This is a genomic window from Pseudomonas sp. PvP009, from assembly GCF_017832995.1.
Lineage (GTDB): Bacteria > Pseudomonadota > Gammaproteobacteria > Pseudomonadales > Pseudomonadaceae > Aquipseudomonas > Aquipseudomonas syringae.
In genome coordinates this window covers 3,087,840-3,202,811 of record NZ_JAFIBG010000001.1, presented here as the reverse complement: position 1 = coordinate 3,202,811, position 114,972 = coordinate 3,087,840, and the positions used below count along the sequence as shown (strand labels likewise).

The window sequence follows — 114,972 nt, the reverse complement described above, 5'->3', positions numbered from 1 at the left end:
CACCAGTTCCTGCACGTCGGTCAGTTGATGAATTTCCACTCCGCGCTTGGCCGCCTGCTTGGCGTAGCCCCAGGCAACCGCGTCATGCCGGGCGGTGCCGCCGTCGATGTGCCACAGGCCGGCGAGTACCGGCAGATGGCCGGGGTCCAGATTGAGACTCGGCACCAGTTCGCGGATCTGCTGGCGGTCGATCATCTCGGTGCGGCCGCCGAAATGCTTGTTGACCTCGGCGCGCTGGCGGAACGACCGGACCGTGGCGTCGGTATGCGCGAGGGTCAGTTGGCCGCGCTCGGAGTACATGATGTTGAAGTCGAACTCGTTGGACAGGCCCTGAAACATCTTCACCGACTCGGCATAGAACTTCACGCCTTCGCTGGTCAGGTAATTGGAGCGGATCACCGCCGTGTTGCGCGCTGTATTGCCGCCGCCCAGGTAACCTTTTTCCAGCACGGCAATATTGGTGATGCCGTGGTATTTCGACAGGTAGTAGGCGGTAGCCAGGCCATGCCCGCCGCCGCCGATGATCACCACGTCGTAGGAGGACTTCAGTTCCTTGGGCGCAGGCAGATCTACCTCGACCGGGTACTCCGAGCTGAGCCCGTATTTCAACAGGTTGAAAGGCATACGGCCTCCGATTGGCTGCGTTGCGCGTGGGCCTGCTGCCGGGCAGCAGTCACGGTGTTTTTCATCAGAAAAGCGATGGTCATCGGCCCGACCCCGCCGGGAACGGGCGTGATGGCAGCAGCGACTTCGATAGCGCTGTCGAAATCCACATCGCCCACCAGGCGATTACGGCCGTGGTCCTCGATGCGATTGATACCGACGTCGATCACCACCGCGCCGCGCTTGAGCCAGCTGGCATCGATCAGGCGCGGACGGCCCACCGCCGCCACGACGATGTCGGCCAACTGGCACAAGGCCCTGGCGTCGTGACTGCGCGAATGCACCACCGTCACCGAGCAATGCGCTTGCAGCAGCAGGGCGGCCATGGGTTTGCCGACGATGTTGGAACGACCGATCACCACCGCATGCTTGCCGCTTAGATCGCCGCAGGTTTCTTCGAGCAAGTGCAGGCAGCCGCTGGGCGTGCAGGGCGTCAGTACGTTACGTCCCTGACTCAGGCCTCCGACGTTTTCACTGTGAAAGCCGTCTACGTCCTTGCCCGGACCGATAGCCTGCAAGACGCGGTTTTCTTCTAGGTGAGCGGGCAAGGGCAGTTGCAGGAGAATGCCGTTTACCGTGTTGTCGGCGTTCAATTCGGCAATCAACGCCAGTAAGCGCGCCTGGCTGCTGTCGGCCGGCAGTCGGTGCTCCAGCGAGCGAATGCCGGCTTCCTCGGCGCGCAGGATCTTGTTGCGTACGTAGACCTCACTGGCCGCGTCGTTACCGACCAGGATTACGGCCAGCGCCGGTTCGATGCCTTCGGCCTTCAAGGTGTTCACATCGTGTTTGACCTGTTGCAGAACGCGAGCGGCGGCGGCCTTGCCGTCGATGATGTGTGCGCTCATCGGAACACCACCGTTCGATCCGTGTTGAGAAACACGCGGTGCTCCAGGTGGTACTTGACTGCCCGCGACAGCGCGATGGTTTCGTTATTGCGTCCCGCCGCGACCAGGTCGGCAGGCAGGTAGACGTGATCGACGCGCTGCACTTCCTGCTCGATGATCGGACCTTCATCCAGGTCGCTGGTGACGTAGTGCGCGGTGGCGCCGATCAGCTTCACGCCGCGCTCGTAAGCCTGATGGTAGGGCTTGGCGCCCTTGAAACCCGGCAGAAACGAGTGATGGATATTGATCGCCCGGCCCGCCAGTTGCTGGCACAGGTCGTCGGAGAGAATCTGCATGTAGCGCGCCAGCACCACCAGCTCGGTGCCGGTTTCATCGACCACCTTCATCAGCGCGGCTTCCTGCGCAGCCTTGGTTTCCCTGGTCACGGGCAGGTAGATGAAGCGAATACCCTCACGTTCGGCCATCGGTCGCAAATCCAGGTGATTGGAGACGATGGCGGTGATGGTCATGTCCATTTCGCCCTTGTGGTAGCGGTACAGCAGGTCGGTCAGGCAGTGATCGAACTTGCTGACCATCAGCAGCACACGCATCGGCCGGCGCGTGTCGTGCAGTTCCCACTGCATGGCAAAGTCGTTGGCCACAGCGTCGAAGCCGGCTTTCAATTGCTGGATGTCGCCCTCATGACCATCGTTGAAACGAAACACTGCGCGCATGAAAAAAGTGCCGCTGTACTCATCGTCGAACTGGGCCATTTCACCGATGTAGCAGCTGTTGCCAGCCAGGTAGGAAGTCACCGCCGCGACAATGCCGGAGGTCGCCGGGCAGCTGATCTTCAGGATGAAATGGTTCTTCTCGTGTTGCATGGCGTGTCCTCTGAAGGGTGGTGGCAGTTTGGCGCAGGGCGAAAAAGGTCAGATGCAGAGGGTCTGGTTAGCGAATAAAATTCTCTACAGGAATTTAATATTCTTAAAGGCTGTTTTATAGGCGAAAGGAAATCCAGCGTCCAGAGGTTTCTGGAAACTTTGTTTACTAAAGGGAATATGGAGGGGCGAAGCAGCCGGGAGAGCGGAGCTCAGGCTCACGCTCCTGAAGACAGAAAACGCCTGCAGCAGGCGTTTTCCGGAAGCAGGAAGGAGGTTTACTCGTGATGCGCCTCACCAACAAACGTAAGGGAAGTAAACAAGCCGCGTTCGGCGATGTCGGCGTTGTCCTTGACCGGCAGCGTGACCTCGGCCGCGATGATGTTCAGCCCCTCGTTACGCACGATGACGCTGGCCAGACCTTGTGCATCGGTTTCGGCGCTGACGACATCCGGTGCACTGCGGTAATCGCCGATCAGCTTGATACCGGCGGCGGGTTTGCCGTCGATCAGTACGCGCACCGGCAGTGGTTTGCCTGCGCCGACTTTCAAGGGGTCGGTCTGCGGCACGATCACGAAATTCAGTTTGTTGAACGTTGGCAGGTGCGCGCCTTCGGCGTAAATGGCCACGCTGTATTTGAAGGTGTGGATGGAGTCGGTGCCGTTGGGCACCTTGCTGCGGCCCTCGTTGATCCATTGCTTCTCGGCGTTGCGCGTCCACATGCCGTTATCCAGCGCAACGCTCATGACCGCAGGCGGCTTGAGCGGCACCAGACGCGCGTGGTCTTCAAGGCGTTGTACCGTCACCGGGATCATTTTGCCCTGCAGGTCGTAGGCCCATGCGCCGCTGACTTTCTGCGCCTTGAAGGCGTTGTCTTCGGCGCCATGACCGTAGACCACTTCGATATTGCCGCGACGCTGTTCGGTCCACAGACCGTGCGCATTGACGTGACTGGCGAACAGAGCGCCGAGTAGGCCCAGGGCCAGGAAAGGTTTGCTTGAAAGCATGATGCGTCCTTGTTGTTGTGAACGGAGTGTATTGATCCGGGTTGTCATGGGCGTCAGAGGTTGAGGGTCAGGCTCACCGTAACGTTGCGCGGTTCGCCAGGCGCGACCCAGTAATTGCTGTAGGAGCGCTCGTAGTATTTTTCATCGAAAATGTTGTTCAGGTTCAGACCCACCGTGACGTTGTCGCTGGCTTTGTAATGCGCCAGCAGGTCTACGGTCTGGTAGGCCGGCAGTTCGAAGTCAGAGCCCGACTGCCCCGAGCGGTCGCCGACGTAGGTGTACGCAGCGCCCACGTCCGAGCCGCGCAATGCGCCTTCCTGGAACTCATAGACGCCCAGCAGGCTGCCGCTGTGTTTGGCGACACCGAGGATGCGACTGCCGGTGGGGATGCTCTGGTCGCCCTTGGTCACTTCGGCGTCAATGTAGGCGAAGGCACCGATGACCCGAATGGCTTCGCTGACCTGCCCGGTAAATTGCAGATCCAAGCCCTGGCTGCGAGCCTTGCCCACTGCACGATTGGTGTCGGTGCCCGGATCCAGCGCGAGAACGTTTTCCTTTTCGATATGAAAGGCGGCGAGGGTGGTGCTCAGGCGATCGTCGAACAGTTCGCTCTTGATCCCGACTTCGTAGCCGACGCCTTCTTCCGGGTCGAAGGTTCTGCCGGCGGCATCCAGGCCATTGTTGGGCTTGAACGAGGTGGAGGCGTTGGCGAACAGGCCGACCTGCGGTGTGAGTTGATAAAGCAACCCGGCGCGCTGAGTGAAAGCGTCCTGGCGCTGCCCGGAGGTGGCGTTGGTGGTGAAATCATCGACCTGCTGATCGAAGTGCTCGTAGCGTGCCCCGATCATGCCGCGCAGCTTGTCGGTAAAGACAATCTGGTCCTGCAGGTTCAGCGCACGGCTTTCGACATGCTCGTAAAAATCAGTACCGGAGCGTGCGCCAGCAGGTTTCGGTTGGCCGTAGACCGGGTTGTAGATGTCGATGGCGTAGGGGCTGCCGGCGATGGTCGTGACGCGTTCGTTCTTGCGATAGTTCTCGTACTCGGTGCCGATCAGCACCTCGTGCTCGACCCCCATGCCATCGAAACGGCCGCGTAACTCTAACTGGGTGATGCTGTCATGCCAATTATTGTCGCGCTCCCGATAACGCCGATTGACGGTGTGCCCGTCGGCGTTCAGCGGGCGCGCCTCGCTGGCAAAACCCGACATCTCGCCCTGCTTGTAATGGCTGGCCAGACGCAGCGACCACACATCGTTGAGCTGGTGGTCCAGCGCAAACTGGACCATGTTGTTGTCGTTATCGATGTCATCGTCCGGCTCGCCGAGGAAGGTCGAACGCGACACGCCACTCCACTTGTTGTTGGGGGCGACCACGCCTCGGTCGAAAGTCGATGTGTGGCGCACGAACTCGGTTTCCACCAGCAGACGGGTGTCAGGGTTCAATTGCCAGCTGAAGGACGGGGCGACAAACACCCGTTTGCTTTCTACATGGTCACGAAAGCTGTTGTTGTCTTCGACGGCCAGATTGACCCGCGACAGTAGATTGCCTTCTTCATCCAGCGGCGTGTTGACGTCCAGCGCGGTGCGATAGCGATCCCAACTGCCTGCGCTGGTCTGCAAGGTGGTAAAGGCTTCACGCTGGGGTTTCTTGGTGACGATGTTGACCGTGCCGCCCGGATCGCCACGCCCGTACAGGCTGGCGGCGGGGCCTTTCAGCACTTCGATGCGTTCGATGTTTGCGGCATCCGGCGTGGCAGGGTAGCCGCGGTTGGCGCTGAAGCCGTCCTTGTAGAATTCGGACGTGGTAAAGCCGCGGATGCTGTACTCGTAAAGCGTCAGACCGCCGAAGTTATTCTGCTTCGATACGCCCCCGGCAAAATCCAGCGCGCGCTCGACATTGTTGCTGCCGAGGTCCTTGAGCACTGAGGCAGGTACGACGCTGATCGACTGCGGGATATCCGCGATGGCAGTGTCGGTTTTGGTGGCCGTGGCCGAGCGGGTGGCGCGGTAGCCCTGGATCGGGCTGGTCGCCGTTTCGTACTGATAGTCGGAAGTGACGTTGACGCTTTCCAGTTCAATGGTCTGCGGCTGTTCCTGCCCATAGCTGTTGCTGCCCAATACCCCGATTGCCAAGCCTGCCAGAGACGCGATTCTACGAGACGACATGTGAGACTTCCTGATAGTAATTGATACAATATAACATCTCCGTTGAGAATTGTTTGCGATTGTGAGCTCATTCAGTCGCGCTTCGAGCGCTTTGAGCGCTGGAAAATGTTGAAGGGATGGCAGGGATTCAAACTTCCGGTACTCGGGAGACCTGAGGAAACTCTGAAAAAGCCCCGAGTTTCTGGTGAAATACCTGCCTGACATGAACACAACGGTCCCCCCTATGACAAAGCTGTCCTTCGCCGATGCCGAATACGCCGGGAAACGTAAGCAGCCCCGTCGAGAGCGCTTCCTGATTGAAATGGATCAGGTGGTACCATGGAAAGGTCTGATCGCCTGACTGAGCCGCATTACCCAAAGGGCCAAGGTGGGCATCCGGCCTGTCCGCTGATGGCAATGTTGCGGATTCATCTGATGCAAAAATGGTTCGGCTACAGCGATCCAGCCATGGAAGAATCACTCTACTAGACCACGATCCTGCGGCAATTTGCAGGACTGCACCTGGATCGAATTCCTGACGAAACCACGATCCTCAACTTTCGTCTTTTGTTGGAAGATCATGAGTTGGCCGGCGGTATTTTGCAGGTCATCGTCGATCAGTTGCTGCATGGTGAGGAGCCTATGTCATCGGTGATGCTGGCCTTATACGAAAGTCCGGTTTCGCGAGCTGGCTAAAAATAGCGCGCAACAGGCAACGTTATTTGCCTTGTCGAACCTTTGGATGATGCGAAAGCGGTTGCTGGCTATGGGAGAGGCGCGCCTGTAATGCGGAAAAACGCCTTGAAAAGGTGCTGTTTGAGGGGAAATCGATGAGCTAACGACGGAAAAAGTCTGATGATCTGATCGAACAAGTTTTTTTTGGATATTAGTCTAAGAAAGCATCAAAAATCAATGCCTACTTCAGAACTTTCCTGAAAGGTAAAAAAATAAAAGCCTGTATATAAAAGCGATCTAATCATAGCAGCGTGATCAGATCGCTAAATGCATAAAACATGCAGCCTTGAAACCAGGTGATAGTCCTGATGCCAATCAGCGTTATTTAATTAATGTCTTTACTATTCAGGAACCCCAACATTGTAGTAGAGTTCGTCGGAGACGCCTGCGGGGAAAAGTCCGTTAAGCTGGTCGTATCTTAAATCATCTGTATAAAATCCTTTCCAGGAAGTATGGCTCAGAGGAAAGTCCGTCCAATAATTCCAATCAGTGCCAGACTGATCTTTTCTAATTGTGAAATGGCCCTCGGGGCCATCACTGTTTGCCAAGAGATACACAGCGGCATATTGTTTCAGTTCGCTAATACTAATAAAGTTGTCGCCTGCTCTGGAGCCAGATCCGTCCTTTTTTTCGCATGATAGTTTTGCTCTCAATGTCCTGATACCGCTCCTGCCTTTGATATCGATGCTGGGAGCTGGTTTGTATTCGGTAGTCCTGTCGTCTGCGTCCATGCTTGTAAATCTCCGTTCAAGTTGAGTAAAGGTGACTCTTGTTAGAGAGTAGACCGTGTGAGGCGGTAGAAAAAAGAGTTTTTATAACTTTTATTCATTCGTAATAGGGATGGATGCAAAAAAATCAGAATGCTTTTTTATGATGAGACGCGCTCAGGTTATTCCTTTTTTTGATATGTCTATTGCGTTGGCAGGGATACACCACAGGTTCAGTTGAGTCACTAGGCTCTGTACGAAAAGTCGGCGAGCGAATGTCAGGCGAGGCAAAAACAGGCGAGGAACGGCCGGGGTCGCGTTCGACTCTACGTGTTGTAAATGAGCATTCCGATTGGACTCGCATCCGAGCCTGTTTTTAACGAAGCATCACCGAGCGCAGCCACTTTTCGTACAGAGCCTAAGATTTGCGTTGATAATGCCGTCTGTCAGCAAGCCAAGCTCTGTACGTAAAGTGACTGCACTCGCCGAATTTTCGTGAACAGCCTAAGGGCTGAATACCTGCCGTGGTGAGTTTTAGGCCACGTCTGATGTCGATTCCCCCCTACGCTGTGGGGAGCTGTGATTTTTTGAAGCGAAACGATTGCGTTGTCAGGCCAGCAACTCCGTCCCTAACTGAAACGCCACCCACAACGCCAACCCGGTCGCAAAGGTCAGCGCGATGTTTTCGAACCAGTTGTTGCGGTATTCCTTGCTCAACAGTGACTTCTGATTGGACATGATCAGCAGCCCCAGCGAGATGACGGGCAACCCGATGATATTCAGCGCGTTGACGCCCAGCGTCAGGGTCACGAAGTCCGGCATGCCGGGCAGCGACCAGATCAGCGGGGTGACCAGAATGAACAGCATGAACCAGCGGTGCATCGGGTCGTGGTGGAACACTTTGCCGTAGCGTTCGCGGCGCTTGGGCTGGATATGCTGGAAGGCATCGGTGATCAGCATCGGAAAGGCTGTGGTCTTGCCGGAAATACTGGCGAACAGCGTGGCGAACACGCCAATGAAGAAGATGTACCAGCCCAGCGGGCCGAAGAAGATTTCCAGTGCCTTGCCCAGGTCCGCCAGGGTGTTGACCTGAATACCGTTGGGCCGCAGGATTTCGACGCCCACCACCCAGATGGCCAGGTTGATGATGATGCCGACGATCACCGCGAACAGCAGATCGTTGCGCTGGATGCGCTTGTGCTCGGGGCCGGTCCAGCCTTTTTCACGCATCACGTAAGGGTGGACGAAGTTGGCGATCGACCCGGCCACGGCGCCGATCACCGAGACTGCCACCAGCAGCGCACCGTGCACGCCTTCATCAGGCGGAATACTGAAGCCGATGGTGCCCTTGATGATGCCGGTGACATCGGGTCCGGACATGATCGCCAGGGTCAGAAACGCCAGGGTCATGATGGCCAGCAGCACCTTCATCACGCCTTCGATCATTGCGTAGATATTGCGCCCCACCAACAGCCACACGGCAATCACCACTGCGACGGAGCAGAGCAGTGGCTGGTCGATGTGCAGCAGCATGGCAAGCGCCTCGCCAGCGCCTTTGATCATGTAGGCGTTGATCAAATGTCCCATGAGCAATGCGTAGCCAAGCATGAACCAGGCAAACAGCGGATGCAGCTGCGCGTAACCCTGAAGGATGGTCATACCCTGGTTATTGCAGAGCTGGAAGCGGGCGATGATGTTGACGATCAGAAACCTGAGCAACAGCGAAATCGCCAGTACCCACATCATGGCGTAGCCATAACTGGCGCCCGCAACCGATGAGGTGATCAGGTCGCCCGCGCCCAGCCAGGACAGCACGGCGATAATGCCGGGCCCCAATAACCTGGCTAGTTTCTTGAGGCGAGGTTCGGCTGCGGATGCAGCCGTTTCTTTGAGAGACGGGGTTTGCGGCATGCGGTGAATCTCCGTTTTTTATTGTAATGAGATGTCAGTCACTGCCGAACAAGATAAGACGTCGTACAACGTTGGTCGTGTTTGAAAGTGTAACTATGTGTGAGCCAGCTGCAACGCGGGCTAAGCTTGCGTCTGCCAATCTCGTTTTCCCTGGAGAGCCAATGACGTTTCCAATACTCGCCGCTGCCCAATTCTGCTCTACACGCGGCGATATCCAGCACAACCTCTCCGGGCATCTGGCGTTCATGCAACGGGCTGCTGAACTGGGTGCCAGTTACTTGCTGTTTCCCGAGTTGTCACTGACAGGCTACGAGCCGGAACTGGCTCTTGAGCTGGCTTTGCTTGCAGACGATGCGCGTCTGGCGCCGCTCGTGGCATTGGCGGTGAAATTGCAATTGACGACCACCGTTGGCGTGCCACTCAGGGGGCCGAGCGACAGTGTCCTGATCGGCGCATTGACCTTCACCGCCGCGGGCGATGTCATCGCCTACGCCAAGCAATACCTGCATCCCGGTGAAGACGCCGTATTCACTGCCGGCAATCAGGACTGCTTTCTGCTCGTTGATCAGCACCGAATCGGTCTGTGCGTATGTGCAGACTTCGCCCACGCCAAGCACGCGCAACGCATGGCGCAAGGCGGATCCTGGGTGTACGCAGCCAGTGTGCTGATCTCGCCGGGCGGCTATGAATACGATGCCGGATTGCTTTCGGGGCATGCCCGCCGTCACTCGCTGCCGGTATTGATGGCCAATCATGGTGGGCCGACTGGCGGATGGCAGTCGGCGGGGCGCAGTGGTCTGTGGGACGAGGCAGGGCGCTGGGTTGGCGGGATGGAAGGTGGAGGTGGCGGTCTGGTAGTCGCAACCCGCCAGCGCGAGGGCTGGCAGGTCAAGGCGGTTACGGTGGACTAAGGGTGGTCACGCGCCCACGGCATTGTCCGGTTTGAGCTCGGACTCATTATGCGAGCGCGAAAGGGTTTCCGGCACCGTCAGCCACAACAGGCAGAACGCTACCGCTGCCACACCGGCGAGGGTCAGAAATGCTGCGCTGTAACCTGCTGCATGCACGACAAAACCGGCCAGGCTGTTGCTCAGCGCTGCACCCAGCCCGAACAGCGTGGACAGCGCACCCAGACTCACGTTGAAACGCCCGCTGCCTTGAGTGAGGTCCTTGACCATCAATGGAAACAGGGCACCGAACAGGCCAGCGCCGATGCCGTCGAGCATCTGCACCGCCACCAGCCAATAGGGATCGTCGGAAAGGGTGTAAAGCACACCGCGAATCGGCAAGAACAGAAAGCCGGCCAGCAACAGCGGCTTACGCCCCCAGACATCTGCTTTCATGCCGACCAGCAGCGCGGCCGGCACCATCACCAGTTGGGCCGCGACAATGCACGCCGAGGTCAGCGGTGTGGCCATCTGCATATTGATTTGTGACAGCTTCTGGCTAACCAGCGGCAGCATTGCTGCGTTGGCCAGATGGAACAGCGCGCAGCAGATACCGAACATCAGCAGCGGCTTGTTGCTTAACAGCGCAGAAAGGCCTGACGGCTGGTGACCACTGACCTCGTGGCTGGCGTCGAAGCCCCGAGCCACGTCGTGATCGATCGCGTCTGCGGAAACGAAGCTGACCGCGACAATACTCGCCAGCGCCATGGCGGCCATCAGGTAAAACACCGCGATAGGACCGAAGAGGTAGGCGAAGCCGCCAGCCAGAAGGGCTGCGCAGGCATTACCAGCGTGGTTGAAGGTTTCGTTGCGCCCGGTACGGCGGGTAAACGCTTTGGGCCCGGTGATGCCCAGCGAAATGGCCGCGATGGCCGGTGCAAATACCGAGGCCGCAATGCTGCTCAACGCCTGGGTCAGGGCGACCACTGAAAAAGACGAAGTAAAGGGCAGAATCAGGCAGCTCAGCGTCACCAACAAGGCCGCCACACCGATCATGGCGCGCTTGTAGGGCGTTCGGTCGATCAGCGCCCCGGCAGGTGTCTGGGTCAGCAGCCCGGCAATGCCGGCAATGGTCATCACCACGCCGATGCTGGCCGGGTCCCATTTGTGCACCGCCAGCAGATAGATCGCCAGATACGGGCCCAGGCCATCGCGCACATCGGCAAGGAAGAAATTCAGGCTATCCAGTGAAAGGGTGTTGCGGCGATCTGCAAGACTGACCAAGAGTGAGGTTCCTGTAATTCGTCCGACTCCAGGCAACCGAGTCACGGGTAATACTGACCCGGGCCGTTTTAAAGAAGTTTCCGCACCCAAGATGAAATTTAGGCTTCAAATGCTCTTTTTCTGCAGGCTTTTCAGCCTCTGGGTTGCGCGTTGCACGGCTGCCATCTTTTCAGGCCGTTTCATACGCTTCCACTTGCGAATATCGTCCTTGGTACGCCCGCAGCTCACGCACAGATCACCGCTGAGCTGGCACACGGAAATGCACGGGTTTTCGATGTCCTTGGCCATGCTCAACCTCGTCTGGCGTATTTGCGTTTGATGCGCTGCTGCCAATCGCCTGCATTCTCGCGCAGGCACTGCTCTTCGCAGTCGACATGCACATGCGCCGCTGCATTCGACAGGCTGACCTGAGCATCGTCAAGTGCCTCTACCGTGAGACCGATCATGCGCTTGTCCAACCTGCGCTCCAGCGCAGCGTTCTTGTCGGCCAGCGTATCGAACACCCACACCACCCGCAGGCTGGCCGGGAACGCCGCGTAATCGACTTCATGAGTCAGCCAGCAGAAACCGGGCATCTCGGCCTTGGCGGTCTCGCAGGCGTGTGTCAGTGCGCTCACCAGACGCCGATCTGTCTGGGCCTGTTCGCGTTTGCTGGATGGCATGGTGGACCTTGGGTCGTTGAAAAGGAGTGGCGCAAGATACCTTATCGCGAGTATGTGTCGAAGCATGAGATACGGTATATCTGCAGGCGAAGTCTGATCGCACACGGCCATTATTCAAGCCGTCCAGCGGTATCTTGTAGGATGACGTGCGGCCGCAAGACGCGCGCCTTTCCGACAATAAAGATAATGGATGCTCATCATGGACTTCTCATCGCCAGGCAATACACCTGATCACAGCCGCAGGGGCTTTCTTAAACAGTCACTGGCCGTTTCGGCGACCGTGGCCGCCATTGGCGCATTGCCGCGTCTTTCCAGCGCTCAGCCGCTGACCCAACGCTACCCCGACCCTTTGGTCCGTGTGCTGGATGACAGCTTTACCCACATACGAATCTTCAATGCCAGCGTCGAGAAGCTGGCCAGCGGCATGCGCTGGGCCGAAGGGCCGGTGTGGATCGGTGACGGGCGCTACTTGCTGGTCAGCGACATTGCCAACAATCGCATCATGCGTTGGGATGAGGTGACGGGTGAGCTGTCGGTGTACCGCGAGCACTCGAACTTTTCCAATGGCATGTGTCGCGACCGTCAGGGAAGGCTGCTGGTTTGTGAGGGCTCTAGCACGACCAATGAGGGGCGGCGGGTGACACGTACCGAGTACAACGGGCGTATCACCGTGCTGGCCGACAGCTTTGAGGGCAAACCTTTCAATTCGCCCAACGATATCGTTTGCAAACGTGATGGGTCTATCTGGTTCACCGATCCCACCTTCCAGGCCGAAAGCAACTACGAAGGTCAAAAGGTCAAGCAGGAGCAACCCTTCGGCGTCTATCGCATAGACCCCTCGAACGGCAAGGTCTCCAGAGTGATTGATGATCTGGCAGGTCCGAACGGCCTGTGCTTTTCGCCGGACGAGAAAACCTTGTACGTTGTTGAAGGACGCGCCAAACCCCACGGCCTGATCTGGGCGATAGCGGTCAACGAAGACGGCACGCTGGGCGAGCGGCGCAAGCTTATCGAAGGCCTGGACTACGCGGCCATCGACGGCATCAAGTGCGACGAGGGCGGCAACCTGTGGTGCGGCTGGGGCGGTAACGGTGATCCCAAGGCGGATATGGAGAAACTCGACGGCGTGCGAGTGTTCAACCCTCAAGGCAAGGCCATCGGTCATATCAGTCTGCCCGAACGCTGCGCCAATATCTGTTTCGGCGGGCGAGAGGGTAATCGGCTGTTCATGGCCAGCAGCCATTCGCTTTATTCAGTGTTCGTGAACGCGCGCGGTGCTACGTTTGCCTGACGGCGCGTGACCCGATGACGGCGCATGACACGACGCGTCGTCAATCGGGTCGAACCCCTTGGGCCGTGCCCGGTCTGTTCCTGTAATTACTTTCAGGGATAGTTATTTATGTCGGCGCAACGCGGCCTGGTTCTACTTGCACGAGGCGGTTATGCCGCCCGTGGTGTTGTTTATCTGATTATCGGTCTGTTCGCGGTACTGGCGGCGCAGGGCTCCTCGCAGCCGGCCGACAGCCACAGCAGTCTTGAAGCGCTGTTGAGCCAGCCTTTCGGCGGCGTTCTGGTCGGGGTGGTGATCGTCGGTCTGTTGGCGTTCGCAGCATGGCGAGTCCTGCAGGCTACCCGGGACGTTGACCATCATGGCCGCGAACTCAAAGGGCTGGTGATTCGCGGCGGTCTGTTGGTGGGCGGCTTTACGTACGGCGCACTGGCGTTCTTTGCCTTGGGCCTGCTGGTCAGTGGGCTGAAGAGCTCCGGAGGCTCATCGGATGGCGGGCAGGCCAAGGACCTGCTGGCAGCCATTTTGTCCTGGGATCATTCCAATCTGCTGGTCTACGTGGTCGCCCTGGTGCCCCTGGGGCTGGGTATTGTGCACATCATCAAAGGCTACAAGGCGTCCTTCGAGAAGTATTTCGAGGCCGATGAGGACGTCATGAAGTACGTGCGTCCGGTATCGCGCTTCGGCCTGATCGCCCGCGGCGTGGCGTTCATCGAAATCGCCGTATTACTGGCGGTCAGCGGCTCCAGTTATCAGGCCATGCACCCGCCGGGCATGAAAGATGCGCTCAACGGTTTGCAGGATCTGCCCGCAGGCGGCCTGGTATTGCTGATCGTGGCACTTGGGCTGATTGCGTTTTCGGTGTACAGCTTTGCTCAGGCGGCCTGGCGCCGGATCAATATGGACGTGCCTGATGCGCCGGAGGCCGTGGCGCGTCATTTCCGCTGAACACCCGCATTTGGCGGAGGACTGCGTGACGTCTCAGGTCAGGCAGTCCGTTTCAGGGGTGCCTGCCAGTAAAAATAATGTGATCTACGTCTCAAGTCGCCCTTGGCGCGGCCGACATTCTCTTTAGCGCTGCGATCATTTTCCGGACTGACGTTCTCCACGCGGGCCCGGATCAGATTCAGCGCAATAAAAATAAAAGAGGATAGCCATGACCATTCTTCAGCGAGTGATCGGTGGATTTGCTGTGCTGGTGGTACTGCTGCTCGCCATGGCAGGTATCAGCTATCAAAGCACTCATTCCATAAGCGATCGGATCAGCGTCATCACAGGGCAATCCGCACCCTTGAGCAGGGCGGCGAGCGAGCTATACGTGCATGTGCTGCGCGCCAACCAGGCACTGCTCGGGGTTCTGGTCAGCACTGATCCCAAACAGATCGACGATGGCAAGCAGCCGTTCAACGAGAGCATGACCCGGTTCAATCAGTTGCTGGACAGCACGCCTGCCTATATTGGCGATCATGCTGAACTGCGCGACAACCTGAACCAGCAACGCCAACTGAGTGCTGCTTATGCCGAGCAGGCGCAGACGCTGATTGCCAGCCATCGACAGCACGTTCTGCAGGCACTTCAGAGCCGAGTGTTGCAGGGCTACAGCAGCAGTCAGGGCGCGCAACTGACCGGTTATCTTCGTGACTATATTGCCCGCGAGCGCAACGCCGGTTCCGCCGAGACGGTGGCAGCGGGGGAAAAGCTGCTACTGGAGGTCGGCAAATCCTACGATGGTCTGGCTGCCCATGCCGCCACACCGAATATTCAGACCTTGCAGCGCGTACTCAACTTGCAGGATGAGGTGATCAGTACCCGCACACGGGAGCTCATCGCAGCCGACCCGCGCGCTGGCCGGATTGCCGCAGTGATGGTCAACCGCCTGCTTAACGATCTGACTGGCAGCGACGGCGTTTATCAGGCCTACAGGCAGGAAGCGGCACTCGCCGAGCAGGTCGACAAGCAGCGCCAGGCAGCGGAAACCCGTCTTCAAGCAACGCTGGGCAAGATCGGCGAGTTCGGCAATCAGTCAGTGGCGGTGGCCAACGAGGCCAAGGCCGGGGCGGATTCGACGATTGCCACCAGCCTTAGCCTGTTGCTGATCGCCTGCCTGCTGGCCGTCATGGCGGCAGCAATCATCGGCACATGGGTCGCCTTCAGCCTTCGTCGCCCTCTGGCTGCGTTTCGCGAGGTTTTGAAGACGCTCACCAGTGGCGACATGCGGGTACGTTTCGACGTCAGCCGCCGCGATGAGTTTGGTGAGTTGGGTGGTTATCTCAATGAATTCACCCAGTCGTTGCAACAGACGTTTCGTCAGCTGATCGGGTCGGCCGACAACCTGGCGCTGACCGCCAGCCAGAACGCGCAGATCAGTGAGCAGACGACCCGCGTGGTGGACGAGCAGAAGGATCGGCTCAACTCTGCCGCGTCAGCCATGAATGAAATGGAAAGCACGGTCGAGGAAGTCGCCCGTCGGGCTCAGGACACACGCGGCGCGGTGGACAGCACCAGTGAGCTGACCGGAAAGGTGCAAAAGCGTGTTGCTGAAACCATCGTCAACATTCGCCAGCAGGCTGAACAGGTCAACAAGGCGTCTGCGGTGACCGACGAGTTGCAGAAATACGGGCAGAACATCGACGGCATCGTCGACGCCATTCGCACCATTGCCGAACAGACCAACCTGCTGGCGCTCAACGCCGCCATCGAAGCGGCGCGGGCTGGCGAGCAGGGCAGGGGCTTTGCGGTGGTGGCCGATGAGGTGCGCTCACTGGCCAGTCGCACTCAGACCTCCACCAGCGAAATCCAGGAAATGATCGGCCAGATGCAGAGCAAGATCCATTCGGCGGTAGAGGTGATGAACGAAAGCCAGATCCAGTCCGACCATTGCGTGACACTGGCTTCCGGCGCTGATCAATTGCTGGTGGAAATGGGCGAGGCGGTGGATGTGATTCGCGACATGAACATTCAGATCGCTGCGGCCACCGAACAGCAAAGCGCGACGGTGCAGGAGACCAGTCGCATGGTCACGCACATCAACGATTCCGCCCAGCAGGCCGCCGACGGTGCCGAGCAATCGGCAATCAGCAGTCAGGACCTGTCGAAAATGGCCAGGGATCAGCGCGAGCTGCTTCATCATTTCAGCGTTTAACGCCCCGGGAGTCAGAACATGAAACAGTGGTTATCGATTTCCCTGAGTGCGAGCCTGCTTTTCGCTGGCCTGGCGCAGGCTGCCACGCCGCTGATCGGTGTAGGCATGGCCAAATACAATGACAACTTCCAGACCATCCTGCGCCACGGCGTGGAGAAACAGGTAGCCCTGCTGGACGCCGATATTTTCATGGAAAACGGCCAGGACGACGTGGAGCTGCAGATGCGGCAGTTTCGCAATCTGGTGAACTCGAAAGTCGATGCCATCGTCGTCGCAATGGTGAGTGGCAAAAGTGCGCCGGAAATGATGCGTCTGGCCAACGAGGCCAAGGTTCCGCTGGTATTCGTCAATCGCAATCCGGAGCCTGCCAAGTGGCCTGCGCTGACGGCGTTCGTCGGCTCTGACGAACTGGAATCCGGCACATTGCAGATGGAAGAGCTGGCCCGCCGCGCCAATTACAAGGGCAATGTGGTGATTCTGGTCGGCGACCCGAGCAACAAATCATCGGTCATGCGCACCGAGGACGTGGAGAAGGTGGTCGCCAAGTACCCGGACATGAAGGTCGTGCAGAAGAAAATCGGCAACTGGGAGCGCAGTCAGGCTGCGACCATCGTGATTGAATGGGTCAAGCAGGGCGTGGACTTCTCCATCATCGCTGCCAACAATGACGAAATGGCCATTGGGGCAATCATGGGGCTGGAAAAAACCGGCAAAAAGGCGGGTGATTATCTGGTGGGCGGGATCGATGGCACCCCGGACGGTTTGAAGCTGATGGCCGAAGGAAAGATGGCGGTGAGCGTGTTTCAGGATGCGCTCGGGCAGGCCGACGGCGCAGTGGATGCCGCGATGCGCATGGCGCGCGGCGAAAGCCTGGCGTCCCCGGTCATCTGGGTGCCGTTCAAGCTCATTACTCCGGAAAATCGTCAGCAGTTCGAGTAGTGCGCAGGTTGCAAACGTGTGGCGCCGGGCGTCACACGTTTGTGTCCTTGCTGCACACTCGGGATCGAACGTGGAGCAGGGCGCGCTTATCGGAAAGTCAGACCCGGATATCCTGCGGTCCGCGGATCTGGGCTTCGATGCGTGTGCCGGTCAGGCGCTCTTCGTTGGAGAACCCGTCGTAACTGGACAGGTCGCCAAAGCGGATACCGGTGAGTTGCTCGATCTGCGCGACGCTGCGTTGCCAGGTTTTGAGCGGGCCGAACATGATGTCCAGCTTACCCAGCTCGCGGGTCTGGTCGATCATGTAGGCGCTGGCCGAAGGCTTGCCGTCATCACCGAGAAAGGCCACGACCTTCCAGAATGCCGAAGGGATTTTGACATTGCGGTAGCTGCGGTCGTCGTCGCGCAGCACCGGGCCGGTGAACACCGTTACCCGTGATTTCCAGCGTCGTGTGTTGTCGAGAATGTAGTCCTCGAGTTCCAGCCAGGTCTTCTGGTTGAACGCACCCATCTGCGGCGAGCAGTTGGTGAAGTGGAAGGTGTCACTGTTGGCAACTTCGGCTTCCTTGCCCCAGTTAGGGTCCTGCCGTCGAACCAGATGGCCGCGATCCAGCAGGTTGTCGGCGTACACACTTTCGCCAATCTGCGCCTCGGCGGGCAGGCGGCCGTCGAATGCCCAGGAGTCCTTGCTGCGCTTGACCTCTACGCTATTGGCACCATCAATGTTGACGCCGACATACAGTGCCAGACGCCGACTGCGCGACATGGTGATGGAAAAGTGCGTGTAATCGAGGCGATCCCCGGTGTTCTTCAACGGATAGACATCAGGCGCCAGTTCCTCGTCGACAGTCGGCCAGGGCACGATGAAATCACCGAGGAAGTTCTCGGCATAGCCGGTGCGCTTTTTCAAGTCGCTTGCTGGTGTGGTGCGTCCTGCGGCCAGCGCCTGTGGTTCGAGTAAGGGTGCAGTCGACGTCAGTGGTTTGAGGTCGGCAAGGCGGGGCCGGTAGGCGAGATCGATGGCGAACTTCTTGTCAGGCACAGTGCTTGCTCCTGTGGGGATTGAATGTCGTTAGTTCACCATAGACGCGTTACAGAGCGGCGTCAGGCCGGACGGTCAAGGTTATTGTCTGCCGATTCGGCAACATCCGCTAAATAGGCCTAAGTATCTGGCAACGTGCGTCGATAAGCTGTTGATAAGAGCAATCCGCAGCTCGCGTTATTTCATTGACCGGAGGGGCTACAGGATGTCGATAAAACTACGTCTGTTCTTGCTGATAGGCACCAGTGTACTGACCGTCATGATCATCAGCCTGGTCAACTACCTGGGTAATACGCGCATGGAGGCGGCGATGCTCGACAGTGAAGTCAGCATGGCTGCGCTGGGCAATCACCTGCAAGCCGACATGATGCACGACGCGCTGCGCGCCGATGTGCTGTCAGCGATGCTGTTCGGCCTTGGCAGGAGCAACAGTTCGCGTGATGAAGTGCAGGTGTCGCTCAATGAGCATGCCGCACTGTTTCGCAAGGTCGTGAGCGATAACCTGCAACTGCCGCTCACCGATGCCATCAAGGCAGAACTCAGCAGGATCAAGCCTAGCCTCGACGCCTATATCAGTGCAGGCGAGCGGATTGTCGGGCTGGCCATCGACAGCCCGGACCGCGCGCAGCAAGAGCTGGGTACATTTTCCAGCGCTTTCACGCAACTGGAGGGGCAGATGTCGAGCTTGAGTGACCTGATCGAGTACAATTCCAAAGCCAGCGGCGAGCGCACTCGTCAGGCGATTAGCAGTGCCAATGTGACCTTGGCGGTCGTGCTTTCGATCAGTATTTTGCTGCTGCTGATCCAGGGGCATTGGGTGACGCGCAGCATCATGATCCCGCTCGCGTCCGCCAGCCGTATTGCCGACGGTATTGCCCATGGCAACCTGCGCGAACCCATCGCCGAGTCAGGTGGCCGTGACGAAGCCAGCATGCTGATTCGCAGCCTGGCGATCATGCAGCGTGACCTGCGCAGCATGATCGAAGTGGTGCGCAGCAATGCCAACGACGTCAGTGGCATGAGCCGTCAGCTCAGCAGTGGTTGCCATGAGGTGGCCGACAGCAGCCGGCAGCAGAGTTCGGCAGCCGGCACCATGTCGGCGGCGACCAGCGAGATGACCGCAAGCATTGAAGAAATCACCCGGCATGCCGGGCAGGCCCTGGAAATGGCCAGTCAGGCCGAATCCCTGGCCAAGAACGGCGGCCGGGTGATTCATCAGGTGGTCAGTGACATGGACAGCATTGCCCGCTCGGCGCAGCAGTCGGCTCAGGTGATCCGCACGCTGGACAAGGATTCGGAAGGAATCTTCAATATTATTCAGGTCATCAAGGGCATTGCCGACCAGACCAACCTGCTGGCACTCAACGCGGCCATCGAAGCCGCCCGCGCTGGCGAGCAGGGCCGTGGGTTTGCCGTGGTAGCCGACGAAGTGCGCAGCCTGGCGGGGCGCACCAGTGCGTCCACTCAGGAAATCACCACCATGGTTGCGCGCATTCAGCAGAGCACCCGTGAGGCGGTCACCAGCATGGAAGCCGGTGTGGCTCAGGTCGACAAGGGCATGGCGGTCACCGCCGAAGTGGAACGTGCGATCAGCGATATCCTGGATGCCACGTTGAGCACCACACAATTGGTCAACGACATCACCCGCACCATTGGTGAGCAAAGCCTGGCGAGTAATGAAATCGCTCATCAGGTAGAAATGATTGCCAGCATGTCCGAGGGCAATAGCCGGGTCATCGGCCAGACCGCCAGTACGACTGACGAACTGTCGGTAATGGCCGGGCAGCTTTCACAATCGGTCGATCGCTTTCAGCTGTGATATCAAATTGCCCAGCTCTGCAGTACTCTGCGGCGCGAAAAGCACCGTGAGCTGCGTGGTCGAAGTTTTTCCGCCTCCGCTGAAGGCGAACGCATTAAAGCTTTGGTAGCGACAGACGTTAACCATCGCACCGGAATCACCCTTGTACCCAGGAGCAGCAAAATGCAGACGTTAAAGGCTTTGTACGAGTCAGTTGAAAAGCAGTTTTTCAACACGCTGACCAAGAAGCTATCAAGCCTTTTCCTGCTGGTCCTGGTCAGCGCCTTGCTGTATTGGGTGGCGTTGAACATTCGTTCCGACATCATGCTGCAATTGCGCGGCACGCAAACGGACCCTGCCGCGCTTGGCGTGATCCAGAGTCAGCTTGATCTGCTGAGCAATGCGATTCTGTTGAGCACGCTGTTCACGCTTGTCATGGTCAGCTTCATGGTCTGGTATTTCCGCCACCTGATCGTGCGTCCTGTGATGTCCATGACCCGCGCGCTCGAAGAGGTCGCCAGCGGTGAGGGTGATCTGTCGAAGGATCTGCCGTTGCTCACTCATGATGAAATTCGCGGGCTGGCCAGTACCTGCAATCTCTTTCTGGCCAAACAGCGCGAGATCATCAGCAGCATTCAAGGGCTGACTGTACAGATCGCCGTCGAGTCGGCGCGTTCGCTGAAGAACATCAGTGATTCCAGCGACAGCGCAACCGATCAGGCACGCTTCGCCAGAGAAGTGATGGACCAGAGCAACATGGCAGTGGGCAGCATCGAGGACGTCTCGCAACAGACCCAGGGCATTTCCAGCACCACCGCGCAGAACCTGAGCATGGCGCGCGATTCTTATGCCGAATTGCTGGAAGTGACCGGAAACATCAGCCAGATATCCAGCAGCCTCAATGAGTTCGGTGGACTGGTCTCCGGCTTGAATGAGCGTTCATCAAGCATCAAGTCGATAGTCGGTCTTATTCAGCAGATTTCTTCGCAAACCAACCTGCTGGCGCTCAATGCGGCCATCGAAGCGGCGCGGGCGGGGGAGAGTGGTCGAGGTTTCGCGGTGGTGGCTGACGAGGTGCGCACGCTGGCGCAAAACGTCAGTAAAGCCACTGATGATATCTCTCGCAACATCGACGCCATGCTTCAGGAAGTCAGCTCCACACACGAACAGACCATCCAGATCAGCCACAGCGCCCGCGAAACCCAGCTGGTGGTAGAGCGTGCGTCCGGCCATTTCGAAAGCATGATCGGCGATTTCGAGTCGACCAACGACAAGCTCGCCGACATCGCTGCTCATATTCAGCAGTTTGCCTCTACAAACACGGGGATCAATGAACGGGTAACGCGGATCTATTCCGATAGCCAGGCCATCGACCAGCGCATGCAGCACTCCGCTACGGCCACCCGGGATCTGTCCAGTGTGGCCGAGCAGGTGCAGGCGCTGCTTGGGCGATTTGTGCTTGGGCATGGCGAACTGGATGCGGCGATCACTCGCGCTAGCCAGTGCCGTGACATTCTGCAAGCACGCCTGGTCGAGCTGCATAAACAGGGCGTCAATCTGTTCGATCAGAGTTACAAGCTGATTCCGGGCACAGACCCCAAACAATACACCACCGGTTACACCGAGCGTTTTGCGCAAATCTGCCAGGAAGAATGCGACAAGCTGACCAAGGGCACGCGCGGCGGCAAGGTTACATTCATCGTCGACAGCAAGGGCTATTGCCCGGTCAATAACAGCTGGGTATCGCAAAAACCTACCGGCAATCGTGAAGTCGATCTGCCGGTGTGCCGCAACAAACGTATGTTCTCCGACCCGATTGGTCTGCGCGCCGCAGGCAACAAGCAGCGTTTTCTGTTGCAGACTTACCTGCGCGATACCGGCGAGATCATGACCGAAATCGATGTGCCGTTCTTCTTCGAGGGGCGCCACTGGGGCAACTTGCGGATGGGCTTCGACGCAGCGCTGCTATTGGGTAAATAAGCGAGGGCGCGACGTGCGCGCCCGGTGTTCGATGCTGACCCACAGTGACATCGCTCAATGTGTTTCATGCACTGACGGCAGACGTGTTCAGGCTGGCCTGACCCGAAAGGACTGAACGTTTGCGCCAATAAAAGCTCCATTTTCAAGCGGCGCTGATTTCCAGAACGCCACCGGAGGTGTGACTTTGAACATTCAAGACCTGACCAAGCATGTAAAGGATCAAACGGTTCGTGAACTCGATTTGATCTCCATGGAAGGCGGTTCCTACGTGCTGCACGCAAAGCTCGACGGCAAGTCTGTGCCGGTGGAAGATTCGAGCGGAAAAACCCTGCACGTTGCTTCGGTGGAAGAGGCGCGCAAGGTGCTGTCTTCGGTGTCTGACGTAAAACTGTTCATGACCCAGGCCGTGGCGCATGACGAAATGGTCGGTCTTGACGATGTTCGGGCCCAGTCTTCGCGGCACGAGATACCCTTGCGCTCCAGCCTGTGATTGCCGATCAGGTGTTGTCGCGCCTGACCGCAACGCACTTGATTTCGAGCAGCAACCCGGGGTGCGCCAGTTCGGCAACGCCGATGCAGGTCCAGGCACATTGGCCACGCGGGAAAATGCGGTTTTTCACTTCACGAAACACCGCCATGTGCTCGCTCATGGCGACGTGATAAGTGGTCATGTCGACGATATCGTCGAAGGTGCAGCCGCCCTCGGCCAGTACGGTGCGCAGATTTTCCCAGCAGGCGATGAATTGCGCCTCTGGGTTGAGAATGACTTCCATATCCCGCGTACGCCCCACCTGGCCCGCGCAGTACAGGGTATCCCCAACCCTGACCGCAGGCGCATAGCCTGCACGGTCCATGATCGACTGCATGGTGGGCGGAATGATGAGCTCTCGGTCTGACATGTTGTAACACCTGTTTGTAACGCTTGAATGTGCAGTGGCTGATCTGGCTATCGCCGTTCCGGCCTACGCCTTGGCGGCCGGTCTGGCAGCACGCCGTGGCTTTTTCGCCGCAGTGTCCGCTGTGGCGGTGGAGGTCTTGGCGACGCGCTTTGTGGTCTTGCGTTTTTTCTTCCAGGGCGGCGCAACGCCTGCCGGGCTGGCCGGCCCGCTGATGCTCATACGCATGCCGACGCAACGGCTGACCTGTTTGCTCATCCACGCCGCCTGTTTGGCAACGAACTCTTCGAGGCTCATTTCGCCGCTCTGGACCATGTCCAGCGCCTGCTCCCAGATGGCGGTAGTGCCCGGATCGGCGATGGCACGCGGCACGGCGTCGATCAGGCTGAAGGCCGCCGGTGCTGCGCACAGCGATTTGCCCTGCTTGGTCAGGTAGCCACGGTCCAGCAGGCCTTGAATGATCCCGGCGCGGGTGGCTTCGGTGCCGATGCCGGTGGTGTCCTTGAGCTTCTGTTTGAGCAGCGGGTCTTCCACCAGTTTGGCGACGTTCTTCATCGCCTTGATCAGGTCTCCCTCGGTGAACGGTTTCGGCGGCTGGGTCCAGAGGTCCTTGAGGACGACCTCGGCGATTGCACACTCGCAGCCCTGAAACAATGCCGGCAACGGCTGCGGGGCAGGCGCTTCACGACCCTTGGCCGGGGTCAGCGCTTCGGGCATCGCACGCTTCCAGCCCGGCTCGACGATCTGCTTGCCCACCGCACGCAGCGCGTGGCCTGCACAGTCGAAGTCAGCCTGGGTGCGGTCGTATTCATGGTTGGGCAGAAACTGGGCCAGGTAACGCGCCCTGATCAGGGTATACACCGCTCGCGGTTTGCCGGTCAGACGTTCTACGCCACGCACCGCCGCGGTGGGAATGATGCCGTGGTGCGCCGTCACTTTGCTGTCATTCCAGGCCCGTGACCGACGTTGTGGGTCGAGGTGCGGGGAAAGGCCTGCCAGTGCAGGGTCGGCCTTGCACAGTGCCGCGATGATGCCTGCGGCTTCACCGTGCTGACTGTTCGGCAGGTACCCGCAATCGCTGCGCGGGTAGGTGATGACCTTGTGGGTTTCATACAGGGACTGGGCGATGTCGAGGGTTTCCTGCGCGCCGAGCCCGAGCTTCTTCGAACAGATTTCCTGCAGGGTACCCAGGTCGAACGGCAAGGGCGCGGCTTCGCGAATGCGCTCGGTACGCAGCTTGACCAGTCGTGCGCTGGCTGCGGCGTGCATGTCGTGCGCAGCCTGTTGCGCCAGCGCCTGGTTCAGGCAGCGGTCCTGATCGTCGCAGGCGTCCGACGGCGCGCGCCACTGGGCAATGAAGGCCTGATTGTCATGCAGCAGCCTGACGTCAATCGCCCAGTAGGGCGCCGGGACGAAGTTGGCGATGCTGCGATCACGGTCTACCACCAGTCGCAGGGTCGGGGTTTGTACCCGGCCCACTGGCAACACGCCCTGATAACCGGATTGTCGACCCAGCAGGGTGAACAGACGGCTCATGTTCATGCCGATCAGCCAGTCGGCGCGTGATCGGCCCAGTGCCGAGTGATACAGGCTGAACGTGTCGGCACCGGGCTTGAGCGCCGCCAGCGCCTTGCGAATCGAGGCGTCATCCAGTGCCGACAGCCACAAGCGCTGAATCGGCCCGCGATAGCGACAGTGCTCGATCAGTTCGCGGGCGATCATTTCGCCCTCACGGTCGGCATCGGTGGCGATCACCAGTTCCCGGGCTTCACCCAGCAGTCGTTTGACTGCCTTGAACTGGCTGGCAGTTCTGGGCTTGACCAGCATCTTCCATTTTTCCGGAACAATGGGCAGGTCTTCCAGCACCCAGCGTTTGTAACGTGCATCGTAGGCATCGGGCGGGGCGGTTTCCAGCAGGTGGCCGATGCACCAGGTCACCGTCGCATTGGCACCCACCCAGCAGCCGTCGCCACGCCGGGTCGCGCCGAGCGCAGCCGCAATGTCTTTGGCCTGGGAAGGTTTTTCGCAGAGAAACAGCCGCATGACTACCGTCGTCGATTACCGGTGCAAGGGCTGCAAGGATGAACGTTGAATGCGTAGCGGGCAAGTTTTATCTGTATGGATATACAGATAAATGCACTGTGCGGCCTCAGCAATGGACCGCTCGATGTTCTGCCCGCTTGCGCGGTCCAGCCTTTAGAGTTGCCGGTGGCTCAGCTCAACAATTCGGAAAACGCCTTGTCGGCTTCCAGCACCGCTGGCAACCCGGCAAACAGAGCGTCCAGATCGATGCCTTCCATCAGCGGCCCGCCTGACGCCTGCTGCGCCTGAGGTGTTGCGCCGCCATGGGCTTCCAGCGCGTCTGAAATGGTGATGGCCTGGGCGACGATCCTCGGTAAAGACGCGTCCTTCGGTGCCTTCAGCGGAGTCGCCTGATAGGCGATTGCGTCGCGAATGACCTGGGGCAGATGCCAGCGACTGGCCAGTTCTGCGCCGACTTCCGGGTAGCTGAAACCCAGTTGCAGGGTTTCGCTGGCTGCACGCCCTGGCGTCCCGGCTTTAGCGGCGTTGTTCAGGCGCTCGGCCACATCGGGCGCGCCGGTCTGGATCAGCAACTCTCCGATGTTATGCATGACCCCGCAGGTAAAGGCGATTTCAGGGTCGGCACCGGTCTGTTTCGCCAGCATCCGGCAGATCCCTGCCACCTGAAAGCTTTTCAGCCAGAACCCCTTGAGATCAAAACTCGGCCCGGCCTTGAAGGCACCGGTCACTGCCGAGGCCATTACCAGCGTACGCAACGTATTGAAACCCAGGCGCATGGCCGCGTCTTCGATGCTCGAGGATTCCCTCGAACCACGAAAGCGCGCCGAGTTGGCCAAGCGCAATACCTTGGCCGCAATCACCGGGTCTTTTTCTATATTGCGGGCAATGCTTTCCAGGTTGGAAGAGGGATTGTCAAATTGCAGCATCAAGTCCTGAGCCACTTTGGGAATACTCGGGAGGCTATGCAAACCGTCAAAAAGTTGCTCGATACTTGGCATGGCGAAACCATCCTGTGCAGGGCGGGGGATGATTTCAACCATAGCCAGTTTTTCATGTTCTGCACGCTTGAGTGTCGATTATGGGAAGGACATCTCGACCCCCGACGAAAAAAATAATCAAGGACTCGTGGGTCGCGCCGATATGGCGATACAAGCGTCTTTGTAAGGTGTCGATACTCGGACCTGCCTGGTGATTGACGCCGCGGCAGGTGTATCGGCTCCGGTTGCTGAACGGCCTGTGGGTTGTAACGTGAAATAGACGGCACCGTTGTGAAGTTTGATTGGCGATCCAGAGATCGTCCTTATTGGTTTTTTGCCGTGGAAGTATCCGCTATGAAGAGTCTGGGGTTCAGCAAGAAAATCCTTCTTGCCGCTGCATTGATTGTGGTTGTTGCGTTCAGCGTGTTCATTGTCGTCAATGACTATCGCCAGCGTCAGTCACTCAAATCCAGCGTCAAGTCCGAGTTGCAGCAACTGGGTACGCTCACCACGCAGAATATTCAGACCTGGCTGGAAAGCCGTATGCAATTGCTGCAATCGATGTCGCAGCAGATCGCCGCGGATGGCAAGGAACTGCCACAGTTGCAGCGCGCCATCGGCCTGCCTGCCTACAGCGAAAGTTTTCAGCTGAGCTACTTTGGCAGCACCGAAGGCGTGATGTTCTCGGTGCCGTCGGCCAATCGCCCCGCTGACTACGACCCGCGTGCGCGTGGCTGGTACAAGGCGGCACAGAATGCGCCCGGCACCATTGTGACCGAACCCTACATCGCGGCATCTTCCGGCAAGCTGGTCATGACCATGGCCACACCGGTCAAGTTCCAGAATCAGTTCGTGGGCGTGGCCGGTGCCGATATCGCTCTGGACAACGTCACCAAGATCATCAACTCGCTGAACTTCGATGGCCATGGCTATGCATTTCTGGTCAGTGCCGACGGCAAGATTCTGGTGCACCCGGACAGCAAACTGGTGCTCAAGAACATCAGTGAAGCCTACCCGACCAACACTCCGAAAATTACCACGGGTGTGACCGAAATCGACTCCGGTAAAAAGCCGGAAATCATTTCTTTCACGCCTGTTCAAGGTGTTTCGACGGCCAACTGGTACGTGGCACTGGTACTCGAGCAGGATTCCGCCTACGCCATGTTGGCCGAGTTCCGTGCCTCGGCCATCACGGCCATGGTGGTAGTGGTGGTGGTGATCATCCTGCTGCTGGGTCTGTTGATTCGCGTGTTGATGCAGCCCTTGCATCAGATGGGCCGTGCGATGCGTGATATCGCTGACGGCGAGGGCGATCTGACCAAGCGTCTGGCGATCACTTCGCAGGATGAATTCGGTGAACTGGCCGAGTCGTTCAACCGTTTCGTCGAGCGCATTCACACTTCGATTCGTGAAGTGGCTTCGACTGCCGCACAGTTGGGCGAGGTTGCCACTCGGGTGGTCAAGGTCTCCAACGCGTCCATGAGCAACTCGGACCAGCAGTCCAACCGTACCGAAAGCGTGGCGGCGGCGATCAACGAATTGGGCGCCGCAGCCCAGGAAATCGCCCAGAATGCGGCACGCACCTCGCAGCAGTCGAGCGATGCGAGCGGCCTGGCCAGCGACGGCCAGAACGTCGTGCAGCAGACCATCAAGGCGATGAACGAGCTGTCCGGGAAGATCAGCGAGTCGTGCGTGAACATCGAAAGCCTGAATGGCAAGACCGCCAACATCGGGCAGATTCTCGAAGTGATCACCAGCATTTCCCAGCAGACCAACCTGCTGGCGCTCAACGCGGCCATCGAAGCGGCGCGTGCCGGTGAAGCCGGGCGCGGGTTTGCGGTCGTGGCCGACGAAGTGCGCAACCTGGCGCATCGCACTCAGGATTCTGCCCAGCAAGTGCAGACCATGATTGAAGAGCTGCAGGTCGGCGCTCGCGACGCAGTGACCAACATGACCGAGAGCCAGCGTCAGAGCGAGGACAGCGTCGGCATCGCCAACCTGGCCGGCGAGCGTCTGAGCAGCGTGACCCGCCGTATCGAAGAGATCAACGGCATGAACCAGTCGGTCGCGGCGGCAACCGAGGAGCAGACCTCGGTGGTCGAATCGATCAATGTCGACATCACTCACATCAACACCCTCAACCAGCTGGGCGTCGACAACCTGCGCCAGACCCTGGATGCCTGCAACTCGCTGGAAGAGCAGGCCGCGCGTCTGCAGCAACTGGTGGGCAGCTTCAGGATCTGATCCGGCCATTCTCTGCGCCGCTGCTCATACCTGGGCGGCGCAGGCAGAGCGTCTGGAACCGTATCCCGACGCCCTGCATCGCTGAACGTGTGCGCATCGCAACAACATCTGCGACAAACTGTTATGACCCCGTCATTCGAGCTTCATGAGGCTGCAACAACACAGGTTCAGTTTGGTTGACAACCAAATGCGACCTGTCCTGGGTCGTACACAGACCGAGAAGCCTCATGAACGAAGCCATTCATGTACAAGGCCTGAACAAGACCTTTTCCCATAAAAGCGCGCTCATTGACCTTGCGTTGTCTATACAACCCGGTGAGATGGTCGCGCTGATTGGCGCTTCCGGTTCGGGCAAGTCAACGCTGCTCCGGCATCTCGCCGGCCTGGCGTGCTGCGATCGCAGCAATGGCGGACAGGTTCAGGTGCTGGGGCGCGAGGTTCAGTCCTCGGGTCGCCTGAACGGCCAGGTGCGACGTCTGCGCGCCGACATCGGTTATATCTTTCAGCAATTCAATCTGGTCAATCGCCTCAGCGTGCTGGACAACGTCCTGCTCGGTTGTCTGGGGCGCATGCCACGCTGGCGCGGCAGTCTTGCGCTGTTCAATAACGAGGAAAAACAGCGTGCAATGGCTGCGCTGGAAAGGGTCGGGCTGGCGGACCTTGCCGCGCAACGGGCTTCGACCCTGTCCGGCGGTCAGCAGCAGCGAGTGGCGATAGCCCGGGCCTTGACCCAGCGCGCCGAAGTGATCCTCGCCGACGAGCCGATTGCCTCGCTGGACCCGGAATCGGCCCGCCGCGTCATGGAAATCCTCGCCGACATCAACCGCCGCGACGGCAAGACGGTCGTGGTGACCCTGCACCAGGTCGATTATGCCGTGCGCTATTGCCCGCGTGCGGTGGCTCTCAAGTCGGGGCGCATCCATTTTGATGGTCTGGCGCAGGACCTCAGCAAACAGTTTCTCAACGACCTCTACGGTGCAGACGCGGACGCGAGTCTGATGATCACCGAACGAAGCCGGCGTGTGCGGCAAAAAGCCAGCCTGACGCTGGCCAAGGTCTGACGTCCTTTCGACAACCATCACCTGACATTTTCCGGAGAGCCTGCATGTTCAAGCGTATCGGTCGTCTTCTCGCCTCTGCCGCCTTGCTGACTGCCTGCGCGTTGGGCACGGTCCAGGCCGCAGAAGAAAAAGCCATCAATTTCGGCATCATGTCCACCGAGTCTTCGCAAAACCTGAAAAGTATCTGGCAGCCGTTTCTCGATGACATGAGCCGCAAGACCGGTCTCAAGGTTAACGCCACCTTCGCCTCGGACTACGCCGGCCTGATTCAGGGCATGCGTTTCAACAAGGTGGACGTGGCCTGGCTGGGCAACAAAGCGGCGATGGAAGCGGTGGACCGCTCCAACGGCGAGATCTTTGCCCAGACCTCGGCCGCCAACGGTGACGCGGGCTACTGGAGCCTGCTGATCGTACGTAAGGACAGCCCGATCAATAACGTCGAAGACATGCTCAAGAACGCCAAGAGCCTGACCTTCGGCAACGGTGACCCGAACTCCACTTCGGGCTATCTGGTGCCAGGTTATTACGTGTTTGCGAAAAACCATGTCGATGCGTCCACCGCCTTCAAGCGCACCTTGAACTCCAGTCATGAAGTCAACGCCCTCAGCGTTGCCAAGGGTCAGCTGGACGTTGCGACCTTCAACACCGAAAGCTGGGATCGCCTGGCCGTGACTCAGCCCGACAAGGTCGAGCAACTCAAGGTGATCTGGAAATCGCCGCTGATCCCGGCCGACCCGATTGTCTGGAGCAAGGCGCTGTCGGACCAGGAAAAGGCAAAGATTCGTGAATTCTTCACCAGTTACGGCAATACCGACGAAGAGAAAACCGTGCTGAAGAACATGCAGATGGGCAAGTTTCTCAAGTCCAGCGACGACCAGTTGTTGCCCATTCGCCAACTCGAACTGTTCAAGCAGCGCACCGAAGTGGTGGCCAGCACCACGCTGGACGAGCAGGAGAAAGCCGCCCGTCTCAAGGATATCGATGCCAGCCTGAGCAAGTTGCAGGAGCGCATCACCGAGCTGAACCAGAAAACCGCAGGCAGCTCCGCAGGTTGAGCCAGCCGTTCACGATCAGGAGTTCGTCATGACCACTCATGCTGCCTATACCCAGGTCGCGGGCAAACCCAACGGGTCCCGTTATCTGGGTTGGGGCCTGTTGCTCGCTGCACTCGCCTGGGCCTGGCACGGCGCAGAAATGAACCCGATGGCACTGGTTCGCGACTCGTCGAACATGGCCACATTCGCCGCCGATTTCTTCCCTCCGGACTTCCGTGAGTGGCGCAGTTACCTCAAGGAAATGCTGGTGACTATCCAGATCGCTCTGTGGGGCACGGCGCTGGCGATTGTCTGCTCGATACCGCTGGGCATTCTGTGCGCCGAGAACATCACGCCGTGGTGGATTCATCTGCCGCTGCGGCGCTGCAGGGACGCTTTTCGTTCGATCAACGAGATGGTGTTTGCGATGCTGTTCGTGGTCGCCGTCGGGCTGGGGCCGTTCGCCGGGGTGCTGGCGCTGTGGATCAGCACCACCGGGGTCCTCGCCAAATTGTTCGCCGAAGCTGTCGAAGCCATAGAGCCCGGACCGGTCGAAGGGGTGCGCGCCACCGGTGCCAGCGCCTTGCAGGAAGTCATCTACGGGGTCATCCCGCAGGTCATGCCGCTGTGGATCTCCTATGCTCTATACCGGTTCGAATCCAATGTGCGCTCGGCGACTGTGGTCGGGATGGTCGGCGCAGGAGGCATCGGGGTTATCCTCTGGGAAAACATTCGCGCCTTTGCGTTCGTCCAGACCAGCGCCGTGCTGCTGGTGATCATCGTTGTGGTAAGCGTCATCGACATCATGTCGCAGCGCCTGCGCAAGCAATTCATCTGACAGAAGAGGGGTGTTCAATGAACACTTTTTTTAACCATGCAGTTGTCTAGACAAGTTAGCCCGATGTACCACGAGCTCGCCAACATCTTGCGTGAAGAGCTGACTACCTATCAGCCCGGCGATTTCCTGCCCGCCGAATTCCAGCTGGCCGAGCGCTTCAGCGTCAACCGCCACACCATTCGCCGCGCGGTCGATGAACTGGTACGTGAGGGCAGCGTGTTGCGACGTCAGGGCAAAGGCACTCAAGTGCTGGAGCGTCCGCTGATTTATCCGATGCAGGCTGACAGCGCCTACAGCAAATCCTGGTCGGCGCAGGGCCTGGGCGTGGAAGCGATCCTGCTGCGTCGTCAGGAATGTCAGGCCAGCCGTGAAGATGCCCAGCATCTGGGAGTGGACGAGCACGCGCCGCTGATCGAACTGCAGACACTGCGCAAACTGGACGGCCAGGCGGTCAGCCTGATCTTCCACCGCTACAGCGCCCGTTACAGCGATTTGCTGGCCGATTACCGCGGCGGCTCGGTGCGCCAGTACCTGGCTGAGCGCGAGTTGCCGTTGAGCCGTGCGCAGAGCCTGATCGGCGCACGCCTGCCGTCCCGCGAAGAGGCCGCGTGGTTGCTGATGCCCCGACACATGCCGGCGCTGACCGTACTGACGGTTTCCTGTGACCCGGCGGGGCAGCCGGTGGAGCTTTCCCGCTCGGTCAGCCGCGCCGATCGCTTCCAGTATCAAGTGGCGACTCCTTTCAAGACGACCTGACACCGAGGTGTTCCATGCAAGCAACTCCCGAAACAACGGCGCGTCAGCACTGGATGGGCGTACTGGCCCGCGCTCATGCCGATCAGCCGAGCCGCGAGCAGTTGAACCGCCACGAAGCGGCGCTACGCGACACCGATTACCAGATGATCCGCGCCCCGGAAATCGGCATGACCCTGGTGCGCGGCCGTATGGGCGGCACTGGTTCAGCTTTCAACCTCGGCGAAATGAGCGTGACGCGCTGTGTGGTGCGTCTGGCCGACGGGCGCACCGGCTACAGCTATCTGGCTGGACGCGATAAGCGCCACGCTGAACTGGCGGCTCTGGCCGACGCGCATTTGCAGGGCGCGCAGCAGGCCTGGTGGCTGTCCGAGTTGATCGAGCCGCTGGCGCGTGCGCAAGCCGAGCGTCGGGCGCGCAAGGACGCCGAGGCCGCTGCCACCAAAGTCGAATTCTTTACCCTGGTCCGAGGAGAAGACTGATGAATGCCGTCCTTTTGCAACCTGCCTTCACCGATCCGGTACTGGATGCCCAGCGCAGTTTTCGTGTCGCCCTCAAGGCGTTGTCCGGTCCGGGGGTGATTCAGACCCTGCCCAGCGCGCACCAGCCGCCGGCCTTGCAGGGTCTGGACAGTGCAACCCACGCCTTGTGCCTGGCGCTGCTGGACCTGGACACGCCAGTGTGGCTGGCGCCGGCATTCGATACCCCGGCGATTCGTGCGAACATTGCCTTTCATTGCGCCAGCCCGATTGTCACTGAGCGGCACGCAGCGCGCTTCGCGTTGCTCGATGCATCGACTGCCCTGCAACTGCACGATTTCGATACCGGCAATGACCGCTACCCGGATCAGTCCTGCACCTTGATGATTCAGCTGCCTGACCTGCAAGGCGGGCGGATGCTTGCCTGGAGCGGTCCGGGCATCGAGCGACACCATTCGGTGGCCCTGCCGCTGGATGAAGGTTTCTGGGCCGCACGTGAAGCACATAATGTCTTCCCTTGCGGGCTGGATGTGTTCTTTGTCTCGGGCAGTCGATTGCTCGGCTTGCCACGCAGCACCCGCGTGCAGGAGTGTGCCTGATGTACGTCGCAGTCAAGGGTGGCGAACAGGCCATCGATAATGCTCACCGCTTGCTGGCCAGCAGGCGTCGTGGCGACACCGGCATTGCCGAACTCGACGTCGAGCAGATTCGTCAGCAACTGCCGCTGGCGGTAGCACGGGTCATGAGCGAAGGTTCGCTGTACGACCCGCAACTGGCTGCGCTGGCGATCAAGCAGTCGGCGGGCGACCTGATCGAAGCGATCTTCCTGCTGCGCGCCTACCGCACCACGCTGACGCGCTTTTGCGCCAGCGTGCCCATCGACACCTCGAACATGCAGCTCAACCGTCGCTTGTCGGCCACATTCAAGGACCTCCCTGGCGGTCAATTGCTGGGGCCGACCTTCGACTACACCCATCGCTTGCTGGATTTTACCCTGCTGGCCGAAGGCGAGCACCCGGGCCCGGAAGTCACCCTGCACGCCACGCTTGAGCCCTGTCCGCGAGTGCTCGGATTGCTTGCCAAGGAAGGGCTGATGAAGCCCGAAGTCGACGATGGCGAGCGCGTCGCGGACATCACCCGCGAGCCGCTGGAGTATCCGTCCAGTCGTGCCCAGCGCCTGCAGGCACTGGCGCGTGGTGATGAGGGGTTTCTGCTGGCGCTGGGTTATTCGACCCAGCGCGGTTATGGCCGCAATCACCCGTTCGCCGGGGAAATCCGTATCGGCGAGGTGGAAGTCTGGATCGAACCTGAAGAACTGGGCTTCCCGATTGTGATTGGCGACATCGAAGTCACCGAATGCGAGATGGTCAATCAGTTCGTCGGCTCGGCCAGCGAACCCGCGCAGTTTACCCGGGGTTACGGCCTGGCGTTCGGTAACGCGGAGCGCAAGGCAATGGGTATGGCACTGGTGGACCGTTCGCTGCGCGCCGAGGAATTCAACGAAGAGATCCTCTCACCGGCCCAGCAGGAAGAGTTCGTCCTGGCGCACTGCGACAACGTTGAAGCGGCGGGTTTCGTTTCTCACCTCAAGCTGCCGCATTACGTCGACTTCCAGTCCGAGCTGGAGCTGATCCGCAAGCTGCGCAAGTCTGCACCGAAACCGGGGAGCGACCAATGACTCATTCACCGATGAACACCACACAGCAAAGGCCTGCACGGGATGAGGCCTACAACTTCGCTTATCTGGACGAGCAGACCAAACGCATGATTCGTCGCGCCCTGCTCAAGGCGGTGGCGATCCCCGGTTATCAGGTGCCGTTTGGCGGGCGCGAAATGCCGCTGCCGTATGGCTGGGGCACCGGCGGTATGCAACTGACCGCCGCAATCCTGGGCGCCGATGATGTGCTCAAGGTCATCGACCAGGGCGCTGACGACACCACCAACGCGGTTTCGATCAGGCGTTTCTTTGCCCGTACGGCTGGCATTGCCACAACCGAGCGCACGCCCGAGGCGACGGTCATCCAGACCCGTCACCGAATCCCGGAAACACCGCTGCACGCCGATCAGATCATGGTCTATCAGGTGCCGATTCCCGAGCCGCTGCGTTTCATCGAGCCCTCGGAAACCGAGACCCGGACCATGCACGCGCTGGATGATTACGGCGTCATGCACGTCAAACTCTATGAGGACATCGCCACCTTCGGCCATATCGCCACCAGTTACGCCTACCCGGTGATGGTCGATGAGCGCTATGTGATGGACCCGTCGCCGATTCCCAAATTCGATAACCCCAAGCTGCACATGAGCCCGGCATTGATGCTGTTCGGCGCAGGGCGCGAAAAGCGTCTGTACGCCGTGCCGCCATATACGCAGGTGGTGAGCCTGGACTTTGAAGATCACCCGTTCGAGGTGCAGCGCTGGGAGCAGTGCTGTGCGATCTGCGGCAGCCATGATTCCTTTCTCGACGAGCTGATTCTCGACGATGCCGGGACGCAGAGCTTTGTCTGCTCCGACACCGATTACTGCGCCCAGCGCGTCAAACAGCAGGAGAACGATCGATGATCAGTGCACGTTCATTGGACCCGGCGGGCGAGCGCCTTCCCGAGGCTGTGCAGCCGCTGCTCAAGGTGCGCGGTCTGACCCGTCTGTACGGTGTGCAGAAGGGCTGTCAGGACGTCAGTTTCGATCTGTACCCCGGCGAAGTGTTGGGCATCGTTGGCGAGTCCGGCTCGGGGAAATCCACGCTGCTCTCGCTGTTGAGCGGACGTTGCCCGCCGGACCGCGGCAGCATCGACTATCGCAGCAAGGAGGGTGACTGGTTCGACCTGTACAGCGCCAGTGAGGCGCAGCGGCGCACCTTGCTGCGCACCGAGTGGGGCTTTGTCGAACAGAATCCGCGTGATGGCCTGCGCATGGGCGTGTCGGCCGGCGCCAATATCGGTGAGCGTCTGATGGCGCAGGGGGTGCGCAATTATCAGCAGTTGCGGGGTGCCGCGCTGGACTGGCTGACCCAGGTGGAGATCGATCCGCAGCGCATCGACGACTTGCCGCGGACCTTTTCCGGCGGCATGCAGCAGCGTCTGCAAATCGCCCGCAACCTGGTCTCCAGCCCGAGACTGGTGTTCATGGACGAACCCACCGGCGGGCTCGACGTGTCGGTGCAGGCCCGCCTGCTCGATCTGTTGCGCGGGCTGGTGCGCGAACTGGATCTGGCCGTGGTCATCGTCACCCATGATCTGGCAGTCGCGCGGCTGCTGGCTGACCGGCTGATGGTCATGCGTCGCTCGGAAGTGGTCGAAAGCGGCCTGACCGACCAGATTCTCGATGACCCGCAGCACCCGTATTCGCAACTGCTGGTGTCCTCGGTATTGCAGCCATGAGCCGCACTGTCCGAACAGCCTGTACAGAAGAGGTGAGCCCGATGACAACCTTGATCGAGGTCCGTGACCTGTCGAAAACTTTCACCCTGCATCAGCACAACGGCGTGGTCCTCAATGTGCTGCGCGGCCTGAATTTCTCGGTGCGCGCCGGCGAATGCCTGGTGCTCAGCGGGCAATCCGGCGCGGGCAAAAGCACGCTGCTGCGCACCCTGTACGGCAATTATCTGCCTGCCGCCGGCAGCATTCGCGTGCAGCATGAAGGCGAGTGGACCGAACTGGTCGGCGCAACCCCGCGCCAGGTGCTTGAGGTGCGACGCAAGACACTCGGCTACGTCAGCCAGTTCTTGCGCGTGATTCCGCGTGTGTCCAGCCTGGACGTGGTCATGGAACCGGCTCTGGCGCGCGGTTGGCCCCGTGAGCAGGCTCAGGAGCGCGCGCAACTGCTGCTGGGGCGGCTGAATATTCCGCAGCGCCTGTGGCCGTTGGCGCCCAGTACGTTTTCCGGTGGCGAACAGCAGCGTATCAACATCGCGCGCGCATTCATGGTGCCATGGCCGGTGCTGTTGCTCGACGAACCGACTGCGTCGCTGGACGACGCCAACCGCCGGGTGGTGCTGGAACTGGTCGACGAGGCCAAACAGGCCGGTGCCGCCCTGATCGGTATTTTCCATGATCGCGACGCCCGCGAGGCAGTCGCCAATCGTCAACTCGACATGACCCCGGTGGACCTCACCGCCAAGGAGTTGCTGCAATGCTGAACGAACAGGTTTTCAGTAACGCCCGCGTGGTGACGGCCGAACAGGTATTCACCGGCACTGTGGTGGTCCGTGACGGCCTGATTGCCGAGGTCGAGAGTGGATGCAGTCAGTTGAGTCAGGCCCAGGACATGCAGGGCGACTACCTGCTGCCGGGACTGGTGGAATTGCACACCGACAACCTCGAAAAGCACCTGTCGCCGCGTCCGGGTGTTGACTGGCCGTCGATGTCGGCGGTGATCAGCCACGATGCGCAAATCGTCGCGGCGGGCATCACCACGGTGTTCGACGCGCTGTCGATCGGCGACATCAACCCCAAAGGCAAGCGCATGCAGCAATTGCCCGCCATGCTGCAGGCGATTGCCGACGCCAATGCGGCAGGCCTGACTCGCGCCGAGCATGTGCTGCACTTGCGCTGCGAGGTCAGTCACCCGGATACCTTGAGCGTGTTTCGCGATCTGGTGGACCAGCCACTGGTGCAACTGGTCTCGGTGATGGACCATGCGCCCGGCCAGCGTCAGTTTGCCCTGGAGTCCAAGTACCGCGAGTACTACATGGGCAAGTACCACATGAATAACGAGGAAATGGACCGTTTCATCGTTGAACAGGTGGCCAACTCCAACGAGTACGCCGACCGTTACCGGCGTGCGATCGTCGAACTGTGCCTGGCGCGCGGCCTGTCGATTGCCAGTCACGACGATGCAACCATGGCGCATGTCGAGGAGTCGGCGGGTTTCGGCATGAACATCGCCGAGTTCCCGACCACGCTCGAAGCGGCCCGTGGCTGTCGGCAACTGGGCATGAGCGTGTTGATGGGCGCACCGAACATCGTGCGCGGCGGCTCGCACTCCGGTAACGTGGCGGCAGCATCGCTGGCCCGCGACGGGCTGCTGGATATTCTGTCCAGCGATTACTACCCGGCCAGTCTGTTGCAGTCTGCATTCATGCTCGCCGATCAGGACAACGCATGTGACCTGCCGCAGGCGATCAACATGGTCAGCCGCACGCCGGCCGTGGCTGCCGGGTTGGCGGATCGTGGTGAAATACGTGTGGGGCTGCGCGCTGATCTGATCCAGGCGCGTGATCATGCTGGCCTGCCGGTTATCGACAAGGTCTGGCGACAAGGCAAGAGGGTGTTTTGATGGTTGGCAGGTTGATCTATCTTATCGGGCCGTCCGGATCAGGCAAGGACAGCCTGCTGGACGCGGCCCGGGATACCCTGGCGCAACGCGATTGCCGAATCGTTCGGCGGGTGATCACCCGTTCTGCCGAAGCGGTGGGCGAGGCGGCGCAGGCGGTGACCGTCGAGCAGTTCGAGCAGATGCGCGAGCGAGGCGCGTTCGCCTTGAGCTGGCAGGCCAATGGTCTGCACTACGGCATTCCCGTCGAGATCGATCAGTGGCTGCTGGAAGGCCATGACGTCCTGATCAACGGCTCCCGGGCGCATCTGCAGAAGGCGCAGGCGCGCTATCCCACGCTGCTGGCGGTGTTGCTGACGGTCAATCAGGAGGTGTTGCGCAAGCGCCTGCTGGCGCGCAACCGGGAAAGCCTTGCGGAAATCGAGGAGCGTCTTGCGCGCAACTCACGCTTTGCCGGAGACTTGCTGGCGAGCAATCCGCAGGTCTTCCCGCTGGATAATTCCGCTGATCTGCAACACACCGTTGCCACGCTGCTCGGCTTGCTCGACAAGCGTCACGCATGCGCCTGACCCTGCTGGGCACCGGTGACGCCCGACAGGTGCCGGTCTATGGCTGTCAGTGCCTGGCGTGTGCTGCCGCGCGTGCCGACCATGATCTGCGCCGCTTGCCGTGCAGCGCGCTGATCGAATGCGCCGACCAGCGCTGGTTGATCGACAGCGGCCTGACCGACCTCACCGAGCGTTTTCCGCCGCGTAGCCTGAGCGGGATTCTGCAGACGCACTACCACGCCGACCATGCGCAGGGGCTGTTGCACCTGCGCTGGGGTCAGGGGCTGGTGATTCCGGTCCACGGCCCGGCGGATCCGGAAGGCCTGGCCGACCTCTACAAACACCCCGGTATCCTGGATTTCAGCCAGCCATTCGCGGCTTTCGAATGCCGTGCACTTGGCGCGTTGCAGGTCACAGCGCTGCCACTGGTGCACTCAAAGCCTACGTTCGGCTACCTGTTCGAAGGCGACGGGCAACGTTTTGCCTACCTGACTGACACCGTCGGCTTGCCCGGCGACACCCGCGAGTACCTGCAACGTGCACCGCTGGACCTGCTGGTGCTCGACTGCTCCATGCCTCCACAGCCTCAGCCGCCGCGTAATCACAACGACCTGACCCTGGCGCTGCAAACCATCGAGTGGCTAAGACCGGGCAGGGCGGTGCTGACGCATGTCGGCCATACGCTGGATGCGTGGTTGATGGAGCACTCAGGGCAGTTGCCGGGCAATGTAGTGGTAGGGCGGGATGAGATGAGTGTGCTCTGAGCGAGGTCTTCACATCGCGCCAATCTCCGGCTTGCCCGTTCTCGACCCGCCATAGATCGGCGGATGCGTGACGATGTGGGTCAGGTCGACCGCCGAGGCCAGCAGTTTTTGCAGGTCGGGACGCGGACGTGACAGGCGTGGATCATTCAGCGTTGCCTGCTCGATCGCGTCAGCGCAGGCCAGCAGCTTCGCATCGCCACGAAATCCGCCGATCACCTGCAGCCCGAACGGCATACCGTTGTGGTCGGCGCCGCAGGGCAGGGACAGCGCCGGATTGGTGGTCAGGGTGATGGTGTAGCACAGCGCCAGCCAGCGATAGTAATTGTCCAGGGGCACGCCATTGACTTCGCGCAGGTACAGCTCGTTCCAGGGGAAGGGCGAGACTGGCGTGGTGGGCGCGAGGATCAGGTCGTAGTGTTCGAATTGTTTCTGAAAGCCGCGAAAGATCCGGCTTTGCTCGCCATGCGCCTTGACGCAGTCCTGCAGCGACATCGCGGCACCCATGTCGAAATTGGCGCGGGTGTTGGGCCCCAGTGCATCAGGGTCGCGGTCGTGAGCGTCCTGCAGCCCGGCGACGAAGGCTTCGGCACGCAGGACGTCGAAGGTGCGATGGGCGCTGGTCAGATTCAGGTCGATGGCTTCGCAGGACTTGAACAGCGATTTCAGGGCGCTGATCTTTTCCCGAAAGACGGCACGGATTCTGTCATCCACAGCACACGCGCCGAAGTCTTCGCTGTAGCCAACGCGCAGCTGGCTGAGGTCGATCGGGCGCGGTGCGAACTCGTCAGCGGCGATGGCATAACTCAATGGGTCGGACTGCCCCAGCCCGGCGCTGGCGCGCAGTTGCAGCAGGGTATCGGCAACATTGCGGCCCATGGGGCCTACCACTGAAATTGGTGTCCAGCCGAGCTTCTTGCGTTCACTCGGCACCAGCCCTGGTGAGGGACGCAGGCCGACGATACCGCACAGCGCCGCGGGAATGCGCAGCGAACCGCCGGTGTCCGAGCCGCTGCACAGCGGCACCATGTCGACGGCCAGTGCGGCGGCGGATCCACCCGAGGAACCGCCGGCATTCAGTTCAGGATTGAACGGGTTACCGGTCGCGCCCCACACCACATTGCGGGTATTGGCGCCTGCGCCCAGCTCCGGAACATTGGTCTTGCCGACCATGATTGCCCCGGCCGCACGCAGGCGCGCGACGAACAGGTTGTCCTGCGCGGGAATGTTGTCGCGAAACAGTTGCGAGCCGTAGGTGGTGAGGACCCCGGCGGTCTCTTCCAGGTCCTTGATGCCGATTGGCAGGCCATGCAGCAGCCCCAGAGATTTGCCCTGCATGACGGCCTGTTCGGCCAGCAGTGCCTCGTCGCGGGCGCGCTCGAAACAGGTCGCGGCGAACGCGTTGATCTTTGGGTTCAGGCTTTCAATCCGCTCGATACAGGCGTCCAGCAACTCCACCGGAGAGAGCTGTTTGTTGCCGATCAGCGCACGCAGTTCGGTGGCGGATTTACCGAGCAGCTCAGACGATTTTTGCATGGAGTGTTCCTCACTGGACTTAGGTATAACGCTGGGTGCGGAGCATGGCTACGATACTGGCCCGAATGTTCATCGTTCCGCATGCTCCGTGGGGGAATGCATTTCGTGACGCTCTGCGTCACACATCCCCCAGCGCCAGAATCGTCGCGACCAGCGCCTGGCCTCTGGGCACCAAGGTGTTCAGTTCCAGGTACTCGCGATCGGTGTGGACCTTGCCGCCCACCGGGCCAAGGCCGCACAGGGTCGGGATCCCCAGGCTGGCGGTAAAACCCGAGTCGGCGCAGCCCCCGGTGAATTCGCCTTCCACGCTGAAACCCAGTTCCTGCGCGAGGCCCTGATAAATACTCAGCAACTCGGTGCTGTGTCGGGCTTCCATCGGCAGGAAGGTGGTGGCTTCCAGCAGTCTTGCTGACGTGCCGGGCAGTTCCTCTTCGGCGACGATCGCCTGCACGGCGGCAAGTATTTCCGTCCATTGGCGAAGCTCGACAAAGCGCACGTCGAGCTTCGCCGTGGCGCTGGGCGCTACCGTGTTGCTGGAGGTGCCACCGCAGATCAGCCCGACATTGGTGGTGATGCCCGCTGCGTAATCAGTCAACGCATGCAACTTGATCACCTTGTGCGCCAGCGCCTGGATGGCACTGGCACCGTCGGCATGATTGACCCCCGAATGCGCTGCGCGGCCGTTGACTTCGATGATCAGCGTGGCACCGCCTTTGCGCGCGCTGACCACATTGCCGCTGGCGCGTCCCGGTTCGGGGTTGAGCACCGCGCGCGCCTGGCGGGCGTAGTGTTCGATGTGACTGCGAGCGCTGGCGGAGCCGATTTCCTCGTCGCCGGTATACAGAATCTGCACCGGGAACGGCAGCGGGCCTGCGCGCTTCAATGCCTTCAGCGCAAAGCAGTTGAGCACCAGTCCGCCTTTCATGTCGGCCACGCCAGGGCCGTAGGCCAGCTCGGCGTCCCTGGTGTAGCCACGGGTGGACGTGGTGCCTTTCGGAAACACCGTGTCGCGGTGCCCAAGCAACAACACCGGTTTGCCGGGGCCGCCGGGCAACTCGGCGAGCAGTACATCGCCAAACCCTTCGACCGGGATGCGTGTGACGTCGATACCGTCGACCTGCAACTGCTCGACAAGCAGGTCACCGACCGCGTCGACGCCGACCTTGTCGTAGCTGTTGGAATCGGTATCGACCAGGCGCTGCAGCAGCGCTTCCATCGCCTCATATTGCTCGGCCAGCCACGCGGTGGCGTGCAGTTGTGCCTCATTCATTCACTCAGCTCCTGTGCCCGCTGCTCCCGGGTCAGTCGTGCGCCGTCCGTGCCGAGGTCCCAGAACAGTCCGGCCATGATTTGCAGGCTCTCCTTGACCACCGGAGCCAGCAAGTGCTCATCAGGCGCATGCTGCGAGCACGCCGGGTATGAGTGTGGCACCCAGACCGTCGGCAGGCCCAGCACTTCAGCGAACACGTCATTGGGCAGCGAACCGCCCAGATTGGGCAGTAGTGCGGGTTTCTTGCCGGTGGTGGCGGCCAGCGAATCCAGCGCCCAGCCGACCCACGGGCTGTCCGGCGACAGGCGCGTGGCGTGCATCACGTCCATGCGCGTCTGCCTGACCTCGACACGATCGAAGCCATGGGTATCGAGGTGCGCGCGCACCGCGGGGATGAACGCGTTGTAATCGCTGTCGACCACAAAGCGAATGTGACACAACGCGTGAGCCTTGCCGGGAATGGCGTGTACCGGGGCGTCCGGGTTGCCGGTCTTGAAGGCGAGGACGTCGAGGGTGTTCCAGCCGAAGACTTTTTCGCTGAGCGACAGCGCCGGGTTGCCCCAGTCGGCGTCGATGTCCGGATCGCCGGGGCCGCCGCCGACCTCGATATCCGCCAACGCGGCATTCACTGCGTCGGGAATGGCGTTGGGCATCAGCCCCGCGACTTTCACCCGGCCATGTTCATCGACCATGCTGGCGATGGCATTGGCCAGAATGATGCCCGGGTTGGCCAGCAGGCCGCCCCAGTTTCCGGAATGGTGCGCACCTTCGCGCAGGTTCACCGTCAGCTCGAAGTTGAACACTCCGCGCGAGCCGAGAAACAGGGTAGGGCGTGCCGCCGCCAGGCGCGGGCCATCGGAGGCGATAAAGATGTCGGCGGCGAGCTCTTCTGCGTGGGCCTGGCAGAACGCGCTCAGGCCGGGGGAGCCATCTTCCTCGCCCATTTCCAGAAGCAGTTTGACGTTGAAACCCAGCTTGCCATCGCGAGCCTTGAGGGTCTGCTCCAGTGCCGTCAGGTTGATCAGGTGCTGACCCTTGTTGTCGGCGGTGCCGCGCCCGTACCAGCGCTCGCCACGTTCAATCACCTGCCACGGTGACAGGCCGGTCTGCCACTGCGCGTCATAGCCGCGAACCACGTCGCCGTGGCCGTAACTGAGCAGCGTTGGCAGTTCAGCGGCTTCGATGCGCGTGGCGATCATCAGCGGGCCACGTCCGGCGACCGGGTTGTCATGCACGGTAACGCTGAAACCCAGACGCTCGACATGCGGGGTGATGAACTCATGAAGATAACGATACAGCTCGGGCAGGCTCTCGGCCTCCTGGCTTTGGGTCGGGTAGGCAACGCTTCTGCCGAGCAGGGCGAAAAAGGCGCCGTTGTCGAACTGTTCAGTGACGTTTTCGATGGCGTGCGAACGGCTACTCATGAGGGCATCTGCTCCAGAGGTTTCGAGGTGTCGTGCAGGTGGCAGCGAACGGTTCCGCCTTCCATGCGGCCAATGGCCGGGGCTTTTTCCTTGCACACCGGCATGCACGCCGGGCAGCGCGGATGAAAGGCGCAGCCGGACGGCGGCGACATGGGATTGGGAAAGGTCCCGTGCAAACCCAGGTCGGGAATGCCCAGGTGCGGGTCCGGGGTCAGCACCGAGTCCAGTAACGCCTGGGTGTAGGGATGGCCGGGCCGGGCGAACAAGGATTCGCGGCTGCGCTCTTCAACGATCCGCCCCAGGTACATGACCGCCACGCGGTCGGCCAGATGTTCGATAACGGCCAGGTTGTGGCTGATCAGCAGGTAAGTCAGGCCGAACTCCTGCTTGAGGTCCTGCAACAGATTGAGGATCTGCGCCTGCACCGAAACGTCCAGCGCCGAAGTCGGTTCGTCACAGATCAACACATCCGGACGCATCACCAGCGCCCGGGCAATCGCCACACGCTGGCGCTGGCCACCGGAAAGCTGGCTCGGGTAACTGTCGATCACGCGTTTGGGCAAGCCGACCACGTCCATCATCGCTTCGGCGCGCTGGCGACGTTCTGCCGGGGTGCCGATGCCATGCACGATCAGCGGCAGCGTGACGATCTCGCGCAGGGTCTTGCGCGGGTTGAGTGACGAGTAGGGGTCCTGAAAGATCGGCTGAATGCGCCGCGCCATCTCCTTGCGGTCGGTGCCGGCGAGGTGCTTGCCGTTGACCAGTACGTCGCCGCTGCTGGGCGCAAGCAGCCCCAGCAGCATCTTCGCCAGGGTACTTTTACCGCAACCCGATTCGCCGACCAGCCCGAGTGTTTCGCCGCGCATCAGGCGCAACGACACACCATCGACGGCTTTGAGCGTGGCATCGGGTTTGAAAAAACCACGACTGATGCTGAATTCGCGGCGTATATCGCACAGCTCCAGCGCAATGTCTTTCTTGACGCTGGCAGTCGGAACCTGTTTCACGGCGGTATTCATGACGGTACGCCCTCACGGTGAAACACAGGTTCGGCGCCCGCTGCGGCAAACAGGCAGCGAGTCATGTGGTTGTGGCTATTGATCGGCGGGACGTCGTCGGCGCAGGCCGGGATCGCCTGCGGGCAGCGATTGCGAAATGCGCAGCCGTGTTGCTCGCCCACCAGACTGGGCACCAGCCCTGGAATCGACCCCAGCGGCTGGCCCGGCTGAGTGCGTCCGGGGATCGGAATGCTCGCCAGCAAACCGCGGGTATAGGGATGTTGCGGGTTCTCGAACAACTCGATGGCCGGGGCGGTCTCGACGATCTGTCCGGCGTACATCACCGCAACCCGATCGGCGATACGTGCCACCAGCCCCAGGTCGTGGGTGATGAAGATCACGGCCAGACCCAGCTCCTTCTGAATGTCGCGGATCAGGCGCAGGATCTGCGCCTGAATGGTCACGTCCAGCGCGGTGGTCGGTTCGTCGGCGATGATCACGTCCGGTTCGCACATCAGGGCCATGGCGATGATCACCCGCTGGCGCAGGCCGCCGGACAATTGGTGCGGATACTGGCGCAAGCGCTCGCCCGCGTTGCTGATCCCGACTTTCTCGAGCATTTGCGCGGCGCGCTGCAGGGCCTCCTTGCGGGACACCTTGCGGTGTCGGGTGAGCACTTCGCTGAGCTGATCGCCAATGCTGTAGGCCGGGTTCAGCGAGGTCATGGGCTCCTGAAAGATCATCGCCAGCCGGTTGCCGCGCAGGTCGCACATCTGCCGCTCGCTCTGGGTCAGCATGTCGATGCCGTCCAGGCTCAGCGTCGTTGCGGCCCGCCGGGCCTTGCGCGGCAGCAGGTCCATGAGCGCCAGCGAAGTCAGGGATTTGCCGCAGCCGGACTCGCCGACGATGCACAGCATTTCGCCGCGCTCGACCTGAAAGTCCAGGCCGCGCACTGCGTGCAGCGTGTCTTGGCCGAGAGGAATCTCGACACGCAGGTTTTCAACATTCAAAAGCGCCATGTGCGTATCTCCTCTGTCAGTTGCGCCCGTCGGGCAGGATCAGGTCGCGCAGGCCGTCACCGACCAGGTTGATGCCCAGCACCAGCACCATAAGGGCGACGCCGGGAATGGCGATGACCCAAGGGGAAAAGAACATGTACGGTTTGCCCTCGGCGATCATCAGCCCCCAGGAAGGAATGGGCGGCTGCACGCCAACCCCGAGAAACGACAGGGCCGACTCGAGGAGGATCGCGTGAGCCATTTCCAGCGTAGCCACGACGATCAGTGCACCGACCAGATTGGGCAGGATTTCGCTGGCCAGAATGCGCAGCGTCGAGCAACCCAGGGCCTGGGCCGAGGCGACGTATTCAGCATCGCGAATCTGCTGCACGGCAGCGCGCACCACCACGGCAAAGCGGTCCCAGAGCAGGCAGCCAAGCAGTACGATCACCACTTTCAGCGAACCACCGATCAGCGACGCGGAGGCCAGCGCGATCATCACCACCGGCATCGCCAGGCGAGTGGTGATCAGGTAGCTGATCAGCGCATCGGTCTTGCCGCCAAAGTAACCGGCCAGCAGGCCCATGATGGTGCCGATGATTCCGGAGATCAGCGCGGCCGAGAAGCCGATAAACAGCGAGATGCGTGCGCCGTAGAGCAGGCGTGACAGGTAATCGCGGCCCAGTTTGTCGGTGCCCAGCACGTAGTCCCAGGTGCCGTTGGCCATCCACACCGGCGGTTTCATGCGCAACATCACGTCCTGCGCATAAGGGTCGTAGGGGGCCAGCCAGGGGGCGAGCAGTGCGCCGAGCAGGATGATCAGCAGCAGTACCGCGCCGATGGCGAAGCCGCGATGCACGAAGCTGCTGCGCAACGTGCGCCAGACGCTGCGCGCTGGAGGCTGGTAATCGTTGATCAGCAGCGGCGATGAGGTGGTTGTGCTCATGGGGCCTCCTATTTCACGCGGATGCGCGGGTCGAGCAGTGCGTTGAGCACGTCGGCCAGCAGGGTGAGGACGATGTAGATCACCGCAATCAATAGCACGACCGCCTGCACCACCGGGAAATCGTCACGGGCAATCGCATCCCAGGCCAGCTGGCCAATGCCCTGCAGCGAGAAAACCGTTTCGATGACCACCGAACCGCCGAGCATGAAGCCGAATTCCACTGCGGCGAGGGCCACCACCGGAATCAGCGCGTTGCGCAACGCATGCTTGAACAGCACGGTGGCAGGGCGCAGGCCCTTGGCCCGCGCGGTGCGGATGTAATCGGAATTGAGCACGTCGAGCATGCCCGCACGGGTCAGGCGCATGATCGCCGGCGTGGCGTAATAACCGAGGGCGATGGCCGGCATCACGAAGTGCGTCCAGGTCGAATTGCCGGATACCGGCAGCCATTTCAGGGTGACCGAGAACACCACGATCAGCATCAGTGCGAACCAGAAACTCGGCATGGCCTGACCCAGTACTGCGATGCTCAGTGCCAGGCGATCAATCCACGTGTCGCGTTTCACCGCGGCCAGCACACCCAGCGGAATGGCGATCAGCAGCGCAATACTCAGGGCCATCGCTCCCAGTCCGAGGGTGATCGACAGTCGCGAGGCGATCAGGTTGTAGACCGACTCCTGAAAGAAGAACGAGTCGCCCAGATCAAGACGCACCACGTCGGCCAGCCATTCGAAATACTGCGTAACCAACGGCTTGTTGAGGCCGTACTGCACCCGGATCTGTTCGATCTGCTCGCTGCTGGCTTCCGGGCCACCGATGGCAGTGGCCAGATCGCCGGACAGGTGCAGCAGGGAAAAGCTGATCACCGACACGGTAATCGCTACGCACAGGGCAATACCCAGGCGGCGCAAGAGAAATCCGAACATGGCAAGTGACCTTGTGTTCAGGGAGTGACGGGGTGGCTGAACCTGCTGCAAGACGCGTCGTGCGCCTCACAGCCCGGTTCGCCGACTGGCCTGGGCAAGCGCTTATTTCCAGCTCGACAGCACGAAGCGCGGCAACTCGTCCGGGTAAGGCTTGAAATTCAGGTCCGAGACATAGGCGTAGTTCATCGAGTAGTTGAACAGCGGCGCCCAGTAGGCCTGCTCGCTGATGCGCTGCAACGCCTTGCGGTAGTTGTCCTTGCGCACCTGCGGGTCCAGCGCGTTGTCGGCGGTCTGCAGCCAGCCCTGGACTTGCGGGTCCTTGATGTTGTCGTCGGGGTTGCCCTTGAACCAGGTGCCGGCCGACGCCGAGGTGTCGAGGATCGAGAACGAGCCCCACGCCTGGAACGACATCGGTACCTTGCCGCCGCGCTGCTGATCACGCAGGGCGGCGTACTTCAGGTAGCGCAGCTTGGCGTTGATGCCCACGGCGCGCAGGTTGCCGATGATGGCTTCCACGTAGTCGCGGTCGCGGTAAGCGAAGATTTCGGTCTCAAAGCCGTTCGGGTAGCCGGCTTCGGCGAGCAGCGCCTTGGCCTTTGCCGGGTCGTAGTTGTAGACCGTGGCGGCGGTGGTGTCACAACCGAACTGGCCAGGGTAGCAGGCGACTTGCAACGGCTTGCTTTCGCCGCCGACCAGTTGCGAAGCCAGCCCGTCCCGATTGATCGCGTAGTTGATCGCCTGACGTACTTTCAGGTGCTTCATCGGCGAATCGGCGCTGGAGGTGCCGCGCGCGTCGAGAATCAGAAAGCCAATGCGCATGGTCGCACCGCTGGTCACCACCAGATTGGGCATGGCCTTGAGGTTTTCCGCCTGATCCGGTGCAACCCGCCACGTCCAGTCGACGCCACCGGTCATCAGCTCGGCCAGACGGGTTTCGGCATCGGCGATCACCCTGAAGTTGATGTGCCCGATCTTTGGCTGACCCTGAGGGCTGTCCTTGAAGTAGTCCGGGTTCTTGTCCATCTTCACGCCTTCGCCGGTGGCGATGGCCGTCACCTTGTAAGGCCCGGTGCCGATCGGTTTACGGCTGAAGCCTGCCAGCCCGACTTCTTCGAAATATTTTTTCGGGAACATCGGTACGGCGTTGGAGAGGTATTCCAGCGCAGGCGGGAAGGGTTTTTTCAGGTGCAGGCGAACGCTGTAATCACCCAGTTTTTCGGCGCTCTTGATCCAGTCGACGTTTTGTACCGTGACCACCTTGGACTCGGGAGACACCACATAATTGAGGGTGAACACCACGTCATCTGCGGTAAACGGGTCGCCGTTGTGAAACTTCACGCCCTGGCGCAGTTGGAAATCGATGGTCGTATCGTCGACTTGTTTCCAGCTGGTGGCGAGCATCGGTTGGTACTCGCCATTGTCCGGGTTGCGATAGACCAGGTTGTCCCAGATCAGGCGACCGAGGATCACGCCTTCGCGCAAATCGTTGTGATAGGGGCTGATGTTTTCCGGTTCGCTGTCGGAGGCGTAGACCAGTGTGTCGTCAGCCTTGCCGGCCAGGACGGAGAAACTGCTGAACAGGCTCAATAGCGCGATGCTGCGAGCGAAACCCTTGATTCCCATGCCGTCGTCTCCAAAAGGCAAAGTGGATGTATCAAAGGGCAGTGGGTCGCAAATGCGAGAAGAGGGGAAACAACGAGGCCGCAGTGTTCTTTTGATTGGCTTCTTTTGATGAGTTGCGCCTCGACATGACTCTAGGCAAAGCGTATCAATGCCACAAGCACAATATTTCGAACCTTTCATTGCTGAAAAGGCAACGCAGGAGCACCGATGCAACTCTACGGCGTACAGTCCACGGCCTTGCGCTACTTCCTCGAAGTGGCGCGGTGCGGATCGATCAGCGAAGCCTCGATCCGCCTCAATGTCGCGTCTTCGGCAGTCAGTCGGCAGATCAGCAAACTGGAGCGGGAACTGGATGCAGTGCTCTTCGAGCGTCAGGCGCGCGGCATGATGCTCAGCGAGGCGGGGGTTCGCCTGGCGGCCTATGCACGCAAATCACAGCTTGAGGCCGAGCAGGTGGTACTGGAAATTACCGAGCTGCAAGGCTTGCAGCGTGGGCATGTACGCATCGCCTGCTCCGAGGGCTTTGCCCTGGATTTTCTGCCGCAGTGCATTGCGCGCTTTCGGCGGCAGTACCAGGGCATCCATTTCTCGATGGAGGTCTGCGCCCCGGCGCAAGCCACCGAACGGGTGCGCTCGGGCGACGCTGACCTGTGCCTGACTTTCAGCCTGACGCCGCAGAACGAGATCAAGGTCGAGCACATCCACAGCGGCGCGATCTGCGCTGTGGTCAGTCATAACCATCCGCTGGCCGCACGCAAGGAGGTCACGCTGGCTGAACTGCAGCCTTACGCCATCGCCCTGACCAACACCGACACGACCTTGCGCCAGTTGTTCGATATCTGCTGCGGCGTGCAGGGCCTGCTGTTCGATCCGGTGCTGACCAGCAATTACATCGGCGCCTTGCTGCGGTTTGTTCGGGAGGAGGGCGGAATCAGCCTGTCCAGCGAGATGACACTGGATAAACGCGCCCATGAAAAACAGCTCAAATCGCTGCCGATCAGTGACGATGGCATGAAGGCACGGCGTATCGAGTTGCAAAGCATGGCCGGGCGCAACCTGCCGGCGGCAGTCGCTGCCTTTCGTGATTTTCTGATCGAGGAGCTGGCAAAGACCTGAGCCGCTGGCGGTATTGCGGGAGCGTTGTGTGGAGTGAGTAACCTTTGGTTGATGAAGTTCGCGAGCATGATGTTATAGTGTAACGAATTTATGGCCGTGCGCTGCACGGCTGTGAACCGCCAACATCAGGCTTCGCCCGCGTGGTGAAGTTCGCCAACGAGACGAACGACGCACATGAACAAACCTCTCCCGGATGTTGCCCTGACGGAAATTTCCCCGGCGCTGGTGTCACTCGACTGGGTCGGCATGCAAGGTGTGGAAGTGCCGATCAGACTGGCTGAAGCGAGCATTCGTCATCCTGTTCACGCGCATGTCGATCTGCAGGTCGATCTGGCCGACCCGAGCGTCAAGGGTATCCACATGTCGCGGCTCTATCGGTTGCTCGACGGCTATGCCGAGCGCCAGATCGTCAGCCCAGATACGCTGGCTGCCTTGCTGGAAGCCATGGTCGAGAGCCACCTCGACTGTCACTCCAGCCACGCCCGACTCAAGCTGAGCTTCAATCTGCTGTGCCGTCGTCCGGCGTTGATCACCGAAGGGCTCAGCGGCTGGAAATCCTACCCTGTGACGCTCGATGCCACCTGGCATGCCGGTCGGCTGTGCCTCGACAGTTCGGTGGATGTCACCTACTCGTCCACCTGTCCGTGCTCGGCTGCATTGTCTCGCCAATTGCTGGAAGAGGCATTCGCGGCGCGCTTCGGCAGGCAGTCGTTTGTCGATCCGATGCAGGTCGCCGCCTGGTTGCGCGAGAACGCATCGTTCGCCACGCCGCACAGCCAGCGCAGCGTTGCGACGGTGCAGGTGCGGGTGGCGGAGCAGGCGACCGAACTGGGCCTGATGACGCTGATCGACCTTGTCGAACAGGCGTTGGGCACCCCGGTACAAACCGCGGTCAAGCGCGCCGACGAACAGGCTTTCGCGCGGCTCAACGGCCAGAACCTGATGTACGTCGAAGACGCTGCGCGCAAGGTCCAGCAAGCACTCGAAGGCCGCTATGCAGCTTCCAGCGTCAGTGTCCGTCACTTCGAAAGCCTGCACCCGCACGATGCCGCTGCCCAGACTTCCAACTACCTGTCCTGAGGTTTCATTCCGTGATCCGTAAAAATCCTTCCGGCCATCTGCCGGTCATTGCCGAGTCCGCCTACATCGATAAAACCGCGATCATCTGCGGCAAGGTGATCATCAAGGACAACGTATTTGTCGGCCCCTACGCCGTGATCCGCGCCGACGAAGTCGATGCTACCGGAGACATGGAACCGATCGTCATAGGTGCCAATTCCAACATCCAGGATGGCGTGGTGATTCATTCGAAATCAGGTGCTGCTGTCACCATCGGCGAGTTCACCTCGATTGCCCATCGCTCCATCGTGCACGGACCTTGCATAGTTGGAGATCGCGTGTTCATCGGGTTCAATAGCGTGTTGTTCAATTGCCAGGTCGGCAACGGCAGCGTGGTCAGGCACAACTCGGTGGTCGACGGTCGCGATTTGCCGGAGCACTTTTACGTGCCGTCCACCACACGGATCGGGCCGGGCACTGACCTTTCGCAATTTCCACCGGTGAGCATTTCGGCTTCGGAGTTTTCCGAAGATGTGGCGCACACCAATATTGATCTGGTACGCGGCTACAAAGCGCTTCAGAACGAGTTTTGAAGCGCTGCGCGCCAGCGGCAAGCGGCAAGTTATAAGCTGCAAGCTAGAGGCTAAAAGCTTGAAGCTTTCCACTTGCAGCTTGCAGCTACAAGCCATTAGCCCCCCATCACGGACCTTGGACTTTTCATGACAACAGCTGTTCACTCAAACCGGGCACCCGCATCACGACTGCGCTCAATCGATGCTCTGCGCGGGCTGATCATTCTTTTCATGTTGCTGGACCATGTCCGCGAAACGTTCTTCATGCACCACCAGGTCATCGACCCGATGGACGTCACAACCACCGCGCCCGAGCTGTTTTTCAGCCGGACGCTGGCGCATTTGTGTGCGCCACTGTTCGTCCTGCTGACCGGGCTTTCGGCGTTCCTCTATGGCGAGAAACACCAGGGCAAAACCGACGTCGCGGCGTTCCTGCTCAAGCGCGGTCTGTTTCTGATTGCGCTGGAGTTCACCCTGGTGAGCTTTGCCTGGACCTTCCAGTTCCCGCCGACCATCATCTACCTGCAAGTGATCTGGGCCATCGGCCTGAGCATGGTCGCGCTGTCGCTGATGGTGTTCCTGCCGCGCTGGGCACTGGTGCTCATCGGCGTGGTGATCATCGCCGGGCATAACCTGCTGGACACGGTGCATTTCGGTGTCGAGTCGGCCATGCACGTGCCGTGGGCGATTCTGCACGACCGTGGCTGGATCGAGGCTTCCGATAACCTGCGCTTGCGTACGTCTTATCCGTTGTTGCCGTGGATCGGCATCATCGCACTGGGCTACGCCGCAGGCCCCTGGTTCTCAAGCAGCTACGATGCGGCGAAACGCCGTGCGAATCTGTGGAAGTGTGGGGCAGGGGCGTTGCTGGGCTTCGTGGTTCTGCGCCTGATCAACGGCTACGGTGAAAAGCCGTGGAGCGTCGGCGACAGCGGTATACAGACGCTCATGAGCTTCTTCAACATCACCAAATACCCGCCCTCGCTGCTGTTCATCTGCCTGACGCTGGGGATTGGTCTGCTGATCCTCATCGCCTTCGAACGCGGTCAGGAAAAAAGCGTTTTGCGGCCGCTGGTGGTGCTCGGTTCGGCGCCGATGTTTTTCTACCTGCTGCACCTTTACGTGCTGAAAATTCTGTACCTGATTGCCTTGGCGATCTGGGGCACCAATCAGGGCACGTACTTCGGTTTCGATCACATGTGGGGCGTCTGGCTGACCTCGGTGGTACTGGCCGTACTGCTGTTCCCGGCGGTGCGCTGGTTCGCCGCGCTCAAGGCTCGTCGTCGCGATATCAGCTGGCTGAAATACTTCTAGTCCCCGCAATAGCGGTGCGCCTGCTGGCGTACCGCGTCTCGCCTGGCGTCAATCTCCGTGCGCCCCGTAATTCATGATCGACAGCAGCTTGATCGGCACCTGCACCAGTTGCTCGGGGCCATGGGGGATGTCGCCGTCGAAGGTCAGGCTGTCACCGGCCTGCATCGGATACAACTGGTTACCGTGGCGGTAGATCAGTTCGCCTTCCAGCAGGTGCAAAAACTCCGTGCCTGGGTGTGAGAAGGTCGGAAACTCTTCGCTGGCATCGTCCATCGTCACCATGTACGCCTCGAAACTCTTCTTCGGCCCACGGGTATGGTTGAGCAGGTGATAGGTGTGGCCTTTCTCGGTGCCGCGCCTCACCACTTCGAGTCCTTCATCGGCCTTCACCAGGAGGGCGCTGCTGCCTTGCTGGTCATACTGGCTGAACAGTTTGGACATGGGCATGCCCAGCACGTCGCACAGGCGGCTGAGGTTGTCGAGGCTGGTCGAGACCTGCGCGTTCTCGATCTTGCTCAGCATGCCCTGGCTGATACCGGCGATGCGCGCCACGTCGGCGAGCTTCAATTCCTGAGCCTGGCGCTGTCGCTTGATCTGGATGCCCAGGTACTGCTCGAGCTTCAATTTCGGATGTGGTTCGGTCGGCATGTTCATCGGCTTTGCACAGTTTCCGTTCAATAATTTTTATTTCGCACTGGGAATGTGCGTTTCGACAGGCCGTGGTGTGGCCGGTGTGCAGATTATTCCCAGAGGGAAAACGAGTTTCCCATATAAACAGCGGAATTACCCCTCCTGAGTCGCTTCGTTTGACTGACATACCGAACTGGCAAGCGCTTTGCATTCCTAAAGGGAAAGTAACATTCCTGCTCGGAATATGCACCGAGAGGCAGTGAACAGCGGCCCTTCCCTGAAACGTTTTGCTTTTGCCAGGAGACACGTCCCATGTTGCCACCCGAAACACAGCGTCTGATCGAACAGCACGGCATCAAGTACGTACTGGCTCAGTTCGTCGACATTCATGGTTCGGCCAAGACCAAATCGGTTCCTGTGACAGGTCTGGAAATGGTTGCAGAGGACGGTGCCGGGTTTGCCGGTTTCGCGATCTGCGGGATGGGCATGGAGCCTCATGGGCCGGACTTCATGGCCAGGGGCGATCTGTCGTCGCTGACCCCGGTGCCATGGCAGCCGGGCTATGGACGGGTGGTGTGCATCGGCCATGTGGATGGCAAACCCTGGCCCTATGACAGTCGTTACGTGTTGCAGCAGCAGGTCGAACGCCTCGGCCAGCGTGGCTGGACCCTCAATACCGGCCTGGAGCCCGAGTTCAGCCTGTTCAAGCGCGATGTCACCGGCAGCCTGCAGATGGTCGATGCCAGCGATAACCTCGACAAGCCCTGCTACGACTACAAGGGGCTGTCGCGCTCTCGCGAGTTTCTCGAGCGCCTGACCGAAGCATTGCAGCCGGTGGGTTTCGACATCTATCAGATCGATCACGAAGACGCCAACGGCCAGTTCGAGATCAATTACACCTACAGCGAGGCCATGGAATCGGCTGACCGTTTCACCTTCTTCCGCATGGCCGCGGGAGAGATCGCCAATGACATGGGCATGATCTGCTCGTTCATGCCCAAGCCTGACCCCAAACGTGCCGGCAATGGCATGCACTTTCACCTGTCGATCGCCAGTGCCAGCAACAAGAACCTGTTCCACGATGCCAGCGATCCGAGCGGCATGGGGTTGTCGAAGCTGGCCTATCACTTCGCCGCGGGCCTGCTGGCTCACGGGCCTGCGCTGTGTGCCTTTGCCGCACCCACGGTCAACTCCTACAAACGCCTGGTGGTCGGCAATTCACTCTCGGGTGCCACTTGGGCTCCGGCGTTTATTGCCTTCGGTGCCAACAACCGCTCGGCGATGGTACGCGTGCCTTACGGCCGCCTGGAGTTTCGCCTGCCCGACGCCGGTTGCAATCCGTATCTGGTCAGCGCCGCGATCATTGCCGCAGGGCTCGACGGTATCGACCGGCAACTGGAAATCGATCACGTCTGCAACGAGAACCTCTACACATTGAGCCTCGAAGAGATTGCCGCACGGGGCATCAAGACCCTGCCGCAGTCGCTCAACGAAGCCTGCGATGCATTGCAGGCCGATCCGTTGTTTGGCGAAGTGCTGGGCAGCGAGATTGTCGATGAATTCATCCGCCTCAAGCGCATGGAATGGGTGGAATACAGCCGCCACGTGAGCGACTGGGAAGTGAAGCGCTATATCGAGTTTTTCTAGCGGCAAGTTTCAGAGAGCAGCTGCAAGTTTCAAGCGGCAAGCTGCAAGAAGAAGCGGATTGCGGCGTGTTTGATTTCTCTGTCTACGCGGTTGGTTTTTAGCTTGCAGCTTGCAGCTTGCAGCTTGCAGCTTGCAGCTAAAAGCTTGCCGCTCCCGAACAAGGTGAGGCGTATGTGCGGAATCGTTGGTTTGTATCTGAAAAACCCGGCGCTGGAGTCGCAACTCGGCAAGTTGTTCGAGCCGATGCTCGAAGCCATGACCGACCGCGGACCGGACAGTGCCGGGTTCGCCATCTATGGGGACGAAGTGGCGCAGGGCTGGGTCAAGCTGACCTTGCAGGCCACCACCGAACAGTATGATTTCACGGCGCTGATTGCGGCACTGCAAGACAGGTTGAGCGCACCGCTGGACTGGTTTCAGAACGCCAGCGCCGTGGTATTGAAGATTCAGGCAGAAGAAGCACCGGTGCGCGCTGCGCTGGCGGAACTGGCACCGAGCGTGCGCATCATGAGTGCCGGGCAGAGCATCGAGATCCTCAAGGGCATGGGCCTGCCGCGGGAGATTTCCGAACGTTTCGGTCTGGCGTCCATGAAAGGCAGCCACATCATCGGCCACACGCGCATGGCCACCGAAAGCGCCGTGACCATGGAAGGCAGTCACCCGTTCTCCACGGGCTCCGACCTGTGCCTGGTGCACAACGGCTCACTGTCCAATCACTTTCGTCTGCGCCAGAACCTGCGCCGCGAGGGTATTCATTTCGAGACCGATAACGACACCGAAGTGGCGGCAGGGTATCTGGCCTGGCGTCTGCAACAGGGCGACAGCCTGAAACAGGCACTCGACAAGTCGCTCGAAGACCTCGATGGCTTCTTTACTTTCGCCATCGGCACACGCAATGGCTTTGCGGTGATTCGCGACCCGATCGCCTGCAAGCCGGCAATCCTTGCCGAAACCGATGACTACGTCGCCATGGCCTCGGAATACCAGGCGCTGTCCAGCCTGCCGGGGATTGAAAACGCCAGGGTCTGGGAACCGGTCCCGGCCACCATGTACATCTGGGAACGCGAGCCAGCCGAGGGAGCACGTCCATGAAAACCGTCGATCTTTCCAGCGCCACCGTGCGTGATCTCAACCAGGCCCTGCACGATCAGGTCAAGGAAGTACAGGACCGCGAATGGCTGGTCACGCATCCCGATGGCGCACACAACCTGGCGGTCGGCGTCAACGAAGCCATCTCCATCGATATTAAGGGCCACGCGGGTTACTACTGCGCGGGGATGAACCAGAAAGCGTCGATCACTGTGCACGGCAACGTCGGCGTCGGCTGCGCGGAAAACATGATGTCCGGCGCTGTGCGGGTCAAGGGCAGTGCCTCGCAGGCGGCCGGCGCAACGGCACATGGCGGCTTGCTGGTAATTGAAGGCGATGCCGGGGCGCGTTGCGGGATTTCCATGAAAGGCATCGACATCGTGGTCGGCGGCAGCATCGGCCACATGAGCTGCTTCATGGGCCAGGCCGGCCGGCTGGTGGTCTGCGGCGACGCCGGCGATGCGCTGGGCGACTCGCTGTATGAAACGCGGATCTACGTCAAAGGCAAGGTCGAGTCACTGGGCTCCGACTGCATCGCCAAGGAGATGCGTGAAGAGCATCTGCAGGAGTTGCAGGAGTTGCTCAATCGCGCGGGCTTCAACGAGAAGGCAGCGGATTTCAAACGCTACGGCTCGGCCCGTCAGCTGTACAACTTCAAAGTCGATAACGCCTCCGCGTACTGATCCAGGAGCATTACCATGAGCGACCCTATCAGCCACAAACCTGCTCCAGTCCTGCGCGAGTCGGCCACCTTCGATCGCCTGACCATTCAGGAAATCCAGCGTGCTGCGGAAACCGGCATCTACGACATTCGTGGTGGCGGCACCAAGCGCAAACTGCCGCACTTCGACGACCTGCTGTTGCTCGGCGCCAGTGTGTCGCGCTACCCGCTGGAAGGCTACCGCGAGAAGTGCGGCACTGATGTGGTGCTCGGCAACCGTTTTGCCAAAAAGCCGTTGTACCTGAAAATCCCCGTGACCATTGCAGGCATGAGCTTCGGCGCGTTGTCGGCCAACGCCAAGGAAGCACTGGGGCGCGGCGCGACCATCGCGGGGACCAGCACCACCACCGGCGACGGCGGCATGACCCCGGAAGAGCGTGGTCAGTCGCAGCATCTGGTCTATCAGTACCTGCCATCGCGTTATGGCATGAACCCGGACGACTTGCGCAAGGCCGATGCCATCGAGATCGTGTTGGGGCAGGGCGCCAAGCCGGGCGGCGGTGGCATGCTGCTGGGCATGAAAGTCACCGAGCGTGTGGCCGGCATGCGCACCTTGCCGGTCGGTGTCGATCAGCGCTCGGCCTGTCGTCACCCGGACTGGACCGGCCCGGACGATCTGGCGATCAAGATTGCCGAGATTCGCGAGATCACCGACTGGGAAAAGCCGATTTACGTGAAGATCGGTGCCAGCCGTCCCTACTACGACGTGAAACTGGCCGTAAAAGCCGGCGCCGACGTGATCGTCCTCGACGGCATGCAGGGCGGTACTGCGGCGACTCAGGAAGTGTTCATCGAACACGTCGGCATTCCGATTCTGCCTGCCATCCCGCAGGCCGTGCAGGCGCTGCAGGAAATGGGCATGCATCGCAAGGTGCAGTTGATCGTCTCTGGCGGCATCCGCAACGGCGCCGACGTGGCCAAGGCCATGGCGCTGGGTGCCGACGCAGTGGCGATTGGCACAGCGGCCCTGATAGCACTGGGCGACAACCATCCGCGGCTCGACGAAGAACTCAAAAAGATCGGCTCGGCAGCGGGTTACTACGACGACTGGCAAAACGGCCGCGACCCGGCGGGCATCACCACCCAGGACCCGGAACTGTCCAAACGCCTCGACCCGGTCGAAGGCGGCCGGCGCCTGGCCAACTACCTGCGCGTACTCGTCCTCGAAGCCCAGACCATGGCCCGCGCATGCGGCAAATCACACCTGCACAACCTCGACCCGGAAGACCTGGTGGCACTGACCGTCGAATCAGCAGCCATGGCCCGCGTGCCCCTGGCCGGGACATCGTGGATTCCGGGTTCGGGTTCGGGTTCTGGTTCTGGTTACTGACGTCATAACGTGCTTTCGAACGCGATGTACTGACTGACGCCATAACGTGCTTTTCGATCACGATGGCACAGACGACGCAAATTGCGACGTAAGTGACGGCTGAGTCCTGGCGCTGATCCGGCGACCCCCGGATCAGTGACAGGGCGAAGGAACCCGACGAAGTCGGGCCGGAAACGGAGCTGCGGGCTTTGCCTACTTTGGCCCCATCAAAGTAGGTCGCCGAGGAGCGAAAAGGTGATCTGAGCCGGACCCCAACCTACCTGATATCACAGAACTGCTCTGTGACGCAGAGCGTCACGAAAGGCATTACCACGAGTGGGAACGAGAGTCGCAATGTGATTTTTGATTCTGGCCGAAGGCCGCAGGAGCGAACTTGTTCGCAAAGAAGGCTTCTCAATCGACGTATTTTTGCCGATTACACTCGCGCTTTCGCGAACAAGTTCGCTCCTACGCCCTTCGGGCAGAAGCCTGGAAGCCTTTACTTGGAGCATCCAGGACTTGCGCATAACGATGAGTGCGGTGACGCAGAGCGTCACGAAAGGCATTACCACGCGGAGTGTGGGAACGAGCGTCGCAATGTGATTTTTGATTCTGGCCGAAGGCCGTAGGAGCGAACTTGTTCGCGAAGAAGGCTTCTCAATCGACATATTTTTGCCGATTACACTCGCGCTTTCGCGAACAAGTTCGCTCCTACGCCCTTCGGGCAGAAGCCTGGAAGCCTTTACTTGGAGCATCCAGGACTTGCGCATAACGATGAGTGCAGAGCGTGTGGAGGATCAATATTAATATTATGGTCTGAGCAGCATTTTCCTGGGCCTCTCAGGCAATCTCAACACTCAACGAAACACCGGCACCACATGCTTGATGAACAGCTCGAGCGACTTTTTCTTCTCGGCGTGGGGCAGGCTGTTGTCGCACCAGAAGCTGAACTCGTCGACACCCAACTCCTGATAATGACGAATACGCGGAATGATCTCCTCCGGCGTACCGATCATAGTGTTTTTGCGGATGTTCTCCAGCTCGAACTCCGGACGCTCCTTGAATTTCTCTTCCGGGCTAGGGGCCAGAAAACCATTGACCGGCGTCTGTTTATTGCCAAACCACGCGTCAAAGGTACGGTAGAACTTCGCGATGGCGGTGGCACCCACTTTCCAGCCTTCGGGATCATCTGCGGCATGCACATGCGTATGGCGCAGCACCATTAATTGCGGACGGGGCACGTCAGGGTTATTGGCCAGCGCGGCGTCGAACTTGTTCTTCAGGTCGACCACTTCTTCGTCACCCTTCATTAATGGGGTGACCATCACGTTACAGCCGTTCTGCACGGCGAAATTGTGCGAGTCGGGGTCGCGCGCAGCGATCCACATCGGCGGCGTGTTGATCGGCTTGGGCACAGAAGTCGAGGTCGGGAATTTCCAGATATCGCCATCGTGAGCGTAGTCACCCTGCCATAGCGCACGTACCACAGGGACCATTTCACGCAACGCCTTGCCGCCCTCGGAGGCTGGCATGCCACCGGCCATGCGGTCGAACTCCACCTGATAGGCACCGCGTGCCAAGCCGACTTCCATGCGCCCGTTGCTGATCACGTCCAGCAGCGCGCATTCACCCGCGACCCGCAATGGATGCCAGAACGGCGCAATGATGGTACCGGCGCCCAGATGAATACGTGTGGTCCTGGCCGCCAGATACGCCAGCAGCGGCATCGGGCTTGGCGAGATGGTGTATTCCATCGCGTGGTGTTCGCCTATCCAGACCGTGCTGAAACCACCTTGCTCGGCCATCAGCGTCAGCTCGGTCAGGTCCTCGAAAAGCTGGCGATGACTGACACTTTCATCCCAGCGTTCCATGTGCACGAACAACGAAAACTTCATGACACTTACCTCGCTTAAATCCTGGCGCCTGCACCGGCGTGATGAGTTATTGTTGTCTGATGGTATACCGTAATACTTTCGGTGCAAGTGTTTTTTGCGGCGCTGTTTTTCGCTGCAAAACGCAACAGCAGAAACGAAAAAAGCGCCTCAAAGGAGGCGCTTTCGGATGTTGCGGACTCAGCCGGGGCAGGCCCGATCAGCTCGGGATCAACTGCAGGCTTCGGATTCAATGTACTCAGCCGTGGAGTCGCGAATCACCGGACCCATGCCACTCACGGCCTTTGCCTGCTCCATGATTTCCAGTGTGGAACCGGTGCCGACCAGGTTCACCGTGTGGTTGGCGCAGTTATAGACCCGCTTGGAGTAGATCACCCCAAGCATCCCTTCACGCCGCGTGATCACGACCCGTTCCTGTGCGTTGCCGCTTTTCTCTACCAGTGCGTGCTGACCGGTTCGATCATGGGGGATGGATATGCTTTTGCCTTCAGCATGCGCCGACAGGGCAGGGATCATCAGGGCCAGAAAACAGGCATGCAATTTCATCGGTGCTCCTGCGGATGAATGCGGGTTCGTTGGATCCAAAATTTACTACTGCAACGCGATTCTGGATAGCCGGGAGAGCTGCCTCTCGTCGGCTTGTTTTCAACAAATCACATCCTGCGCCAGGCCAAATATCCCGTGGAACTGTTGCTCAGGCAACAGTCGTTCCACAGCCTGGTGTGGGACGGACAGTTGACGCTGCACGCCAGTCGTTGCAACACCTTGATCTGCCTGTCTTTTATTGGATGGCATGGTTGCTGCTCTGTGGATGTGCAGGCCCTTGTGCTTAATGCGCTCGGGAAGCTTGCAGCAGAGGAGTACCGTATGAGCCAATCGTCCATAAAATTTGCGTACTGGGTGCCCAACGTCAGTGGTGGGCTGGTAGTCAGCAAGATCGAACAGCGCACCAGTTGGACCATCGACTACAACCGCAAACTGGCGCAGATCGCCGAGCAGTCCGGCTTCGACTATGCGCTGACGCAAATCCGCTTTACCGCCGGCTATGGTGCCGAATTCCAGCATGAATCCGTAGCTTTCAGCCACGCACTGTTGGCTGCGACCGAAAAGCTCAAGGTCATCGCCGCGATATTGCCTGGGCCATGGACTCCGTCGGTAGCCGCCAAACAACTGGCGACCATTGACCAGCTCACGGCCGGGCGCGTGGCAGTCAATATCGTCAGCGGCTGGTTCAAGGGCGAGTTTCAGGCCATCGGTGAGCCCTGGCTGGAGCATGACGAACGTTATCGGCGCTCCGAGGAGTTCATTCGCGCGCTCAAGGGGATCTGGACTACCGACAACTTCACCTTCAAGGGTGATTTCTATCGCTTCCACGATTACACCCTCAAACCCAAGCCGATCCAGCGTCCTCACCCGGAGATCTTTCAGGGCGGCAGCTCTCGGGCTGCACGTGATATGGCGGCGCGGGTGTCGGACTGGTATTTCACCAACGGCAATACTGTCGAAGGTATCAAGGCACAGGTCGATGACATTCGAGCCAAGGCAGCCGCGAACGGGCATTCGGTGAAGATCGGCGTGAACGCGTTCATCATTGCCAGGGATACCGAAGAGGAGGCGCGTGCCGTGCTGGCCGAAATCGTCGACAAGGCTGACCCGGAAGCCGTCAACGCCTTTGGTGATGCCGCGAAACAGGCTGGCCAGTCGAGTCCGGAGGGCGAGGGCAACTGGGCCAAATCCACCTTTCAGGATCTGGTGCAGTACAACGACGGCTTCAAGACCAACCTGATCGGCACACCCCGGCAGATTGCCGAGCGCATCGTGGAGCTCAAGTCCGTTGGCGTAGACCTGGTCCTTTCGGCGTTCCTGCATTTCCAGGAAGAAGTCGCCTATTTCGGTCAGCACGTGTTGCCTCTGGTACGCGAGCTGGAAGCCGCCGCGCAACGCACGCCTGTCGCCGAGACGGCTTGACCTCAGGCCACTGTCGATAACCCGCCTTGCCCCTGTAAGCCAGTCGCATTTACAGCCCGTCATAAAATCAGGCGCCACTGTGATCCAGTGTGCGCCTGTGTCCGTATGTTCAACCCCGATCAACCCATATACAGTTGCACGTGGCATTATGATGCCACTCGCTGGCATGCTTTTATCGATGCCAGGCCTTCCAGGTATGGCCGAGCACTTGCCGACAATGGCATTTGATAGCGAAAGGATTGTCGATGGCCCCTGAGCAATCAGGTCCGGTTTTCAGAAAAACCAGATGCACTGGTTCTCACCTGTTGTGGAGGCAAGTTTTGAAACGCGACCTTCGGCTTGCGTCATGGCTGATCTTCGTAGTGTGCGCCTGCGTGGTGATGTTGATGGCCTGGCAAGCATGGACCGCACGCCGCAACACTCTGGAAAACATCCAGACCAGCACGATCAATCTGGCTGGAGCGCTGAGTACCTACACGGATGGCATTTTCAAGCAGAGCGAGCTGATGCTGATCGGCCTGACGGAGCGTGTCGAAAAGGACGGCGCCGGGCCTGAACAGATCGAGCGTCTGAGGTGGGTCATTGCGCGTGAAATGGGCGCGTTGCCGCAGATCGATACCGTGTCGCTGTACAACGCCGACGGGATTTGCATCTTCTCGAGCAATCCCAAAGTCATAGGCATCAACAGTGGGCAGCGCCAGTTCTTTCAGCACCATTTGCAGATGCCTGACAAAGCCCCTTACATCGGCCCGACGATTCGCAGCCGCGCCTCCGGCGAATGGGTCATATCGGTCAGCAGACGCATCAATAATCCCGATGCGAGTTTTGCCGGGCTGATGGTCGTGACCATCGGCGTCGATCATCTGTTGAAGTTCTATTCGGATATCAAGGTTGGCCGAACCGGCATCATCAGTCTGACGTCGACGACCGGACAGCTGCGGGTACGCTATCCCCATCTGGAGCAGGAAATCGGTCGCGACCTGTCATCGACGCCCATTTTCACCTCGAAACGCGGCCAAGTGTCCGGCACCGCTCAGTTCGTTTCCAGGATCGACGGTGTCCCGCGTTTTTATGCGTTCAAACGCAGTGATGTCTACCCGATCGTCACCGTGGTTGCGCTGGGTCAGAAAGAAGCCATGCTCGACTGGCTGGGCCAGACCAGGCAGTCCATTCTGGTCATGCTGGTGCTGCTCGGCCTGGTGATCGGACTCGGCGTCCGTCTGATCGGGCATATCCACAGCCGCATACGTGCAGAAGACCAGCTGCTCGATTCCCAGGCAGCCCTGATCCAGCTGAACCAGCACCTGGAGTTGATCGCCTCTGAAGACAAACTGACCGGGCTGGCCAATCGCAGACGTTTCGATCAGTTTCTGGAAGTCGAATTCAAACGCGCCAGACGCGAGCGCAGTCTGCTGTCGTTGATTCTGATCGATGCCGATCATTTCAAACGCTACAACGATCATTACGGTCATCTGGCCGGTGATGAATGCCTGATTGCGCTGGCTCGAGTGGTCGAGCAGTTCATTCGCCGTCCCAGTGACGTCGCCGCCCGCTATGGTGGTGAAGAGATCGCGGTGGTGTTGCCCGGTACTGATGAGTCGAACGCTCGCCAGGTGGCCGAGAAGATCCTTCAGGCAATCCGTGACGAGCAGATCGAACATCCTGCCAGCCCGTTTGGCATCGTGACGATCAGCCTGGGTGTCGCGACATTCGTCGGCACGGATCGTCAGCTCGATCAGCGAGGCCTGATCGAGCTTGCTGACCGCGCGTTGTATGCCGCCAAATCGCAGGGTCGCAACCGGGTGAATGTGGCGTCGGAAAACGCGACCGGCACATTGCCGGCCTGGACCCGCGTCAAGGCCTCGGCGGATGCGCGAGCCGACACGGAGCCAAGGTCGGGCCAGCGCGATTGATGCCCGTCGGCCGCCTCTTGGCTATCACTTCTCAGACAGTTGCTGATCGTCGGCAATCTGTTGCGCATGCGGTTTGCGGCGCAGCGCGGATAACACCCAGACGAAGAATATCGGCACCAGTACCACGCCCAGCAACGTTGCACTGAGCATGCCGCCGATAACACCTGTACCGATGGCGCGCTGGCTCGCAGCCCCCGCGCCGGTGGCGAGGGTCAGCGGCACCACGCCGAGAATGAAGGCCAGCGAGGTCATGACAATCGGCCGAAAGCGCAGCCGCGCAGCCTGAAGTGCCGCGTCGCGCAGTGAATGGCCCTGATCCCACAGCTCCTTGGCGAACTCGACGATGAGAATCGCGTTTTTCGCCGCCAGCCCGATGATGGTGATCAGGCCGACTTTGAAATACACATCGTTGGGCATGCCGACGGCCGTCACGGCCAGCACGGAACCCAGCGCGCCGACGGGTACGATCAGCATCACCACCAGCGGGATCGCCCAGCTCTCATAGAGCGCGACCAGCAGCAGGAACACCACCAGCAGTGCCAGGCCGAACAGTCCGACCGCCTGGCCGCTGGCGAGTCTTTCCTGATAGGAGAGGCCGGTCCATTCGTAACCGATGCCTTGCGGCAGCTCGGAAACGATCCGTTCGATTTCAGCCATGGCCTCGCCGGTACTGACCCCCGGCGCTGCGTCGCCGGAAATCCTGAACGCGGGGTAGCCGTTGTAGCGTGCGATCTGCACCGGGCCTTGTTCCCAGTGTGTCGAAACGAAGGCACCCAACGGCACCAGCGTGCCGCTGCTGTTGGGCACGTAGAGTTTGAGCACGCTTTCCGGGGTCATTCGCGAACTCTGCTCGGCCTGCACGACCACGCGCTGTTGACGCCCGGCATTGGCGAAGTCACTGATCACCGAGGAACCGAAGGCGGTGGACAGGGCGTTGCTGATCGACTCGAAACTCACCCCAAGCGCACGGGCTTTTTCGCGGTCGATGTTCAGGCGCAATTGCGGCGCTTCGGCCAGGCCTTCCATCATCGCGTAGAGAATCTTCGGGTTGCCGTTGGCCTCGCCGAGCAGCTTGTCGCGTGCCGCCAGCAAGGCTTCACGGCCCAGGCCTGCGCGGTCCTGCAGACGCAGCGAGAAGCCGCCCGAGGTGCCCAGGCCGTCGATAGGCGGTGGCGTCACTGCCATCACCGTGCCGTCGCCGAGCCCGGCAAAATGCTGGTTGAACGCCGCTGCTTCTTCAGCCGCCGACTGGCCCTTGCCGCGCTCCGACCAGTCCTTCAGGGTCGGGAACGCAAGACCCGCGTTTTCACCCATGCCCGAGAAGCTGAACCCCAGCAGCATGGTCACCGCGCCAGTGGCTTCGCGGGACAGCATGTAGTTCTCAAGCAATTGCGCGGTGAGGTCGGTACGTGAACGGGTGGCACCGGGAGGCAGTTGCACGTCGATGATCAGATAGCCCTGGTCTTCCACGGGCACAAAGGACTCCGGCAGGCGCAGGTAGAAAAAGCCCAGCAGACCGACGATACCCAGGTACAACAGCATGTAGCGGCCGGCGCGCTTGATCATGCTGGAGCTGACGCGCTCGTAACGGTCGGTGAACGTACCGAACAGGCGATTGAAACCACCGAAGAACCCCCGCTTTTCATGGTGCCCGGCCGGGATCGGCTTGAGCAGCGTGGCACACAGCGCGGGGGTGAACGTCAGGGCCAGGAAACCCGAAAACAGAATCGACACGGCCAGCGACAGCGAGAACTGCTGGTAGATGACCCCGACCGAGCCGCCCATGAACGCCAGTGGCAGAAACACGGCGGCCAGGACCAGCGTGATGCCGAAAATCGCCCCGGAAACCTGCTGCATCGCCTTGACCGTGGCGGCGGCGGGAGAGAGGCCTTCTTCAGCCATGATCCGCTCGACGTTTTCCACCACCACAATGGCGTCGTCGACCAGAATACCAATGGCCAGCACCATGCCGAACATGGTCATCATGTTCACCGAGAAGCCCATCAGGTACATGATCGCCAGTGTCCCTGCCAGGCACACCGGGACCACGATGGTCGGGATCAGCGTGTAACGGATGTTCTGCAGAAACAGAAGCATCACCAGAAACACCAGCACCATGGCTTCAACGAGGGTGTAGATCACCTTGTCGATCGCCACGTCAACGAAGCGCGAGGTGTCGTACGGTATCGAAAACCCGACGCCTTCCGGGAAATTGACCGACAGCTCGGTGAGCCGCTGCTCGACGGCTCTGGCCGTCTGGATCGCGTTGGCACCCGGCGACAGCTGAACGGCACCGGCGACGGCCCGTTGCCCGTTCAGGCGTGATTCGAAGCTGTAATCCTGGCTGCCGACCGCCACCCGCGCCACATCGGACAGGTGCACCGCAGAGCCGTCCTCGTTGGCACGCAGAACGATGCGCTCGAACTCTTCCGGGTTGTCCAAAGTGCCCTTGACCGCCAGGGTGGCGGTCAACTCCTGCAATGACGAGCCCGGGCTGCTGCCGAAACTGCCTGCCGGAACCTGCACGTTCTGCGCCCGGATGGCGGCATTCACGTCGTCGATGGACAAGCCGAAACCCACCAGCTTCTGCGGATCGATCCATACCCGCATCGCGGCTTCGGCAGCGAAGAATTGCAGCCTGCCGACACCGTTCACCCGGCTTATTTCGTTATTGACGTTGCGTGCCGCGTAGTCGGCCAACGCGACGGTATCCTTGTTGGCCGCGCCGTCCTTGTAGTTCAGTGTGTAGATCAACAGAAAACCGGAGCTGGCCTGTTCGACCTGCAGGCCCTGGCTGAGGACCGTCTGCGGCAAGCGTGCTTCGGCTTTCTTGATACGGTTCTGTACCTCGACCTGAGCCAGGTCCGGGTTGGTGCCCGGCACGAACGTCACGTTGATTTCCGCGCTGCCGGTCGAGTTGCTGGTCGACTCGTAATACAGCATCCCCTTGGCACCGTTGAGCTCGTCCTCGATAACGCTGGTCACCGAATCGACCAGCACTTTCGCGGATGCGCCGGGGTAGGTTGCGGTGATGGTGATCTGCGGTGGCGCCACGTCCGGGTACTGCGCCACAGGCAAAGACGGCAGAGCCATCAACCCGGCGAGCAAGATGAACAGGGCGAGTACCCAGGCGAAGTTAGGGCGCTTGATAAAAAAGAGAGACATGGACAGTGATCCTCGGTCGCGCTGAAGGCGGCTTTATTGCGCCTTGGCCTGCGGCTGGGCGGAGGGCGATTTGCGGGCGACCTTGTCACCGGCGCTGAGCCCGGTCATGTTGCCGACAATGACCTGTTCGCCTGCCTTCAGGCCTTCAGTGATCTGCCAGCGCGAATCCTGCATCGCCCCGGTTTTTACCGGGCGCGCTTCGACCGTGCCGTCCTGGGCAATCACCAGCACGCGGGCTGCACCGTCACCGGAGCGCTGAACGGCGCGCTGCGGAACAAGAATGGCGTTGCTGTCAACGCGTTGCGGTGTGCGTACCCGCACGTACATGCCGGGCAGCAGCACGCCCTTGGGATTGGCAAAGCGGGCACGCAACGAAACCTGGCCGGTAGTCCGGTCTACTGCGACATCGGTAAACAGCAGGGTGCCAGTGCTCGTGTAATTGGTGCCGTCGACACTCAGTGACAACGCGTCTTCGCCGCCCTTTGGCAAGCGGCCTTCCTGTATCGCGGCGCGCATCTGCAAGGCGTCGGCGGCCGGCTGGGTAAAGTCGGCGTAGACCGGGTCGAGTTGTTGAATGGTTGCCAGTAGCGTGGTTTCGCCCTGACCGACCAGCGCGCCCTCGGTGACCATAGCGCGGCCAATGCGGCCTGAAATCGGCGCCTTGACGGTGGCATAGCTCAGGCTCAGCCTGGCTGTTTCAACATCGGCCTCGGCCGAACGCTTCGCTGCAACAGCGTTTTGCAGCGCGGAGCGGGCCGTGTCGAAGGTCTGGCGACTCACCGCTTCAATTTCCACCAGCGACTCATAGCGCTTGACCGTGGCCTGAGTCTCGAACAGCGTGGCCTGAGTCCGTGCCAGATCTCCCTGCGCCTTGGACAGCGCGGCCTTGAATGGCGCCGGATCGATCTGGAACAGCACTGCGCCGGCTTTCACGTCGGCGCCTTCCTCGAAGTTGCGGCTCAGCACGATACCGGCCACCCGGGCGCGAACCTGCGCCACACGCACCGGTTCGATACGGCCGGGCAATTCGTCAACGAGCGTGAACGATTCGGCGCTGACGATAATGGCTTCCACCTCTTTGGGCGCTTTCGATGCAGCGTGATCCTGCTGCTGTTTCTGCTCGCACCCGGCCAGACCCAACGCTGCCAGCAGGGCTACTGCAGGCATGACACGCCAATCGCTGAAACTACTCATCATTCACCCGGCCGCAGCCATCAGATGCTAAAGCCGCGAATGATCCACTCTGAAAGGCGATGAGTCAATATTGACTCACATGAGGCTTTAGTGACTAATTGTGTATAGGCTTTGAGAACGCGGTAAGGTTTCTGCACAATGCGCCGCCCGCCACTTATACGAGTTGAAGACGTACCCAATGGAATTACCTGCTGACGACAAATTTCTGAAGGCTCTGGCCGTTGCGCTGGTCGACCATTCCAACGGTACGCTCAAGGATATTGCTCAGGCGGCTGGTGTCAGCAAGGCGACGCTCAACCGCTTCTGCGGTACTCGCGCCAATCTCGTGGAACTGCTGCTCAATCACGCCTCGGACCTGATGAACCAGATGGTTGCCGACGCGGATCTGCAGCATGCTCCGCCGCTGGAAGCACTTCAGCGGCTGGTCGACAACCACCTCATGCACCGCGAAATGCTGGTCTTTCTGGTATTTCAGTGGCGCCCGGATTCGCTCGACGAAAGCAGCGGGGGGCGCCGCTGGTTGCCTTACTCTGACGCCCTGGATGCATTTTTCCTGCGCGGTCAGCGTGAAGGTCTGTTCCGGATCGACGTCGGTGCCGCCGTCCTTACCGAAATGTTCGCAGCGCTGCTCTCCGGGATGGTCGACGCCGAACGCCGCGGCCGTGTGGCACGCGTCGGCATGGGCGCATTGGTGACCCAGTTTTTCCTGCAGGGCGCGGCGGCACGATAAGCCAGCCTGTGCTGTTTTGTCGCATGACCTATTGCAGCCCATGAGCGCGACGTTTGCGCGTCTGCTCATGCCTTGATACAGGATTGGCGGTATTCCCCATGGTCCTTGAGTGGTAAATTCGCCGCCTTTGAATTTGTCTGAACCCACGCGCCTTATCCTCAGGGGACGCAAGACATGACGCAACATCTGACACGCCGCGAGGTGGTCGCAGGTCTCTCGTTGTTGAGCCTTGGTCTGCTGACCGGCTGCGGCAGCTCCAATGCGTTGCCGTTCAAGCACGGCAAGGACATGAGCAACGAGATTGTCGGCCGCAACTTCCGGCTCAAGGACTCGCAAGGCAACGTCAAGACGCTGTCGAGTTTTCGCGGCCTCATGCCGATGATCTTCTTCGGTTTCACCCAGTGCCCGGCCATCTGCCCCACCGCGCTGGCGCGAGCTGCACAGATCAGGAAGCTGATGGGAGAGGAGGGCAAGACGCTGCAGGTGGTGTTCATTACCCTGGACCCGGAGCGCGATACGCCCGAAGTGATCGACGCTTATGTGAAGGCCTTCGATCCGACCTTCGTTGCACTGTCCGGCACGCTTGAAGAAACGGCGGCAACGGCGAAGGAGTTCGGCGTATTCTTCGAGAAGGTCCCACTGGGTGACACCTACACGATCTCGCACACCGCGACCAGTTACGTCTACGACACCCGCGGTGTATTGCGCCTGGGGTTGTCGCACAGGCTGTCCGCCCAACAATGCACCGAAGATCTGCTCACTTTGATGGAAGTATGCTGATGACCGCTCTGATTCGTAACGTTGCAAAACCGCTGTTGCTGACCCTTTCGCTGTTGGGCCTGAGCGCTCAGGCCCTGGCCGAAACACGCGTCGATGATGCCTGGGTGCGTGCCACCGTGCCGGGCCAGTCCGCCACGGGTGCGTTCATGCGTATCACCGCGGACACGGACAGCAAGTTGGTCGACGTCGCTTCACCTGTTGCGAAAACCGTGCAGATCCATGAGATGAGCATGAAAGGCGACGTGATGAGCATGCAGCGCGTCAACTCGGTCGACCTGCCGGCTGGCAAACCGGTGATGCTCGATTCCGACGGCTACCACGTGATGTTCATGGGCCTGGCCGCCCAGGTCAAAGAGGGCGACCAGGTGCCTCTGACCCTGACCGTGGAAGACGCCAAGGGCGCGAAGCAATCGATCCAGGTCACCGCAGTCGCCAAGTCACTGACCAGCGACGAGCACAGCAGCCACGGCGATCATAGCGGCCATTGAGGCTTGCAGCATCGGACGCTGGGCACTCATCGTTATAAACCGGTCTTGTGGGAGCGAGCTTGCTCGCGAAGAGGCCGGCACAGCCCCCCAGCAAACCGGGTGCTCGATGCATCGGCAAGAGAGTGATCTACATGACGCCTATCGTTCCTCACGCTCGGTGTGGGAATGCCTTTCGTGACGCTCCGCGTCACAACTCTGTGCCTCACTGCACGTTCAAAAGCGAACGCGGAACGTCCGCCTCCTATATGCATTTATGATCTAACCGACGAACCAAATATTCCTTTCAGGAACAAAGCTCTTTCGGCGATGATTGCCTCGCCACATCGGCCTAAGGAAGGTGACTGATACCAACAGAACCTGGATTTTTATCATGAAAATGCAGGAGTGTATCAATGGGCAATGTCCAGACCGCAGCCAGTGCACATGACGTGCCTTGGCGCCAGACGCCGAGTGGCGACCTGGTCGATCTGGGGCGTCCTTTCCGTGCGCCGCTGGCGTTATCGCGGTTGCAAAGCACCCCCAAGCCGATTCTCGGACGGCGCGAAGCCATTTTGCTCGGTGCGCTGGCGCTGGTGTTCCATGGCGCGATCATTTACTGGCTGAGCCAGAACCCGACGCCGGCGTTGCCGGTTGTGCCACCTGAAATCCCGCCGATGACCATCGAGTTTTCCCAGCCTGCGCCACCGGTTGTGGAAACACCGCCGCCACCGCCCGAGCCTGTCGTGCAACCGGTGGTCGAGCCGCCACCTGCTGTCGAGGACGAACTGGCCGTCAAACCGCCGCCGCCCAAATCGATTCCAAAGCCCAAGCCACAGCCGCCCAAACCGGTGGTCAAGCCGGTCGTGAAACCCGTGGCCAAACCGGTTGAACAGCCACCCACACCTCCCGTACCGACAGCTCCTGTCGCCGCGCCTGCGCCACCCGCTCCGCCGGCACCAAAGCCGGTGACCCCGGCCTCGGCCAGTGCGGGTTACTTGCGCAACCCGGCTCCGGAATACCCATCGCTGGCCATGCGTCGCGGCTGGGAAGGCACTGTGCTGTTGCGCGTGCATGTATTGGCCAGCGGCAAGCCCGGCGAGATTCAAATACAGAAGAGCAGTGGCCGCGAGCAGCTTGATGACGCCGCGCTTGCTGCGGTGAAACGCTGGAGTTTCGTTCCGGCCAAGCAGGGCGATGTAGCCCAGGATGGCTGGGTCAGCGTGCCCATTGATTTCAAGATCAACTGAGGCTTCAAGATCAAAACGTTTCACGATCAAACCCGGCTATTCGATTGACCTGGCGAGCTACCTGAACCAAAGGCGCATCGCGACACACTCCATGCCTTGTTCAGACTTTGTTCAGAGAGAGCTGCGCCATGAATCTACTTGCTTCGCCTTTTGAATCCATCGAACACGCGGTCATCTGGCTGCTGGTGCTTTTTTCCGTCGCGACCTGGGGCCTGGCCTTGCTCAAGGGCGTGCAGTTTTCGCGTCTGAAGTCTCAGGATCGCAAGTTCCACAAGCGGTTCTGGGCGGCATCGAGCCTGGATTCGGCCGCGCAACTGGCCCAGGAGCAACCGGGCGCTGCCGCTCGTGTCGCCCTGGCCGGTTACGCCGCCATTCAGGTGCCGGATGGCGCGCAGGCCAATGACCTCAGTCAGTCCATCAACCATCAGGACCGCCTTGAGCGCGCACTGCGTCAGCAGATCGTTCGCGAGCGCCGCTCGCTGGAAACCGGTCTGGCCATCCTCGCCAGCATCGGCAGCACTTCGCCTTTCATCGGTCTGTTCGGTACGGTCTGGGGCATCATGTCGGCCCTCAAGGGCATCAGTGCGGCCGGTTCTGCGAGCCTGGAAACGGTGGCCGGGCCGATCGGCGCGGCGCTGGTGGCTACCGGTGTCGGTATTGCCGTCGCAGTGCCCGCAGTGCTGGTTTACAACTACTTCCTGCGACGCCTGAAACTGACCGCTGCCGATCTGGATGACTTTGCCCATGACTTCTATAGCCTTGCGCAGAAGAGCGCCTTCCGTGTGCTGCTGCATCCGGTATTGAAGTCCGGCACTGCGGGCGCCCACGCCGGGCAGAACGTGAAGGAGGCCTCCTGAGATGGCTTTTTCTACTCAAGATACCGATGAAGTGCTGAGCGAGATCAACGTCACGCCGCTGGTAGACGTAATGCTGGTGCTCCTGGTGGTGTTCATCGTTACCGCGCCGCTGTTGACCAACTCGATCCCGATCAACCTGCCCAAGACCGAATCGGTCGCGCCAGTGGAGCAGAAAGACCCATTGGTGGTGAGCATCGACGGGCAGGGCAAGCTGTTCATCAACAAGGACGAAATCCAGCCGGGCTTGCTGGAAAGCAGCCTGAAGGCGGCCAAGGACAAGACCCCTGACGTGCGCGTGCAATTGCAGGCGGACAATGGCGTCAACTACGGAGAAGTCGCGCGCGCAATGGCTTCCATCGAACGTGCCGGGATTACCAAATTGTCCGTGATCACTGCCAAGTAGCAGATTTATACCACCTACAGCTTCAACGGTTTTGGGCCGCATCCTCAGGCAGGTGCGGCCTTTTTTTGCCTGCATCGCAGGCATTTTTCAGTACGGACACAAATGCAGATGCTTATTCGTTATTGGTATTTAAATATTTAAATCAATGTCATTAAGCTATATCGAATCGGGCTACCGGAACATCAATCAGACACCGTAATGATCGCCACCGTCCGCCGCACGGATCGCTCGTTGTAACCAGAACAAAGTTTCTGGATCAGGGATTTTCAAGGGGTAGTGGTATGGGGAATTTCAAACGCAGCGTATGGGCCACGGCGATTTTTTCAGCCAATTTGCTGAGCGTCGCGGGTATCAGTGCAAGCGCTTTTGCCGCCGAAGCGACAGATGAACAAGCTAATCAGGGTGCGTCCACTCTGGGTACAGTGATCGTGACCGGCACCCGTGCGCAGGAGCGTACCGCCAGCGCCTCGCTGTCGCCTGTCGATGTGATCTCCGGTGACAGCCTGCGCAGTTCCGGCTCCAGCGAGTTGGGCGCCGTGCTGGCTCGTCTGATTCCTTCGATCAATTTCCCACGGCCGAGCCTGGTGGACGGTGCGGAGCTGACACGTCCGGCGCAACTGCGTGGCCTCTCGCCGGATCAGGTGCTGGTGCTGGTCAACGGCAAGCGCCGGCATACATCCGCCTTCGTCAATCTGGGCGGGGCGGTCGGACGTGGTTCGGCACCTGCCGACCTGAATGCCATTCCGCTGTCGGCCATCGACCATATCGAAGTCCTGCGCGATGGTGCGTCGGCACGATATGGGTCCGATGCCATCGCCGGGGTGATCAACATCATTCTCAAGAGCGCCGACCATGGCGGGTCGATTTCCAGCCAGTACGGCCAATACAAGAAGGGCGACGGCATTCAGCGCCAAGTATCGGGCAATACCGGTTTTGCCCTGGGCGACAACGGCACGTTCAACCTGTCCGGTGAGGGTGCCAACAATGACTACACCAACCGTGCCGGTGACGACTTGCGAGCGTCCAGTGTCGGGTCCACCACTTACGGTCAGCAGGTGTTTCGCCAGGGCGAGCCAGAGACGCACGAGGGCAAGCTGCAGTACAACGCCGAATACAGCTTCAGCGATGCGGCGGAGTTCTACAGCTTTGGGGGCTACAGCAAACGGCGTGGTGAAACCGCCGCTTTCTATCGGCCGAGCAATGCTTCGAATAACATTGCGGCGATTTATCCAAACGGCTATCTGCCACTGATCAACGGCACGCTCGAAGACACCTCGCTGGTCGCTGGCCTGCGCGGTGAACTGGCGTATGACTGGCACTACGACCTGTCCGCCAACTATGGCAAAAACTCTTATGAGCTGCGCACCAAAACCATTAACACCTCATTGGGGCTGAACACGCCGCGCTCGTTTTACAACGGCACGCTGACCAATGATCAGAAGCAACTGAGCCTCGACCTGTCCAGAGAATTCAATGCAGCGTGGCTGCCTTATCCGGTATCGGTTGCGTTTGGCGCGGAGTACCTGCGTCAGGGCTATCAGATCGAGGCAGGGCAGCCAGAGTCGTATTTCCAGACCGGCAGTTCCGGGCTGGGCGGTTTCCGCGCGGCGGATGCAGGCAGTTACTCGCGACACAACTTCGCACAGTATCTGGACCTGGAAACCAATCTGACCGAGAAGCTCGGTGTGTCGGCTGCCGTCCGCCACGAGGACTACAGCGATTTCGGTTCCAATGTCAGCGGCTCGCTTTCGGCGCGCTACGATTTCACTCCGCAGGTGGCCTTGCGAGGCAGCATATCGACTGGCTTCCGCGCGCCTTCACTGGCGCAGCAGAACTTTACTTTCACGTCGTCGCAGCTGATTGGCAACACCATCCAGGAAGCGGGCACGTTTCCGGCCGGCAGTAACGTTGCACAACTGTTGGGTGCCGAAGACCTCAAACCGGAAAAGTCCCGCAACTACAGCCTTGGCCTGGTACTCCAGCCGCTGGACAGCCTGACCGTGACTGCCGACGTCTATCGCATCGACATTCAGGACCGTATCTCGCTGTCCTCCAATCTGGTGCTCAATAACACCGCCATCAATTACCTGCGCAGCAATGGCGTAGGCGATATCAACTACACCAGTGCCCGTTATTTCACCAACGCCACGGACACCAGCACCGATGGCGTCGATCTGGTCGCCAATTACCGCTACCAGTTCGACAACGGTGTGCGCTGGAACAGCACGGTGGGTTACAACTACAACCACACCAAAGTCACCGACGTGAAGGCCAACCCGGCGATTCTCGATCAGTTGGGAGTGAACCTGGTGCGGGTAGACCGCAGGGAGCGCATCGGTTTGCTGGGCGACACCACGCCGCAACACAAACTGACGCTGGGCAATGACCTGACGTTTGGCAACTGGGCGCTGCACTCCAACCTGGTCCGCTACGGCGAGTTCACCAGCTATCAGGCCGACAAGGTCAACGACCAGACCTTCAGCGCCGCCTGGCTGCTGGACCTGGCGGTCGACTACAAACTCAAGAGCTGGGTCTTCACCCTGGGCGGCGACAACGTCACCGACAAATACCCGGAAAAGCTCAACGACTTCTCCTCCAGCGGCGGCAACCTGGCCTACAGCACATTCTCTCCCTACGGGTACAGCGGCGCTTATTACTACGGCAAGGTGACGTATAACTGGTAGCGCGATTTGCCGCTGACTGTCGTTCCAATACGTTGCGTTTGCATAAAGCTCGTGACGCTGCAACACGACGCTATGCCTTGCTCCTGGGCACTGCACATAAACGAAAGCGCTTTTTTGGCGCAATGGCACTGACAGCGCAAATTGCGACGTAAGTGACGGCTGAGTCCTGGCGCTGATCCGGGGGATGCTCGGCAGGACGCCGAGTTAGCCGCACCGGGCTATGGAGGGCCCGTTGCGGCGGCCCCCGGATCAGTGACAGGGCGAAGGAACCCGACGAAGTCGGGCCGGAAACGGAGCCAGGGGCTTTGGTCACTTTGGCCCCATCAAAGTGACTCGCCGAGGGGCGAAAAGGTGACCTGAATCGACCCCCAATCTACCTGACATCAAAAAACCGCTGTGTGACGCGGAGCGTCGGCCGCTTTGAAGCGACTGATACGGAGCAGAAATCTTGCGGTATTGGACATGCGATGCTCCATGGGGGTTTGCCAATTCTGGAACATATCGCTATATAAAAAGTTATTTAAATAGCCTTTAGAAATAATCATAGACCTTCGTGGACATGTGCAAAGGCGGTAGCAGGACTGACTTTAATATTCTCATTTTTTATAATTAGCTTAGAAGTAAATGTGATTTTTAATTGAATCCCCATGCGCCTAGTCTTGCTGATCAGTCAGAAGTCATCCAGGAGCAATACCATGAGCAACGTCAGCGCTTTGCCAGTCCAGTCAGGTACGACGCCGTCGGGTAGCGGCAGCGTGCGCGACAGAGTGTCGCCGGAAGAATGGGAAGTCCGGGTCAAGCTGGCGGCGGCCTATCGGCTGGCGGCGCTCAAGCGTTGGACCGATCATATCTATACGCATTTCTCGGCACGCGTGCCGGGCCCGGACGAGCACTTTCTGATCAGCGCGTTCGGGCTGCTGTTCGATGAAATCACCGCGTCCAACCTGGTCAAGGTCGATATTGACGGCACGATTGTCGATGACCCCACCGGGCTGGGTATCAACTACGCCGGTTACGTGATTCACAGTGCCATTCATGCTGCGCGCCACGACCTGCAGGCGGTGCTGCACACTCACACCCGTGACGGTATCGCCGTGTCGGCGCAGAAGGACGGCCTGCTGCCCATCTCCCAGCACTCGATTGCCTTCTCCGGCCGGGTTGCTTACCACGGCTATGAAGGCATTGCGCTGGACTTGAGTGAACGCGAACGGCTGGTCGCGGACCTGGGTGACAAGAGCGTGATGATCCTGCGCAACCACGGGTTGCTGACCGGCGGGGTGAGTGTCGAGCATGCGTTTCAGCAGCTTCATGCCCTTGAGTACGCCTGCAATATTCAGATTGCAGCACAGTCGGCGGGTAACGCCGAACTGGTGTTTCCACCGCGCGAGGTGATTGCCAAGGTGGAGCAGCAGGCAAAGGCCATCAAGGACGGCCATGCGCCGGGTGTCGCACGGCACTGGAATGCCCTGATTCGCGAGCTGGAGCGTAACGACACCGACTACAAGACGTGAGCCTGCAACGCAGTGATGCGAGGCGCTTGAGGTTGGTGTAGTGTGCGCAGCCAAAACAAGGGGCGCACACATGCAAGACCTGCTGAACGAAATCCTCGATGAAGTAAGACCCTTGCTTGGTCAGGGCAAGGTGGCCGATTACATCCCGGCACTGGGCGAGGTCCGGCCAGATCAGCTGGGCATCTCGGTGTACGGCAACGATGGCCAGGTGTTCAGCGCCGGGGACGCCGAAACGGCGTTTTCGATACAGAGCATTTCCAAGGTGTTCAGCCTGGTGCAAGCCATCGGTCACTCGGGCGAGGAGATCTGGCAGCGTCTCGGACACGAGCCTTCTGGCCAGCCATTCAACTCGCTGGTGCAGCTGGAGTTCGAGCAGGGCAGGCCGCGCAATCCGTTCATCAATGCCGGTGCGCTGGTGATCTGCGACATCAACCAGGCGCGGTTCGCAGCACCGTCGCTGTCGATGCGCGACTTCGTTCGACGCCTGTGCGGCAACCGGGCGATCACTTCCGACTCCAAAGTCGCCGACTCCGAATACCAGCACCGTTCGCGCAATGCTGCGGCGGCCTATCTGATGAAATCCTTCGACAATTTTCACGGCGATGTGGAAGACGTGCTGCGCAGCTACTTCCATCATTGTGCGCTGAGCATGAACTGTATCGATCTGGCCAAAGCATTCGGTTTTCTGGCTCATCAGGGCTTTTGCGCTCACAGCGGCGAGCAGATCGTCACTGCGCGGCAGGCCACCCAGGTCAACTCGATCATGGCCACCAGCGGCCTGTACGACGAAGCCGGCAACTTCGCCTATCGCGTAGGCCTGCCGGGCAAGAGCGGGGTAGGCGGTGGTATCGTTGCGATCGTGCCCGAGCGTGCTTCAGTCTGTGTGTGGTCCCCGGAGTTGAACGCAGCGGGCAATTCCCTTGTCGGTATGGCTGCGCTGGAAAAACTCAGCGCGAGGGTCGACTGGTCGGTCTTTTGAGGTGAAAAGCCTTCTGAAGTGAACCGCGCGTCGAAGCGCGAACCAGACAGGAGTCATGGATTGAATAGAAGGCTATGCAAATCGCTCATGCTGAGCGTCGGGTTGCTGATATTGGCAGGCTGTGGCACGCAGCGGGTCCAGGAGCCAGAACTGACGCCTGAACAGGCGCGCGCGCAGATCATGCGCCTGATGCCGGCGACTGCTACGGATCGCCAGGCATGGGCCACGGATATTCACGCCGCGTTTGCCGCGCAGAAGATCCCGCTGACCACCGAAAACCTGTGTTCGGTGATGGCCGTTACCGAGCAGGAATCGACCTTTCAAGTCGATCCTGCAGTGCCGGACATGGGCCACATCGCCCGCGCTGAAATCAATCGCCGCGCTGCGCGACTGCACATTCCCAATGCGCTGATCGCCACCGCGTTACGTGTTCGCTCGCCGGACGGCAAGACTTACGGCAAACGCCTCGATTCTGCGCGCACCGAAAAAGACCTCAGCGCGATCTTTGATGACTTCATCGGCATGGTGCCGCTGGGTCAGGCGTTGTTCGGCAACTTCAACCCGGTCAAGACCGGCGGGCCGATGCAGGTCAGCATCGCCTTTGCCGAGAAACACGCCGAGGATTACCCCTACACGGTCGATGGTTCGATCCGCCGCGAAGTCTTCACCCGCCGTGGCGGCATGTACTTCGGTATCGCTCACCTGCTGGGCTACCCGGTCAACTACACCCAGTCGTTGTACCGCTTTGCCGACTTCAATGCCGGTTGGTACGCCAGTCGCAATGCCGCGTTCCAGAATGCCGTGAGCCGAGCGACCGGCATCGAGCTGGCGCTGGATGGCGACCTGATCCGCTTTGACTCTACCTCGCCGGGCTCCACCGAACTGGCAGTACGCACGCTGGGCGATCGGCTGGGCATGAACAAGTCGCAGATATGGAGCCAGCTCAAGCAGGGCGACACGCTGGAATTCGAGGAGACCGATCTGTACAGCAAGGTCTTCGCCCTGGCGGACAGGGCCGCGGGCAAACCGTTGCCCAGGGCCATCCTGCCCGGCATTACCCTGAAAAGCCCGAAAATCACCCGTAACCTCACCACCGCCTGGTTTGCCGAGCGCGTCGACGACCGACGCGAACGCTGCGTGCAGCGTGCGCCCAAGTGAGGTTGAATCACCGTGACAGGAGTTTTACCGTCATCGCATCTCGCTCGCCTCCGAAAAACGTATCCAGCACCTTTTGAAACACGGGTCGCTCAGGCGCTGCGATGCTGAACAGGGTCATGCTCGAATGCAGTTTCATGTCATCCGGCGAACTGAAGATCTGTCGCGCCGAACGTTCTACCTGAGGCGCAATGATTGCGGCGCACTGTTCCAGACGCGGCCCCAATACGGGGTGTTGCAGGTAAGCCCGCGCTTCATCGAGGTCGGTGATTGCGTAGTGTCGCGCCGTGTCGCTGCGCCCCAGCCCCTGGATCTGCGGGAACACGAACCACATCCAGTGGGAGCGTTTCTGTCCGGCTTCGAGTTCCGTTAGCACCTGCTGGAACAGCGGTTGCTGGGCATCGACAAAGCGTTGCAGGTTGTAAGCATCTTTCATGATGAGTTTCCTGTTTTTCAACGAACCTGTGGTCGTATGATGGCTGCCCGACATGGGGGTTCGACCTGTCTGAAGAGTTTTTAAGCGTATGCCGGTTTTCAAGCGTTTCATTTCGTTCATACACCAGGCCTTGCGCGCGATGCATCTGGTCTGGACCACCTCCCGAGCGCTGTCCATCGGGCTGATCGTCGCCACGCTGATCGCCGGCCTGCTGCCCGCGCTGGCCGCCTGGCTCGGCCAGCGCATCGTCGATGCGGTGGTCGCTGCCATGCAGTTGCACGCCAGTGCGGGCGAAGCACCTTTGTGGCCGGTGCTGCGCTATGTGTTGTTCGAAGCCGGTGTGCTGGCTCTGCTCGCGGCAGCACAGCGCGGGCTTTCCGTGCAGCAGGCGTTGCTGCGGGTGCTGCTGGGGCAGAAGGTCAATACCCTGATTCTGGAGAAGGCCCAGACCCTGTCGCTGTCGCAGTTCGAAGACTCCGAGTTTTACGACAAGCTTGTGCGCGTCCGGCGTGAAGCCTCGACAAGGCCGCTGTCACTGGTGACCAAATCGTTGGGGTTGCTGCAAAACCTCATTTCGCTGATCAGCTTTGCCGTATTGCTGGTGCATTTTTCGCCTTGGGCGTTGCTGATTCTGGTGCTCGGCGCGTTGCCGGTGTTCTTTGCCGAGGCGCATTTTTCCGGCGACGCGTTCCGCCTGTTTACCCGGCGCGCTCCGGAAACCCGTCGGCAGAACTACATCGAAACACTGCTCTCCCACGAGGGCTATATCAAGGAGGTCAAGCTGTTCGGCTTCGCGCCGCTGCTGCTCAAGCGCTACCGCGATACCTTCGAGCGTCTGTATGCCGAAGACCGGCGCCTGACGGTGCGCCGTGATGGTTGGGGCTTCCTGCTCGGTCTGCTGGGCACGGCTGCGTTTTACCTGGCCTACGCCTGGGTGGTGGTCGATGCGGTACACGGGCGGATCACCCTGGGGCAGATGACCATGTACCTGGTGCTGTTCAAACAGGGTCAGGCCGCGGTGAGCAGCAGTCTCAGCGCCATCAGTGGTTTGTATGAGGACGGGCTGTATCTGGCCGACCTGTATGTCTACCTCGGTCAGCCGGTTACGCCATCTGCTGGCAGCCTGACCGTGGGCGCGCAACCCGGTGATGGCATGCGCTTCGAGAACGTCAGTTTCACCTATCCGGGGACCAGCCGTCCGGCACTTGAAAATATCGACCTGCACCTGGCGCCAGGGCGTAGCGTGGCCCTGGTGGGCGAGAACGGCTCGGGAAAAACCACCCTGATCAAGCTGCTGACGCGTCTTTACCAACCCGATCAAGGCCGCATTCTGCTGGACGGCAGCGACCTGCAGGAGTGGGATGAAGACGCTTTGCGCTCGCGCATCGGCGTGATTTTTCAGGACTTCATTCGCTATCAGTTTCAGGTCGGCGAGAACCTTGGGGTCGGCGACACTCAGGCCTTTCATGATGAAGGCCGTTGGCGCGAAGCGGCGGCGCAGGGCATGGCCGCGCAGTTCATCGAACAGCTCGACAAAGGCTACGCCACACAATTGGGTCGCTGGTTTGCGGGAGGTCAGGAACTGTCCGGCGGGCAGTGGCAGAAAATCGCGTTGTCACGCGCTTACATGCGCCGCGACGCCGATATCCTGATTCTCGACGAGCCGACTGCCGCCCTGGATGCCGGGGCAGAAGCGGCGGTATTCGAACATTTTCGCGAGTACGCCAAAGGGCGCATGACGCTGCTCATATCGCATCGGTTTTCCAGCGTGCGCAACGCCGAACACATCGTGGTGCTGGAGCACGGGCGGGTGTTGGAACGCGGTGATCATGACAGCCTGATCGCCGCCGCAGGGCGCTACGCCGCGCTATTCGATCTGCAGGCGCAGGGTTATCGCTAGGTAAAACCGCATAAAAAGTGTTGCAGTGAATGACCAGTCAGCGTTTTATGGGAGCCCTGTTTCAAGCTGTATCTTTTTGAATCAAACGGAGACATCGATGCAATTTCGTAAATTGGGCAAAACCGATCTGTCGGTCAGCGCGATCTGTCTGGGCACCATGACCTGGGGCGAGCAGAACACCCAGGATGAAGCATTCGAACAGATTCGTATGGCCAAGGATGCCAAGGTCAACTTCCTCGACACGGCAGAAATGTACCCGGTGCCGCCGCGTGGCGAGACCTACACCAAGACCGAAAGCATCATCGGCGAGTACTTCAAGAAGTACGGCGACCGCAACGACTGGGTGCTGGCCAGCAAGGTCGCCGGTCCAGGTCGGATGGATCACATCCGCGATGGCAATCCGCGCCTCGACCGCAAAAACATCACTGCGGCGCTGGAAGCCAGCCTCAAGCGTCTGAACACCGATTACCTGGACCTGTACCAGTTGCACTGGCCGGATCGCAAGACCAACTTCTTCGGCGTGCTCGGTTACACCCACGACCCGGATGATCAGGCCGTCGAAATCGAAGAAACCCTGTCGGTACTGGGTGATCTGGTCAAGGCAGGCAAGATTCGTCACTTCGGCCTGTCCAACGAAACGCCGTGGGGCACCCAGCGTTTTCTGCACCTGGCCGAAACCCTCGATCTGCCACGTGCCGTCTCCATCCAGAACCCCTACAACCTGCTTAACCGCACCTTTGAAGTCGGTCTGGCGGAAATCGCCATTCGCGAACAGATCGGCCTGCTGGCGTACTCGCCATTGGCGTTCGGTGTGCTGGCGGGCAAGTACCTGGATGGCGCACGTCCGGCCGATGGCCGTCTGACCCTGTTCGAGCGTTTCCAGCGCTACAACAACCCGCAGGCCGTCACCGCCACGGCCAAGTACGTCGCGCTGGCTCGCGAGCATGGTCTGGATCCTTCGCAGATGGCGCTGGCCTACGTGACCAGCCGTCCGTTCGTGACCAGCAACATCATTGGTGCCACGAAACTGGACCAACTGAAGATCAATCTGGAGAGCATCGACGTCACGCTGTCCGATGAAGTCATCGCCGGTATCGAAGCCATTCACACCTCGCAGCCCAACCCTGCGCCATAACCTGCACTGAACTTAATTTCAGCCTCGCCAGTCAGCACTAGTACGCTTACTCCGAGGCTGAAATTGATGCACATCTCACTCAAGCAACAAATCGCAATCGTTACCGGCGCCAGTTCCGGTCTGGGCGCAGGCGCTGCACGCGCGCTGGCAGAGGCCGGTGCCGCCGTGGTGATCAACTACAACTCCAAACCTGAACCTGCCGAGAAGCTGGCCGAAGAGATTCGTGCGGCCGGGGGCAAGGCGCTGGCTGTGGGGGCCGACGTTTCGAAAGAAGAAGACGTCGAGCGGCTGTTTGCACAGACCATCGAACATTTCGGCGCGCTGGATATTCTGGTCGCCAATTCCGGCTTGCAAAAGGACGCGTCGATCTTCGACATGTCCCTCGAAGACTGGAATACCGTCATCAACGTCAACCTGACCGGGCAGTTTCTCTGCGCCCGCGCGGCATTGCGCCAGTTCATCAAGCAGGGCATGCGCCCTGAAGTGTCACGGGCCATGGGCAAGATCATTCACATGAGCTCGGTGCATCAGCTGATTCCATGGGCCGGGCACGTCAATTACGCAGCGTCCAAGGGCGGCGTCGACCTGTTGATGCGCAGCATCGCCCAGGAAGTCGGCGAGCTGAAGATTCGCGTCAACAGCGTTGCTCCCGGTGCCATCCGCACGCCGATCAATGCCGATGCACGCAAGGGCGACGCCGAGAAGGAAATGCTCAAACTGATCCCTTATGGTCGTATCGGCGAGCCGGAAGATGTTGCCAATGCGGTGCTCTGGCTGGCGTCCGATGCCTCGGATTATGTGCACGGCACCACCCTGTTCATCGATGGGGGCATGACCCTCTATCCGGAGTTCCGTGGCAATGGCTGACTTTCCCGCAGAGGCGCAAAACCGCATCGAGGATCACGGCATCATCGGCGACATGCGCAGTGCTGCCTTGATCGCCGACACCGGCAGTATCGATTTCTGTTGCTGGCCGGACTTCGACAGCCCGTCGATTTTCACTGCGCTGCTGGACACGCCCGACGCCGGGATCTTTCAGCTGGCGCCCGATCTGCCTGACGCCAGGCGGCTGCAGATCTATCTGCCGGATACCAACGTCCTGCAAACCCGCTGGATTTCCGAGGACGCGGTGGTGGAAGTCACCGACCTGATGCCGATCGGCGAGGATCAGGACGATCTGCCGCGCATCGTGCGCCGCGTTCAGGTGCGTTTTGGCGAGGCCACGCTGCGCATGCGCTGCCGGGTGCGCATGGATTACAGCCGTGCCGACACCAGCGCGCGAGTCGATGGTCAGGACATCTGCTTCGAAGCCGCCGGGCAACCGGGCATGCGTTTGTCGGCAACGACGCCGTTGCGTCTCGAGCAGCACGACGCCGTGGCCGAATTTCATATGCACAAGGGCCAGACCATCGAGTTCATCCTCGGCGGAATCGATGATTCGAATGTTGCTGCTGGCCGGTGCTCGCGCTATTTCGATGACACCCTGAAGTTCTGGCGGCGCTGGTCCGGGCAATCGCAATACACCGGGCGCTGGCGTGAAATGGTCACTCGTTCGGCGCTGGCCCTCAAGCTGCTGACCTCGCGCAAGCATGGTGGCATTGTTGCCGCCGCGACGTTCGGTCTGCCGGAAACCGAGGGCGGCGAACGTAACTGGGATTACCGCTACACCTGGATACGTGACGCGTCGTTCACCGTGTATGCGTTCATGCGCCTGGGGTACACCGATGAAGCCAATGCCTTCATGGGCTGGGTCCGCGGGCGACTGGATGACTGCTGCGAACAGACCGAGAAACTCGGCATTCTCTATGCGCTGGATGGCCACGCTGAGCTGCCGGAAGAGCATCTCGATCACCTGTCCGGCTACGGTGGTGCGCAGCCGGTGCGCATTGGCAACGAAGCGTACAAGCAGGTTCAGCTGGACATCTACGGCGAGCTGATGGACGCCGTGTACCTGGCCAACAAATACGGCGATGCCATCTCCCATGACGGCTGGCAGCATGTGGTGCGCCAGGTCGACTATGTGTGCGAGCACTGGAACGACCGGGACGTGGGCATCTGGGAAATGCGCGGCGGCGACCAGCACTTCCTGCACTCGCGGCTGATGTGCTGGGTGGCCCTGGACCGGGCTCTGCGCCTGGCCTTCAAGCGTTCACTGTCGGGGCCGTTCGAGCGTTGGACCAAGGTGCGCGAAGAGATCCACGACGATATCTGGAAGAACTTCTGGAACGACGATCTGGGGCACTTCGTGCAGCACAAGGGCAGCCGCAATCTGGATGCCTCGATGTTGCTGATGCCATTGGTGCGCTTCGTCGGCGCCAACGATCCCAAGTGGCTGGCGACGCTGGATGCCATCGAGGGCGCGTTGGTGCGTGACGGGATGGTGTTCCGTTACCGCAACGACGACGATCATGATGACGGCCTGGCAGGTGAGGAGGGCGCCTTCGTGGCCTGCTCATTCTGGTACGTCGAATGTCTGGCCCGCGCCGGCCGGGTCGAACAGGCGCACCTGGAGTTCGAGCAACTGCTGCGTTACGCCAATCCGCTGGGCTTGTACGCCGAGGAATTCGACGCGCATGCTCATCACCTCGGCAATACGCCGCAGGCCTTGAGCCATCTGGCGCTGATCAGTGCGGCCAGTTTTCTGGACCGCAAACTGGGCGGCGGGCAGGCGCTCTGGCAGCCTTGACACGGTGAACAAACGGATCATGAATGAACGTTCAACGCTTCAGCCATGCTTCGTTTCACTCGGCGTGCAATGAATACCCCACTGGCTGTTCTTCAAGTCGGTGGTCTTGCGCCACAGTCGCGCAATAACTCAACCGCGGCAGATAAACGCCGTTGCTGCGCATGGCTGCCCGAATCGCCACGTCGTCATCGCAGGTCGCCAGCGTGCGCCCGGCAAGCAGCCCGATCGCTTGCGCCGAGCGCATCGCGCCCATCGGTGTCCAGTCGGCAATGATCAACGCACCTCTGGGCACTACCGGCTCGTAGGCGCGCACGAAATGCTCAGCAGACCGGTCGCGCAGGTAGGGCACCATGAAGTAGCGAATATCGTCACGATAGGGCAACTGCTCTTTGTGCGCCGGAAGGGTGATCACCCCGTTGGCGTAGAGTGAATACGTCAGCAGGATGACTACCGGTGCCGACAATGCCGAGAGATTGAGCAATGTTCCGCGTGCCGCTGTGCGGGGCAGGATACGCCGCAACTGAATCATGCCGAGGATCGTCAGTATCGCTGCACCGGGCAGAAAAAAGGTAAAGCGGTCGGTCACATTGTAGGAAATGGCGAACACCAGATTCAGCAGCGCGGCGCTCCATAACAGCCGCAGCCGGCTTCCCTTGGGAAACAGCAGCAGCCCCGCCAGTTGCGGCCCGATCAGCGACACCAGCAACAGCGCTACCGCGCTCTTTTCCTCGAGGAGTTTGTCGAAACGCAACAGACTGCCTTCCCACTCCGGCCCTGCAACGGTCGCGCTGGCCCCGGTCATGTAACGATGCGCAATATCCAGCAGGCCCATCCCGGCGTTCAGGTCATTGATTACCGCAACAGCGGCCGCCGCGAAACCAAGTATGAAGCCGGGCAGGGTGATCAATACTCGCGCCTTGTGCTGAAACAGCAGGTGCAGGTAAAGCGGCAGCAGAACCACGAACGTCAGTTGATGAACCGAGGCCGCCAGCCCGGTGAGGACGCCAATCGCGAAGAGTTTTTTCAGCGGCGTCAAAACGGGGCTGTCATTGAAATACAGCGCATAGGCCAGTAGCACGAGCAGCGTGTGCAACAGGTAGACCTCAGCCTTGGTAGACACCCAGAACACGCCATGGGTCAGTGTTGTCGCCGCGGCAGCGAGCAGCGCCTGGCGTGCGCCCGCGCCAACGCTCTGCGCCAATCGGTAGACGACCCAAGCCAGCGGCAGAAGAAGCACCGAATTCAGCAGGCTGAGCGAGCGTGCACCGAACAGGTTGAAAAAAACCGTATTGAACAGCTGATAAAACGGATGCTCAAGTGGCCCGAGCGACTGGCTGAAATACTGACCCTCATGGGCGTTGGCCAGGAACATGCCATTGTCCATCCATTGCACCTGACCACTGGAGGCCAGAAAGCTCGCCGTGATGGCGGCACCTAGCAAAAACAGGGGGATACACATCGATGTGCGCGAATCGAGTGGCATTGAACCGCTCCTCCGTGAGATGACCAAAAATGTCGAGCGTCTGTGTTACGGCCTCAGGGCTGAGGAGTCGGTGCGGGTACCGCGCCGGTAAAGCGCGAGAGCATCACGGCGCCGATGGCCACCGCAAACCACAGGGTCGCCAGACGTATCAGCAATGTGGCAGCAATCGCATCTGCCCCCGGCATGCCCTTGAACATCAGCAGTCCGATCATCACCGCTTCGGCGCTGCCCAGGCCGCCCGGCATGAAGCTCAAGGCCCCCGCGAGCATCGCCAGTGCATAGGTAAATACGGCAAAGGTCAGCGGGATCTGCGCGCCCATCCAGCCAAGCATCCAGTAAAACGCCAGTGCCTCGGCGCTCCAGGCCAGCAGACTGAGCAGGCTGGCGGTCAGCAGCACGTTGCCATGCAGGCACTGGCGAGCGGCAAGCAGCACGTTGAACAACTGCTGCCACAGGCTGCTGGCTCGCGTGTTTTTTGTGGGCAGTGAAACCTGTAAACGCTCCAGCAAGTGACGGCGAGACAGTACCAGCGAACCCGTCAGAACCAGTGCCAGACCGAGCAGGATCATCGGCTGTGCCTGCGGATACCACGACAGTCCGAACAGCGTGAGCAGTACGATGGCCAGCAGATCGGAAAGACGCTCGCTGACAAACGCGGCAAAGCTTTGCGGGTACGGTACGCCCAGCGGCCTGAGCAATACGCCACGCAGCGCTTCACCGGCCTTGCCGGGAGTCGTGGTCAGGGCGAAACCCGCCAGATAGATCCGCAGGCTTTTTCGCCAGGCCAACGGATGCCCCAACACTGAAAGGTAGAGTTGCCAGCGGACGAAGCGCAGCGCGTAGTTGATTGCAGACATCAACAACGCCACGCCGATGCCGAGCAGCCCGACCTTGCCCGTCGCTGCGCTGACCGCCTGCCAGCCGCCCCACAGTGAGAAACCCAGATACCCCATGGCCGAGAAGACGATCGACAGAAGCACTGCCCGATAGCGCCATCCGGACAGCAACAGCGAGCCGGTCACAGGTTGAGCCTTTTGAACAATGGCTGCGGGATCGAGCGAATCACCCACATGATCCATGCCCAGAAGCCCGGCGCGTAAAGGCTTGTTGATTGGCGTGCGATGCCATTGACGATGCGTTCGGCAACGTCTTCCGGTTGTGCCACCAGCCAGGCCGGCAGTGGCAGACCCCGGGTCATGGGCGTGTCGACAAAGCCTGGCTTTATGGTCACTACGTGTACGCCCAGCTTGAACATCCGCGCCTGTAACCCGTCGCAGAACGTCGAGACGGCAGCTTTGGCCGAGCCGTACAGATAATTGGAAGGGCGTCCGCGATCGCCCGCGACCGAGGAAATCACCGCCAGTGTGCCGCAACGCTGGACCTCGAAATGCTTGGCCAACACGGTCAGCAACGCAATCATCGATGCACCATTGGTGATGAATTCCTGCACAGCCAGCCCTGCGTTTTGCTCGCAGGCCTTCTGATCGGGCAAGGTGCCGTGAGCCAGAAGCACGATATCTATCTGCCCAAGTGCAGCCAGGCAATCGGCCAGCATCGCCGGGTGCGCCGAGAAGTGCGTGACGTCCATTTGATAGGTGTCTACGTGTCCGGCACCGCGGGCCCTGAGGTCGGCGGCATTACCCGCGAGCTTGTCCGTATTGCGCGCGACCAGGAAAAAATCGCAGCCTTGCGCCGCCCAGCGCCGGGCGCAGGCATGGGCAATGGTTGATGTAGCGCCAATGATCAGAATCTTTTTCATGACATCACTCGTTTCCAGAAGCGGGACATCAAAGAGGGGTCGCGCAGGGCTTCCAGTTGTTCCCACGCCGGATAGGCCTGACGGAAGTCGCTGCCGCTCATGTGTGCATCCTTGGCCGGGTACAGTCGTCCACCCGCGTCACGGACAATGGCGTCCAGACGCGGGAACAGTGAGCCGGCCAGATCGCGCGTCTGCGCAAAGTCCAGTGCCAGCGAGGTGCCCTGCATCGGAAAAGACAGTAGCCCCGGCGAGACGATGTCACCGCAACGCTTGAGCACTGCGAGGAATGATCCCTGTCCCGAGGCTGCGATGGCATCGAGCAGCAGCTGCATGGCCTGGGGTGCGCAGTGCTCGGGAATCACGCACTGGTATTGCTGAAACCCCTTGCGACCATAAAGACGATTCCAGTGCAGCATTCGATCCAGCGGGTAGAAGAACGCCTCGCAGGTGGTGCGGCGGGACGTTGGCAGGTCTGAGTGCGCGTGCCAGTACAGAGAATTGAACGCACGCAAGGACAGGCTGTTGACCAGCGACACCGGAGGCGTGAACGGCACGCTCAGGCGATTGCGCGCCTCAACCGACAGTGACCCATAACGGGCGTGGTTGCCGACGATGTAGACCCCGCGGCCGCTATGCGCACCACGGGCCAGGCAGTCGATCCAGGCGACGCTGTATTCATGCTGCGCATCCAGCTCTTGCGACAGCGTAAAGAACTCCGCCAGATTGGCGAAGCGTACTGCCGTACTGTCGATCTGGGCGCTGCGGATCGGCATCAGCTGCAGCTCGACCCAGCTGATAACGCCAGTAAGACCGAGGCCGCCGATGCTGGCGGCGAAAAAACGGGGATTGTCCACGGCTGAGCAGACCATGGGCGGCTGGTCATGACGGATCAGCTCGAAGCGCCTGACATGACAGCCAAAGGTGCCGCGCCGATGATGGTTCTTGCCGTGTACATCATTGGCCAGCGCGCCGCCTATCGTCACGTACTGTGTGCCAGGCGTGACCGGTAGAAACCAGCCGCGCGGGATCGCTGCCGCGAGCAGTTGCGACAGTGTCATGCCCGCTTCCAGTTGCACCACACCGCGCTGCCAGTCCGCAGCAATGAAGCGATCCAGTCCGCGCATGTCCAGTACGTGATCGCTGCTGGCCAGACAGCTGTCGCCGTAGCTGCGGCCGTTGCCGAAGGGCAGGCTGGTGTGATGGCGTGCAACGGTTTGCGAGAAGTGCGCGGGCAAGCGTTTTATCGAATCACATTCGTGACCCTGCTGGGCAACCTGCGGGTAGCGGCCCCAGGAGTAAAGAGGCCCGCTCATGCTGCGACCCAGAACACCAGCAGGAACAGCAAGCCGATCCCCTGGCTGATCCGGTCGCGAATCGCGAAAACCACCGGATCCTCGTTCATTTCACCGCGATGGGTGAGCATCCAGATCCGGGTGATCCAGAACAACAGCAATGGGCAGGCCAGCCAGATAACGTGCGGGTGCTGATACAAAGCCACCGTCGCACCTTCATGGATGTAAAGCGCCAGCACCATCACTGCCAGATTGCCTGACGAGGCCCCCAATGAAGCGATCATGTCCAGATCGCCCGGGTAGTAACCACGGCCAGCCGTCTTGCCTGGTACAGCGCGCAGTCGTGCTTCGCGCAGTTCGGCATAGCGCTTGACCAGCGCAAGGCTGAGAAACAGAAACATCGAAAACGCCAGAATCCAGAACGTCAGTGGCAATTGAAACGCGGCAGCACCGGCCAGAATACGCGTGGTATAGAGCATCGCCAGAACGATGACGTCGACGGCCATGTGGCGCTTGAGGTAAAGCGAATAAACCAGCGTCAGCAGGTAATAGGCTGCCAGCACCGCCGAAAATTGCCACGGCAATCCTGTTGCCGCAGCGGAGAAGGCTGCGGCGAGCAACAGCGGTATGACCAGCAGGCCGGATTTTATCGACAGCGCACCACTGGCGAACGGGCGCTCGCGCTTGCTTCTGTGGTGGCGGTCGTCTGCCAGGTCAAGGAGGTCGTTGAGCAGGTATACACTGGATGCGCACAGCCCGAAACACACAAAGGCCAGCAAACCGTCGAGCAGCAACTGCGTGTTCTGGACCTGATGAGCAGCCAGCAGGGGCATAAAAATCAGCGCGTTCTTCAGCCATTGGTGCAGGCGCAGCGCCTTGCGCCAGGCGCTGGTCCCGGACGCTGCCGATTGGATAACCTGCTCGACGTTGCCTTGTGCCCGCGCCTTGCGCTCCACACCGGCAAGCGGGCTGGCGACGATGGCCTTGCGTGAGACACCCCAGATGCACAGATCGTCCCGGGAGTTGCCGATGTAATCGAAGCCCTGCTCACCATAATGGCTAACCAGCAAATCGCGTTTGCGATGCGCGGAAAGGTTGGTTCTACCGTCCGAGGCCCACACCTGATCGAACAGTTGCAGATGTGCCGCGATCCGGTTGGCGAGGGTTTCGTGGGAGGCGGTAGCCAGAATCACGCTTCTACCGGTTTGCCGCTCGGTCTGAATGTAATCAATGACGTCAGCGTTGAACGGCAGTAACGCTACGTCAATCTCGGTACCCAGCGCCAGGCCTTGCTTGAGAGACGCCTTGCCCTGCAGCAGCCAGGTGAAAAGACTGAACAGCTTTAACGGATGATTACGGATAAACGCCACTGCGGTTTCAAACAGCATGTCAGATCGCAGCAATGTTCCGTCGAGGTCGACAACCAGCGGTGTATGAACCTCAAGAATTCTTCCTTGAATACCGGGCATGAATAGTTGCTCCTGTGAACGTGAGCGCACTATGGAACGAAAACGGACATTCGCCACTTCAATAAAGTTAAACGCTGTTCGTAATTGAGCCGTGCCGATGGCGTCAGAAAAATCAGCTGTTTGACACTATTCGCCACACAACGGCTATTGATCCGTTATTCGATCAAAGACCGGAATCTGGCGGTGGCAACGGTGATGGCTGGCGAGTGCCGCGCGACCCATCGCGATCTGGCCGAGGCAGTGCGCTTCCGGCGATTCTTTGCCGATCGGTATCAGCGACTCCGCTTGACCCGTTGCAGATCCCGGCCCCGCGCGGACTGCGCTTGAGGTGTTCATTGGTCGCAGACATCAAAAAAATAATGAATTTCTTCGCCACGAATACAGTCACCTATACTTCAAGTCACTGCTGAAAAAGGATCAGACTTTCAATGGCACTTCCAAAGCATTACCGCATTGATTATCTGCTAAATGGTTCGTTCAAGAGTTTTTATATACGAACCGAGAATATGGATAACGCTGAAGCATGGCACTGTGCAAGTGTCGACGCAGGTCTCGCACGCATACCGAAATACCGTTTGGAGAAGGTCGCGCGGGTGTCGAAACCGTACGCCGAGCACTTCGGTGTCACCAACGTTGAGTGGGCTCAGGCCTGAGCCCACTCAACCCTGCACTCGTCAGCGGTGAGCGATCTGCTCCAGCGCAAGATTGCGTGTGCGTGGCCCGAACCGGCCGATGGTGACGATCACGATCAACATGCTGCCGACAATGAAGGCCAGTACGCCCGGCGTGCCGAAGTGGTCGAGAAATATCCCGATCAGCAGGCTGCTGAACACCGTCGACAGTCGGCTGAACGAGTAGCAGAAGCCTACCGCGCGAGCGCGGATATTGGTCGGGAACAGCTCGCCCTGGTACGAGTGATAGCTGAAGCTCAGCCATGCGTTGCAGAACGTGATCATGATCCCGCAGAAAATCAGTCCTGCCGCGCTGGTCTGGAACGCGAACAGGCTGCCGAAGATCATGGCCCCTAATGCGGAACCGACGATTTGCCACTTGTTCTCGAAGCGGTTGGCGAACTTCACGAACAGCAACGGCCCCAGCGGATAAGCCAGGGTAATCACGAACGCATACGCCAGGCTGTGGGTGACGCTCAGGCCCTGACCAGAGAGCAGGGCGGGCAACCAGTTGCCGAAGCCAAAGAAACCGATGGCCTGAAAAACGTGAAAGACGATCAGCATCAAGGCGCGACGACGATAGGGCGGTTGCCACATGTCGGCAAATCGGCCTTTGCCTGACAGGGCCACGTTGTCCGGTTCAGGCTCATCCAGTGGTTTGCCGTGGTCCTTGATGCAGCGCGCCTCGATTCCGTCCAGGACTCGCTCGGCTTCATCGAAGCGTCCCTGCTGCGCCAGCCAGCGCGGCGATTCCGGCAGCGCCGAGCGCAACCACCAGACGAACAAGGCAAAGACTGCACTGCTGATCACTACCCAGCGCCAGCCGGAAAAACCCAAAGGGTCCTGGGGCACCAGCCACCATGACATCAGCGCGACGCTGGGGACTGACAAAAACTGAATGAAGAAAGCGAAGGCGAACGCCGAACTGCGTATGCGCTTAGGCACCAGCTCTGACAGGTAGGTGTCGATGGTGACCAATTCGACGCCCAGGCCAATACCCACGACGAAGCGCATGCCAATCACGCCCAGTGCAGAGGTCTGCAGGCCCATGATCACGGTGGCAACGGTGTACCAGATCAGCGCGAAGGTGAAGATCGCGCGGCGTCCGTAGCGATCAGCAATCGGGCTGACGAGGCTGGCACCGAAGAAGAGGCCCAGAAAAGTCGCCGAGGCAAAGGCCGCCTGATCGGAGAAGCCGAACAGGCCCTGACTGCCCGTGGCGAAGATTCCTTCGCGGATCAGGCCGGGGCTGATGTAGGCGGTCTGGAACAGGTCGTAAAGCTCGAAAAAACCGGCGATGGACAGCAAGGCGACCAGCCGCCAGATGGTCGCGACAGCAGGCAGTCTGTCAATGCGCGCCGAGATATACGCTGCCCGCAACGGCTCGTTCGCGGCTGCCTCGGTATGAGGTAATGAGTTCATGGATGGCCATCCTGAGTTCTTGTTGAGGCCTGGATACTACTCCTTACAAGTTGTAATCAATGGTCTTTTAATGCGGTTATTGAGGTTTAAAAGATGAAAAATTGTTCACCGGATTAGTTTTTCAGTTTTTTATATCGGATCCATTAGAACGCTAGTGTCACTTGGTCATGAGGTAAATGCATTGATGGCTTGGCAAGGAATGCCGGCGCAAAAAAACCGCAGGCATGAAGCCATCAACGATGTATCAACATGTGTCGCAAAACCTTAGGATTAGGCCTTCACTTTCTGCATGCCGGGTTCCCGTGACGTACAAACTGCCCACCACAGCCACTGCTCCTTTTTGCCCCTCGGCGACCACTGACAGTGTGGCCATTCCGCCGAACGCGTCCTTGATGCGCAAGATGATGCTGTTCGTCGGGCCTGGCCTGCTGGTTTCCATCGGCTACATGGACCCTGGCAACTGGGCGACAGCCATCGAGGCCGGGTCGCGCTTCGGCTATTCACTGCTGTTCGTGGTGGTGCTGGCCAGCCTCTCGGGAATGGTCTTGCAGAACCTTTGCTCGCGTCTGGGCATCGCGACCGGCCGTGACCTTGCGCAGTTGTCCGCCGCCCGCTACAGCCGCAAGGTCGCCAAGGGCCAGTGGCTGCTGGCAGAGCTGTCGATCATTGCCACCGATCTGGCGGAAGTGCTGGGGGCTGCGCTGGCGTTTCATCTGTTGCTCGGCGTTTCCATCACCACCGGTGTGGCGCTGACCGCTTTCGATACGCTGATTGTGCTGGCCTTGCAGGGCGCCAATTTTCGTCGTCTGGAAGCCATCGTGCTGGGGCTGATTGCAACCATCGCCAGTTGCTTCGCCGTCGAGTTGTTTCTGATCAAGCCGTTCTGGCCCGACGTCGTCGCGGGTCTCAAGCCGAGTTGGGATGTGTTGAGCAGCCAGGAGCCGCTGTATATCGCCATCGGCATTCTGGGCGCCACCGTCATGCCGCATAACCTTTATCTGCACTCATCGGTGGTGCAGACGCGGGTCAACGGTTCCGACCAGGCCAGCAAGGCCAGCGCCATTCGCTATGCACGGCTCGATACCATCGGTTCGTTGAGCCTGGCGCTGCTGATCAATGCGGCGATTCTGATCCTTGCTGCTGCCGCTTTTCACAAGACCGGGCATACCGAGGTGGTCGAGATTCAGGACGCCTACCACCTGCTTGATCCGCTGGTGGGTGGTGCGATCGCCAGCGTGCTGTTCGGCATTGCTTTACTGGCGGCGGGGCAGAGCTCGACCTTCACCGGCACCATCGCCGGCCAAGTGGTGCTCGAAGGTTTTCTGCAGGCGAAGATTCCGTGTTGGCAGCGGCGTTTGATCACTCGGGCGCTGGCACTGATTCCGGCGCTGATCGGCGTGGTCTGGCTGGGTGACAGCTCGGTGGGGCAGATGCTGGTGCTCAGTCAGGTCGTGCTGAGCCTGCAACTGCCTTTCGCGCTCTGGCCGTTGATTCGTTTTACCAGCGACCCACAATTGATGGGGCCGTTCGTCAACAGCCGGCTGGTGAAAACGGCTGCCTGGGGGCTGTTCGGGCTGATCTCGGCGGCCAACCTGACGTTGCTGTGGTTCTGGATCAGCTGAACTTGATCGGCTGCAGCGACTCTCACACCTGACACCAATGTCAGCCGTCAGGTAGCCGGACATGAGCACACCGAGCGATAAGGGCAGCGTCTTCGAAACCGATTTGCCTGCACGTCTGGACCGCCTGCCTTGGGGGCGATTCCATACCTTGCTGGTCGTGGCGCTGGGGATCACCTGGCTGCTGGACGGCCTGGAAGTTACCCTCGCAGGCTCGGTAGCCGGGGCCTTGAAAGCCAGCCCGGCGCTCAACCTCAGCAACAGTGACATTGGCCTGGCGGGCGCCGCCTACATTGCCGGTGCTGTGCTGGGCGCGTTGTTCTTCGGCTGGCTGGCGGACCGTCTCGGGCGTCGCAAACTGTTCTTCATCACCTTGCTGCTGTATGTCGGCGCGACGGCCGCCACGGCGTTCTCCTTCAGTGTATGGAGCTTCATGCTGTTCCGCTTTCTGACCGGCATGGGCATCGGCGGCGAGTACACGGCAATCAACTCGACCATTCAGGAATTTACCCCGGCCCGCTATCGGGGGTGGGTCGACCTGACCATCAATGGTACGTTCTGGCTGGGCGCTGCGCTCGGTGCGATTGGCTCGATTGTCTTGCTCGACCCGCTGTGGATAGGGGCCGAACTGGGCTGGCGCCTGTGTTTCGGGATTGGCGCGGTATTGGGGCTGCTGGTTCTGCTGATGCGCCTGTGGTTGCCAGAGAGCCCGCGCTGGTTGTTGATACATGGCCAGGCTGAACAGGCGAAGCAGATCGTTGAGCAGATAGAAGCAGACTTGCAGCGCCAGGGCCACGTATTGCCCGCCGTGTCGGGCAGCCCCCTGCGGCTGCATGCCCGTGACCACACGCCGCTGGGCGAGGTCGCCAGAACGTTGCTGGTGACGTTCCGTCAGCGTTCGCTGGTAGGCCTGACGCTGCTCACCGCCCAGGCGTTTTTCTACAATGCGATTTTTTTCACCTACGCACTGGTACTGACCGACTTCTATGGCGTGCCGGCCGAGCGCGTCGGCTGGTACGTGCTGCCACTGGCGCTGGGTAACTTCTGCGGTCCGCTGCTGCTGGGTAGACTGTTTGACGTGGTAGGACGACGGGTGATGATCAGCCTCACGTATGGCGTTTCGGGCGTACTGCTGGCAATCAGTGGCTACCTGTTCCAGCAAGGCTTGCTGGACGTTACCCAGCAGGCCATCGCCTGGATGGTGATTTTCTTCTTTGCATCGGCAGCGGCCAGCTCGGCCTACCTGACCGTCGCCGAAACCTTTCCACTGGAAATCCGTGCCCTGGCGATTGCGGTGTTCTACGCATTCGGTACCGGGCTGGGCGGGATGATTGGTCCGACGCTGTTCGGCGAGCTGATCGAAACCGGCGAGCGCAGCAACGTGCTTATCGGCTATCTGATCGGAGCAGGGCTGATGTTGCTGGCGGCGATTGTGCAATCGATATGGGGCACGGCTGCCGAGCGCAAATCTCTGGAAGATGTGGCCAGACCGTTGTCGCAGGCCGGGGACCGATAGGGGGCGTTAACGGAATATGCCGCGCAGGCTGTCCACGGACGCCTGCAGGCCGATGATCCGCTCACTGACCTCTTGCGCTTCGTGTGCCCGGGAAGTTCGCTCGAGGTACAGGAGATGTCCGGCCAGGTTGGCCGAAACAAGTTCCAGGTCGTCGGCAGTACGCCTGATGTACGCCTGCATGTCTTGCAACTGTTCGATCTGCACGGATGGTGCCCTTATAGGTCGCATCCGAGCGCACTAAATGAATGGGGGGCAATCATCAATCCACCCAACCGAGTTGTCGGCGGCAAGGCCGGTTTTCTTTAGTGCCGCAGGTAAATAAACAGGCCAATCATTTTTTCGCATCGTGCCGAGCGATTTATTCGTCTTCCTGATCATCGTGTTCCGAGTAGGAGTCCAGCAACTCGGCCAGCGCCAGAGTGCGGTCCAGCCCTTTGCGGGTGGACATGATTTCAGCTACCGCCTGCGTGGCGGCAACTCTGGCAGCTTCGCGTTCGGCATCGGTGTTATTGGGCGTGGCGGCCTGCGCAGCCTCAATAATCGATTGCTCAAAGGTATTCATGGTGCTCGCTCGTGAAATTCAAGTGCCTGTGATACCGAGAATGGCGGATTGTTTCAAGGCCGATCAATCACCTTCGTAGGGAAATTCCTCCAGGCTCTGCATCAGCGCGACACCCTGTGGGCCCTGAAGATTCTCCAGCACCCAGCAACTGTTGGCATTTTTGGCCAGCAGCAGGCGTGTCGTCTGGCTGGCGACCGGCTGCTGCGGGGCGTCCTTGTAACCCAGGTTATAGGTCATTTCGACCACCGCCTGCTTGTCCGAAGTGGACACCAGCTTCCAGTCGATCGGCTTTTGCACATCACCGTCCTGCGCGTCGGTCCACGGGTTGGCACTGACGGCGCATTGATCGCCGTTCTGGCACGCCCAATCCTTCTTGAGCAGGCTCAGCAGCGGTTTGGACAAATAATCAGCGCTGCCTTTGCCATTCAGATAAAAATCCTGGTGCTTCTCGTAGATCCAGCGCGCCGTGTCGACCGGGGTTGCAGCCGGGCAGGCCGCATGGGCAGTGGTTGAAAGCAGGCAAGCAAATGCAATGGCGACGGTTCTGGACATGGAGCGGGCTCGCAGAAAAGGTGGCAGTGAGGTTACAAGCTGACAACACTGCATTTGTAAGGCATGCGGACAAAAAAGCAATGGTTTTAGGTGAGCACTGGTAACGATGTCCGCCTTTCTTCTCGATGGAACCGTTTTACCGATTCTCGCCACTTAGCCAGGACTTCTAACTCAGGGCAGTCTTATGCAGCCAGATCATTTTCAGTCATTTGCACGACTGATCATCAAGCAGTATCCCGACACACCGCAGATTCCCGAGGCGGAAAAACATCCCGTCTACTTGCTGACGTTTGGTGCCGATGTGGATATTCATCTGATCGGCAGCCAGCCAGGTTATCTCAATCTGGTCGCTACGTTCCCGGCACCCAAGCCTTGGCTAGCGCCCGAGGGGCTTCGTGCTTTGCTCGCCGAAAACATATTCACACTTCAACACCCGGTGATAATGACGGGTCTGGACGCAGGCAGCGGAAACATGGTGCTTTCGCTGCGCCAGTCATTGCATGAACTCAGTGAAGAAACTGTTTTGCCTCTGTTCGAAGGTTTCGTTCGGCGAGCCATTGACTTTCATTCGGGAAATATTCTCCCTCCCTCGCAAACTCATATCGAACCCAAGACCAGCGGGGCGCTCAAGACGAGCCTGTCAACCAAAAACAATCCATCGTCGCTTTCTCAGGAGAAAACTCGTGCCTAAAATCAGTAGCTTTTTCGGGGGTGGATCGTCCGTCCAGAGTTACGATGCCACTGTTCAGCACTATCAGTCCGATGACACTGTGCACGGTACATTCAGAGCCGATCAGTTGGGTCTGCACCGTTATCAAGGCATAGGTGTGACCGTTTCTTCCGGTACGATGGAGAAGCTTGCGGATGCGACATGGGCAAACCGGGTAGCAAAAAGCGCCATTCCGTCAGGTGCCGGTAATCAGCGCGCAGATATTATTGAGTCCGGCGGTGAAAGTTGGGCTCGAATGCACTTGGCGGATGCAAAATACTCGGGGGGCGGTAGCACCGGTCAGCTCAAGCGCGCGCAAAAGTTTCAGGGGGGCAACTGTGCGGTCCATGCCGCTGTTGCAGCAGCGGCATTGCAGAGCCGTGGCGTGAGTTACCCTATCAACCGCGTGCGTATGCAATTGCCAGATGGTAACTCTCACGAATTCGTATTGTTGGGGGATCGCCGTGAGTCTGGAGATCGAGACACTGTAGTGGTTGATCCCTGGCCTACCCACCCTAGCGCATGCACGCTGGATCAGGCTGTTCTGCATGATGCTACGAGGGGCACTCACCACGCGGTTGCTCAGTTCCTTGACAGTTCCAGCTATCGCAGTGAAATCTACAAATCATCGATTGGTTCTGCAGATGTGCAGCGGTTGAGCAGAATTGAAGTGCTAGGGACTGCAGAACTTGAGAAAAAGCTCGGGAAATCCAGGCTTCCTGGGGTGGGAACTCAAAACCTTGTAAATCATGCCTTGAATGACACCAACTTCGGTCAGTTCGACGTTCGCGTCGCGACCGATCCGAGCACTTACTACAGAGACGATTCCGGTACCGGATGGCAGACGTTTGATCCGATTTTGCGCCAGTGACATTCAAACAGAGCTATAGAAAAATCATTTGAATGGCGTGCCAATGGAAACAGCATTGGCACGCATGTCGTTAAGCTTTGCGTCATCCAGGCCCTCTCACGAGGTTCGTGAGAGGGGATAGGTACTGCGCCTTACTTCTTGACCGGCACGATATCCATGATCTGGCCATTGACCTTCTGGAAACGCACGTACTTGTCGTTAATTTTCACCCATTCGCTTTCCTTGGCGGGTGTTTCCAGGCCTTTGCTTTTCCAGTCCTTCACTTCCAGATCGCTGCGGCGATATTTTTCCGGAACACGGGAGCCTACTTCCAGCTCATGGACGTTGTCCTTGGATTCGGTGACTTTCGGGTCCGCCGTCTCTGCTGCGTGAACCGGCAGGGTGACGGCGGAAAAGCAGCCGAGCAAGGTCATGCAGGCGATCAACGATTTGCTGTTCATGTGAAGACTCCCAGTCTTTGGTATCAGGCGATGGCTTAATGCCTCGTAATAACTCGGACCCTCACTGTTGCAAATCATTCGATCGGGTTTGCTGTGCTCAGCCTTTCAGTGTCTCGGCGATGGTTGCAGAGAGCGGGGTGGTTGGGCGGCCGATCAGCGCGCTCAACTGGCGACTGTCCTCGAACAGGGCGCCCTTGGCAGCCGCGGCATCGGAGTCGGCCAGCAGCTGGGCCACGAAGTCAGGCAGGCCTGCCTGGATAAGCGCTGCTTCGAATTCGGCCTGTGGCAAGTTGATGTAAGGCAGGGACTTGCCGCTCTGCGTTGACAGCTGCGCTGCAAATTCGGACAGCGTGTAGGACTCGTCGCCTGCCAGTTCATACACGTTACCGGCCTGTGCTGTTTTCGAAGTCAGCAGCACAGCGGCCGCCTCGGCGTAATCCAGACGCGAAGCGGAGCTGATACGACCCTCGTCGGCACAGCCCATGACCGCACCATGGGCCAGTGCGCCTGGAATGCCTGCGGTGTAGTTCTCGGTGTACCAGCCATTACGCAGCAAGGCGAACGGCAGGCCGCTGGCGCGCAGGTAGTCTTCGGTTTCGCGGTGCTCTTTGGCCAGGCTCAGCGCCGAGGTGTCGGCATGCAGAACACTGGTGTAGGCCAACAGCTGGACGCCGGCACGTTTGGCTGCATCGATTACCGCCTTGTGCTGCGGCAAACGCTGGCCCACTTCGCTGGAGGAAATCAGCAGCACCTTGTCGGCGCCGGCAAATTCGCTGTCCAGTGTCGCCGGCTGCGAATAGTCGGCCTGACGAACCTGAATGCCCTGCCTGGACAGATCGGCGGCTTTTTCCGGACTGCGCACGGCTGCAATGATTTGCGAAGCAGGTACGCGGCTGAGCAATTGTTCAATGACGAGGCGGCCAAGCTGGCCGGTGGCACCGGTGACAACGATCATGGAATGATTCCTTGAATCAGGTTGAAAGGAAGCGCCAGCATAGTCATGATGCTTACCTTTAGTAAGTACGTACAAAAAGGTAAGTGTCATGAGCGAATCCGCCCCGCAATCAACTGCCCCGCGATCAGATAGTGTGCAGCAAGGCCTCCAGCCGGAAGTGGCCGAGACGCTGTTGGCGCTGGTTCGTCAGGGCCAGGTGCTGGCGTCTGACTGTCCTTCGCGTGTGGTGCTCAATCACGTCTGCAGCCGTTGGGGTGTGCTGGTGCTGGTGGTATTGCGGGGTGGCATGCATCGCTTCAGCGAAATACGCCGCAAGATTGGCGGGGTGAGCGAGAAAATGCTCGCGCAAACGCTCCAGCATCTGGAGCATGATGGTTTCGTCAGCCGCAAGTCGTTGCCGGTGGTGCCACCGCATGTTCAGTACCGCTTGACCCCGATGGGCGAAGAGGTCGCCTTGCAGGTTGAAACCCTCGTCACCTGGATCGAGACCAATCTGCCGCGCATCATGCACGCCCGCGAAGCGTCGAATACGCTGCATACCACGCCCGAATGAGTCTTTTCTGACAGATTTTTCATCCTGCGATTGTCGGCTCGATCGCCTGTAATCAGCCGCTTCTTGGTATGGTGCGCGCCGAAATCTTTATATACACGTTCAGTTGCGCCGTTTGCCCTTCACCGAGAAGCTGTAGAAATGCCCAATCCAATTCCTCTGAAAGACCACGAAAAAGAGACGCGGCTGGTCAATCAGCGCCTGATTGCCTGCGCAGTGCTGGTGGGCGTGCTGGCTGCCTGTCTGGTCGCGCGCATGTATTTCCTGCAAGTGACCGAGTTCGACTATCACTCGACCATTTCCGAAAACAACCGTGTTCACGTGCTGCCGATCCCGCCCGAGCGCGGTTTGATCTTTGACCGCAATGGCGAAGTGCTTGCCGACAATCGTCCCAGCTTCAACCTGACCCTGACCCGCGAGCGCGCGGGCGACTGGCACAAGGTGATCGATGAACTGATGACCCTGCTGGAATTGCCCGACGAAGACCGGATTCTGTTCGACAAGGAGCTGAAGCAGGTTCGTCACCCGTTCGAGCCGGCAACATTGCTCTACGAACTCACTGAAGAGCAGATCGCAACGCTGGCGGTCAATCAGTACCTGCTGCCGGGCGTGGACGTGGCGGCGCAGTTCGTCCGTCACTACCCGTTGGGCGCCCATTTCGCGCATTCGATCGGCTACGTCGGGCGTATCAACGAAAAGGAAGCGGCGCATCTCGACAACGAGTACCGCGGCACGCAGTCCATCGGCAAGACCGGTGTCGAGCGCTTTTACGAGTCCGAGTTGCACGGCCACGTAGGCTATGAAGAGGTCGAAACCAACGCCCAGGGCCGCGTGCTGCGCGTGTTGAAACACACTGATCCGGTGCCGGGCAAGAACATCACCCTCACGCTGGACGCGCATTTGCAGGCCGCAGCGGAAAACGCGCTGGGTGATCGGCGCGGTTCGGTGGTCGCACTGGACCCGGAAACCGGCGACGTGCTGGCGATGGTCAGCAAACCAAGCTTCGACCCCAACCTGTTCGTCACCGGCATCAGCTTCAAACAATATGCGGCGCTACGCGATTCCATCGACCGGCCACTGTTCAACCGCGTGCTGCGTGGCCTCTACGCGCCGGGCTCGACGGTCAAGCCGGAAGTGGCGATTGCCGGTCTCGACAGCGGCGTGGTGACGGCCTCGACAAAGGTCTTCGACCCCGGCTATTTCCAGTTGCCGGACTTCGACCACAAATACCGTAACTGGAACCACAGTGGCGATGGCTGGGTGGACATGGACACCGCGATCATGCGTTCCAATGACACTTATTTCTACACCGTGGCGCACAAGCTCGGCATCGATCGGCTGCACGACTACATGACCATGTTCGGCATCGGCCAGAAGGTGTCGCTGGACATGTTCGAGGAGTCTGCAGGCTTGATGCCGTCTCGCGAATGGAAGCGGGCCACGCGTCGACAGGCATGGTTCCCCGGCGAAACGGTGATCCTCGGCATTGGGCAGGGCTACATGCAGGTCACGCCGTTGCAGCTGGCTCAGGCCACTTCCCTGATTGCCAGCAAGGGTGTCTGGCATCGCCCGCACCTGGCGATGGAAGTCGGTGACAAGGCACCCGTCGACGAGCATCCGATGCCAAACATCGTGCTGCACGATCCCAACGAATGGAATCAGGTCAATACCGGCATGCAGATGGTCATGCACGACCCGCGCGGCATTGCGCGGGATGCGGCCAAGGGCGCTCAGTACCGCATCGCCGGCAAAAGTGGTACGGCGCAGGTGGTGGCGATCAAGCAGGGTGAGCGCTACAACCGTCTGAAAACACTGGAACGTAACCGCGACAACGCCTTGTTCGTCGGCTTCGCGCCGGCTGACCATCCCAAGATCGTCGTGTCGGTGACCATCGAGAACGGCGAGGCGGGTGGCCGGGTAGCAGGTCCTGTGGTGCGGGAGATTCTTGATGCCTGGCTGCTCGACAGCGAGGGCAAGCTCAAACCGGAGTACGCAGCACCCGTCAAGGCACCGGGCAACCCGCACGCCTGATCAGCGTTTTAAAGCGCTGGCCGAATGACCGAGCCCTGAACAGGGCTCAGGTTTTCTGAACTGTCGAGAATGCATCGGGTCGACCACAACAGGCGTGGCAGAGCGCTGCGCGCGTTTTATCGAACTCATTATCATTGCCTCGACAAGGAACCCCGCATGTCCAAGACCATTGCCGACCACCTCGCGCAAACCCTCGCAGCGGCAGGTGTTTCGCACATCTGGGGGGTGTCCGGTGACAGCCTCAACGGCCTGACCGACAGCCTGGAACGCACCGATTCGATTCGCTGGATGCACACCCGTCATGAAGAAGTCGCAGCCTTTGCTGCCGGTGCCCAGGCAGCGTCCAGCGGCAAGCTGGCGGTCTGCGCCGGCAGCTGCGGACCGGGCAACCTGCACCTGATCAACGGCCTGTATGACTGCCACCGCAATCGAGTGCCGGTACTGGCAATTGCTGCGCATATTCCGTCCTCGGAAATCGGTCTGGATTACTTTCAGGAAACCCATCCGCAGGAGCTGTTCAAGGAGTGCAGCCACTTCGTCGAGCTGGTTAGCAACCCCGAGCAGTTCCCGCGTGTGCTGGAACGTGCCATGCGTGCCGCGATCAGCCAGAAAGGTGTGGCGGTGATTGTCTTGCCGGGCGACGTGGCGCTCAGCGATGCGCCGGATGTCGCGGCAAAATGGATCGAGGCCACAGCGCCCAAGGTCGTGCCTGCCGAAAACGACCTGCAGTCGATGGCCGACATGCTCAACGCTTCCAAAGCCGTCACACTGCTGTGCGGTGCGGGTTGTGAGGGTGCTCACGAGCAGCTTCTGGCATTGGCGGATACGCTGGGCGCGCCGATCGTTCACGCATTGCGCGGCAAGCAGCACGTCGAGTACGACAACCCGTTCGACGTCGGCATGACCGGCCTGATCGGTTTCAGCTCCGGCTACCACGCCATGCTGTCCTGCGACACACTGGTCATTCTGGGCAGCAGCTTTCCGTATCGGAATTTCTACCCCGAAAAAGCCGACATCATCCAGATCGACCTCGATCCGACCCAGCTTGGTCGCCGTACGCCGGTGGCGCTGGGTCTGGTTGGTGGGGTGCGGGAAACCCTGGAAGCGCTTCAGCCAAAGCTCAAGCCGCATACCGATCGCCGTTTCCTCGACAAGGCCCTGAAGCACTACGCCAAGGCCCGGGAAGAACTGGACGAGCTGGCCACCCCGACGCCAGATGGCACGCCGATTCATCCGCAGTACCTCACTCGACTGGTCGACGAGCAGGCGAACGCCGATGCGATCTTTACCGTCGACGTCGGTACTCCGACCCTTTGGGCGGCGCGCTATCTGCACATGAACGGCAAGCGCAGTCTGCTCGGCTCGTTCAACCACGGCTCGATGGCCAATGCCTTGCCACAGGCTTTAGGGGCCAAGGCTGAACATCCGGATCGTCAGGTCATCGCCCTGTGTGGCGACGGCGGCCTGTCGATGTTGCTGGGCGATCTGCTGAGCATTCGTCAGCTGAACCTGCCTATCAAAATGGTGGTGTTCAACAACAGCTCGCTGGGCTTTGTCGACATGGAAATGAAAGCCAGTGGTTATGTGCCGCACGGCACTGACCTGCATGAAACCAACTTCGCCGGTATTGCCTTGGGTGCAGGCATTCTGGGCCTGCGTGTCGAGAACGCCGAAGAGTTGCCGGCTGCCTTGCGCAAGGCGTTCGATCATCCCGGTCCGGTGCTGATCGACGTTGTCACGGCCAAACAGGAACTGGGCATTCCACCGAAAATCAAGCTGGCCCAGGCCAAGGGCTTCAGCCTGTACATGATGCGCGCGATCATGAGCGGGCGCGGCAGTGAAGTGGTGGAACTGGCGAAAACCAACCTGCGTTAATACATTATAAAAACCTATGGGATGAATAGGAAAAGTTGCAACTTCTATTCGCCGAGATTGTCACCGCTGTTACAGGTGACCATTTCGGTGTCTCTATATTTCTTTTCTTGCGATGACTGCCCAAGGCGGTCATTTCTTTATGGATCCAAACTTCTCGCCCCCTCTACTTTATTGACTTGGTTATTTGAATTAATAAATTCAAATAACAGGTAAAGCTTCTCGGCAGACAGCCGAGACAGTCATACGGGAGCAGGACCGGCTACGGCAGGCTGATTACCGAACAGTCCCTGGCGACAAAAAAACGTCGACGTTACAGAACGTTACGCCCTGGAAAGTCTTTATAGAAAAGTCTGCACGTCATGAGGTCTGCAATGCTTAGAAATGCTCCTTTGAGTATGAAACTGCTGCTTATTTTAATATTCCCCTTGGTGGGCTTCCTGGCCTTCGCAGGTCTGTTCGTCGCTGACAAAAGCGAAAACCTCGGTGACATGAGGCGCGCAGTGACAGCCACCAGTGCCGCACAGAAAGTGAGTGACGTAGTCACCACTCTCCAGCGCGAACGTGGCGCCAGCGGCGTATTTCTGGGTAGCGGCGGCAAGTCCATGCAGGACAAGCTGAAAACGTTTCGTCAGGAAACCGACAAGGCGATAAGTGAGATGCGCGCCCAGTCCACCGACGGTATTCCCGGACCTGATAAGGTCAACCGCGCATTCGAGGAGCTGATCGCTCTGCGCCTCAAGGTCGATTCGCTCGGGATCAACAATACAGAATCCGGTACGCGCTTCACCGACATCATCAAGACACTCATAGGCTTCTCTTACTCAATGGAATCGAGTATCGAGGATCCGGAAATATTGCGCGGTCTGAGCTCGCTCAATCAGTTCGTGGATATGAAGGAACGTGCCGGTCGCGAGCGTGTATTGCTTGGTCTGGCATTCAATCAGAACCGGTTTGACGCCGCACTGTTATCACGCTTCAGCCGCAACCTGGGCGAGTTCTCGGGGTATTTCGAAGCGTTCCAGCGCTGGTCACCTGAAGCCTTCAAAACCAAACTCAATGCCGTTTTGCAGCAACCAGGATCGCTCGAAGTGGCGCGCTTGCAGCGTCTGGGCTTCGATACTCCGCTGGGTGACCCGCTCAACGTCAAGCCGGAAGACTGGTTCAACCTAGCGACCGTGCGCATCGACATGATGGCCAATGTAGAAGCAGAGCTTGGCCAGAACGTCGTCGGCCTGGCAACGGACGCACGCAGCTCCGCTCAAAACAGCCTGTACGTGGCGGTTGCCATTGTCGTCCTGATGCTGATCGTGGTGCTGTGGCTGGCATCGGTGATCATCCGCAACATCAAGGTTGCGGTGGTCGATGTGAACCGCACGCTGATGGCACTTTCCACACGTGATCTGACCGCCCGGACCCGTTATGTCGGCAAGGACGAGTTCGGCGAGATCTCGCGCAATCTGGACAACATGGCGCAACAGATCAGTGATGTCATCCGCGACATCGGCAGCGCCACGGCACAGGTTGCCACCGCCGCCGAGCAGTCTTCCGCAGTGGCGTTGCAAACCAATCAGAACGTGGCGCAACAACGCCAGGGCACTGATCAGGTCGCCACTGCCATCAGCGAGATGAGTGCCACGGTGAAGGATGTAGCACGCAGCACCACTGACGCGGCCGAGATGTCGCAGCGCGTCAACAACAGCACCCTGCAGGGCAAGACCGAAATCGACAACACCATCGGCCTGATTCAGGGGCTCTCGGTGCAGGCAGAAGAGACTTCACGGATCATTGATGAGCTCAAGGGCGAGAGCAACTCGATCTCCTCGGTGCTCGATGTCATTCGTGGCGTCGCCGACCAGACCAACCTGCTGGCGCTCAACGCAGCCATCGAGGCTGCGCGTGCCGGCGAGCAGGGGCGTGGTTTCGCGGTGGTTGCCGACGAAGTGCGCAATCTGGCCAAGAAGACTCAGGACTCTACCGTCAGCATCCAGAAAATGATCGCCAACCTGCAGTCCGGTTCAGAACGCGCTGCCGCGTCGATGCAGGAAACCCTGGGCAAGGCGCAGGAGGGTGCCAGCAACGTCGTACGCGCTGGTGAACTGCTGGAAGAAATTGCCGAAGGCATCGCGACCATCAGCGACCGCAACATCCAGGTCGCTTCGGCCGCTGAAGAGCAAAGCCTGGTGGCCGAAGAGATCCACCGCAACGTCGACGACATCAACTCGCTGGTCATCCAGGTCAGTGCCGGTGCCGAGCAGACCGCCGTCACCAGTCGCGAACTCGCGCGTCTGGCTGAGCAGCAGCAGGGGTTGGTGGGTCGCTTCAAGGTGAGCTGACAACAAGCTGTTAGTGTGTTGTGAAAAGGCCTGGAAGCGAAAGTTTTCAGGCCTTTTTGTTGGTCTGCGGATACTGTCGTGCCGCGGTCTCTGATCACCATCGATAGTCCGTCAGCCATGACCCTTCAGTCACCTTTTCACGTAACCCCACGTCCCGCTTACGATTATGTAGTGACTAAAAATAATCACTACATAATCGTTGACGCACTCTATTTGCCCTTGCATTATGCAGCTGTCTCCCTGATCGGGAGCGCTGCAAAAGGTGTGATGAACAGGCTCGGCAAGCCGTCGAGATGTTCCCGGATGTAGGCTGCCCACAAGGCAGATTGATGGAGCTGAACTGGCATTTGTCGCCGATAAGGGCGAGAAGCTGGCGAAATGTCCTCATGATGCTTGTAACGGATCGATTGCCGATCCTGGGCCGGGTCTTTGGGTTTCGTGACTTCTTCTCTCTGCGCTGATGCCGCTGTGTAGCGGCTCTTCATCAAGGCTACCTGCATGTCCTTGAGGGCTGGAACGGTATTCAACGCACATTCAATGGTGTTGCGTTGCTGAAGTTCTGGCGCATGAACTTGATGTATCAATTATTGAACAGTCTATGAGCGAAGGGGCATCAACATGAATATCGACACACAACCGACTATTGATGAACTGGCTCGTCTGTTTGCTGCGTGCAAAGACACGCTGGATAACCATATCGCCTGGGTAGCCGAGTCGGGTGAAGTTCGCGTCGACGCCATGTCGCCGTTCACGCAAGAGCACGAGTTTCGTGATGCGCACCCGCAAATGCGCGCAGCCCTGAAGATGTTCCGTCGTGGCCAGGGTTATGTTGGCAAGAAGGCCGCTGCCGATCGTGCCTACATGGAGGACACGCTGCAGGCGTTGAAAGGTGAGTGGCAGAAGACTCGTCGGCAGGCGCACTCGCAGGTTGCCTGAGCAGGTCATCGTATGTCTTGAAGCCTGTTCCCGATCCGCGATCGGGAACAGGCTTTTTGGTTTTCGGCATCGGGAGGGCGAAGGCCTTATCGGTTGTACAAAGTGATTTTGCTGGTATAGATTCCGGGAGTGAGTCAGTGCATCTGACTCGTCTCGTTCCCAGCCTGCCATTGAAGTCGTGGCAGTGCCTATACAGAGGTTGCCGATGCGTGCGCCACGATGGTTATGGTTGGTGATGTTACTCAGCGCCGGCGCTTCGGCGGACTGGCGTGAGGCATTGCCCAATGCTCAGGTCGTCGGCGGTGGCGAGTTGAGCCTGTTCGGCTTTCGTGTCTATACGGCCAGGTTGCTAAGCCCCACCAAGCCCTTCGTCGCGGATGCACCGCTGGCTCTCGAGCTGACCTACCACCGCGACATTGACCGGGAAGATCTGGTCGATGCCAGTATCGATGAGATCAAGCGTATTTCCGGTTCGAAGGTGACCGAACAGCAACTGACTGAATGGCGCCAGCAGATGAACCAGTCATTTGTCGACGTCCAGCCGGGCATGAAGATTACCGGCGTCTATCTGCCTGGCCGCGAAGCGCGGTTTTATGTAGGTGACAAGCTCCAGCATGTGGTGCCCGACAGCCAGTTCGCCAAGGCGTTCTTTTCCATCTGGCTGGACCCGAAAACCCGTAACCCCGAACTTCGCGAGCAGTTGCTCGGCAGTACCGGCTCATGACCCATCAAGGAGGGCGCATGCTGAGAAAGTGGATGTTAATGCTGTGTGTGGGGCTTGTACTGAGCGGCTGCGGTGGCGTGCCGGTAACCCGTTACAGTCAGGAAGCGCCGAAGCTAGATCTGCGCCAGTACTTCACCGGGCGTGTCGAGGCCTGGGGAATGTTTCAAAAACGCTCTGGTGAAGTCACCAAGCGCTTTACCGTGGTGATCGACGGGCACAGTGAAGGCGAAGTGCTGGTCATGCACGAGGCCTTCAGCTACAGCGATGGCACCAAGCAGGTGCGGGAGTGGCGCTTGCGTCCCGATGGCCCGGGCCGCTGGAAGGGCACGGCAGGTGATGTGGTTGGCGAGGCCTATGGCGAAGTGTCAGGCAACAGCTTCCACTGGAACTATGTGCTCAGGTTACCGGTGGATGGCACCGAGTATGACGTGAGCCTGGATGACTGGATGTACCTGATCGACGAGAAGACCATGGCCAATCGTTCGTCGATGACCAAGCTGGGTGTCGAAGTCGGGCAGATCACCTTGTTCTTTCGCAAGGCCGGTAAATAAACAACGCCTCGTATGAGGCGTCATCCTTCAGGGCGGCTGTCAGCCGCCCGTCATATTCATGAAGCGCACTACCTGCACGCCATCGTCGTGGGTGAAGTTGTGGCTCCACGGCTTGAGCTGCATGGCGTCGATGATGGCTTTTTCGAGCTTTTCCGGCTGGCCGGGATTGGCGCGCAATACCGCCTTCAAATCCACGGAGTGCTCGTTGCCCAGGCACAGCAGCAAGCGACCTTCGACGGTCATGCGCACGCGGTTGCAAGTGCCGCAGAAGTTATGGCTGTGCGGGGAGATGAAGCCGATGCGAATGCCCGGCGCCTCGGCCAGGCGCCAGTAGCGCGATGGCCCCTGAGTCGAGTCAGTCGAAGGCACCAGCGTGTAACGTTCGGCAATGCGTTCGCGCACCTGATCGCTGGAGTAGAAGGACTCGGCGCGGCTGTGTTCGCTGATGATGCCCAGCGGCATCTCTTCGATGAATGAGACGTCCAGGTTGCGATCAATGGCGAACGCCAACAGGTCGTTGATCTCATCATCGTTGCGACCGTGCATCACCACGCAGTTGAGCTTGGTGTGCACAAAACCGGCGGCGTTGGCGGCATCGATGCCGGCAATCACTTTGTGCAGATCGCCTGTACGGGTCAGCTCGCGGAAACGCTGTGGATCAAGGCTGTCCAGGCTGATGTTGAGACGCGTGACGCCGGCCTTGAACAGCGGGGCAGCCAGTTTGTCCAGCTGCGAACCGTTGGTGGTCATGCACAGTTCACGCAGGCCGGGCAGGGCGGCGATCTTTTCACAAAGCCCCACCACGCCGGCGCGTACCAGCGGCTCACCACCGGTAAGACGAATCTTGCGCGTGCCCAGTGCCACGAAGCGCTCGGCCACCTGGAGGATCTCCTCCAGTGACAGAATCTGTTGCCGAGGCAGAAACGTCATCTCTTCGGCCATGCAGTACACGCAGCGAAAATCACAGCGGTCGGTGACCGACATGCGCAGATAATCGACTTTACGTGCAAAGCGGTCCATCAGGACGGGTTCTGACATTTCACCTTCTAAATAATCGAGATAATCGAGTGGGCTGTATTACCGGATTTGGAGGCCAGTGCGTGACAAGGGTTCAGCCAATTTGCGATGCGCCGATTTCAGGCCTGATCGCAGACTGGCAAAGTGCCTTGCACGAGTTACATAGTAGCTGCACGCATTGCTGCTTGCACTGGCTGCATGGGCGCCACGCTAACCGAGTCGAAATGCCGCAGTCCAATTGCTTGTTCCAATACGCTCATCGACACGCTCTATGGCGCTTTGCCTTGATGGCTGATCAGTCAGGACTGGCGGCATTACTGCGCTCGTAACGCTCCAGCAAAGGCTGGATACTGATGCCGTGTACCAGGATGCTTAGCGCAACAACCGACAGGGTCATGCCGATCACCACGTGGCCGATGTCGTGTGCCAGACCATGTGACAAGGCGAAGCACAGGTAATAAAGACTGCCGATGCCGCGAATGCCGAACCAGCCAACCAGTGCTTTTTGCCTGACGTTGAGCAGACGGCGACTCACCAGCAACCAGACGCTGGCAGGGCGAATCACGCAAAACAGCGCGATCCCCAGGCCGATGGCGCGCCAGTCCCAGTACATCGCCAGCGCCGCGCCCAGCAGGGTGATCAGCAGGACTTCCATGGCGCGCTCCACCAGACTGCCGAACGCCAGCATATCGCCCATCATCACGCCGGCAGCCAGTTGCGAATCGCTCATGTCGTCGACCTGCGCGACCGTGCCCTGTTCGAGGGATGACGTCATATGCCCGAGGACCGGTTGCGCGACATGCTCGGACGGCAGCTCTGAACGCGTGACACGTACCTCGGCCTGACGCAGCCCGAACCCAGCGGCAAATACCGAAAGAAAGCCAAAGGCACCCACGCTTTGCGCGAATACATAAGCCAGAGCGATCAGGGCCAGCGCCAGAAAGTCATTGGGCGAGGTGGTGCTGTCGGCGTTCTTGATGCGCAGGAAGATCATCAGATGGCCGACCCCGCGGCCCATGCCGTAACCCATCAACAAACCGGCCGGCACCGCCCAGATCAAGTCCTTGATCATCCATCCCTGGACCCAGTCGCTCATCGCGCCCCCGGAACTCAGGTACAGCAAGGCAAAGATCACGAATGGAAACGCGGTTCCGTCGTTGAGGCCTGCTTCGCCGGACAGGCCGAAGCGCAGGCGGTCCTGATCCTGGGCGTTGTTGACCTGCACCATGCCGGCGAGCACCGGGTCGGTCGGCGACAGCATGGCACCGAGCAACAACGACACGCCCCAGTCCAGGCCAATGATGTAGTGCCCCGCGACGGTTACGCCAGCGATGGTCGCCAGCATCACCGGCCCGGCCAGCCAATAGGCTGAATGCCAGGCTTTGCCGCGCAAGGGCAGGCGCAACTTGATACCCGTACCGAACAGCGAAAACAGCACCGCCACTTCGGTCAGGCGTTCCAGCCACTCGTAGGATTTCTCGAAATCCAGATCGACGATATCCAGGCCCATCGGGCCGATGCCGAAGCCGAACGCCAGGCACACGGCCGATGTGGTCACTGGCATCCAGCGCAGGTAAGAGGAAGTGAGCGCCAATAGCATCAACAGCACGCCAAGCACGCCCATGCACACAATAAAACTCATAGGGAAAGAACCACCGTCAAAATGCGCCCGAAGAAGAGGGCGTAACGGTGGGACTCCCTTGCACGGTAATAAGTTGAAATAATTTGCCGGATGGCAATCAGCGTGCGTCTTTTACACACGGCGATGCCTCTCGGCGTCGCCGCTGACGTCTAGCGCTCGATACTGCGGCTCCAGCGTGCGTTCCACTCGGGACGGATCTGATTGACCTGATCCCAGTCGATGGTTACTGCTGTTTCCAGGTACTTCTCCATGGCCTCGACCTGACTGCGTGTCTTGTCAGTGGTCGGGGTTTTCGGGTTCGAGGGGATCTGGTCACCGAACTCCAGCGCAGGCGCCTGTGCTTCCGGCGTCAGCAGATAAGCGGCCAGCTTCTGCGCCAGCTCCGGCTGGTTGTTGTTGGCTATCGCGCATTCAGCCACGTTCAACACCACGCCGCCTTCCTTGGGCGATGCATATTCCACCGGTACGCCCTTGATCTTCAGCGCGGTGACCTGGGTCGGCGTCAGCGGGAACAGGGCGGCTTCGTCGGTCTGGACCATTTCCGATATCTTGGCCGAGCTGGCGATGTATTCCAGTACGTTCGGGCCGATGGTTTTCGGCCAGGCCTTGAAGCCGGGCTCGACGTCTTTCTCGCTGCCGCCCTGGATACGGTTGAACATCAGAAAGCCATGCAGGCCGAAGGTCGAGGAGGCCAGTGACTGGAACACCACCTTGTCCTTGAAACGTTTATCGGCCAGGTCCATCCACGAGGTGGGCGCGCTCCAGCCCTGTTCCTTGAACATTCGCGTGTTGTAGGCCAGGCCGGTCACGCCCAGGCTGACGGCTGCTGCCTGTTCCTTGATTTTGGCCTTGGCAGGCAGGTCTGCCAGGCTGGCGCTGGGTTGCAGCGTGTCGCACAGGCCCATGGAAATGGCCCGGTACATGATGCCGTCGTCGAGAAAGATGACGTGCATCTGCGGGTTGTCCTTACTCGCCTGAACCTTGGCGAGGATATCGGCCGACGTGCCAGGCACGATCACCACCTTGACGTTGTTGGCCTTCTCGAACGCCGGCAGCACCTGATCGGCATACAGGCGCTCCATGGTCCCGCCGTTCATGCCCAGGTACAGCGTGGTTTCGGCCATGGCAGGCGTTGACAGAAGTGCGGCAGCCAGCGGCAGGCAGGACAGCCCGGTGAGGGCGAGACGTTTGGTGCTTTTCATAGGGACGACCTTCCTCTGTGCAATGGGATGACGTTCGTAACAGGTTCGATGGCAGGGGGTTGCAGAGCGATTTGCTGAAAGCGGTTGATGGAAAAGGCATCGAGCGAGATCCGTGAGGCGCCGTCGCAGACCCATTCGGCCAGCGCTTCACCCGCTGCCGGACCGATCTGAAAGCCCGCCCCGGCAAAGCCGAAGCCGTGCAGCAGGCCCGGACGAGTCAGGCTCGGACCCAGCACCGGCTCGCGATCCGGCAGATAGCCTTCGGTGCCGCTCCAGGTGCGAATGGCCTGGGCGCCGGCGAGTGGCGGGTAGAGTTCGACGGCGTTGCGCAGGATATCCAGCACCGCCGCCTGTCCCGGTCTGGCGCGTGCCGGGTCGAGGGCAAAGCCTTGTCCGCCGCCCAGGATGCAATTGCCGCGTGCCACTTGCCGGGCATAAATGCCGCCGCCTTCGACACCGGTGCTGACGTCCATGAACATCGGCAGCGGCTCGGTCACCAGCATTGCCGGGTGCCCTGAATACATCGGCACCGGTTCGTTGAATTGTGCTGCCAGCGCTGCGGCCCACGCCCCGGCGCAGTTGAGCAGCCAGGTGGCGCGCAGTGTCAGGCCGCTGGCGGTGGTGACGACGAACACGTTGCCGTCGTGGCTGACTTCACTGACCGGCGCCTGCTCGAACACCTGCGCGCCTGCCCGACGCGCAGCGCGGGCGAAGGCCGGCGACACCAGGCGTGGATTGGCGTGTCCGTCGTCGGCGCACAGCGATGCACCGACGGCGACATCGCCGGCCCAGGGATAACGCGCGCGCAGTTGATCGCGATCAAGCAACTGCAAATCCAGGCCGAATCCCTGGCTGGCTTCGGCATAGGCGCGCAAGGCATTCATGTCCTGTTCGCTGCGCGCCAGTTTGAGATGGCCCGAGCGCTGGTACTCGCCGTCGATGCCGATCAGCTCGCGCAGTTTGCCCCATATCTGATGCGCCCTTTGCGACAAGGGCAACTGCGACAGCGGACGGCCCTGACGCCGCACGCCGCCGTAATTGACGCCGCTGGAGTGCGATCCGCAAAAATCGCGTTCCAGCAAGGCGACCCGCTTGCCCTTCAGGGCCAGCGTCAAGGCTGCCGAGGCGCCGACAATGCCGCCGCCGATGACAATCGCATCGGTTTCAATCAGTGTGCTCATGGTTGCGTCTCCACCGATTGCTTCTCCATGGGCTGCATCCCCAGACCGAAGGGCAGCGGCTTGATCGGTGCCTGACCGCGCAGGCGGCCGACGTGCTCGACGGACCGGCCGCTCTCGCGGGCGATGATCTCGGCCGCGGCCAGACCACACATCCGTCCCTGACAGCGACCCATACCGACTCGGCACATGGCCTTGACCCGGTTGATCTCCCAATGGCCATCCTGCACGGCACTGCGAATCTCACCTGCAGAGACTTCTTCGCAACGGCACACCAGCGTGTCATCCGCCACAGTGGCGGCCCAGTCCTCAGGGAACGGAAACGCGGTTTCCAGCCCGTGGCGGAAGCGTTCGATGCGTCGCAAGGCAGTTTTAAGTGTGTCGATACGTGCGGTGTCTGCCACCACACCGATGTCTTGCAGCAGCCCGAGCGCGGCCAGTTCTCCGGCCATTTCCGCAGCGTCTGCGCCCATGATTCCCGCGCCGTCGCCCGCCAGATAGATGCCTGACACGCTGCTGCGTCCACATTCA

General features: G+C 59.9%; 103 protein-coding genes and 1 pseudogene (2 of these 104 running past the window's edge). 59 read left to right on the top strand and 45 right to left on the bottom strand.

The features are described from left to right. The 5 genes from JOE29_RS13640 to JOE29_RS13620 form a co-directional block, all read right to left on the bottom strand. Positions 1-624: the 5' portion of an FAD-dependent oxidoreductase gene (locus JOE29_RS13640; protein WP_058444962.1), read on the bottom strand. It extends 618 nt beyond the left edge of the window; only the first 624 of its 1,242 coding nucleotides appear in the window; it begins with the start codon at positions 622-624; its stop codon lies beyond the left edge, outside the window. After that, on the bottom strand, positions 606-1,508 hold the full coding sequence (gene folD / locus JOE29_RS13635; RefSeq protein WP_057406140.1) for a bifunctional methylenetetrahydrofolate dehydrogenase/methenyltetrahydrofolate cyclohydrolase FolD: 903 nt from the start codon (positions 1,506-1,508) through the stop codon (positions 606-608). Before folD ends, JOE29_RS13640 begins: the two co-directional genes overlap by 19 nt. Further along, positions 1,505-2,371 carry a formyltetrahydrofolate deformylase gene (purU, locus tag JOE29_RS13630; protein WP_003346974.1) on the bottom strand — a complete coding sequence of 289 codons (867 nt, stop codon included), beginning with the start codon at positions 2,369-2,371 and terminating at the stop codon, positions 1,505-1,507. Before purU ends, folD begins: the two co-directional genes overlap by 4 nt. A gap of 275 nt (positions 2,372-2,646) precedes the next feature. Then, the gene (locus tag JOE29_RS13625) at positions 2,647-3,375 is read right to left on the bottom strand and encodes a DUF4198 domain-containing protein (RefSeq protein ID WP_003396117.1); all 729 of its coding nucleotides are present in this window, start codon (positions 3,373-3,375) and stop codon (positions 2,647-2,649) included. 53 nt (positions 3,376-3,428) lie between these two features. Further along, positions 3,429-5,540: a TonB-dependent siderophore receptor gene (locus JOE29_RS13620; RefSeq protein WP_044311506.1), complete on the bottom strand. Its 2,112-nt coding sequence runs from the start codon at positions 5,538-5,540 to the stop codon at positions 3,429-3,431. Positions 5,541-5,763: 223 nt separating this feature from the next. Here JOE29_RS13620 and JOE29_RS13615 point away from each other — a divergent pair. Further along, positions 5,764-6,306 (top strand): annotated as a pseudogene (locus JOE29_RS13615) (transposase). 289 nt (positions 6,307-6,595) lie between these two features. On the opposite strand, the gene JOE29_RS13610 reads toward JOE29_RS13615, so the two are convergent. Both JOE29_RS13610 and JOE29_RS13605 read right to left on the bottom strand, forming a co-directional pair. Continuing rightward, complete coding sequence (locus tag JOE29_RS13610; protein WP_044311505.1) at positions 6,596-6,985, bottom strand: hypothetical protein; 390 nt, start codon at positions 6,983-6,985, stop codon at positions 6,596-6,598. 585 nt (positions 6,986-7,570) lie between these two features. Next, positions 7,571-8,872, bottom strand: coding sequence for an Nramp family divalent metal transporter (locus JOE29_RS13605; RefSeq protein WP_044311504.1), 1,302 nt, complete (start codon positions 8,870-8,872; stop codon positions 7,571-7,573). Positions 8,873-9,033: 161 nt separating this feature from the next. Here JOE29_RS13605 and JOE29_RS13600 point away from each other — a divergent pair, with 161 nt between their 5' ends. Continuing rightward, positions 9,034-9,783 (top strand): carbon-nitrogen hydrolase family protein, encoded by a 750-nt coding sequence (locus JOE29_RS13600; RefSeq protein ID WP_210079608.1) that lies wholly within the window; start codon positions 9,034-9,036, stop codon positions 9,781-9,783. A gap of 6 nt (positions 9,784-9,789) precedes the next feature. Here JOE29_RS13600 and JOE29_RS13595 read toward each other — a convergent pair whose 3' ends face one another. The 3 genes from JOE29_RS13595 to JOE29_RS13585 form a co-directional block, all read right to left on the bottom strand. After that, positions 9,790-11,043 (bottom strand): MFS transporter, encoded by a 1,254-nt coding sequence (locus JOE29_RS13595; protein ID WP_210079607.1) that lies wholly within the window; start codon positions 11,041-11,043, stop codon positions 9,790-9,792. 105 nt (positions 11,044-11,148) lie between these two features. Then, entirely contained in the window at positions 11,149-11,331 is a 183-nt protein-coding gene (locus JOE29_RS13590; RefSeq protein ID WP_003315517.1) for a DUF1289 domain-containing protein, read from the bottom strand. Positions 11,332-11,333: 2 nt separating this feature from the next. Beyond that, positions 11,334-11,705 carry a hypothetical protein gene (locus tag JOE29_RS13585; protein ID WP_210079606.1) on the bottom strand — a complete coding sequence of 124 codons (372 nt, stop codon included), beginning with the start codon at positions 11,703-11,705 and terminating at the stop codon, positions 11,334-11,336. A 199-nt stretch (positions 11,706-11,904) separates the two neighbouring features. Here JOE29_RS13585 and JOE29_RS13580 point away from each other — a divergent pair, with 199 nt between their 5' ends. The 4 genes from JOE29_RS13580 (at position 11,905) to JOE29_RS13565 (ending at position 17,074) form a co-directional block, all read left to right on the top strand. Beyond that, the gene (locus JOE29_RS13580; RefSeq protein WP_210079605.1) at positions 11,905-12,996 is read left to right on the top strand and encodes an SMP-30/gluconolactonase/LRE family protein; all 1,092 of its coding nucleotides are present in this window, start codon (positions 11,905-11,907) and stop codon (positions 12,994-12,996) included. A 108-nt stretch (positions 12,997-13,104) separates the two neighbouring features. Beyond that, a complete protein-coding gene (locus JOE29_RS13575; protein WP_016567949.1) occupies positions 13,105-13,941 on the top strand; it encodes a DUF1206 domain-containing protein in 837 nt (278 codons plus the stop codon). A 208-nt stretch (positions 13,942-14,149) separates the two neighbouring features. Continuing rightward, a complete protein-coding gene (locus tag JOE29_RS13570; protein ID WP_046719550.1) occupies positions 14,150-16,135 on the top strand; it encodes a methyl-accepting chemotaxis protein in 1,986 nt (661 codons plus the stop codon). A gap of 18 nt (positions 16,136-16,153) precedes the next feature. Then, entirely contained in the window at positions 16,154-17,074 is a 921-nt protein-coding gene (locus JOE29_RS13565) for a substrate-binding domain-containing protein (protein WP_004410739.1), read from the top strand. 97 nt (positions 17,075-17,171) lie between these two features. On the opposite strand, the gene JOE29_RS13560 is transcribed toward JOE29_RS13565, so the two are convergent. Further along, on the bottom strand, positions 17,172-18,116 hold the full coding sequence (locus JOE29_RS13560; protein WP_210079604.1) for a DNA/RNA non-specific endonuclease: 945 nt from the start codon (positions 18,114-18,116) through the stop codon (positions 17,172-17,174). A 205-nt stretch (positions 18,117-18,321) separates the two neighbouring features. Here JOE29_RS13560 and JOE29_RS13555 point away from each other — a divergent pair, with 205 nt between their 5' ends. From JOE29_RS13555 to JOE29_RS13545, 3 genes are all read left to right on the top strand, one after another. After that, entirely contained in the window at positions 18,322-19,935 is a 1,614-nt protein-coding gene (locus JOE29_RS13555) for a methyl-accepting chemotaxis protein (protein WP_210079603.1), read from the top strand. Positions 19,936-20,097: 162 nt separating this feature from the next. Then, positions 20,098-21,894 (top strand): methyl-accepting chemotaxis protein, encoded by a 1,797-nt coding sequence (locus tag JOE29_RS13550; RefSeq protein ID WP_010410346.1) that lies wholly within the window; start codon positions 20,098-20,100, stop codon positions 21,892-21,894. Positions 21,895-22,072: 178 nt separating this feature from the next. Continuing rightward, on the top strand, positions 22,073-22,384 hold the full coding sequence (locus tag JOE29_RS13545; RefSeq protein WP_024647907.1) for a DUF6482 family protein: 312 nt from the start codon (positions 22,073-22,075) through the stop codon (positions 22,382-22,384). Between the two features lie 7 nt (positions 22,385-22,391). On the opposite strand, the gene JOE29_RS13540 is transcribed toward JOE29_RS13545, so the two are convergent. The 3 genes from JOE29_RS13540 to JOE29_RS13530 all read right to left on the bottom strand — a co-directional run bounded on the left by JOE29_RS13540 (position 22,392) and on the right by JOE29_RS13530 (position 25,831). After that, complete coding sequence (locus tag JOE29_RS13540) at positions 22,392-22,793, bottom strand: RidA family protein (RefSeq protein ID WP_032660784.1); 402 nt, start codon at positions 22,791-22,793, stop codon at positions 22,392-22,394. 63 nt (positions 22,794-22,856) lie between these two features. Then, positions 22,857-24,833 carry a DNA topoisomerase III gene (locus JOE29_RS13535; RefSeq protein ID WP_209996546.1) on the bottom strand — a complete coding sequence of 659 codons (1,977 nt, stop codon included), beginning with the start codon at positions 24,831-24,833 and terminating at the stop codon, positions 22,857-22,859. A gap of 170 nt (positions 24,834-25,003) precedes the next feature. Beyond that, the gene (locus tag JOE29_RS13530) at positions 25,004-25,831 is read right to left on the bottom strand and encodes an HDOD domain-containing protein (RefSeq protein ID WP_004418047.1); all 828 of its coding nucleotides are present in this window, start codon (positions 25,829-25,831) and stop codon (positions 25,004-25,006) included. A 333-nt stretch (positions 25,832-26,164) separates the two neighbouring features. Between JOE29_RS13530 and JOE29_RS13525 the strand changes: the two genes are divergently transcribed. From JOE29_RS13525 to phnP, 14 genes are all read left to right on the top strand, one after another. Continuing rightward, on the top strand, positions 26,165-28,054 hold the full coding sequence (locus tag JOE29_RS13525) for a methyl-accepting chemotaxis protein (RefSeq protein ID WP_024960096.1): 1,890 nt from the start codon (positions 26,165-26,167) through the stop codon (positions 28,052-28,054). A gap of 227 nt (positions 28,055-28,281) precedes the next feature. After that, complete coding sequence (gene phnC, locus JOE29_RS13520; RefSeq protein WP_003346938.1) at positions 28,282-29,115, top strand: phosphonate ABC transporter ATP-binding protein; 834 nt, start codon at positions 28,282-28,284, stop codon at positions 29,113-29,115. A gap of 44 nt (positions 29,116-29,159) precedes the next feature. Further along, positions 29,160-30,170 carry a phosphonate ABC transporter substrate-binding protein gene (gene phnD / locus JOE29_RS13515; protein ID WP_003423924.1) on the top strand — a complete coding sequence of 337 codons (1,011 nt, stop codon included), beginning with the start codon at positions 29,160-29,162 and terminating at the stop codon, positions 30,168-30,170. A 28-nt stretch (positions 30,171-30,198) separates the two neighbouring features. After that, complete coding sequence (phnE, locus tag JOE29_RS13510) at positions 30,199-30,987, top strand: phosphonate ABC transporter, permease protein PhnE (protein ID WP_210079602.1); 789 nt, start codon at positions 30,199-30,201, stop codon at positions 30,985-30,987. A 36-nt stretch (positions 30,988-31,023) separates the two neighbouring features. After that, the gene (gene phnF / locus JOE29_RS13505) at positions 31,024-31,743 is read left to right on the top strand and encodes a phosphonate metabolism transcriptional regulator PhnF (RefSeq protein ID WP_016567958.1); all 720 of its coding nucleotides are present in this window, start codon (positions 31,024-31,026) and stop codon (positions 31,741-31,743) included. Between the two features lie 14 nt (positions 31,744-31,757). Next, positions 31,758-32,222, top strand: a complete 465-nt coding sequence (gene phnG, locus JOE29_RS13500; protein WP_004418042.1) for a phosphonate C-P lyase system protein PhnG — start codon at positions 31,758-31,760, stop codon at positions 32,220-32,222. Next, entirely contained in the window at positions 32,222-32,818 is a 597-nt protein-coding gene (phnH, locus tag JOE29_RS13495; protein ID WP_210079601.1) for a phosphonate C-P lyase system protein PhnH, read from the top strand. Before phnG ends, phnH begins: the two co-directional genes overlap by 1 nt. Next, positions 32,818-33,897, top strand: a complete 1,080-nt coding sequence (locus JOE29_RS13490; protein ID WP_210079600.1) for a carbon-phosphorus lyase complex subunit PhnI — start codon at positions 32,818-32,820, stop codon at positions 33,895-33,897. Before phnH ends, JOE29_RS13490 begins: the two co-directional genes overlap by 1 nt. An 11-nt stretch (positions 33,898-33,908) precedes the next feature. Continuing rightward, a complete protein-coding gene (locus tag JOE29_RS13485; RefSeq protein ID WP_161632612.1) occupies positions 33,909-34,781 on the top strand; it encodes an alpha-D-ribose 1-methylphosphonate 5-phosphate C-P-lyase PhnJ in 873 nt (290 codons plus the stop codon). Next, entirely contained in the window at positions 34,778-35,599 is an 822-nt protein-coding gene (phnK, locus tag JOE29_RS13480) for a phosphonate C-P lyase system protein PhnK (protein ID WP_003403603.1), read from the top strand. Before JOE29_RS13485 ends, phnK begins: the two co-directional genes overlap by 4 nt. Positions 35,600-35,640: 41 nt before the next feature. Next, positions 35,641-36,357: a phosphonate C-P lyase system protein PhnL gene (phnL, locus tag JOE29_RS13475; protein WP_046265732.1), complete on the top strand. Its 717-nt coding sequence runs from the start codon at positions 35,641-35,643 to the stop codon at positions 36,355-36,357. Next, positions 36,351-37,496 (top strand): alpha-D-ribose 1-methylphosphonate 5-triphosphate diphosphatase, encoded by a 1,146-nt coding sequence (locus tag JOE29_RS13470; RefSeq protein WP_210079599.1) that lies wholly within the window; start codon positions 36,351-36,353, stop codon positions 37,494-37,496. The genes phnL and JOE29_RS13470 overlap by 7 nt, the downstream gene beginning before the upstream one ends. Then, complete coding sequence (gene phnN, locus JOE29_RS13465; RefSeq protein WP_003403600.1) at positions 37,496-38,062, top strand: phosphonate metabolism protein/1,5-bisphosphokinase (PRPP-forming) PhnN; 567 nt, start codon at positions 37,496-37,498, stop codon at positions 38,060-38,062. Before JOE29_RS13470 ends, phnN begins: the two co-directional genes overlap by 1 nt. Further along, positions 38,053-38,805, top strand: coding sequence for a phosphonate metabolism protein PhnP (phnP, locus tag JOE29_RS13460; RefSeq protein WP_210079598.1), 753 nt, complete (start codon positions 38,053-38,055; stop codon positions 38,803-38,805). The genes phnN and phnP overlap by 10 nt, the downstream gene beginning before the upstream one ends. 9 nt (positions 38,806-38,814) lie before the next feature. Here the strand turns inward: phnP and JOE29_RS13455 are convergent, their stop codons facing one another. The 8 genes from JOE29_RS13455 to JOE29_RS13420 form a co-directional block, all read right to left on the bottom strand. Then, positions 38,815-40,338: an amidase gene (locus JOE29_RS13455; RefSeq protein ID WP_210079597.1), complete on the bottom strand. Its 1,524-nt coding sequence runs from the start codon at positions 40,336-40,338 to the stop codon at positions 38,815-38,817. A 118-nt stretch (positions 40,339-40,456) separates the two neighbouring features. Then, positions 40,457-41,608, bottom strand: a complete 1,152-nt coding sequence (locus JOE29_RS13450; protein WP_210079596.1) for a M20 family metallopeptidase — start codon at positions 41,606-41,608, stop codon at positions 40,457-40,459. Continuing rightward, entirely contained in the window at positions 41,605-43,032 is a 1,428-nt protein-coding gene (locus JOE29_RS13445; protein ID WP_210079595.1) for a M20 family metallopeptidase, read from the bottom strand. The genes JOE29_RS13450 and JOE29_RS13445 overlap by 4 nt, the downstream gene beginning before the upstream one ends. Beyond that, entirely contained in the window at positions 43,029-44,051 is a 1,023-nt protein-coding gene (locus JOE29_RS13440) for an oligopeptide/dipeptide ABC transporter ATP-binding protein (protein WP_011267551.1), read from the bottom strand. The genes JOE29_RS13445 and JOE29_RS13440 overlap by 4 nt, the downstream gene beginning before the upstream one ends. Further along, on the bottom strand, positions 44,048-45,049 hold the full coding sequence (locus tag JOE29_RS13435; RefSeq protein ID WP_161420908.1) for an ABC transporter ATP-binding protein: 1,002 nt from the start codon (positions 45,047-45,049) through the stop codon (positions 44,048-44,050). Before JOE29_RS13435 ends, JOE29_RS13440 begins: the two co-directional genes overlap by 4 nt. Before the next feature lie 16 nt (positions 45,050-45,065). Beyond that, on the bottom strand, positions 45,066-45,974 hold the full coding sequence (locus JOE29_RS13430; protein WP_044311485.1) for an ABC transporter permease: 909 nt from the start codon (positions 45,972-45,974) through the stop codon (positions 45,066-45,068). An 8-nt stretch (positions 45,975-45,982) separates the two neighbouring features. Further along, the gene (locus tag JOE29_RS13425) at positions 45,983-46,900 is read right to left on the bottom strand and encodes an ABC transporter permease (protein ID WP_044311484.1); all 918 of its coding nucleotides are present in this window, start codon (positions 46,898-46,900) and stop codon (positions 45,983-45,985) included. Between the two features lie 102 nt (positions 46,901-47,002). Further along, positions 47,003-48,523, bottom strand: a complete 1,521-nt coding sequence (locus JOE29_RS13420; protein ID WP_011267554.1) for an ABC transporter substrate-binding protein — start codon at positions 48,521-48,523, stop codon at positions 47,003-47,005. Between the two features lie 207 nt (positions 48,524-48,730). Here JOE29_RS13420 and JOE29_RS13415 point away from each other — a divergent pair, with 207 nt between their 5' ends. The 4 genes from JOE29_RS13415 (at position 48,731) to JOE29_RS13400 (ending at position 52,584) form a co-directional block, all read left to right on the top strand. Then, positions 48,731-49,639: a LysR substrate-binding domain-containing protein gene (locus tag JOE29_RS13415; protein WP_003408081.1), complete on the top strand. Its 909-nt coding sequence runs from the start codon at positions 48,731-48,733 to the stop codon at positions 49,637-49,639. A gap of 174 nt (positions 49,640-49,813) precedes the next feature. Further along, positions 49,814-50,719, top strand: coding sequence for a GTP cyclohydrolase FolE2 (folE2, locus tag JOE29_RS13410; RefSeq protein WP_017278404.1), 906 nt, complete (start codon positions 49,814-49,816; stop codon positions 50,717-50,719). A gap of 11 nt (positions 50,720-50,730) precedes the next feature. Continuing rightward, entirely contained in the window at positions 50,731-51,291 is a 561-nt protein-coding gene (locus JOE29_RS13405) for a carbonic anhydrase (protein WP_003317836.1), read from the top strand. A 126-nt stretch (positions 51,292-51,417) separates the two neighbouring features. Then, a complete protein-coding gene (locus JOE29_RS13400; protein WP_057405713.1) occupies positions 51,418-52,584 on the top strand; it encodes a DUF1624 domain-containing protein in 1,167 nt (388 codons plus the stop codon). A 48-nt stretch (positions 52,585-52,632) separates the two neighbouring features. Here the strand turns inward: JOE29_RS13400 and JOE29_RS13395 are convergent, their stop codons facing one another. Continuing rightward, positions 52,633-53,238: a helix-turn-helix domain-containing protein gene (locus JOE29_RS13395; RefSeq protein ID WP_003348330.1), complete on the bottom strand. Its 606-nt coding sequence runs from the start codon at positions 53,236-53,238 to the stop codon at positions 52,633-52,635. Positions 53,239-53,526: 288 nt separating this feature from the next. Here JOE29_RS13395 and glnT point away from each other — a divergent pair, with 288 nt between their 5' ends. From glnT to JOE29_RS13375, 4 genes are all read left to right on the top strand, one after another. Beyond that, positions 53,527-54,861 (top strand): type III glutamate--ammonia ligase, encoded by a 1,335-nt coding sequence (glnT, locus tag JOE29_RS13390; protein WP_010410509.1) that lies wholly within the window; start codon positions 53,527-53,529, stop codon positions 54,859-54,861. A gap of 171 nt (positions 54,862-55,032) precedes the next feature. Further along, a complete protein-coding gene (locus JOE29_RS13385) occupies positions 55,033-55,953 on the top strand; it encodes a glutamine amidotransferase family protein (protein WP_003319399.1) in 921 nt (306 codons plus the stop codon). Then, a complete protein-coding gene (locus tag JOE29_RS13380; protein WP_003396007.1) occupies positions 55,950-56,633 on the top strand; it encodes a protein glxC in 684 nt (227 codons plus the stop codon). Before JOE29_RS13385 ends, JOE29_RS13380 begins: the two co-directional genes overlap by 4 nt. 15 nt (positions 56,634-56,648) lie before the next feature. Beyond that, positions 56,649-58,001, top strand: a complete 1,353-nt coding sequence (locus tag JOE29_RS13375) for an FMN-binding glutamate synthase family protein (protein ID WP_210079594.1) — start codon at positions 56,649-56,651, stop codon at positions 57,999-58,001. Between the two features lie 836 nt (positions 58,002-58,837). Here JOE29_RS13375 and JOE29_RS13370 read toward each other — a convergent pair. After that, complete coding sequence (locus tag JOE29_RS13370; RefSeq protein ID WP_024682958.1) at positions 58,838-59,875, bottom strand: LLM class flavin-dependent oxidoreductase; 1,038 nt, start codon at positions 59,873-59,875, stop codon at positions 58,838-58,840. Positions 59,876-60,082: 207 nt separating this feature from the next. Further along, positions 60,083-60,418: a hypothetical protein gene (locus JOE29_RS13365; RefSeq protein WP_046266801.1), complete on the bottom strand. Its 336-nt coding sequence runs from the start codon at positions 60,416-60,418 to the stop codon at positions 60,083-60,085. A 321-nt stretch (positions 60,419-60,739) separates the two neighbouring features. Between JOE29_RS13365 and sfnG the strand changes: the two genes are divergently transcribed. Together sfnG and JOE29_RS13355 are read left to right on the top strand one after the other, a co-directional pair. Beyond that, complete coding sequence (gene sfnG / locus JOE29_RS13360; RefSeq protein ID WP_003423982.1) at positions 60,740-61,840, top strand: dimethylsulfone monooxygenase SfnG; 1,101 nt, start codon at positions 60,740-60,742, stop codon at positions 61,838-61,840. A 320-nt stretch (positions 61,841-62,160) separates the two neighbouring features. After that, complete coding sequence (locus JOE29_RS13355) at positions 62,161-63,753, top strand: sensor domain-containing diguanylate cyclase (RefSeq protein WP_004404095.1); 1,593 nt, start codon at positions 62,161-62,163, stop codon at positions 63,751-63,753. A 24-nt stretch (positions 63,754-63,777) separates the two neighbouring features. On the opposite strand, the gene JOE29_RS13350 is transcribed toward JOE29_RS13355, so the two are convergent. After that, on the bottom strand, positions 63,778-66,918 hold the full coding sequence (locus JOE29_RS13350) for an efflux RND transporter permease subunit (protein WP_210079593.1): 3,141 nt from the start codon (positions 66,916-66,918) through the stop codon (positions 63,778-63,780). Between the two features lie 33 nt (positions 66,919-66,951). Next, positions 66,952-68,112, bottom strand: coding sequence for an efflux RND transporter periplasmic adaptor subunit (locus JOE29_RS13345; protein ID WP_057407178.1), 1,161 nt, complete (start codon positions 68,110-68,112; stop codon positions 66,952-66,954). Between the two features lie 178 nt (positions 68,113-68,290). Between JOE29_RS13345 and JOE29_RS13340 the strand changes: the two genes are divergently transcribed. The 10 genes from JOE29_RS13340 to JOE29_RS13295 all read left to right on the top strand — a co-directional run bounded on the left by JOE29_RS13340 (position 68,291) and on the right by JOE29_RS13295 (position 78,928). After that, positions 68,291-68,842 (top strand): LacI family DNA-binding transcriptional regulator, encoded by a 552-nt coding sequence (locus JOE29_RS13340; RefSeq protein ID WP_003317850.1) that lies wholly within the window; start codon positions 68,291-68,293, stop codon positions 68,840-68,842. Between the two features lie 174 nt (positions 68,843-69,016). After that, entirely contained in the window at positions 69,017-69,622 is a 606-nt protein-coding gene (locus tag JOE29_RS13335; RefSeq protein WP_003424002.1) for an SCO family protein, read from the top strand. Further along, positions 69,616-70,110: a copper chaperone PCu(A)C gene (locus JOE29_RS13330; protein WP_074953537.1), complete on the top strand. Its 495-nt coding sequence runs from the start codon at positions 69,616-69,618 to the stop codon at positions 70,108-70,110. Before JOE29_RS13335 ends, JOE29_RS13330 begins: the two co-directional genes overlap by 7 nt. 392 nt (positions 70,111-70,502) lie before the next feature. Continuing rightward, positions 70,503-71,336 (top strand): energy transducer TonB, encoded by an 834-nt coding sequence (locus tag JOE29_RS13325; RefSeq protein WP_057407177.1) that lies wholly within the window; start codon positions 70,503-70,505, stop codon positions 71,334-71,336. A gap of 128 nt (positions 71,337-71,464) precedes the next feature. Then, on the top strand, positions 71,465-72,193 hold the full coding sequence (locus JOE29_RS13320) for a MotA/TolQ/ExbB proton channel family protein (protein ID WP_024663870.1): 729 nt from the start codon (positions 71,465-71,467) through the stop codon (positions 72,191-72,193). A 1-nt stretch (position 72,194) separates the two neighbouring features. After that, positions 72,195-72,596: a biopolymer transporter ExbD gene (locus tag JOE29_RS13315; protein WP_003317853.1), complete on the top strand. Its 402-nt coding sequence runs from the start codon at positions 72,195-72,197 to the stop codon at positions 72,594-72,596. Between the two features lie 281 nt (positions 72,597-72,877). After that, complete coding sequence (locus JOE29_RS13310; RefSeq protein ID WP_058445005.1) at positions 72,878-75,280, top strand: TonB-dependent receptor; 2,403 nt, start codon at positions 72,878-72,880, stop codon at positions 75,278-75,280. Positions 75,281-75,975: 695 nt separating this feature from the next. Then, complete coding sequence (locus tag JOE29_RS13305) at positions 75,976-76,791, top strand: class II aldolase/adducin family protein (protein WP_210079592.1); 816 nt, start codon at positions 75,976-75,978, stop codon at positions 76,789-76,791. A gap of 70 nt (positions 76,792-76,861) precedes the next feature. Then, a complete protein-coding gene (gene glsB / locus JOE29_RS13300; protein ID WP_210079591.1) occupies positions 76,862-77,770 on the top strand; it encodes a glutaminase B in 909 nt (302 codons plus the stop codon). An 87-nt stretch (positions 77,771-77,857) separates the two neighbouring features. Next, a complete protein-coding gene (locus JOE29_RS13295; protein ID WP_003317857.1) occupies positions 77,858-78,928 on the top strand; it encodes a DUF1615 domain-containing protein in 1,071 nt (356 codons plus the stop codon). 7 nt (positions 78,929-78,935) lie between these two features. Here the strand turns inward: JOE29_RS13295 and JOE29_RS13290 are convergent, their stop codons facing one another. Further along, positions 78,936-79,361: a DUF1810 domain-containing protein gene (locus tag JOE29_RS13290; RefSeq protein WP_003348499.1), complete on the bottom strand. Its 426-nt coding sequence runs from the start codon at positions 79,359-79,361 to the stop codon at positions 78,936-78,938. Between the two features lie 88 nt (positions 79,362-79,449). On the opposite strand from JOE29_RS13290, the gene JOE29_RS13285 reads away from it, so the two are divergent. The 4 genes from JOE29_RS13285 to JOE29_RS13270 all read left to right on the top strand — a co-directional run bounded on the left by JOE29_RS13285 (position 79,450) and on the right by JOE29_RS13270 (position 85,082). Then, a complete protein-coding gene (locus JOE29_RS13285) occupies positions 79,450-81,261 on the top strand; it encodes an ABC transporter ATP-binding protein (RefSeq protein ID WP_044313343.1) in 1,812 nt (603 codons plus the stop codon). A 97-nt stretch (positions 81,262-81,358) separates the two neighbouring features. Then, positions 81,359-82,396, top strand: a complete 1,038-nt coding sequence (locus JOE29_RS13280; RefSeq protein WP_010410606.1) for an NADP(H)-dependent aldo-keto reductase — start codon at positions 81,359-81,361, stop codon at positions 82,394-82,396. A 66-nt stretch (positions 82,397-82,462) separates the two neighbouring features. After that, positions 82,463-83,263 (top strand): SDR family oxidoreductase, encoded by an 801-nt coding sequence (locus tag JOE29_RS13275; RefSeq protein ID WP_210079590.1) that lies wholly within the window; start codon positions 82,463-82,465, stop codon positions 83,261-83,263. Then, complete coding sequence (locus JOE29_RS13270) at positions 83,256-85,082, top strand: glycoside hydrolase family 15 protein (protein ID WP_122255817.1); 1,827 nt, start codon at positions 83,256-83,258, stop codon at positions 85,080-85,082. Before JOE29_RS13275 ends, JOE29_RS13270 begins: the two co-directional genes overlap by 8 nt. A 55-nt stretch (positions 85,083-85,137) precedes the next feature. Here JOE29_RS13270 and JOE29_RS13265 read toward each other — a convergent pair whose 3' ends face one another. The 5 genes from JOE29_RS13265 to JOE29_RS13245 are packed head-to-tail and all read right to left on the bottom strand — an operon-like array spanning position 85,138 to position 91,085. Continuing rightward, the gene (locus tag JOE29_RS13265) at positions 85,138-86,565 is read right to left on the bottom strand and encodes a glycosyltransferase family 39 protein (protein WP_210079589.1); all 1,428 of its coding nucleotides are present in this window, start codon (positions 86,563-86,565) and stop codon (positions 85,138-85,140) included. 53 nt (positions 86,566-86,618) lie between these two features. Then, positions 86,619-87,587, bottom strand: a complete 969-nt coding sequence (locus JOE29_RS13260; protein ID WP_057406999.1) for a lysylphosphatidylglycerol synthase transmembrane domain-containing protein — start codon at positions 87,585-87,587, stop codon at positions 86,619-86,621. Continuing rightward, positions 87,584-88,324 (bottom strand): SDR family oxidoreductase, encoded by a 741-nt coding sequence (locus JOE29_RS13255; protein WP_003317865.1) that lies wholly within the window; start codon positions 88,322-88,324, stop codon positions 87,584-87,586. Before JOE29_RS13255 ends, JOE29_RS13260 begins: the two co-directional genes overlap by 4 nt. Next, the gene (locus JOE29_RS13250) at positions 88,321-89,637 is read right to left on the bottom strand and encodes an FAD-binding oxidoreductase (RefSeq protein ID WP_074907689.1); all 1,317 of its coding nucleotides are present in this window, start codon (positions 89,635-89,637) and stop codon (positions 88,321-88,323) included. The genes JOE29_RS13255 and JOE29_RS13250 overlap by 4 nt, the downstream gene beginning before the upstream one ends. After that, positions 89,634-91,085 (bottom strand): UbiA family prenyltransferase, encoded by a 1,452-nt coding sequence (locus tag JOE29_RS13245; RefSeq protein WP_161421271.1) that lies wholly within the window; start codon positions 91,083-91,085, stop codon positions 89,634-89,636. The genes JOE29_RS13250 and JOE29_RS13245 overlap by 4 nt, the downstream gene beginning before the upstream one ends. Positions 91,086-91,513: 428 nt before the next feature. Here JOE29_RS13245 and JOE29_RS13240 point away from each other — a divergent pair, with 428 nt between their 5' ends. Further along, positions 91,514-91,738 (top strand): DUF6555 family protein, encoded by a 225-nt coding sequence (locus JOE29_RS13240; protein ID WP_003407519.1) that lies wholly within the window; start codon positions 91,514-91,516, stop codon positions 91,736-91,738. 21 nt (positions 91,739-91,759) lie between these two features. Here the strand turns inward: JOE29_RS13240 and JOE29_RS13235 are convergent, their stop codons facing one another. Then, positions 91,760-93,178 (bottom strand): MFS transporter, encoded by a 1,419-nt coding sequence (locus JOE29_RS13235; RefSeq protein WP_103364613.1) that lies wholly within the window; start codon positions 93,176-93,178, stop codon positions 91,760-91,762. Positions 93,179-93,480: 302 nt separating this feature from the next. Between JOE29_RS13235 and JOE29_RS13230 the strand changes: the two genes are divergently transcribed. Both JOE29_RS13230 and JOE29_RS13225 read left to right on the top strand, forming a co-directional pair. Next, positions 93,481-94,800: an Nramp family divalent metal transporter gene (locus tag JOE29_RS13230; RefSeq protein WP_004417997.1), complete on the top strand. Its 1,320-nt coding sequence runs from the start codon at positions 93,481-93,483 to the stop codon at positions 94,798-94,800. A 61-nt stretch (positions 94,801-94,861) separates the two neighbouring features. Further along, a complete protein-coding gene (locus JOE29_RS13225) occupies positions 94,862-96,313 on the top strand; it encodes an MFS transporter (protein ID WP_016567988.1) in 1,452 nt (483 codons plus the stop codon). A gap of 6 nt (positions 96,314-96,319) precedes the next feature. Here JOE29_RS13225 and JOE29_RS13220 read toward each other — a convergent pair whose 3' ends face one another. The 3 genes from JOE29_RS13220 to JOE29_RS13210 all read right to left on the bottom strand — a co-directional run bounded on the left by JOE29_RS13220 (position 96,320) and on the right by JOE29_RS13210 (position 97,427). Then, entirely contained in the window at positions 96,320-96,517 is a 198-nt protein-coding gene (locus tag JOE29_RS13220; RefSeq protein WP_003349205.1) for a hypothetical protein, read from the bottom strand. A 154-nt stretch (positions 96,518-96,671) separates the two neighbouring features. Next, positions 96,672-96,875, bottom strand: coding sequence for a hypothetical protein (locus JOE29_RS13215; RefSeq protein ID WP_004404016.1), 204 nt, complete (start codon positions 96,873-96,875; stop codon positions 96,672-96,674). A 63-nt stretch (positions 96,876-96,938) separates the two neighbouring features. Continuing rightward, positions 96,939-97,427, bottom strand: a complete 489-nt coding sequence (locus tag JOE29_RS13210; protein ID WP_016567990.1) for a DUF3828 domain-containing protein — start codon at positions 97,425-97,427, stop codon at positions 96,939-96,941. Between the two features lie 184 nt (positions 97,428-97,611). Here JOE29_RS13210 and JOE29_RS13205 point away from each other — a divergent pair, with 184 nt between their 5' ends. Together JOE29_RS13205 and JOE29_RS13200 are read left to right on the top strand one after the other, a co-directional pair. Continuing rightward, positions 97,612-98,118 carry a CesT family type III secretion system chaperone gene (locus JOE29_RS13205; protein WP_046236570.1) on the top strand — a complete coding sequence of 169 codons (507 nt, stop codon included), beginning with the start codon at positions 97,612-97,614 and terminating at the stop codon, positions 98,116-98,118. Then, on the top strand, positions 98,111-99,007 hold the full coding sequence (locus JOE29_RS13200) for a hypothetical protein (protein WP_057407004.1): 897 nt from the start codon (positions 98,111-98,113) through the stop codon (positions 99,005-99,007). The genes JOE29_RS13205 and JOE29_RS13200 overlap by 8 nt, the downstream gene beginning before the upstream one ends. Before the next feature lie 131 nt (positions 99,008-99,138). Here JOE29_RS13200 and JOE29_RS13195 read toward each other — a convergent pair whose 3' ends face one another. Together JOE29_RS13195 and JOE29_RS13190 are read right to left on the bottom strand one after the other, a co-directional pair. After that, positions 99,139-99,447, bottom strand: a complete 309-nt coding sequence (locus JOE29_RS13195; RefSeq protein ID WP_003367279.1) for an RcnB family protein — start codon at positions 99,445-99,447, stop codon at positions 99,139-99,141. 97 nt (positions 99,448-99,544) lie between these two features. After that, complete coding sequence (locus JOE29_RS13190) at positions 99,545-100,402, bottom strand: SDR family oxidoreductase (RefSeq protein ID WP_210079588.1); 858 nt, start codon at positions 100,400-100,402, stop codon at positions 99,545-99,547. A gap of 88 nt (positions 100,403-100,490) precedes the next feature. Here JOE29_RS13190 and JOE29_RS13185 point away from each other — a divergent pair, with 88 nt between their 5' ends. The 4 genes from JOE29_RS13185 (at position 100,491) to JOE29_RS13170 (ending at position 107,191) form a co-directional block, all read left to right on the top strand. Further along, positions 100,491-100,955: a helix-turn-helix domain-containing protein gene (locus JOE29_RS13185; protein ID WP_004417990.1), complete on the top strand. Its 465-nt coding sequence runs from the start codon at positions 100,491-100,493 to the stop codon at positions 100,953-100,955. Positions 100,956-101,093: 138 nt separating this feature from the next. After that, on the top strand, positions 101,094-102,983 hold the full coding sequence (mrdA, locus tag JOE29_RS13180) for a penicillin-binding protein 2 (protein WP_024665435.1): 1,890 nt from the start codon (positions 101,094-101,096) through the stop codon (positions 102,981-102,983). A gap of 156 nt (positions 102,984-103,139) precedes the next feature. Further along, on the top strand, positions 103,140-104,858 hold the full coding sequence (gene poxB, locus JOE29_RS13175; protein WP_044313332.1) for a ubiquinone-dependent pyruvate dehydrogenase: 1,719 nt from the start codon (positions 103,140-103,142) through the stop codon (positions 104,856-104,858). A gap of 371 nt (positions 104,859-105,229) precedes the next feature. Continuing rightward, positions 105,230-107,191, top strand: a complete 1,962-nt coding sequence (locus JOE29_RS13170; protein WP_016567993.1) for a methyl-accepting chemotaxis protein — start codon at positions 105,230-105,232, stop codon at positions 107,189-107,191. 224 nt (positions 107,192-107,415) lie between these two features. Here the strand turns inward: JOE29_RS13170 and JOE29_RS13165 are convergent, their stop codons facing one another. Next, complete coding sequence (locus JOE29_RS13165) at positions 107,416-107,775, bottom strand: hypothetical protein (RefSeq protein WP_161633429.1); 360 nt, start codon at positions 107,773-107,775, stop codon at positions 107,416-107,418. Positions 107,776-107,809: 34 nt separating this feature from the next. Between JOE29_RS13165 and JOE29_RS13160 the strand changes: the two genes are divergently transcribed. The 3 genes from JOE29_RS13160 (at position 107,810) to JOE29_RS13150 (ending at position 109,402) form a co-directional block, all read left to right on the top strand. Next, positions 107,810-108,127, top strand: a complete 318-nt coding sequence (locus JOE29_RS13160) for a hypothetical protein (RefSeq protein WP_044313330.1) — start codon at positions 107,810-107,812, stop codon at positions 108,125-108,127. Positions 108,128-108,332: 205 nt separating this feature from the next. Continuing rightward, positions 108,333-108,851 carry a chalcone isomerase family protein gene (locus tag JOE29_RS13155; protein ID WP_003424088.1) on the top strand — a complete coding sequence of 173 codons (519 nt, stop codon included), beginning with the start codon at positions 108,333-108,335 and terminating at the stop codon, positions 108,849-108,851. 17 nt (positions 108,852-108,868) lie between these two features. Then, complete coding sequence (locus tag JOE29_RS13150; RefSeq protein WP_003407549.1) at positions 108,869-109,402, top strand: DUF3833 domain-containing protein; 534 nt, start codon at positions 108,869-108,871, stop codon at positions 109,400-109,402. 39 nt (positions 109,403-109,441) lie between these two features. On the opposite strand, the gene moaA is transcribed toward JOE29_RS13150, so the two are convergent. The 5 genes from moaA to JOE29_RS13125 all read right to left on the bottom strand — a co-directional run. Continuing rightward, complete coding sequence (gene moaA, locus JOE29_RS13145) at positions 109,442-110,440, bottom strand: GTP 3',8-cyclase MoaA (protein ID WP_003317890.1); 999 nt, start codon at positions 110,438-110,440, stop codon at positions 109,442-109,444. Positions 110,441-110,714: 274 nt separating this feature from the next. Next, entirely contained in the window at positions 110,715-112,061 is a 1,347-nt protein-coding gene (locus JOE29_RS13140; protein WP_137984072.1) for a sodium:proton antiporter, read from the bottom strand. A gap of 149 nt (positions 112,062-112,210) precedes the next feature. Then, positions 112,211-113,263 (bottom strand): ABC transporter substrate-binding protein, encoded by a 1,053-nt coding sequence (locus JOE29_RS13135; RefSeq protein WP_003409951.1) that lies wholly within the window; start codon positions 113,261-113,263, stop codon positions 112,211-112,213. Beyond that, positions 113,260-114,444: an FAD-dependent oxidoreductase gene (locus JOE29_RS13130; RefSeq protein WP_210079587.1), complete on the bottom strand. Its 1,185-nt coding sequence runs from the start codon at positions 114,442-114,444 to the stop codon at positions 113,260-113,262. The genes JOE29_RS13135 and JOE29_RS13130 overlap by 4 nt, the downstream gene beginning before the upstream one ends. Further along, positions 114,441-114,972, bottom strand: the final stretch of a protein-coding gene (locus JOE29_RS13125; RefSeq protein ID WP_210079586.1) for an FAD/NAD(P)-binding oxidoreductase. Its footprint extends 860 nt past the window's final position; the window shows 532 of its 1,392 coding nt (coding positions 861-1,392); its start codon lies off the right edge, out of view; the stop codon is at positions 114,441-114,443. Before JOE29_RS13125 ends, JOE29_RS13130 begins: the two co-directional genes overlap by 4 nt.

Excerpts from the sequence above, each read along its gene's own strand:
- JOE29_RS13525 (WP_024960096.1), top strand. The coding sequence starts at position 26,165 with ATGAAGAGTCTGGGGTTCAGCAAGAAAATCCTTCTTGCCGCTGCATTG.
- JOE29_RS13570 (WP_046719550.1), top strand. The coding sequence starts at position 14,150 with ATGACCATTCTTCAGCGAGTGATCGGTGGATTTGCTGTGCTGGTGGTA.
- JOE29_RS13565 (WP_004410739.1), top strand. The coding sequence starts at position 16,154 with ATGAAACAGTGGTTATCGATTTCCCTGAGTGCGAGCCTGCTTTTCGCT.
- phnF (WP_016567958.1), top strand. The coding sequence starts at position 31,024 with ATGCAGTTGTCTAGACAAGTTAGCCCGATGTACCACGAGCTCGCCAAC.
- JOE29_RS13420 (WP_011267554.1), bottom strand. The coding sequence starts at position 48,523 with ATGGGAATCAAGGGTTTCGCTCGCAGCATCGCGCTATTGAGCCTGTTC.
- JOE29_RS13365 (WP_046266801.1), bottom strand. The coding sequence starts at position 60,418 with ATGAAATTGCATGCCTGTTTTCTGGCCCTGATGATCCCTGCCCTGTCG.
- phnD (WP_003423924.1), top strand. The coding sequence starts at position 29,160 with ATGTTCAAGCGTATCGGTCGTCTTCTCGCCTCTGCCGCCTTGCTGACT.
- glnT (WP_010410509.1), top strand. The coding sequence starts at position 53,527 with ATGTTGCCACCCGAAACACAGCGTCTGATCGAACAGCACGGCATCAAG.
- JOE29_RS13400 (WP_057405713.1), top strand. The coding sequence starts at position 51,418 with ATGACAACAGCTGTTCACTCAAACCGGGCACCCGCATCACGACTGCGC.
- JOE29_RS13305 (WP_210079592.1), top strand. The coding sequence starts at position 75,976 with ATGAGCAACGTCAGCGCTTTGCCAGTCCAGTCAGGTACGACGCCGTCG.
- glsB (WP_210079591.1), top strand. The coding sequence starts at position 76,862 with ATGCAAGACCTGCTGAACGAAATCCTCGATGAAGTAAGACCCTTGCTT.
- phnH (WP_210079601.1), top strand. The coding sequence starts at position 32,222 with ATGAATGCCGTCCTTTTGCAACCTGCCTTCACCGATCCGGTACTGGAT.
- JOE29_RS13325 (WP_057407177.1), top strand. The coding sequence starts at position 70,503 with ATGGGCAATGTCCAGACCGCAGCCAGTGCACATGACGTGCCTTGGCGC.
- folD (WP_057406140.1), bottom strand. The coding sequence starts at position 1,508 with ATGAGCGCACACATCATCGACGGCAAGGCCGCCGCCGCTCGCGTTCTG.
- JOE29_RS13320 (WP_024663870.1), top strand. The coding sequence starts at position 71,465 with ATGAATCTACTTGCTTCGCCTTTTGAATCCATCGAACACGCGGTCATC.
- JOE29_RS13555 (WP_210079603.1), top strand. The coding sequence starts at position 18,322 with ATGTCGATAAAACTACGTCTGTTCTTGCTGATAGGCACCAGTGTACTG.
- phnC (WP_003346938.1), top strand. The coding sequence starts at position 28,282 with ATGAACGAAGCCATTCATGTACAAGGCCTGAACAAGACCTTTTCCCAT.
- JOE29_RS13535 (WP_209996546.1), bottom strand. The coding sequence starts at position 24,833 with ATGCGGCTGTTTCTCTGCGAAAAACCTTCCCAGGCCAAAGACATTGCG.
- JOE29_RS13620 (WP_044311506.1), bottom strand. The coding sequence starts at position 5,540 with ATGTCGTCTCGTAGAATCGCGTCTCTGGCAGGCTTGGCAATCGGGGTA.
- JOE29_RS13160 (WP_044313330.1), top strand. The coding sequence starts at position 107,810 with ATGAATATCGACACACAACCGACTATTGATGAACTGGCTCGTCTGTTT.
- JOE29_RS13450 (WP_210079596.1), bottom strand. The coding sequence starts at position 41,608 with ATGAATGAGGCACAACTGCACGCCACCGCGTGGCTGGCCGAGCAATAT.
- JOE29_RS13425 (WP_044311484.1), bottom strand. The coding sequence starts at position 46,900 with ATGTTCGGATTTCTCTTGCGCCGCCTGGGTATTGCCCTGTGCGTAGCG.
- JOE29_RS13310 (WP_058445005.1), top strand. The coding sequence starts at position 72,878 with ATGGGGAATTTCAAACGCAGCGTATGGGCCACGGCGATTTTTTCAGCC.
- JOE29_RS13130 (WP_210079587.1), bottom strand. The coding sequence starts at position 114,444 with ATGAGCACACTGATTGAAACCGATGCGATTGTCATCGGCGGCGGCATT.
- phnE (WP_210079602.1), top strand. The coding sequence starts at position 30,199 with ATGACCACTCATGCTGCCTATACCCAGGTCGCGGGCAAACCCAACGGG.
- phnG (WP_004418042.1), top strand. The coding sequence starts at position 31,758 with ATGCAAGCAACTCCCGAAACAACGGCGCGTCAGCACTGGATGGGCGTA.
- JOE29_RS13455 (WP_210079597.1), bottom strand. The coding sequence starts at position 40,338 with ATGCAAAAATCGTCTGAGCTGCTCGGTAAATCCGCCACCGAACTGCGT.
- JOE29_RS13240 (WP_003407519.1), top strand. The coding sequence starts at position 91,514 with ATGGCACTTCCAAAGCATTACCGCATTGATTATCTGCTAAATGGTTCG.
- JOE29_RS13605 (WP_044311504.1), bottom strand. The coding sequence starts at position 8,872 with ATGCCGCAAACCCCGTCTCTCAAAGAAACGGCTGCATCCGCAGCCGAA.
- JOE29_RS13215 (WP_004404016.1), bottom strand. The coding sequence starts at position 96,875 with ATGAATACCTTTGAGCAATCGATTATTGAGGCTGCGCAGGCCGCCACG.
- JOE29_RS13340 (WP_003317850.1), top strand. The coding sequence starts at position 68,291 with ATGGAATTACCTGCTGACGACAAATTTCTGAAGGCTCTGGCCGTTGCG.
- JOE29_RS13445 (WP_210079595.1), bottom strand. The coding sequence starts at position 43,032 with ATGAGTAGCCGTTCGCACGCCATCGAAAACGTCACTGAACAGTTCGAC.
- JOE29_RS13285 (WP_044313343.1), top strand. The coding sequence starts at position 79,450 with ATGCCGGTTTTCAAGCGTTTCATTTCGTTCATACACCAGGCCTTGCGC.
- JOE29_RS13270 (WP_122255817.1), top strand. The coding sequence starts at position 83,256 with ATGGCTGACTTTCCCGCAGAGGCGCAAAACCGCATCGAGGATCACGGC.
- JOE29_RS13225 (WP_016567988.1), top strand. The coding sequence starts at position 94,862 with ATGAGCACACCGAGCGATAAGGGCAGCGTCTTCGAAACCGATTTGCCT.
- JOE29_RS13590 (WP_003315517.1), bottom strand. The coding sequence starts at position 11,331 with ATGGCCAAGGACATCGAAAACCCGTGCATTTCCGTGTGCCAGCTCAGC.
- JOE29_RS13540 (WP_032660784.1), bottom strand. The coding sequence starts at position 22,793 with ATGTCAGACCGAGAGCTCATCATTCCGCCCACCATGCAGTCGATCATG.
- JOE29_RS13375 (WP_210079594.1), top strand. The coding sequence starts at position 56,649 with ATGAGCGACCCTATCAGCCACAAACCTGCTCCAGTCCTGCGCGAGTCG.
- JOE29_RS13580 (WP_210079605.1), top strand. The coding sequence starts at position 11,905 with ATGGACTTCTCATCGCCAGGCAATACACCTGATCACAGCCGCAGGGGC.
- JOE29_RS13485 (WP_161632612.1), top strand. The coding sequence starts at position 33,909 with ATGAACACCACACAGCAAAGGCCTGCACGGGATGAGGCCTACAACTTC.
- JOE29_RS13170 (WP_016567993.1), top strand. The coding sequence starts at position 105,230 with ATGCTTAGAAATGCTCCTTTGAGTATGAAACTGCTGCTTATTTTAATA.
- JOE29_RS13575 (WP_016567949.1), top strand. The coding sequence starts at position 13,105 with ATGTCGGCGCAACGCGGCCTGGTTCTACTTGCACGAGGCGGTTATGCC.
- JOE29_RS13440 (WP_011267551.1), bottom strand. The coding sequence starts at position 44,051 with ATGAATACCGCCGTGAAACAGGTTCCGACTGCCAGCGTCAAGAAAGAC.
- moaA (WP_003317890.1), bottom strand. The coding sequence starts at position 110,440 with ATGTCAGAACCCGTCCTGATGGACCGCTTTGCACGTAAAGTCGATTAT.
- JOE29_RS13250 (WP_074907689.1), bottom strand. The coding sequence starts at position 89,637 with ATGAGCGGGCCTCTTTACTCCTGGGGCCGCTACCCGCAGGTTGCCCAG.
- mrdA (WP_024665435.1), top strand. The coding sequence starts at position 101,094 with ATGCCCAATCCAATTCCTCTGAAAGACCACGAAAAAGAGACGCGGCTG.
- JOE29_RS13395 (WP_003348330.1), bottom strand. The coding sequence starts at position 53,238 with ATGAACATGCCGACCGAACCACATCCGAAATTGAAGCTCGAGCAGTAC.
- JOE29_RS13470 (WP_210079599.1), top strand. The coding sequence starts at position 36,351 with ATGCTGAACGAACAGGTTTTCAGTAACGCCCGCGTGGTGACGGCCGAA.
- JOE29_RS13155 (WP_003424088.1), top strand. The coding sequence starts at position 108,333 with ATGCGTGCGCCACGATGGTTATGGTTGGTGATGTTACTCAGCGCCGGC.
- JOE29_RS13550 (WP_010410346.1), top strand. The coding sequence starts at position 20,098 with ATGCAGACGTTAAAGGCTTTGTACGAGTCAGTTGAAAAGCAGTTTTTC.
- phnP (WP_210079598.1), top strand. The coding sequence starts at position 38,053 with ATGCGCCTGACCCTGCTGGGCACCGGTGACGCCCGACAGGTGCCGGTC.
- JOE29_RS13190 (WP_210079588.1), bottom strand. The coding sequence starts at position 100,402 with ATGATCGTTGTCACCGGTGCCACCGGCCAGCTTGGCCGCCTCGTCATT.
- phnK (WP_003403603.1), top strand. The coding sequence starts at position 34,778 with ATGATCAGTGCACGTTCATTGGACCCGGCGGGCGAGCGCCTTCCCGAG.
- JOE29_RS13600 (WP_210079608.1), top strand. The coding sequence starts at position 9,034 with ATGACGTTTCCAATACTCGCCGCTGCCCAATTCTGCTCTACACGCGGC.
- JOE29_RS13350 (WP_210079593.1), bottom strand. The coding sequence starts at position 66,918 with ATGTCTCTCTTTTTTATCAAGCGCCCTAACTTCGCCTGGGTACTCGCC.
- JOE29_RS13335 (WP_003424002.1), top strand. The coding sequence starts at position 69,017 with ATGACGCAACATCTGACACGCCGCGAGGTGGTCGCAGGTCTCTCGTTG.
- phnL (WP_046265732.1), top strand. The coding sequence starts at position 35,641 with ATGACAACCTTGATCGAGGTCCGTGACCTGTCGAAAACTTTCACCCTG.
- JOE29_RS13245 (WP_161421271.1), bottom strand. The coding sequence starts at position 91,085 with ATGCCCGGTATTCAAGGAAGAATTCTTGAGGTTCATACACCGCTGGTT.
- JOE29_RS13625 (WP_003396117.1), bottom strand. The coding sequence starts at position 3,375 with ATGCTTTCAAGCAAACCTTTCCTGGCCCTGGGCCTACTCGGCGCTCTG.
- JOE29_RS13280 (WP_010410606.1), top strand. The coding sequence starts at position 81,359 with ATGCAATTTCGTAAATTGGGCAAAACCGATCTGTCGGTCAGCGCGATC.
- JOE29_RS13275 (WP_210079590.1), top strand. The coding sequence starts at position 82,463 with ATGCACATCTCACTCAAGCAACAAATCGCAATCGTTACCGGCGCCAGT.
- JOE29_RS13430 (WP_044311485.1), bottom strand. The coding sequence starts at position 45,974 with ATGAGCACAACCACCTCATCGCCGCTGCTGATCAACGATTACCAGCCT.
- JOE29_RS13135 (WP_003409951.1), bottom strand. The coding sequence starts at position 113,263 with ATGAAAAGCACCAAACGTCTCGCCCTCACCGGGCTGTCCTGCCTGCCG.
- sfnG (WP_003423982.1), top strand. The coding sequence starts at position 60,740 with ATGAGCCAATCGTCCATAAAATTTGCGTACTGGGTGCCCAACGTCAGT.
- JOE29_RS13290 (WP_003348499.1), bottom strand. The coding sequence starts at position 79,361 with ATGAAAGATGCTTACAACCTGCAACGCTTTGTCGATGCCCAGCAACCG.
- JOE29_RS13185 (WP_004417990.1), top strand. The coding sequence starts at position 100,491 with ATGAGCGAATCCGCCCCGCAATCAACTGCCCCGCGATCAGATAGTGTG.
- JOE29_RS13380 (WP_003396007.1), top strand. The coding sequence starts at position 55,950 with ATGAAAACCGTCGATCTTTCCAGCGCCACCGTGCGTGATCTCAACCAG.
- JOE29_RS13585 (WP_210079606.1), bottom strand. The coding sequence starts at position 11,705 with ATGCCATCCAGCAAACGCGAACAGGCCCAGACAGATCGGCGTCTGGTG.
- JOE29_RS13195 (WP_003367279.1), bottom strand. The coding sequence starts at position 99,447 with ATGAACAGCAAATCGTTGATCGCCTGCATGACCTTGCTCGGCTGCTTT.
- JOE29_RS13385 (WP_003319399.1), top strand. The coding sequence starts at position 55,033 with ATGTGCGGAATCGTTGGTTTGTATCTGAAAAACCCGGCGCTGGAGTCG.
- JOE29_RS13435 (WP_161420908.1), bottom strand. The coding sequence starts at position 45,049 with ATGGCGCTTTTGAATGTTGAAAACCTGCGTGTCGAGATTCCTCTCGGC.
- JOE29_RS13490 (WP_210079600.1), top strand. The coding sequence starts at position 32,818 with ATGTACGTCGCAGTCAAGGGTGGCGAACAGGCCATCGATAATGCTCAC.
- JOE29_RS13415 (WP_003408081.1), top strand. The coding sequence starts at position 48,731 with ATGCAACTCTACGGCGTACAGTCCACGGCCTTGCGCTACTTCCTCGAA.
- JOE29_RS13370 (WP_024682958.1), bottom strand. The coding sequence starts at position 59,875 with ATGAAGTTTTCGTTGTTCGTGCACATGGAACGCTGGGATGAAAGTGTC.
- JOE29_RS13235 (WP_103364613.1), bottom strand. The coding sequence starts at position 93,178 with ATGAACTCATTACCTCATACCGAGGCAGCCGCGAACGAGCCGTTGCGG.
- JOE29_RS13610 (WP_044311505.1), bottom strand. The coding sequence starts at position 6,985 with ATGGACGCAGACGACAGGACTACCGAATACAAACCAGCTCCCAGCATC.
- phnN (WP_003403600.1), top strand. The coding sequence starts at position 37,496 with ATGGTTGGCAGGTTGATCTATCTTATCGGGCCGTCCGGATCAGGCAAG.
- JOE29_RS13140 (WP_137984072.1), bottom strand. The coding sequence starts at position 112,061 with ATGAGTTTTATTGTGTGCATGGGCGTGCTTGGCGTGCTGTTGATGCTA.
- JOE29_RS13530 (WP_004418047.1), bottom strand. The coding sequence starts at position 25,831 with ATGCCAAGTATCGAGCAACTTTTTGACGGTTTGCATAGCCTCCCGAGT.
- poxB (WP_044313332.1), top strand. The coding sequence starts at position 103,140 with ATGTCCAAGACCATTGCCGACCACCTCGCGCAAACCCTCGCAGCGGCA.
- purU (WP_003346974.1), bottom strand. The coding sequence starts at position 2,371 with ATGCAACACGAGAAGAACCATTTCATCCTGAAGATCAGCTGCCCGGCG.
- JOE29_RS13345 (WP_057407178.1), bottom strand. The coding sequence starts at position 68,112 with ATGAGTAGTTTCAGCGATTGGCGTGTCATGCCTGCAGTAGCCCTGCTG.
- JOE29_RS13265 (WP_210079589.1), bottom strand. The coding sequence starts at position 86,565 with ATGCCACTCGATTCGCGCACATCGATGTGTATCCCCCTGTTTTTGCTA.
- JOE29_RS13295 (WP_003317857.1), top strand. The coding sequence starts at position 77,858 with ATGCTGAGCGTCGGGTTGCTGATATTGGCAGGCTGTGGCACGCAGCGG.
- JOE29_RS13205 (WP_046236570.1), top strand. The coding sequence starts at position 97,612 with ATGCAGCCAGATCATTTTCAGTCATTTGCACGACTGATCATCAAGCAG.
- JOE29_RS13150 (WP_003407549.1), top strand. The coding sequence starts at position 108,869 with ATGCTGAGAAAGTGGATGTTAATGCTGTGTGTGGGGCTTGTACTGAGC.
- JOE29_RS13315 (WP_003317853.1), top strand. The coding sequence starts at position 72,195 with ATGGCTTTTTCTACTCAAGATACCGATGAAGTGCTGAGCGAGATCAAC.
- JOE29_RS13330 (WP_074953537.1), top strand. The coding sequence starts at position 69,616 with ATGCTGATGACCGCTCTGATTCGTAACGTTGCAAAACCGCTGTTGCTG.
- JOE29_RS13210 (WP_016567990.1), bottom strand. The coding sequence starts at position 97,427 with ATGTCCAGAACCGTCGCCATTGCATTTGCTTGCCTGCTTTCAACCACT.
- JOE29_RS13255 (WP_003317865.1), bottom strand. The coding sequence starts at position 88,324 with ATGAAAAAGATTCTGATCATTGGCGCTACATCAACCATTGCCCATGCC.
- folE2 (WP_017278404.1), top strand. The coding sequence starts at position 49,814 with ATGAACAAACCTCTCCCGGATGTTGCCCTGACGGAAATTTCCCCGGCG.